The 96033-nt window shown below is 34.1% G+C and carries 93 protein-coding genes and 1 pseudogene; 47 read left to right on the forward strand and 47 right to left on the reverse strand.

Going from position 1 to position 96033, the window contains the following annotated elements; genetic code table 11:
- A pseudogene (locus tag ACP5QL_RS05600) lies at positions 1 to 278 on the forward strand (ISNCY family transposase); the annotation flags it as partial.
- 101 nt (positions 279 to 379) lie between these two features.
- On the opposite strand, the gene ACP5QL_RS05605 reads toward ACP5QL_RS05600, so the two are convergent.
- Positions 380 to 1159, reverse strand: coding sequence for an SHOCT-like domain-containing protein (locus ACP5QL_RS05605; RefSeq protein ID WP_272996121.1), 780 nt, complete (start codon positions 1157 to 1159; stop codon positions 380 to 382).
- Positions 1160 to 1428: 269 nt separating this feature from the next.
- On the opposite strand from ACP5QL_RS05605, the gene glgP reads away from it, so the two are divergent.
- Complete coding sequence (gene glgP, locus ACP5QL_RS05610; protein WP_428125981.1) at positions 1429 to 3141, forward strand: alpha-glucan family phosphorylase; 1713 nt, start codon at positions 1429 to 1431, stop codon at positions 3139 to 3141.
- A 35-nt stretch (positions 3142 to 3176) separates the two neighbouring features.
- Here the strand turns inward: glgP and ACP5QL_RS05615 are convergent, their stop codons facing one another.
- From ACP5QL_RS05615 to ACP5QL_RS05630, 4 genes are all read right to left on the reverse strand, one after another.
- A complete protein-coding gene (locus tag ACP5QL_RS05615; RefSeq protein ID WP_272996123.1) occupies positions 3177 to 4019 on the reverse strand; it encodes a carbohydrate ABC transporter permease in 843 nt (280 codons plus the stop codon).
- Positions 4019 to 4906: a carbohydrate ABC transporter permease gene (locus tag ACP5QL_RS05620; protein ID WP_012584152.1), complete on the reverse strand. Its 888-nt coding sequence runs from the start codon at positions 4904 to 4906 to the stop codon at positions 4019 to 4021. Before ACP5QL_RS05620 ends, ACP5QL_RS05615 begins: the two co-directional genes overlap by 1 nt.
- A 68-nt stretch (positions 4907 to 4974) precedes the next feature.
- Positions 4975 to 6219 carry an ABC transporter substrate-binding protein gene (locus ACP5QL_RS05625; RefSeq protein ID WP_012584153.1) on the reverse strand — a complete coding sequence of 415 codons (1245 nt, stop codon included), beginning with the start codon at positions 6217 to 6219 and terminating at the stop codon, positions 4975 to 4977.
- Between the two features lie 100 nt (positions 6220 to 6319).
- Positions 6320 to 7510 carry an ROK family transcriptional regulator gene (locus ACP5QL_RS05630; protein ID WP_012584154.1) on the reverse strand — a complete coding sequence of 397 codons (1191 nt, stop codon included), beginning with the start codon at positions 7508 to 7510 and terminating at the stop codon, positions 6320 to 6322.
- Positions 7511 to 7639: 129 nt separating this feature from the next.
- On the opposite strand from ACP5QL_RS05630, the gene ACP5QL_RS05635 reads away from it, so the two are divergent.
- The 3 genes from ACP5QL_RS05635 to ACP5QL_RS05645 are packed head-to-tail and all read left to right on the forward strand — an operon-like array spanning position 7640 to position 10616.
- Positions 7640 to 7939 carry a hypothetical protein gene (locus ACP5QL_RS05635; protein ID WP_012584155.1) on the forward strand — a complete coding sequence of 100 codons (300 nt, stop codon included), beginning with the start codon at positions 7640 to 7642 and terminating at the stop codon, positions 7937 to 7939.
- Between the two features lie 16 nt (positions 7940 to 7955).
- Positions 7956 to 8906, forward strand: a complete 951-nt coding sequence (locus ACP5QL_RS05640) for an aldo/keto reductase family protein (protein WP_012584156.1) — start codon at positions 7956 to 7958, stop codon at positions 8904 to 8906.
- A gap of 3 nt (positions 8907 to 8909) precedes the next feature.
- Positions 8910 to 10616 carry an Rqc2 family fibronectin-binding protein gene (locus tag ACP5QL_RS05645; RefSeq protein ID WP_428125986.1) on the forward strand — a complete coding sequence of 569 codons (1707 nt, stop codon included), beginning with the start codon at positions 8910 to 8912 and terminating at the stop codon, positions 10614 to 10616.
- Here the strand turns inward: ACP5QL_RS05645 and ACP5QL_RS05650 are convergent.
- Together ACP5QL_RS05650 and ACP5QL_RS05655 are read right to left on the reverse strand one after the other, a co-directional pair.
- On the reverse strand, positions 10590 to 11501 hold the full coding sequence (locus ACP5QL_RS05650) for an RluA family pseudouridine synthase (RefSeq protein WP_012584158.1): 912 nt from the start codon (positions 11499 to 11501) through the stop codon (positions 10590 to 10592). The two genes, ACP5QL_RS05645 and ACP5QL_RS05650, sit on opposite strands and share 27 nt — an antisense overlap.
- Before the next feature lie 6 nt (positions 11502 to 11507).
- Complete coding sequence (locus ACP5QL_RS05655; protein ID WP_012584159.1) at positions 11508 to 12185, reverse strand: Crp/Fnr family transcriptional regulator; 678 nt, start codon at positions 12183 to 12185, stop codon at positions 11508 to 11510.
- 146 nt (positions 12186 to 12331) lie between these two features.
- Between ACP5QL_RS05655 and dnaA the strand changes: the two genes are divergently transcribed.
- Positions 12332 to 13663, forward strand: a complete 1332-nt coding sequence (dnaA, locus tag ACP5QL_RS05660; RefSeq protein ID WP_012582428.1) for a chromosomal replication initiator protein DnaA — start codon at positions 12332 to 12334, stop codon at positions 13661 to 13663.
- 2 nt (positions 13664 to 13665) lie between these two features.
- Here dnaA and hflC read toward each other — a convergent pair whose 3' ends face one another.
- The 5 genes from hflC to ACP5QL_RS05685 form a co-directional block, all read right to left on the reverse strand.
- On the reverse strand, positions 13666 to 14511 hold the full coding sequence (hflC, locus tag ACP5QL_RS05665; protein ID WP_273333920.1) for a protease modulator HflC: 846 nt from the start codon (positions 14509 to 14511) through the stop codon (positions 13666 to 13668).
- A complete protein-coding gene (gene hflK / locus ACP5QL_RS05670) occupies positions 14508 to 15497 on the reverse strand; it encodes an FtsH protease activity modulator HflK (RefSeq protein ID WP_012582430.1) in 990 nt (329 codons plus the stop codon). The genes hflC and hflK overlap by 4 nt, the downstream gene beginning before the upstream one ends.
- Before the next feature lie 10 nt (positions 15498 to 15507).
- A complete protein-coding gene (locus ACP5QL_RS05675; protein ID WP_428125993.1) occupies positions 15508 to 15912 on the reverse strand; it encodes a zf-TFIIB domain-containing protein in 405 nt (134 codons plus the stop codon).
- Positions 15913 to 16089: 177 nt separating this feature from the next.
- Positions 16090 to 18144 (reverse strand): PEGA domain-containing protein, encoded by a 2055-nt coding sequence (locus tag ACP5QL_RS05680; RefSeq protein ID WP_428125995.1) that lies wholly within the window; start codon positions 18142 to 18144, stop codon positions 16090 to 16092.
- Between the two features lie 90 nt (positions 18145 to 18234).
- Complete coding sequence (locus ACP5QL_RS05685; protein WP_012582433.1) at positions 18235 to 19908, reverse strand: diguanylate cyclase; 1674 nt, start codon at positions 19906 to 19908, stop codon at positions 18235 to 18237.
- 166 nt (positions 19909 to 20074) lie between these two features.
- Between ACP5QL_RS05685 and ACP5QL_RS05690 the strand changes: the two genes are divergently transcribed.
- Positions 20075 to 21334 carry an alkaline phosphatase family protein gene (locus ACP5QL_RS05690; protein WP_012582434.1) on the forward strand — a complete coding sequence of 420 codons (1260 nt, stop codon included), beginning with the start codon at positions 20075 to 20077 and terminating at the stop codon, positions 21332 to 21334.
- 95 nt (positions 21335 to 21429) lie between these two features.
- Here ACP5QL_RS05690 and ACP5QL_RS05695 read toward each other — a convergent pair whose 3' ends face one another.
- From ACP5QL_RS05695 to ACP5QL_RS05710, 4 genes are read right to left on the reverse strand one after another with little or no spacing between them, the layout of a single operon-like run.
- Positions 21430 to 21594: a hypothetical protein gene (locus ACP5QL_RS05695; RefSeq protein ID WP_424662471.1), complete on the reverse strand. Its 165-nt coding sequence runs from the start codon at positions 21592 to 21594 to the stop codon at positions 21430 to 21432.
- Complete coding sequence (locus ACP5QL_RS05700) at positions 21585 to 21746, reverse strand: hypothetical protein (protein WP_428125999.1); 162 nt, start codon at positions 21744 to 21746, stop codon at positions 21585 to 21587. The genes ACP5QL_RS05695 and ACP5QL_RS05700 overlap by 10 nt, the downstream gene beginning before the upstream one ends.
- Complete coding sequence (locus ACP5QL_RS05705) at positions 21730 to 22404, reverse strand: ABC transporter permease (RefSeq protein ID WP_428126001.1); 675 nt, start codon at positions 22402 to 22404, stop codon at positions 21730 to 21732. Before ACP5QL_RS05705 ends, ACP5QL_RS05700 begins: the two co-directional genes overlap by 17 nt.
- Positions 22394 to 23422 carry an ABC transporter ATP-binding protein gene (locus ACP5QL_RS05710; RefSeq protein WP_428126003.1) on the reverse strand — a complete coding sequence of 343 codons (1029 nt, stop codon included), beginning with the start codon at positions 23420 to 23422 and terminating at the stop codon, positions 22394 to 22396. Before ACP5QL_RS05710 ends, ACP5QL_RS05705 begins: the two co-directional genes overlap by 11 nt.
- Between ACP5QL_RS05710 and ACP5QL_RS05715 the strand changes: the two genes are divergently transcribed.
- Positions 23382 to 23798: a ferritin-like domain-containing protein gene (locus ACP5QL_RS05715; RefSeq protein ID WP_272996213.1), complete on the forward strand. Its 417-nt coding sequence runs from the start codon at positions 23382 to 23384 to the stop codon at positions 23796 to 23798. The two genes, ACP5QL_RS05710 and ACP5QL_RS05715, sit on opposite strands and share 41 nt — an antisense overlap.
- Before the next feature lie 7 nt (positions 23799 to 23805).
- Here the strand turns inward: ACP5QL_RS05715 and ACP5QL_RS05720 are convergent, their stop codons facing one another.
- From ACP5QL_RS05720 to recF, 4 genes are read right to left on the reverse strand one after another with little or no spacing between them, the layout of a single operon-like run.
- Positions 23806 to 24561, reverse strand: a complete 756-nt coding sequence (locus tag ACP5QL_RS05720; protein WP_012582439.1) for a type 1 glutamine amidotransferase — start codon at positions 24559 to 24561, stop codon at positions 23806 to 23808.
- Positions 24551 to 25885 carry a Mur ligase family protein gene (locus tag ACP5QL_RS05725; RefSeq protein ID WP_012582440.1) on the reverse strand — a complete coding sequence of 445 codons (1335 nt, stop codon included), beginning with the start codon at positions 25883 to 25885 and terminating at the stop codon, positions 24551 to 24553. Before ACP5QL_RS05725 ends, ACP5QL_RS05720 begins: the two co-directional genes overlap by 11 nt.
- A complete protein-coding gene (rgy, locus tag ACP5QL_RS05730) occupies positions 25866 to 29234 on the reverse strand; it encodes a reverse gyrase (RefSeq protein ID WP_272996216.1) in 3369 nt (1122 codons plus the stop codon). The genes ACP5QL_RS05725 and rgy overlap by 20 nt, the downstream gene beginning before the upstream one ends.
- Position 29235: 1 nt before the next feature.
- The gene (recF, locus tag ACP5QL_RS05735; protein WP_012582442.1) at positions 29236 to 30258 is read right to left on the reverse strand and encodes a DNA replication/repair protein RecF; all 1023 of its coding nucleotides are present in this window, start codon (positions 30256 to 30258) and stop codon (positions 29236 to 29238) included.
- Between the two features lie 197 nt (positions 30259 to 30455).
- On the opposite strand from recF, the gene ACP5QL_RS05740 reads away from it, so the two are divergent.
- The 3 genes from ACP5QL_RS05740 to dnaJ are packed head-to-tail and all read left to right on the forward strand — an operon-like array spanning position 30456 to position 33950.
- Positions 30456 to 30980 (forward strand): nucleotide exchange factor GrpE, encoded by a 525-nt coding sequence (locus tag ACP5QL_RS05740; RefSeq protein ID WP_012582443.1) that lies wholly within the window; start codon positions 30456 to 30458, stop codon positions 30978 to 30980.
- The gene (gene dnaK, locus ACP5QL_RS05745) at positions 30958 to 32781 is read left to right on the forward strand and encodes a molecular chaperone DnaK (RefSeq protein WP_273333933.1); all 1824 of its coding nucleotides are present in this window, start codon (positions 30958 to 30960) and stop codon (positions 32779 to 32781) included. The genes ACP5QL_RS05740 and dnaK overlap by 23 nt, the downstream gene beginning before the upstream one ends.
- Before the next feature lie 2 nt (positions 32782 to 32783).
- A complete protein-coding gene (dnaJ, locus tag ACP5QL_RS05750; RefSeq protein ID WP_428126011.1) occupies positions 32784 to 33950 on the forward strand; it encodes a molecular chaperone DnaJ in 1167 nt (388 codons plus the stop codon).
- Positions 33951 to 34034: 84 nt separating this feature from the next.
- Here dnaJ and ACP5QL_RS05755 read toward each other — a convergent pair whose 3' ends face one another.
- Positions 34035 to 35126 carry a hypothetical protein gene (locus ACP5QL_RS05755; RefSeq protein ID WP_428126013.1) on the reverse strand — a complete coding sequence of 364 codons (1092 nt, stop codon included), beginning with the start codon at positions 35124 to 35126 and terminating at the stop codon, positions 34035 to 34037.
- Between the two features lie 240 nt (positions 35127 to 35366).
- Here ACP5QL_RS05755 and lexA point away from each other — a divergent pair, with 240 nt between their 5' ends.
- The 4 genes from lexA (at position 35367) to ACP5QL_RS05775 (ending at position 39178) form a co-directional block, all read left to right on the forward strand.
- Complete coding sequence (lexA, locus tag ACP5QL_RS05760) at positions 35367 to 35966, forward strand: transcriptional repressor LexA (protein ID WP_012582447.1); 600 nt, start codon at positions 35367 to 35369, stop codon at positions 35964 to 35966.
- Positions 35967 to 36082: 116 nt separating this feature from the next.
- Positions 36083 to 37537: an NAD(P)/FAD-dependent oxidoreductase gene (locus ACP5QL_RS05765; protein ID WP_012582448.1), complete on the forward strand. Its 1455-nt coding sequence runs from the start codon at positions 36083 to 36085 to the stop codon at positions 37535 to 37537.
- Entirely contained in the window at positions 37521 to 38768 is a 1248-nt protein-coding gene (locus ACP5QL_RS05770) for an NAD(P)/FAD-dependent oxidoreductase (RefSeq protein WP_012582449.1), read from the forward strand. The genes ACP5QL_RS05765 and ACP5QL_RS05770 overlap by 17 nt, the downstream gene beginning before the upstream one ends.
- 2 nt (positions 38769 to 38770) lie before the next feature.
- The gene (locus tag ACP5QL_RS05775; protein WP_012582450.1) at positions 38771 to 39178 is read left to right on the forward strand and encodes a DUF1667 domain-containing protein; all 408 of its coding nucleotides are present in this window, start codon (positions 38771 to 38773) and stop codon (positions 39176 to 39178) included.
- Here the strand turns inward: ACP5QL_RS05775 and ACP5QL_RS05780 are convergent.
- Positions 39082 to 40302: an MFS transporter gene (locus ACP5QL_RS05780; protein WP_272994814.1), complete on the reverse strand. Its 1221-nt coding sequence runs from the start codon at positions 40300 to 40302 to the stop codon at positions 39082 to 39084. The genes ACP5QL_RS05775 and ACP5QL_RS05780 overlap by 97 nt on opposite strands.
- Before the next feature lie 215 nt (positions 40303 to 40517).
- Between ACP5QL_RS05780 and ACP5QL_RS05785 the strand changes: the two genes are divergently transcribed.
- The 6 genes from ACP5QL_RS05785 to cysK all read left to right on the forward strand — a co-directional run bounded on the left by ACP5QL_RS05785 (position 40518) and on the right by cysK (position 46623).
- Positions 40518 to 41615 carry a class II glutamine amidotransferase gene (locus ACP5QL_RS05785; protein WP_272994812.1) on the forward strand — a complete coding sequence of 366 codons (1098 nt, stop codon included), beginning with the start codon at positions 40518 to 40520 and terminating at the stop codon, positions 41613 to 41615.
- Positions 41612 to 43120, forward strand: a complete 1509-nt coding sequence (locus ACP5QL_RS05790; RefSeq protein WP_272994811.1) for a glutamate synthase-related protein — start codon at positions 41612 to 41614, stop codon at positions 43118 to 43120. The genes ACP5QL_RS05785 and ACP5QL_RS05790 overlap by 4 nt, the downstream gene beginning before the upstream one ends.
- A complete protein-coding gene (locus ACP5QL_RS05795; RefSeq protein ID WP_272994809.1) occupies positions 43121 to 43576 on the forward strand; it encodes a 4Fe-4S dicluster domain-containing protein in 456 nt (151 codons plus the stop codon). It abuts the gene before it with no gap.
- A 13-nt stretch (positions 43577 to 43589) separates the two neighbouring features.
- Complete coding sequence (locus ACP5QL_RS05800; protein ID WP_273333133.1) at positions 43590 to 44843, forward strand: NAD(P)/FAD-dependent oxidoreductase; 1254 nt, start codon at positions 43590 to 43592, stop codon at positions 44841 to 44843.
- Between the two features lie 2 nt (positions 44844 to 44845).
- Positions 44846 to 45604, forward strand: coding sequence for a hypothetical protein (locus tag ACP5QL_RS05805; protein WP_012582453.1), 759 nt, complete (start codon positions 44846 to 44848; stop codon positions 45602 to 45604).
- 83 nt (positions 45605 to 45687) lie between these two features.
- Entirely contained in the window at positions 45688 to 46623 is a 936-nt protein-coding gene (gene cysK, locus ACP5QL_RS05810; RefSeq protein WP_272994806.1) for a cysteine synthase A, read from the forward strand.
- Here cysK and ACP5QL_RS05815 read toward each other — a convergent pair.
- Positions 46620 to 48287: a nucleoside kinase gene (locus tag ACP5QL_RS05815; RefSeq protein ID WP_012582455.1), complete on the reverse strand. Its 1668-nt coding sequence runs from the start codon at positions 48285 to 48287 to the stop codon at positions 46620 to 46622. The two genes, cysK and ACP5QL_RS05815, sit on opposite strands and share 4 nt — an antisense overlap.
- Positions 48288 to 48375: 88 nt before the next feature.
- Here ACP5QL_RS05815 and ACP5QL_RS05820 point away from each other — a divergent pair, with 88 nt between their 5' ends.
- Positions 48376 to 49215 (forward strand): DUF6941 family protein, encoded by an 840-nt coding sequence (locus tag ACP5QL_RS05820; protein WP_272994805.1) that lies wholly within the window; start codon positions 48376 to 48378, stop codon positions 49213 to 49215.
- 43 nt (positions 49216 to 49258) lie between these two features.
- Here the strand turns inward: ACP5QL_RS05820 and ACP5QL_RS05825 are convergent, their stop codons facing one another.
- Complete coding sequence (locus ACP5QL_RS05825; protein ID WP_012582457.1) at positions 49259 to 49528, reverse strand: co-chaperone GroES; 270 nt, start codon at positions 49526 to 49528, stop codon at positions 49259 to 49261.
- 23 nt (positions 49529 to 49551) lie between these two features.
- Positions 49552 to 49797 (reverse strand): glutaredoxin family protein, encoded by a 246-nt coding sequence (locus ACP5QL_RS05830; protein ID WP_428126022.1) that lies wholly within the window; start codon positions 49795 to 49797, stop codon positions 49552 to 49554.
- Positions 49798 to 49945: 148 nt separating this feature from the next.
- Here ACP5QL_RS05830 and fba point away from each other — a divergent pair, with 148 nt between their 5' ends.
- Complete coding sequence (fba, locus tag ACP5QL_RS05835) at positions 49946 to 50875, forward strand: class II fructose-1,6-bisphosphate aldolase (protein WP_012582459.1); 930 nt, start codon at positions 49946 to 49948, stop codon at positions 50873 to 50875.
- Between the two features lie 17 nt (positions 50876 to 50892).
- On the opposite strand, the gene ACP5QL_RS05840 is transcribed toward fba, so the two are convergent.
- A complete protein-coding gene (locus tag ACP5QL_RS05840; protein ID WP_428126025.1) occupies positions 50893 to 51687 on the reverse strand; it encodes a sugar phosphate isomerase/epimerase family protein in 795 nt (264 codons plus the stop codon).
- A gap of 32 nt (positions 51688 to 51719) precedes the next feature.
- Here ACP5QL_RS05840 and ACP5QL_RS05845 point away from each other — a divergent pair, with 32 nt between their 5' ends.
- Complete coding sequence (locus ACP5QL_RS05845) at positions 51720 to 52580, forward strand: hypothetical protein (RefSeq protein ID WP_012582461.1); 861 nt, start codon at positions 51720 to 51722, stop codon at positions 52578 to 52580.
- Here the strand turns inward: ACP5QL_RS05845 and ACP5QL_RS05850 are convergent.
- The 6 genes from ACP5QL_RS05850 to ACP5QL_RS05875 form a co-directional block, all read right to left on the reverse strand.
- Positions 52577 to 53164: a cob(I)yrinic acid a,c-diamide adenosyltransferase gene (locus ACP5QL_RS05850; RefSeq protein ID WP_012582462.1), complete on the reverse strand. Its 588-nt coding sequence runs from the start codon at positions 53162 to 53164 to the stop codon at positions 52577 to 52579. The genes ACP5QL_RS05845 and ACP5QL_RS05850 overlap by 4 nt on opposite strands.
- A complete protein-coding gene (serA, locus tag ACP5QL_RS05855; RefSeq protein ID WP_428126030.1) occupies positions 53155 to 54732 on the reverse strand; it encodes a phosphoglycerate dehydrogenase in 1578 nt (525 codons plus the stop codon). The genes ACP5QL_RS05850 and serA overlap by 10 nt, the downstream gene beginning before the upstream one ends.
- Before the next feature lie 23 nt (positions 54733 to 54755).
- On the reverse strand, positions 54756 to 55913 hold the full coding sequence (locus ACP5QL_RS05860) for a pyridoxal-phosphate-dependent aminotransferase family protein (RefSeq protein WP_428126033.1): 1158 nt from the start codon (positions 55911 to 55913) through the stop codon (positions 54756 to 54758).
- Positions 55914 to 55920: 7 nt separating this feature from the next.
- Positions 55921 to 56424, reverse strand: coding sequence for a gamma carbonic anhydrase family protein (locus ACP5QL_RS05865; RefSeq protein WP_272994801.1), 504 nt, complete (start codon positions 56422 to 56424; stop codon positions 55921 to 55923).
- Between the two features lie 141 nt (positions 56425 to 56565).
- On the reverse strand, positions 56566 to 56952 hold the full coding sequence (locus ACP5QL_RS05870) for a bactofilin family protein (RefSeq protein ID WP_012582466.1): 387 nt from the start codon (positions 56950 to 56952) through the stop codon (positions 56566 to 56568).
- An 18-nt stretch (positions 56953 to 56970) separates the two neighbouring features.
- Positions 56971 to 57888, reverse strand: a complete 918-nt coding sequence (locus ACP5QL_RS05875) for a M23 family metallopeptidase (RefSeq protein WP_424662454.1) — start codon at positions 57886 to 57888, stop codon at positions 56971 to 56973.
- 192 nt (positions 57889 to 58080) lie between these two features.
- Here ACP5QL_RS05875 and ACP5QL_RS05880 point away from each other — a divergent pair, with 192 nt between their 5' ends.
- Genes ACP5QL_RS05880 through ACP5QL_RS05890 form a run of 3 tightly spaced genes read left to right on the forward strand, consistent with a single transcriptional unit; the run spans position 58081 to position 59590 of the window.
- Positions 58081 to 58605, forward strand: a complete 525-nt coding sequence (locus tag ACP5QL_RS05880) for a CDP-alcohol phosphatidyltransferase family protein (RefSeq protein WP_272994799.1) — start codon at positions 58081 to 58083, stop codon at positions 58603 to 58605.
- On the forward strand, positions 58602 to 59201 hold the full coding sequence (locus tag ACP5QL_RS05885; protein WP_428126038.1) for a DUF6062 family protein: 600 nt from the start codon (positions 58602 to 58604) through the stop codon (positions 59199 to 59201). Before ACP5QL_RS05880 ends, ACP5QL_RS05885 begins: the two co-directional genes overlap by 4 nt.
- On the forward strand, positions 59198 to 59590 hold the full coding sequence (locus ACP5QL_RS05890; protein WP_428126040.1) for a hypothetical protein: 393 nt from the start codon (positions 59198 to 59200) through the stop codon (positions 59588 to 59590). Before ACP5QL_RS05885 ends, ACP5QL_RS05890 begins: the two co-directional genes overlap by 4 nt.
- Here the strand turns inward: ACP5QL_RS05890 and ACP5QL_RS05895 are convergent.
- From ACP5QL_RS05895 to ACP5QL_RS05915, 5 genes are read right to left on the reverse strand one after another with little or no spacing between them, the layout of a single operon-like run.
- Complete coding sequence (locus ACP5QL_RS05895; RefSeq protein WP_428126044.1) at positions 59543 to 61588, reverse strand: transglutaminase domain-containing protein; 2046 nt, start codon at positions 61586 to 61588, stop codon at positions 59543 to 59545. The genes ACP5QL_RS05890 and ACP5QL_RS05895 overlap by 48 nt on opposite strands.
- 36 nt (positions 61589 to 61624) lie before the next feature.
- Positions 61625 to 62716 carry a DUF58 domain-containing protein gene (locus ACP5QL_RS05900; RefSeq protein ID WP_012582472.1) on the reverse strand — a complete coding sequence of 364 codons (1092 nt, stop codon included), beginning with the start codon at positions 62714 to 62716 and terminating at the stop codon, positions 61625 to 61627.
- Positions 62713 to 63672, reverse strand: coding sequence for an AAA family ATPase (locus tag ACP5QL_RS05905; RefSeq protein WP_012582473.1), 960 nt, complete (start codon positions 63670 to 63672; stop codon positions 62713 to 62715). Before ACP5QL_RS05905 ends, ACP5QL_RS05900 begins: the two co-directional genes overlap by 4 nt.
- Positions 63673 to 63680: 8 nt before the next feature.
- Positions 63681 to 63872 (reverse strand): hypothetical protein, encoded by a 192-nt coding sequence (locus ACP5QL_RS05910; protein ID WP_012582474.1) that lies wholly within the window; start codon positions 63870 to 63872, stop codon positions 63681 to 63683.
- A gap of 39 nt (positions 63873 to 63911) precedes the next feature.
- Positions 63912 to 64358: a sigma-70 family RNA polymerase sigma factor gene (locus ACP5QL_RS05915; RefSeq protein ID WP_272994797.1), complete on the reverse strand. Its 447-nt coding sequence runs from the start codon at positions 64356 to 64358 to the stop codon at positions 63912 to 63914.
- Positions 64359 to 64514: 156 nt separating this feature from the next.
- Here ACP5QL_RS05915 and dcd point away from each other — a divergent pair, with 156 nt between their 5' ends.
- The 5 genes from dcd to ACP5QL_RS05940 are packed head-to-tail and all read left to right on the forward strand — an operon-like array spanning position 64515 to position 69827.
- Positions 64515 to 65099 carry a dCTP deaminase gene (gene dcd, locus ACP5QL_RS05920; protein WP_012582476.1) on the forward strand — a complete coding sequence of 195 codons (585 nt, stop codon included), beginning with the start codon at positions 64515 to 64517 and terminating at the stop codon, positions 65097 to 65099.
- Position 65100: 1 nt separating this feature from the next.
- Positions 65101 to 65967 carry a hypothetical protein gene (locus ACP5QL_RS05925; RefSeq protein ID WP_012582477.1) on the forward strand — a complete coding sequence of 289 codons (867 nt, stop codon included), beginning with the start codon at positions 65101 to 65103 and terminating at the stop codon, positions 65965 to 65967.
- The gene (zwf, locus tag ACP5QL_RS05930) at positions 65964 to 67352 is read left to right on the forward strand and encodes a glucose-6-phosphate dehydrogenase (protein WP_428126052.1); all 1389 of its coding nucleotides are present in this window, start codon (positions 65964 to 65966) and stop codon (positions 67350 to 67352) included. Before ACP5QL_RS05925 ends, zwf begins: the two co-directional genes overlap by 4 nt.
- Positions 67345 to 68376 carry an L-Ala-D/L-Glu epimerase gene (locus ACP5QL_RS05935; RefSeq protein ID WP_012582479.1) on the forward strand — a complete coding sequence of 344 codons (1032 nt, stop codon included), beginning with the start codon at positions 67345 to 67347 and terminating at the stop codon, positions 68374 to 68376. The genes zwf and ACP5QL_RS05935 overlap by 8 nt, the downstream gene beginning before the upstream one ends.
- A 47-nt stretch (positions 68377 to 68423) precedes the next feature.
- Entirely contained in the window at positions 68424 to 69827 is a 1404-nt protein-coding gene (locus tag ACP5QL_RS05940) for a mannose-1-phosphate guanylyltransferase/mannose-6-phosphate isomerase (RefSeq protein WP_273333151.1), read from the forward strand.
- Positions 69828 to 69838: 11 nt separating this feature from the next.
- Here ACP5QL_RS05940 and ACP5QL_RS05945 read toward each other — a convergent pair whose 3' ends face one another.
- From ACP5QL_RS05945 to ACP5QL_RS05955, 3 genes are all read right to left on the reverse strand, one after another.
- Positions 69839 to 71488, reverse strand: a complete 1650-nt coding sequence (locus ACP5QL_RS05945) for a Na/Pi cotransporter family protein (RefSeq protein WP_012582481.1) — start codon at positions 71486 to 71488, stop codon at positions 69839 to 69841.
- Between the two features lie 116 nt (positions 71489 to 71604).
- A complete protein-coding gene (locus tag ACP5QL_RS05950; protein WP_012582482.1) occupies positions 71605 to 72618 on the reverse strand; it encodes an NAD-dependent epimerase/dehydratase family protein in 1014 nt (337 codons plus the stop codon).
- Between the two features lies 1 nt (position 72619).
- The gene (locus ACP5QL_RS05955; RefSeq protein ID WP_012582483.1) at positions 72620 to 73204 is read right to left on the reverse strand and encodes a TetR/AcrR family transcriptional regulator; all 585 of its coding nucleotides are present in this window, start codon (positions 73202 to 73204) and stop codon (positions 72620 to 72622) included.
- A 173-nt stretch (positions 73205 to 73377) separates the two neighbouring features.
- Here ACP5QL_RS05955 and ACP5QL_RS05960 point away from each other — a divergent pair, with 173 nt between their 5' ends.
- Genes ACP5QL_RS05960 through ACP5QL_RS05970 form a run of 3 tightly spaced genes read left to right on the forward strand, consistent with a single transcriptional unit; the run spans position 73378 to position 75418 of the window.
- The gene (locus ACP5QL_RS05960) at positions 73378 to 73623 is read left to right on the forward strand and encodes an AbrB/MazE/SpoVT family DNA-binding domain-containing protein (protein WP_012582484.1); all 246 of its coding nucleotides are present in this window, start codon (positions 73378 to 73380) and stop codon (positions 73621 to 73623) included.
- A complete protein-coding gene (locus ACP5QL_RS05965; protein ID WP_272994792.1) occupies positions 73620 to 74636 on the forward strand; it encodes an ATP-binding cassette domain-containing protein in 1017 nt (338 codons plus the stop codon). The genes ACP5QL_RS05960 and ACP5QL_RS05965 overlap by 4 nt, the downstream gene beginning before the upstream one ends.
- A complete protein-coding gene (locus ACP5QL_RS05970; RefSeq protein ID WP_012582486.1) occupies positions 74636 to 75418 on the forward strand; it encodes an ABC transporter permease in 783 nt (260 codons plus the stop codon). Before ACP5QL_RS05965 ends, ACP5QL_RS05970 begins: the two co-directional genes overlap by 1 nt.
- 39 nt (positions 75419 to 75457) lie before the next feature.
- Here the strand turns inward: ACP5QL_RS05970 and ACP5QL_RS05975 are convergent, their stop codons facing one another.
- Positions 75458 to 76477 (reverse strand): helix-turn-helix transcriptional regulator, encoded by a 1020-nt coding sequence (locus ACP5QL_RS05975; protein WP_012582487.1) that lies wholly within the window; start codon positions 76475 to 76477, stop codon positions 75458 to 75460.
- Positions 76474 to 77709, reverse strand: a complete 1236-nt coding sequence (locus ACP5QL_RS05980; protein WP_012582488.1) for a competence/damage-inducible protein A — start codon at positions 77707 to 77709, stop codon at positions 76474 to 76476. Before ACP5QL_RS05980 ends, ACP5QL_RS05975 begins: the two co-directional genes overlap by 4 nt.
- 103 nt (positions 77710 to 77812) lie before the next feature.
- On the opposite strand from ACP5QL_RS05980, the gene ACP5QL_RS05985 reads away from it, so the two are divergent.
- Genes ACP5QL_RS05985 through ACP5QL_RS05995 form a run of 3 tightly spaced genes read left to right on the forward strand, consistent with a single transcriptional unit; the run spans position 77813 to position 81789 of the window.
- On the forward strand, positions 77813 to 79153 hold the full coding sequence (locus ACP5QL_RS05985) for an HD domain-containing phosphohydrolase (RefSeq protein WP_428126061.1): 1341 nt from the start codon (positions 77813 to 77815) through the stop codon (positions 79151 to 79153).
- Positions 79150 to 80322 (forward strand): M20 family metallopeptidase, encoded by a 1173-nt coding sequence (locus ACP5QL_RS05990; protein WP_272996542.1) that lies wholly within the window; start codon positions 79150 to 79152, stop codon positions 80320 to 80322. Before ACP5QL_RS05985 ends, ACP5QL_RS05990 begins: the two co-directional genes overlap by 4 nt.
- Before the next feature lie 39 nt (positions 80323 to 80361).
- Positions 80362 to 81789 carry a phosphomannomutase/phosphoglucomutase gene (locus ACP5QL_RS05995; RefSeq protein WP_012582491.1) on the forward strand — a complete coding sequence of 476 codons (1428 nt, stop codon included), beginning with the start codon at positions 80362 to 80364 and terminating at the stop codon, positions 81787 to 81789.
- A 31-nt stretch (positions 81790 to 81820) separates the two neighbouring features.
- Here ACP5QL_RS05995 and ACP5QL_RS06000 read toward each other — a convergent pair whose 3' ends face one another.
- From ACP5QL_RS06000 to ACP5QL_RS06010, 3 genes are read right to left on the reverse strand one after another with little or no spacing between them, the layout of a single operon-like run.
- Positions 81821 to 82267 (reverse strand): hypothetical protein, encoded by a 447-nt coding sequence (locus ACP5QL_RS06000; protein ID WP_012582492.1) that lies wholly within the window; start codon positions 82265 to 82267, stop codon positions 81821 to 81823.
- 9 nt (positions 82268 to 82276) lie between these two features.
- Positions 82277 to 82723: a hypothetical protein gene (locus ACP5QL_RS06005; RefSeq protein WP_012582493.1), complete on the reverse strand. Its 447-nt coding sequence runs from the start codon at positions 82721 to 82723 to the stop codon at positions 82277 to 82279.
- Positions 82720 to 83169, reverse strand: coding sequence for an RNA polymerase sigma factor (locus ACP5QL_RS06010; RefSeq protein WP_273333159.1), 450 nt, complete (start codon positions 83167 to 83169; stop codon positions 82720 to 82722). The genes ACP5QL_RS06005 and ACP5QL_RS06010 overlap by 4 nt, the downstream gene beginning before the upstream one ends.
- A gap of 68 nt (positions 83170 to 83237) precedes the next feature.
- Here ACP5QL_RS06010 and ACP5QL_RS06015 point away from each other — a divergent pair, with 68 nt between their 5' ends.
- Positions 83238 to 83948: a glycosyltransferase family 2 protein gene (locus ACP5QL_RS06015; RefSeq protein WP_012582495.1), complete on the forward strand. Its 711-nt coding sequence runs from the start codon at positions 83238 to 83240 to the stop codon at positions 83946 to 83948.
- 6 nt (positions 83949 to 83954) lie between these two features.
- Here ACP5QL_RS06015 and ACP5QL_RS06020 read toward each other — a convergent pair whose 3' ends face one another.
- Positions 83955 to 85187 (reverse strand): glycerol-3-phosphate acyltransferase, encoded by a 1233-nt coding sequence (locus tag ACP5QL_RS06020; protein ID WP_012582496.1) that lies wholly within the window; start codon positions 85185 to 85187, stop codon positions 83955 to 83957.
- A gap of 73 nt (positions 85188 to 85260) precedes the next feature.
- Between ACP5QL_RS06020 and ACP5QL_RS06025 the strand changes: the two genes are divergently transcribed.
- The 8 genes from ACP5QL_RS06025 (at position 85261) to hypF (ending at position 93703) form a co-directional block, all read left to right on the forward strand.
- Complete coding sequence (locus ACP5QL_RS06025) at positions 85261 to 86133, forward strand: homocysteine S-methyltransferase family protein (protein WP_012582497.1); 873 nt, start codon at positions 85261 to 85263, stop codon at positions 86131 to 86133.
- A gap of 99 nt (positions 86134 to 86232) precedes the next feature.
- Entirely contained in the window at positions 86233 to 86631 is a 399-nt protein-coding gene (gene hypA, locus ACP5QL_RS06030) for a hydrogenase nickel incorporation protein HypA (RefSeq protein ID WP_428126074.1), read from the forward strand.
- Entirely contained in the window at positions 86628 to 87365 is a 738-nt protein-coding gene (locus ACP5QL_RS06035; protein WP_012582499.1) for a P-loop NTPase, read from the forward strand. The genes hypA and ACP5QL_RS06035 overlap by 4 nt, the downstream gene beginning before the upstream one ends.
- A gap of 18 nt (positions 87366 to 87383) precedes the next feature.
- Positions 87384 to 89063, forward strand: coding sequence for a 2Fe-2S iron-sulfur cluster-binding protein (locus ACP5QL_RS06040; RefSeq protein WP_428126081.1), 1680 nt, complete (start codon positions 87384 to 87386; stop codon positions 89061 to 89063).
- A 19-nt stretch (positions 89064 to 89082) separates the two neighbouring features.
- Positions 89083 to 89625 carry a hydrogenase gene (locus ACP5QL_RS06045; protein ID WP_012582501.1) on the forward strand — a complete coding sequence of 181 codons (543 nt, stop codon included), beginning with the start codon at positions 89083 to 89085 and terminating at the stop codon, positions 89623 to 89625.
- Between the two features lie 12 nt (positions 89626 to 89637).
- Positions 89638 to 91062: a Ni/Fe hydrogenase subunit alpha gene (locus ACP5QL_RS06050; protein ID WP_012582502.1), complete on the forward strand. Its 1425-nt coding sequence runs from the start codon at positions 89638 to 89640 to the stop codon at positions 91060 to 91062.
- The gene (locus ACP5QL_RS06055; RefSeq protein WP_012582503.1) at positions 91059 to 91481 is read left to right on the forward strand and encodes a hydrogenase maturation protease; all 423 of its coding nucleotides are present in this window, start codon (positions 91059 to 91061) and stop codon (positions 91479 to 91481) included. Before ACP5QL_RS06050 ends, ACP5QL_RS06055 begins: the two co-directional genes overlap by 4 nt.
- A complete protein-coding gene (gene hypF, locus ACP5QL_RS06060) occupies positions 91478 to 93703 on the forward strand; it encodes a carbamoyltransferase HypF (protein WP_012582504.1) in 2226 nt (741 codons plus the stop codon). Before ACP5QL_RS06055 ends, hypF begins: the two co-directional genes overlap by 4 nt.
- Positions 93704 to 93706: 3 nt before the next feature.
- Here the strand turns inward: hypF and ACP5QL_RS06065 are convergent, their stop codons facing one another.
- On the reverse strand, positions 93707 to 95668 hold the full coding sequence (locus tag ACP5QL_RS06065; protein ID WP_428126087.1) for a glycoside hydrolase family 2 TIM barrel-domain containing protein: 1962 nt from the start codon (positions 95666 to 95668) through the stop codon (positions 93707 to 93709).
- Between the last annotated feature and the right edge of the window lie 365 nt (positions 95669 to 96033).

Consider the following 96033-nt stretch of genomic DNA (forward strand, 5'->3'; position numbering starts at 1 on the left):
GGGCTGTAGGGTATTTTAGGTATGATACAGAGAAGGAATTAGAATTTCTAAATGAGCTTTATCAGTATTATAGATTATTTGTGAACTTTTTTCTTCCTGTAGTAAAGCTTGTTAAGAAGGAAAGAAGAGGTAGTAAGGTAATAAAGAGTTATGATAAACCAAAGACCCCTTATGAGAGAGTATTGGAATGTGAAGAGATAGAAGAAATAAAAGAGGGATATAGAGAAAGCATGGGGAAAGTTATGGAAGGCTCACAGATACAAGGAAGAGAAGAATGATTTCGTATAGAATTTTAATGAGGCAACGAATACCTATTTCATATAGAAAATTATGTGAGGCAACAAGGATTTATCCCTCTTGGGAGGATTACAAATTTAAACTAAAGAACCTTTATATCACCCATGGTACAGCTTAGCTCCATATAAGATTTTTCACCTGCTCCATAGATATAAGTATCACCCTTTATAATATCCGCCTTCTTTGCAAATGATAAATCACCTAAGGAAACTGTTGCATCAATTTTTCCATCAAAGTTTTCAGGAAGAGCAATCTTTAAATCCCCCATATGACAATTCAATTTGACAAGAGAGGGACTTTTTAAAAGTTTTATCTCAAAATCTCCCATATTAACTCCACCTTGAATTCTGTCTGCCTCTACCTCTAAATTAGCGTCTCCCATCTTTACAAAAATCTCGAGCTCATTACAGATTACTTTTCCTTTCAAATCTCCAGCTGAAACATTAACTTTTACTAATTTCAATTTAGGAATAGCTAAATTAAAATCTCCAGCATGGATTTTTAGCAAATCACCATTAGTAGAAAATACCCCTTCACCTATTACAACCACCTTTGGTTCCTCAGAAAGACTCATATTTACATCTCCTGCCAATACTTCAATATAAAGGGGTCTCTCAAAATCCCAATCAAAGGTCTCATCAACTTTAGTACCTCCTCTTATTCCACTTGCAACCAAGGTAGGTACCATAGAGAACGCAGAAGTAATAGCTTCAGCCACAATACTTCCAATATCTAAAACTCCTATCCCTTTTCTTTTAGTTTCTCTCTTTTCCTCAATAGCTTCAATTAATTTTTCCGCATCTTCAGCGGTAATCTTACCCTCCTCAAGAAGTTTTAATATCTTCTTAATTTCCTCTTCCATATATACTACGCCCCCTTCCAATTTAATAAAATTCTTTTTAATAAAAATATAGCATTAATTTCATTTTTTATCAACATATATTTTATAATTTTAGAAAGAAAATTTTAAATTTTACCATAAGAAAAATTTTTATAACCCTAACTAACCCATGTTAATTAATATAAAACAATGTAACTGCCTAATTTTCATGAATTTTACCTATTTGAAATCTTTAAGTTTTTGTTATATCATTCTAAAGAAAACTCCCAAAGATAAGGAGGTAGAAAAATTTGAGAGAAGATTATTTGGAAAAATTGAGAAAAGAAGAAGTCATAGCCTATTTCTCCATGGAGATTGCTTTAATTAGCGACATCCCCACCTATAGTGGAGGACTGGGAGTTCTTGCGGGAGATACAGTAAGAACTGCAGCAGACCTTAATATACCCTTCATAGCGATAACCCAACTTAGTAGAAAGGGATATTTTAAACAAGAGATAGATAAAGATGGAAATCAAATTGAATACCCAGTAAACTGGGATCCTGAAAAATTTCTCACCAAGCTTCCCTTTAAGACTAATGTGGAGATAGAAGGGAGAAATGTCTCTATTCAACCTTGGGTTTATTATTGGACTTCCCTACATGGACATACAGTACCTGTAATTTTTCTCGATACTAATCTTCCTGAAAACTCTGAAGAAGATAAAAATATAACCGATGTCCTTTATGGGGGAGATTTAGCCCATAGGCTAAAACAAGAGATAATCTTAGGTATTGGAGGGGCAAAGGTAATAAAACAATTGGGCCTTAGAGTAAGAAAGTATCATTTAAATGAGGGACATTCTTCTTTATTAACCTTAGAACTACTCAAAGATGAACTTTCTTCAGGGAAGAGTTTAGAAGAAGCAGAAAAAAATGTGAAAGAAAAATGTGTATTTACCACCCATACTCCTGTAGAAGCTGGACACGATAAGTTTCCTTATGATATGGTAACAAAAATAATGGGAAACTACATTTCCATAGATATTATTAAGAAATTCGCAGGAAATGATATTCTTAACATGACCCTTCTTGCCCTAAATCTTTCTGGATATGTTAATGGTGTGGCCAAAAGGCATCAGGAAATCTCTCTCCAAATGTTTCCTGGACATAGAATTCATGCCATTACCAATGGAGTTCACTCTTTTACCTGGACTTCTCCAAGTTTTAGAAAACTTTTCGACAAATACATCCCAGGATGGGCCACCGAACCAGAGCTTTTATCAAGAGCTCAATTCATTCCCAATGAAGAGATATGGAATGCTCACATGGAAGCAAAAAGAGATCTGATAAAATTAATTTCCAATGAGACAGGAGTTCAATTTGATGAGAATGTACTTACTATCGGCTTTGCAAGAAGAGCTACTGCCTATAAAAGACCTCATTTACTTTTTTCTGATATCAACAGACTTAAGAAAGTAAAAAGAAAAGGACCAATTCAAATTGTCTACGCTGGAAAAGCTCACCCCAAAGATATTGAGGGGAAGAAACTTATAAAGGAGATTTATGAATATATAAAAGCTCTTGAGAATAATATAAAGATCGTTTATTTACAAGACTATAATTTAGATATGGCAAAAAAGATCATAGCAGGTGTAGATGTATGGCTAAATACTCCCCAAAGACCTCTTGAGGCTTCGGGCACTAGTGGTATGAAAGCAGCCCACAATGGAGTAATCAACTTTAGTGTCCTTGATGGATGGTGGATAGAGGGACATGTGGAAGGGTATACCGGATGGTCCATTGGACCTTCTCCCTTTGAGGAAAAAAGTATCGAAAACCATGTTCAAGAAGAAATAGACGATCTATATAACAAACTTGAATATATAATTATCCCTACCTATTATCACCATAGAGACGAATGGATAGAAATAATGAAAAACTCAATATCTAACCTTGCATCTTACTTTAATACTCATAGAATGATGAAAAGATATATTACTGAGGCATATTTTAAAATAGGATAAAGGGGAGGTTTTTTTTGCCCTCCCCTCTAATTTTTTTAAACCCCTGATAAAGATCCTGAAAGTAATCCTCTCATGAAATATTTTCCAAGAAAGATATACACTAAAAGAGGAGGAAGAGCAGTTATTAAAGCTCCAGCCATTTGAATATTCCACTCTACAAAATAACTTCCAGCAAGATTATTAAGAGCTACAGTTACAGGCTGAACTGAAGGATTAGGGGCTACCACAAGTCCGAAAAGAAAATCATTCCATATGGAAGTAAACTGCCAAATCATAACAACAGCAAAAGCAGGCATAGAAACAGGTAAAACTATTCTTCTATATATTCCTAAGAAATCAGCACCGTCAATTTTAGCTGCCTCGATAAGTTCTGTGGGAATTGTAGAGTAATAATTCCTAAAAATAAGAGTAGTTATAGGTATACCATAAACTACATGAACAAAAATCAATCCATAAATAGTACTATAAAGTTTCATTCTTTGTAGTACTTGAACCAGAGGTATTAAAATACTTTGATAAGGAATAAACATACCAAAAAGAAGAAGAGGAAATATAATATTAGCCCCCTGAAATTTCCACTTAGTAAGAACATATCCATTCATGGAACCAAGAAGAGCTGATATTATTGTAGCAGGAATAACTAAATACAAGCTATTAAGAAAGTTTTGAGAAAGCCCCCTAAGTCCCTTTTTGCTATCTCCAAACCATGCCTTAACAAAACTCTCAAAACTTATTGTTTTGGGTGGATTCCACATTCTTTTGAGATCTACTTCTGCAAAACTTTTCATGCTTGTGATAAGAAGAACATAAACTGGAGTAAGGTAGAAAATCGCAAATAAGATAAGCACTAAATAAATTAAAACTCTACTTAATTTCATTATCTCTTGACCTCCGACCTTAAGCTATATCTCAAATATGGAACAATCAAAACTCCAACCATCACAAGAAGAATTATAGCTATGCTTGCTCCTTGAGCAAAATGGTTTCCCCTAAATGTAGTATCATACATGAATAGGGCAGGCACATCACAAGAAAAACCTGCTCCTGCTCCTGTCATTGCAACCACAAGATCAAATATCTTCAAAGATATATGTCCCAAAATGATTACAGCTCCTAAAGTAATAGGTCTTAAAAGAGGTAAAACAATATACCTATATACCTGCCATAAATTTGCTCCATCTACTTGTGCTGCCTCAAAAAGCTCATAGGGTATACTTCTTATTCCTGCAAGATACATCGCCATAACATAACCTGACATCTGCCAAACAGCAGCAATAACCACAGCTTTTATCCCAATTTTGGGATCTGTGTACCATCCACTTTTTAAAAAAGAAAGTCCTATCTTATCCAGAAGTTGATTCAATCCAACAGGGTTTCCTGCTGTACCGGGATTAAGTATCCATCTCCAAACTACACCCGTTACTACAAAAGAAATAGCCATTGGAAATAAATAAATGTTTCTAAATAAATTTTCTCCTCTTATCCTTTGATCAAGAAAGATAGCCAATAAAAAACCAATAATCAAAGAGGCCAATAAGAATAAAGTTGTAAAGACTAAAGTATTTCTCATTGAAATCTGAAACCTTAAATTTTGGAAAAGTTCCAAATAATTTCTAAATCCGACCAGGTTATAACTTGGAAAAATATCATTCCAGTCAGTTAGAGAAATAAATCCTGTCCATCCAATAAATATATAAACAAATATGATTACAAGGATTAGTGAAGGAAGTATGAAAAGAAAGGATAAAATTTTATCTTTTTGCAAAGAAGATCCCTCCTAAAAAATTAATTAAAAAAGGGAGAGGGCTTTATTCCCTCTCCCAAAGAAAATTTTTACTGTTTTACACCATTTTTAATAGCAACATTCACAAGTGCTTTCTGGGTTGTCTTCACATCTGGTCTCACCACAAACAGAGAGATTACATCTTTAAATTCGGTTACCCAGCCTTCAGAAGCTGCAGCTCCATGCATTACACTTGGTACAATCTTATGTTTCAACCAGTCCTCCATACAAGATCTTTGATAAGGTGGAAACTTTGATTTGTCTACATCAGTTCTTGCAGGAATTGATCCCTTCTTAAGATTGAATGCTTCTTGCCCCTCCTTAGAACCTAATACCTTTAAGAAGGCTATCACATTATCTCTATTTTTCGCCCCCTTAGGAAGTCCAAAACTATCAGAAAGAGCGTCAAAAATACCAGCATTACCAGGTGCAAGGACCCAGCCAAAATCATTAAAACCCTTAGCGTAGAAGTATCCTACTGCCCAATCCCCCATGATAGTCATAGCAGCACTACCATCTACAATTAAAGCACAAGCCTCATCCCATGTCCTTGCTGAATGATCTGAATTCACATAAGTTAGCATTTTCTTGAAAGTCTCAAGAGCATCAGTAACTCTTGGATCTGACCACTTAGTCTTACCATCCCAAAGTCCTTTATAACCTTCAGCCCCAAGTTTTCCAATAAGCACTGTCTCAAATACATGAGCTGCTTCCCAACCATCCTTAGTTCCAAGGGCAAAGGGAGTTATACCTTTTGACTTTAGTGCATCTGCTACTTTAAAGAAATCCTCAAAAGTTTTAGGAGGAGTTAAATTGTTTTCTTCAAATATTTTCTTATTATACCAAAGCACGTTTGCCCTATGAATATTTACAGGAACAGACCAATAATCACCTTTGTAAGATACAATATCAAGAATTCCCTTTGGCATTACCTTTGCCCAACCCTCTTGTTTATACAAGAAGGTTATAGGTTCCATGAAACCTGTTTTTACCCATGTATCAATCAACTCGTGTCCTGCATGTACTTGGAAAGTATCAGGCGGATCTCCACCAAGCATTCTAGTCTTTAACACTGCTTTAGCATTAGCACCAGCCCCTCCTGCGACAGTAGCATTAATTATTTCTACATTTGGATATTTTTTGTGGAATATATCAATTAAAGCTTGTAAGCCCTCTGCTTCTCCCCCTGCAGTCCACCAACTAAAGATCTCTAATTTACCTTTAAGTTGAGCCATAGAGGAAACTGAAAGTAAGAGAATAGAAATTAACAAAATCATTATAATTTTGCGAAACATTTCAAACCCCCCTTTGAGTATGATTTTTAAAGAAACTTAAGAAGAACAAAAATCTAATTTAAAATTTCACCTCCTTCCTTAAAAGTTTAAACTACAAATCTTATACTGTTGAAAGCACAGGGCCCTCAAATATGTCCCAGAATGCCCATATACCTGCTCCAACAAGCTCAGCAGGATAATCCAAAAAAGATGTCAATTCAATTCTTACCTTTCCAGCATCAGAGGTTATACTTTTTTCCTCAACAATCTTCTTAACTTCTTGTCTTATAAACTCCCATACATCCTTAGTATCTTTTTTAATAAGAGGCCCACCAAGAATTATTACATCTGGATTAAGCCCATTTATAATGTTTATTAAACCTACAGTTAATTCATCTACATACTTTTTAAGGGCTTTCTCATCAGCTATCTCTGCAGTCTCCTTTTCCAGATCAAAACCTGCCTTTTCTGCAATATCGCCTCCTAAGGATGCGTACCTTTCCCAACAACCTAAATTCCCACACTTACACTTAATACCATCTTTCATAATGGTCATATGTCCGAATTCACCTGCAGTATTATATCTTCCTCTATACAGTTTTCCATCAAGAATTAATCCTGTTCCTATTCCTTCCCCTACATAAACGTATACAATATTTAGATCGTTATACTCTATTTTAGTTCCTAGCATTCCCTCTGCAACAACAGCCATATTTGCTTCGTTATCCATCTTCACAGGAATCTCTACAGAAAAAGCCCTTCTCATCCTTTCTGCTATCATATCTCCAAGGGGTAAGTTTTTCCAATTTAAGTTGGGTGCAACTACTACATTCTTAAAAGTATTATCCACTATTCCCGGTATTCCTATACCAACTGCATGGGTTTTTTCAAGACCTTCAGGAAAAAGCATTTGGGTGGCTTTTTCAAGTTCATCAAGAAAATCTTGAGGATTCTTAGGAGTAAGAAAACTTTTTATCTCTTTTATATTCATAGCAAAGTCAATTTTTGATAAATAGGTATAGGTAACTCCAACTTTTATAGCAAGAGCATTTCTATACTCAGGATTTAAACCAAGAACTATTGCTTTTCTACCAATTTTTTTCTCACTTGAAGGTTCTATTTCTATAATCATACCTTCATCTATGAGATTGTTAACAAGCCTTGTAACTGTACTTTTACTTAAATTGAATCTTTTGGCTATCTCAGTACGAGAAATATTTCTACAACGCAAAAAAGCATTTAGTATTATGGTTTTATTAACTTCTCTTTGCTGGCTTGCTCTTCCCCCTCTCCCTGTCCTAATAAAAACCATGTTTATTAATCATCCTCCTATTAGTTTCTACTTGAAAATAAAGTATATTTTATTAAACAACTTTTAATTTTTTTTGTCAATAGATAGAATTATAGTGTAACTAAAATTAACTTTCAAAGGAGGATAAAAATGTTTAGCTGGCTTAAAAAACTATTTTCCAGTTCTCCTTCACAAATTTCATCAAGTTCTTTTATAGTTAGTGTAAAATGTAAAAGATGCGGAGAAATCATTGATGTAAGAGTAAGACCTAAGGAAGAAGCAAATCCCGAATTTGGAGACATGGATCAAATAATAAAATATGAACTTTTTAAAGATGTTCTTGGCACAAAATGTCCTAACCTTATGAGGCTTCATATTGAATTTTCCCCTTCTTGGAGTATAATCTCAAAAGAAATAGAAAATGGGGAAATTATTGAAATTAAAAAATAAATAAAGAGGAAAGATAATGGAATATAGAAAACTTGGGAAAGCTGGAGTTAAGTTAAGTGTTTTAGGACTTGGAGCGTGGCTCACCTTTGGAGAAAAAGTAGACTATGATGTAACTAAAGAGTGCATTGCTACTGCTATAGAAAGTGGAGTAAATTTTATAGACCTTGCTGACGTATACGCTCGAGGAGAAGCAGAAAGGGTAGTAGGCAAAGTCATAAAAGATCTTGGAATTAGAAGACAAGATCTTGTCATATCCAGCAAAGTTTATTGGCCCATGAGTGAGAATGTAAATGACAGAGGACTTTCAAGAAAACACATAATGGAATCCATTGATGGTTCATTAAAAAGGTTAGGCGTAGATTACTTGGATATTTATTTTTGCCACCGTTATGATCCAGAAACTCCTATAGATGAAGTGGTAAGAGCTATGGACGACTTAGTGCATCAAGGAAAGATTCTTTACTGGGGAACCAGCGTGTGGAGTGCAGCCCAGATTGAAAATGCTATTGGAACAGCAATAAAATACAATGCTTATCCTCCTCAGGTAGAACAACCAAGATACAACATGTTGGATAGACATATTGAGCCAGAAATAATACCCACATGTGCTAAACATGGAATTGGAATTACAGTTTTTTCTCCACTGGCTCAAGGTATCCTTACAGGGAAATACAACAATGGGATTCCTGCAGGAAGTAGAGCATCCTGGAGTGATTGGCTTAAAAATGAGCTTACTGAAGAGAATATAGAAAAAGTGAGAAAACTTACCAATATCGCAAAAGAGCTTGGAATAACCATGTCTCAACTTGCTCTTGCGTGGATCTTAAGAAAGCCAGAGATAACTTCAGCAATTGTAGGTGCCTCAAAACCTGATCAATTAAAAGAGACTCTTAAGGCTGGAGATATTAAACTTACAGAAGATGTTCTTGAAGAGATTGAAAAGATACTTGCTAACGCTCCTAAGTAAAAGATGAGGTTAAAGTTAAGTTTTGATTTATTAACCTTAGAGCTCTTTTATGAAGAGACAAAAGATCTTATTTTAAACTCCATCGTAGAGAAAATATATCAAATAGGAAATACGGATATATTTTTAGAATTATTTTCTCCTAATCATGGAAGATTCAAACTTATTCTCTCAGTACACCCTCAACTTTATAGGATTCAAATAACAAAAAAAGAATTTCCATATCCTGTCCGTCCCCCTTCTTTCCTCATGCTTCTGAGAAAGCATTTAGAAGGGGGACGCATAATAAACTACTCTTTAGTACCACAAGAGAGAATTGTAGAATTTAAAATAAAAAGATTTCCTGAGGAAGATAAAAAACTCATATTAGAACTAATGGGAAAATACAGTAATCTCATCCTTTTAAACGAGAACCATATTATTATAGATGCTATAAAACATATAAGTAGCGAAGTAAGTAGATTTAGGGAGATATTACCTGGAATTTCCTATATATACCCACCTAAAACCCAAAAGATTTCAATCCTTGATCTTAATGAAGAGAGACTGGATGAAATTTTAAATAAAGAGACATCCCTTAAAGATGTACTTTTAAAAGAAGTAGCCTATATGAATCCTCAATTGGTGAATGATCTTCTTGGGGAAAAAGATAAAGAAAAGATCAAGAAAAGAATATTAGAAATAAGGGAAAAAATTATAAAAAAAGAATTGACCCCAATAGTATATTTTCATGAAGATGAACCCATTACCTTTAGCTTGTTTCCCTTGAAAGAATATGAAACCTTTGAGAAGAAAGAATTTGATAAAATTTATAAAGCTATTGATTTTGTCTATTCCTATGCCTTTGATAAAACCCTTTTTGAACAAAGACAAAGAAGGCTCTTGGAGCTAGTAAAGGAGAATATCAGAAAAGTGGCTGATAAAATAAAAGAATTTGATGAGCAGATAAAAGAAGGAGAAGATGCAGAAAAATTAAGAATTAAAGGAGAAATTCTTCTTTTCCATAAAGATGAGATCAAAAAAGGAGTTGGAAAAATAATACTTCCTAATCCCTATAATTTTGAGGAGATTGTAGAAATAGAGCTTGATCCAAGTCTTTCAGCCTTCGAAAATGCCCAAAAATACTTTAAAAGGTATAAAAAATTAAAGAGAGGAATAAATATTTTAAAAGAACAAAGACAGAAATTAGAAGACGAACTTTATTATTTAAACTCTTTAGAATTTTCTATAGAGAATGCCAAGACCTTTCCAGAGTTAAGAGAGATAGAAGAGGAATTGGAAAAGGGAGGATATATAAGAGAACCAAAGGAAATAATATACAAACGCGAAAAAAGACCAGAACTTCTTAAATTTTTGAGTTCCGATGGTTTTGAAATATATGTAGGAAAAAACAATAAACAAAATGAAACTCTAACCTTCCAAATTGCAAAACCAGAAGATTTATGGCTCCATGCAAGAGGAATTCCAGGAGCTCATGTGATAATAAAGACCAACAATGAGGAAGTTCCTGAAAATACCATTTATGAAGCCGGTTCTCTTGCAGCCTATTTTAGTAAGGGTAGATATTCAATTTATGTTCCAGTAGATTACACGAAAAGAAAATATGTAAATAAACCTAAAGGCTCAAAACCAGGATTTGTAATATACAAAAACGAAAAAACCATATTTACGAAACCAGAAGATGCTCTACCTCTTCTCTCTCAAAAGAGTTAAAACCTTCTTAAATTCCTCAGGAAGATCAATCTCAAACTCCATAGGTATACCCTTGGTTGGATGTATAAATGAGACTTTTTTAGCATGCAAAAGTTGCCCTTTTACCCCAAACTTCTTATCTATCCTTCCATAAACCTCATCACCTACTATAGGAAACCCTAAATGAGATATATGAACTCTTATCTGATGAGTTCTTCCCGTTTCAAGATCTGCAGAAATTAAGGTATAGCCTTTAAATCTCTCTAAGACTTTAAAATTGGTGATCGCTATCTTTCCATAAGGCACAATAGCCATTTTCTTTCTATTTATAGGATGCCTTCCTATAGGAGCCTCAATCCTTTTTTCCTCCCAAGGAATTTCCCCCTCACATAAAGCCCAATAAGTTCGCCTTAAAGTTCTGTTTTTAAGCTGTTCTGAAAGCTTTTGGTGAGAGAGATCATTTTTAGCAATTATTAAAAGACCTGTGGTATCTTTATCAAGCCTATGTATGATTCCTGGTCTTAGCTCCCCTCCAATTCCAGAAAGATCTTTTACCCTATAAAGAAGAGCATTCACAAGGGTATCATTATAATGACCATGAGCCGGATGAACCACCATACCTTTAGGCTTATTAATTATCACCATATCTTCATCTTCATATACTATCTCAATAGGAATATCCTGAGGTTTAACTTCGGTCTCTACAGGAGGAGGAATAATAACTTCAATTCTATCCCCAAGTTTTACTTTATAACTATTTTTTATAGGTTTTTCATTTACTTTAATCAGTTCTTTCTCTATGAGATCTTGAATTTGAGAACGAGAAAGGGGAACTTTTTTAGAAAGGTATTTGTCTATTCTTTCACTCTCACCTTCTACATAGATCTCATATCTTTGTTTTTCCATGGGATCTTATATTCTTCTCTTTAATTCCCAAACATCTTTGATTATTACTTGATTTCTTTCAATAGAAAGAATTCCATCTTCTTCGAAACTTTTTAATATCCTCGTAGTAGTTTCCCTTGATACCCCAATCAGATTTCCCAGCTCTTGCCTTGTAAATTCAAGATCAATTAGAATTTCATTATTAATCTTCTTACCCCTCTCTTGAGCAATATCAATAAGTAGCCTTGCTACTTTACCCGGCGCATCCAAGAACATAAGGGTTTCTATCTGCCTATTTGCTTTTCTAAGTCTCAAAGATAAAGTCTTTAAAATCTTTAAAGCAAGTTCCGGATGTTTATAAAGAAGAATTAAGAAGTCATTTCTCTCTATAATGATTACCCTTGTTTCTTCCAAAGCTACCACTGTGGCAGATCTGGGCTCCCCATCAAGAAGAGACATTTCCCCAAAAAATTCCGTAGGATATAAAATAGAAAGAATACCTTCTTTCCCCTCTTCTGTTTCAATAATAACCTTAACTCTCCCTGAACATATAAGAAAGAAAAAGTTTCCTAAATCACCTTTTTGAAAAATAACCGCATCCTTAGGATAAGTCTTCTCCTTAGATATAACTAAAAGCTTTTCTAATTCTTCATCGGAAAAATCTTCAAAGAGAGGGACATTTTTCAAAAACTTTTTTACTTCCATTTTTTCTCTCCTTTTTGACATGGTCTCCAATCAAGATTATAACCTAACCATGAAAAATACAGCAATAAAAATTTTAATTGTAATAAAAAATCTCATTTGATAAAATTATTTTTGTCTCAAATTAAAAACTTTTGGAGATTTGTATTATGGATGACATAAAAAGCATTTGGGAAGAGGCTCTTTCTTATCTTTCCTTAGAGATTAGCAGACCTGGGTTTGAAACATGGATAAAAACCCTCAAACCTCTCACCCTTGAGGGTAGCAAAATAGTTCTACAAACTCCAAATAAATTTTCAAAAGACTGGTTAGAAGAATATTACCTTCCTCTTATAGAAGAGGTAATAAGAAAGGTAACCCAGAAGGATTTTAAAGTAGAGATCCTTGCCGAAGAAAAAGAAGAGAATATTCCTGAGGATAAGAAAGTAGAATATCTTTCTACCTCTTATAACAATTTAAATCCTAAATATACCTTTGATACTTTTGTAGTAGGAGATAGCAATAGATTCGCTCACGCAGCTGCATTAGCGGTGAGCCAAAACCCTGGTAAAGCCTACAATCCCCTCCTTATATATGGAGGAGTAGGATTAGGTAAAACCCACCTTATTCATGCTATTGGTCACTCTATTCAAGAAAAATACCCGAAGGCAAGAGTAGTTTACGCCTCTATGGAAAAATTTACTGTGGAACTTATTGACGCCATAAAAGAAGATGGTATGACAAAATTTAGAAATAGATATAGAAATATTGATGTACTCTTAATAGATGATATCCAATTTTTGGCAGGAAAAGAAAGAACACAAGAAGAATTCTTCTATACTTTTAATGCTCTCTATGAAGCTGGAAAACAAATTGTACTCACCAGTGATAGGGTTCCAAAGGAAATTCCAACCTTAGAAGATAGATTAAGATCTCGCTTTGAGTGGGGATTAATTGCAGATATTCAACCTCCAGATCTTGAAACCCGAATAGCCATACTAAAGAAGAAAGCCGAAGCTGAAAAAGCAAAAGTACCTGATGAGGTTATTGAGTTTATAGCCTCTCAAATCCAATCTAATATTCGTGAATTAGAGGGAGCTTTAATAAGAACCATAGCCTTTGCCTCTTTAAACAATATGCCTATAAATCTTGAACTTGCAAAAACCGTTCTTAAAGATATAATTCAACCTCAGATAAAGAATATAACTATCCAAAATATACTTCAAGCTGTGGCTGAATACTTTAATATTACTGTTGAACAGTTAAAAGGTAAGGGAAGATCTCAAGAAATAGCTGTTCCAAGACAAATAGCCATGTACCTTGCAAGAACTTTAACTGACCTCTCCCTCCCTAAAATTGGAGAAGAATTAGGAGGAAGAGATCACACCACAGTACTTCACGCCTATGAGAAGATCCAGGAACTTTATCAAACAGATCTTTCCATTAAAAAGGCTATACAAGATATACAAAATCGATTAAGAAACTCTAACTCTAATTCTTAAGTTTATTTTTTCCTTAAATATTTGAAAAGCTCAGAGTCAGGAGTAATTATCAACACATTACCAGGAAGAGTGCTCTTGTAAAGCTCTAAGGTTTTAAGAAACTGATAAAATTCGGGATCTGAAGATAGAGCAGTTTGAAGTATTTTGCTTGCTTCTGCTTCACCCTTCCCCTTTAACTCCTGAGCCTTTCTATATGCCTCTGAAAGAATAATTACTCTCTTCTTTTCTGCCTCCGACTTTATTCTCTGAGCCTCCCTTTGCCCCTCTGCTCTATAAAGAGCAGCCTGTCTTTGTCTTTCTGCTGTCATGGAATCATATATCTTTTTGAGATTTTCCGCAGGAACACTCACCCTTTTCATTCTAACGGTACTTATTTCAATACCAAGTTCCTTTGCTTTTTCCCTTGATGATATTGTTATCTCTTCAAATACCTCTTCCCTTTTCTTAGAAACTATATCATCAAAGTCATACTGCCCTACCACTCTTCTCATCTCACTATAGATAATATCATCAAGCCTCGCCTGAGCTCCCAGTTCATTTCTTACTGTCTTTAAAAACAATATGGGATCATAAATTTTAAAAAGAGCAAAAGAATCCAAAATCATAGACTTTTTATCCTTCGTAACCACTATGGTAGGCTCTGAATCATATTGCAGAATTCTTTTCTCAAAAAATATTACTTCCTGTACAAAGGGCTTTTTAAAATAAAGACCAGGCTCTTTTACCACCCTTACTGGCTTTCCAAATTCAAGGACCACAGCCTGATTTGTTACATCAACTATAAAGATGGAAAAAATCAAGATAAATAAAATAATAAAGAGAATTACACCTAAATAAACATACTTCATTTTTTATCCCCCTCTTGAAGAGTTATGGTACTTGTGAAAAGCTCTGATGGAAAACTATATATTTTCATAGATCCCTTGGGATCATCAATTATAATAATCTTAGTTTTTGGAAGCACCATCTCCATAGCCTCTAAATAAAGCTTTGTCCTTATAAGAGATGGAGAGTTTTTATATCTTTCAAGTAGTGCTTTAAATCTTTGAGCATCGCCTTTTGCTCTCTCTATTTGTTGGTCCATATAAGCCTCTGCTTCGGCAATAATTTTTGCCGCTTGACCTTCTGCTTCGGGAACAATCTGGTTGTAATATGCCTGAGCTTCAAGAATAAGTTTATCCTTTTCTGATTTTGCATTTATTACATCTTGAAATGCTGGTTGGACAGGCTCTGGGGGAACTACGTCTTGAAGTTGAACATTCACAATCTTAACACCAAAATTGTTATTATTCAATAAATTTTGCAAAAGAGTTTTTACATTATTCTGAATTTCTTCCTTAGAAACTGTTAAAATCTCGTCAAATTCATACCCTCCAACGATTTGCCTCATAGAAGCCTGAGCAAGGTCACGAAGAAGTTTCTCTTCTCCCTTCACATTACTAAGATAAGATACAGCATCAGTTATCTGGTATTGAACCACAAAATCTAAATCCACAATTTTACCATCCTTGGTCAAAAGAAGAGATTCCTCTTTCACATCTCTATATTGAGGAGGAGGTCCCAAGGTTATAGTGCGAAAACCAATTTCAAGTCTCCTTATTGCTGAAACATCTATTTTAATAACCTGATCTATTAAGGGAATCTTCCAATGAATACCGGGATCATACATACCAATAATCTTCCCAAATCTCTTTACTATTCCTACCTCCGCAGGTCCCACAAAATAAAAGCTTGAAAAAACCAAAACCAATAAGATAACTACAATAATGATAGTAAAAATTGTTTTTATGGATAAATTATTTTTGGGAAATTGGAAATCAGGAAAATTTTGCATAAAATCCCTCCTATCTTTTAATGAAATAGGATAAAATCTTTAAAATCAAAAGTACTACAGAAACAAACTGAGACATTTTATAATCAAGCTCAAATTCATTTTGTTTCTTTAAATCTTCTTCTCCCTTTTTTAAAAGAAGATCAATCTTTTCTTCAAGCTCCTTAGGAAGATTTTCTCTACTTTCTTTGTTAAAACTCTCTTTTCTACTCCTTTGATATGCCTTATACTTTCTCAAGGAATCTAAGGGAAGCCACATCCCAAAACATTGCTCACAGTAATAAATAACTATATCCTTAGGTATAAGAGGATCTTTTAATAACATTAGTGGACTTTTGTCGTTAGGGCATATAGAGGGTTGGCATAAAGACTTTATACTTTTTTCAATGGAAAATTTTTCCACCTCTTCAGCTTTCATAGAATAGAGTTCATACTTATCAAACCATATTCCACCACAATGTTCGCATTGATCTACTTCTATGTATCTTACATAGTGGGCAAGAACTTTTTTTTAGGAATTAATATGTTTCCGCCACAAGGACAAATCTTCATTTTTAATTTATAAAGGGGAGAGAAAATTCTCTCCCCTAATTTTCTATTTTCCTTCCACAACTATTTCCTTTAATCTAACATTATTTAATGCATCTTGCAATATTCTGAGAGTAATGATGTTTTCTTTACTTGGGTCAAAATAATCCTTTATATTCCATTTAACAATAACATAATCCTTATCTTCAAATCCCATAGGAAGGGTTATAGGTTTTCCATTTACAAGCACTATAAGAATGGGATCTAAAATGGATTTTTTCTTTTCATCTTTTTCAAAGAATAGGTTTATACTCAGTATTATATCCTTAAAATTGAAAGGAGCAGGAACTTTCACTTCAAAAACTCCAGAAGGTTTCATTACAAGGGCATATTCTTTGCCTTCTTTGTCCATAAATACATTTTCAGCTCTTAAAACTATTAAGTTACCATCATATCCACCCTTTGTAAAGTTGAGGTAATAAGTCTTAGTCACCACAACGGGAACAAGAGTAAACATATAACTTACCTTGTCCCTTGGTTTTACTACAATTTCCGTATTAAGATCATTATACCCCTCTAAGGAGAGAGTTAATGTATATCTACCTTCTCTTAAATATAAAGTGATGGGAGTTGTACCTTGATATTTTCCATCAACATAAACTCTTGCTCCCCTTGGCTGAGAGTCTACATTGACTTCAGAAGATATAGGCTTAAGGGTAACATTTAATTGTTTTACATCTCCAGGATTAAGATAAACCGTCTCTGAGTAATCTTCATAGCCCGAAAGAGTAACCCTTACAGAGTAGGAGCCAGAAGAAAGATCCGTTATGGATAAGGGAGTTTTACCTTTATATACTCCATTAATATATACATCCGCGAAGGATGGTGTTGAGAAGATATTTAAGGTAGCAGAAAGAGGTACTAAAGTAAAATTATAGTTTGAAACTTGTCCAGAATAGACATCTACAAATTCTATATAATCTTTATACCCACTTAGTCTTAGCTGTAGTTGATATCTACCTGGATTAAGGTTATTGATTACAATAGGGGTTTTCCCTCTATAGACTCCATTAAGATAGACATCAGCACCTTGAGGCACTGAATTCACATTTAAAGAGCCATAGAGCGGAACTAAAGAGTAGGAGAGATATGTAGTTCTATTTGGCTCTACTTTTATAGTTTCTATTCTCTCTTGATAACCTGAATATACAATTCTCAGCTGATAGGTCTTTGCAGGAATATTATATAAAATTAAAGGAGTTAATCCCCTATAAGTTCCATCAAGATATACCGATGCACCTCTTGGTTCTGTCTCTATTCTCAAATTTCCATAAGCAGGTTGCAAATTAAAAGTATATTCTCTATCTCTTCCCTCTTGAACTACTATATTGGTGGAATAATCTAAATATCCTTCTTTCTTTAAAGTTACCCTGTAATTCCCTGGAAGTAACATTAAGGTTAATGGAGTTGTACCTTGATACTCATCATTTAAGTATACCTGTGCTCCCGAAGGATTAGAGTAAATATTAATCTTTGATCTTACTTGAGCTTCCTGAACATAAAAATAGGTTACACTCTGGGCCCAGGTTTTACCCTCTTCTTTCCTCAAGGTTTTCTGCAAATTTTCAAGAGCCGTTTCTACTTTTTTTTCTATAACACTTCCTGGAGCCATACTTTCAAATCTTTTACCAGGAAATATTTCAAGTGGTTTCTTAGTAATTATCCCTACTACATACTCTTTTCCAAAAGGTGGAGTTACTTTAAAGCTGTAAGTGGGTTTATCTGGAAAAGTATAAGTTTTATCCTTTTTGATGAAATTATCCTTAGAATAAGAATTTGGGAATATTAACTTAAATTGCCCATCAGGAGTTATGTCAAATAGGTATAAATAAACATCATCGTTTGCCTTTACATAAATTATTAAATTCTCTCCCACTTTATATACGCTTCCCTCGGGTTTATTCAACCAAAGATCTAAATTTAAAACAGGTTGAGGATTAGGAACTATAATTATTTTCTCCCATTCTCTCTCGGGTTGAATCTGTATCTTTTCTTGTGCAGCCCCCCCACTTAACATTATTAAAACAAAAACAAGGACAAACAAAGAAAGCAATCTTCTCATAAAAAATCCCTCCCTTAATATGTTCTCACTACAGGAAATTATAGCAGTAAAAGGAATATAAAAAAGTGATAAAAGTCACATAAATAAAGACTAATAATTATTTATCCCTGCCTCTTTTTTTCTCTTTTTCTCTTCATACATCATTTTATCTGCCATCTGCAAGAGCTCCTCTATACTACAAGGAGACTCAGGATTATAAAAAACTGTACCAATGCTCAAAGAAAGTTTATAAGCTTTATCCTTCCTTTGATTCGATATTTCAACCTTATGTCTTAACCTATTTAAAATCTCATCTTTATCCTCTTCCTTCTCTACGACTCCAAGAATAACAAATTCATCTCCTCCAATTCTTGCTATCAAATCATTCTCTCTAAAAGTTTTTTTCAGTATATCTGCAGTCTCTTTCAGAGCCAAATCCCCAATATTATGACCTAAATTATCATTTATCCATTTCATGTTATCAAGATCTATAAAGATTAGAATTAAGTTCTTTTTTAATCTTCTTGCAAGGCCCATGGTATGTTCAGCAAGAGTAATAAAACCACGCCTATTATAGAGTCCTGTTAAAGGATCAGTATTAGAGATCTTCTTCAATTCTTCTTCTAACTGCTTTCTATAAGTAATATCTAAAACGGTACCAAGAATAGCAGGCTTTCCTCTATAAGTAGTATTCACAGCACAAAGTTCAAAATATACTGTATTACCATCTATCTTTCTTATGCCTTTAAACTCATCAATCACATAATCAAGTTTTCTCTCTCTAAGTACACGTATTCGGTGTAAAAACTTTCCTTTATCCTCTTCTGCAATGATCTTTAAAAAGTCCGTAATGTCATTTAACTCAAAGGGATATCCAAGAATTTCTACAAGTTGAGGGTTTATATAGACCATCTTGTTTTCTTGAGAAATAAAAACTCCTATTAAAGATTGCTCAGCAAGTAATCTATAGCGGTCTTCTAATTCTTTATAATTTTCCCATAATATGTTCTCAAAAATTATTCCCGATAGATAACTGGAAAATCCCTCAAGATAAGATATTAGTCTATCGTCAAGAGGATCTCTTTCCTTAAATTCCAAAAGCAGTACTCCAAATAAGGAATTACTTTTCTTAAGAGGAATAGCAATAGCAGAAAGAGTCCTAAGGGTTACACTTCTTACTGTAGTTTTACGCATATCTGGGTAATATAGGATCTTTCCCTTATTTATCACATGATAAAAGGGATATCTTTCATCGTCCTTTTTTAATTCTGCTTCTATAGGTTCTGAATAGTGTCTTATTTTTAGATCTCCATTATCCACAAGAGCAATACATCCAAATTTTGCCTTAAAAACCTTTAAAATAGTATTAAATATTTCCTTTTCTAATTCCTTAGTATCCTTTTTATTAAAACCCTTTATTAAATTAAAGATATCTTGAAAAACAACCTCTTCTGTTTTATCAAGAATCTCTGTTATTATTCCTACTACTTTATCATTCATTTTTATAGGAGTAATTTTTACTTCCTCAAAATTCTCATCAAGGACAATCCTCTCTCCGCTCAAAGCTCTTGAATAATAAATAGCCTTATCGTTGAATTGTGGAAGTACCTCAAGTAATGGCTTATTCATAATTTTTTGATCTTTGATTTCAAAAAACTTTTCAAAGCTTTTGTTGTAAAAGATCAACCTTAATTTATCATCAGTGAAAAACACAGGATAATTTACTTCGTTAGAAAACCAAGATAAAAATAAATCCTTTGATTTAATCCATTGAAAAACTTCCATCCCTTCTTTCCCCCTACTACTTTTGCTCTTAAAGCATTAACTTTAATTTACCACAAATATGAAATAAATTTCAAGAACTCTTTTAACTTATTTTTAATATGTTTCCATGATAAAATTTACTTATAATGATAAAAATATGGATGCTTAAAAAGAAAGGAGGATTTTGATGAAGAAAATTTTATACGTGGTGCTTGACGGCTTAGGAGGAACTTCTGATCCGAAGCTCAATGGTAAAACCGAATTAGAAGTCGCAAAAACTCCTAACATGGACCGTTTAGCCCAAAAAGCAAAACTCGGTCTCATGTATCCTATAGGTCCCAATATTGCTCCTGAGTCTGACGCAGCAGTTTTAAGCATTCTTGGTTATGATGTGGATAAATATTACACTGGAAGAGGTCCCTTAGAAGCCCATGGAGCAGATATTGAAGTTAGAGATGGAGATCTTGCTTGGAGGGCCAATTTTGCAACAGTAGACGAAGAAACCTTAAAGATCCTTGATCGAAGAGCAGGAAGAAATTTATCTACAGAAGAGGCAAAAGCCCTTGCAGAGGAGGTAAATCAAAAAGTAAAGCTGGAAGATGCAGAATTTATCTTTAAAGCCACCGTAGGACATAGAGGAGTTCTGGTTATAAGGAGCAAAAAAGGAAAACTTTCTGCCAATGTGGAAAATATAGATCCCGGGTATAAGAGACATGGACCTTATAGTATTGCCATTTCCAATCCTCCATCAGAAGTACAAAAATGTATTCCCCTTGATGATTCTGAAGAAGCAAAAGAGGCTGCAAAACTTACCAATGAGTTCGTAATTAAAGCCTTTGAAGTACTAAAAAATTCTGAAATTAACAAAAAGAGAAAGGCAGAGGGTAAAAAACCTGCAAATATAATTCTATTAAGAGATGCAGGAGATTCTCTTCCTAAGGTCCCAACTCTACAAGAGCTTTATGGGCTTACCTTTGGAAGTATTGTAGAGATGCCTGTAGAAAGAGGAATTGCACTCCTTACTGGAATGAAAGAAGTACCTATAGAAGACGCTACCAATTACAAGCTTTGGGCAGATAAGGTAATCTATGCTTTAGAGCACTATGATGGAGTATATGCCCATTTAAAAGGTCCTGATGTACCTGGACATGATGGGGATTATGATAAAAAGATCAAAAGTATAGAAGATATTGATTCTATTTTCTTTGAAAGTCTCTTACCTAAGCTTGACTTTTCAAAAGTGGTTATAGCTGTAACTGCAGATCATGCTACCCCTTGTATGTTAAAGTCCCACTCCGAAGATCCAGTACCACTAATGATTATTACCAATGGAATTACTCCTGATGGTCTTACCTACTTTGGAGAAAGTGCTTGTAGTAAAGGTAGCATTGGGAAAATTAAAGGAACAGAACTTTTGCCTCTTCTTGTAAAAATAGCAAAAGAATAGATCTAGGGAGGACACTGTCCTCCCTTTTTAATAATTGACCTTCCTTGTCAAGGTTCCTCTTCTTTTTGAAATTTTTTCTGCTAAATTAAAAGAACCTAAGCCTCTTTGCCCCTTGCGAAATAAACCACTAAGAATAAAATCTCCACCATAAAAAGAGGTCTTACAAAACTATATAGTAAAAACCAGTACCACTCAGTCCAATTAGTCCATATCTTCCACCCAAGAACCAAAAGAGAATAAAACCTTCTTACTATTGCCATCTTACGATTAATCTTCCCTCTCTTCTCGCTATGGTCTCAATTCTTTTAGCAAGGTAAAAGGAACCTCCTATGTAAATGCCAGATAAGAAAAGAAGTATAACTGTTTCTAACTCCACTGTTAAAAAAGCAAAAGGTTTACTTCCTAAAATCAAAGTTTGGTCTTAAAGCATCAAGTCCTAAAGTGGTGGGAAGCAAAGAAGATAAAAAGGATATAATAAAAGGAAAAACTTTTACAGGAAAGAAAAACCCAGAAAAAAGATAGATAGGCTCTTGGAGAAGACTTGCAAGATGCCAAGCCTCTCTTCCCGAAAGAAGAAAAACACTAGAAAGCATCATACCAAGACCATAAAGAGCTATCAATGTTATTGAAAAGATAAAAAGAGCTGAAGAAAGATTACTAAAATCTACAGGAATTTTAAAAATCAAAATACCAAGGATGAGAATAGAAATAGCTCTTACTGAAGCGGCTACCATACCGCCAAGGGCCATGCCTATAAGGATACTATTTATGGAACAAGGTGCAATAAAAAAGATAGGAAGATTTCCTGTCATCCTTTCCCAATAAAGTTGAGATGCCATAGACCACAAAATATTAAGCCAATAAGCAATCATGGCTCCACCAAGAATAACAAAGGCATAAGCAAAATCAGGCACATTAAGAGATTTATATATAAATACAAAGGTGCTCACTCCAAGAAGGGGAAGAAGGACATCAAAAGGGATCCAGAAAAGATCCCTTTTGATACCTATTATTCTAACTTGAGCCCTTGCAAGCATTGCTCTAAGGTTCAAAATTAAGCTATTCTTCATCTTCTATCCTTCTTCCTACAATCTTTATAAAAGCCTCCTCTAAGGATGGTTCTTTCCTCCTCAAAAATAGAATTTTTTCTCCTTTTTCATTAATATAAGAAAGAACATTGCTTATTAAATTTTCCTCCCTCAAAGAAAACTTTATACAAATTTTTCCATCGAGAAATCTTTTCTCAATAAGTCTAACTCCTCTTATCTCATTAAGATCTAAATCACCGCTATATGAGACTTCAATCTCATAAACTATATCCTCTTGTACCATAACCTTTAATCCCATGGGCGTATCTAAGGCAAGGATTTTACCCTTATCAATAATAGCTATGCATTTACAAAGCTCTTCTGCTTCTGAAAGGTAATGGGTCGTAAGAATTACTGTCCTATTCCCTTCTTTCACCCATTCTTTCACGTAGTTTCTTATAAATCTTGCGGATTCCACATCAAGCCCTACTGTAGGTTCATCAAGGAAAAGTACCTCAGGATCATTTATTAATCCTCTCATAAGTTGCAATCTCTGTTTCTCGCCTGTAGAAAGGGTATTAAGAAGGCTCTCTGCTCTTTCTTTAAGTCCAAATTCCTTTATATAAAAATCAATTTTTCTTTTTGCTTCCCTTAGATTAAGCCCATAAAGTTGAGAAAAGAAAAAAAGATTCTCTCTTACGGTGAGTATTCCATACCCTGGATTTTCGCCTCCTGAGACGAGATTTATCTTAGACCTTATCTTATTAAATTCCTTTTCTACATCAAAACCAAGAACAAAAGCCTTTCCACTTGTAGGAAGTAAAAGAGTAGTAAGAATCCTTATCAAAGTGGTTTTTCCTGCACCATTCCTACCTAAAATGCCCAATATTTGTCTCTTTGTTATCTGTAAGTTTACATCCTTTAAAGCTTCTATTATCTTTTTCTCTCTCTTATTAAAAAAGCTTCTTGAAAGATCAATACTTAAAAGTTGTAATTTATCCTTAGGGAGGTGAAATAAAATGGCTTCTAAAGAACTCTTAGATCTTTTAAATGATGCCATTGCAAGAGAGCTTCAAGTTTCCATTCAATACATGTGGCAACATGTTCAATGGAAAGGGGCTGAACATTTCGCAGTAAAAGATGAGCTCAAAAAAATTGCTATTCAAGAAATGAAACATGCAGAAAGTATTGCTGAAAGATTATTTTACCTCGGTGGTATACCTACTACAAAACCCTCTCCTATATTTGTAGGAGAAACCTTAAAAGAAATGTTAGAACAAGATGTAAAGGATGAGCAAAATGCTATTGAGCTTTATAAGAAGATTATTCAAAAGGCAAGAGAAGAAGGAGATATTACTACAGCAAAGCTCTTTGAAGATATATTAAAGGACGAAGAGGAGCATCACGACACCTTTACAAGCCTTCTTGAAAAGTAGTCCCTAATTAGAGGGAAAGCCTAAAATAAAGCTTTCCCTCTCTTAAAATTTTTTTCTTTACCCTTTCATGAGCAAGCATTTCTTCACAATCGTTTAATTCAGGTAAATTAATCTCTTTTTTATATTTTCTTTCAAGGGCTTTTTTAATGATATAATCCGCAAGGTGAGGATTTTTTGAAAGAATGGGACCATGTAGATAAGTTCCAATAAGGTTTTTATAAACTAATCCCTCTTTTTCATCTTTTCCATTATTTCCAAATCCTTTCATAACCCTTCCTAAGGGCTCATAATCATGATAAGTTCTTCCCCCATGATTTTCAAAACCCACAATAGTCTTTGTTTTCAAAGGCAAATTGCTCTCTATTAAAATATTGCCTATTAATCTTCCTTTTTCTGCCCTCGTATAAAAATCTAATATGGAAAGCCCCTCAATCTTATTTCCATAGGCATCAAGATAATATCTACCCAAAAGCTGATATCCTCCGCATACTGCAAGGATACAAGCTCCATCTTCAACCATATCTTTTAAAAGACTTCTAAATTTAAAAAGATGAGAATAAAGTATTTCTTGCTCCCTATCGGATCCTCCTCCAAGAAAAATTATATCTGCATCCTCTAAATCTTTCTCATCATCCCTAGTAAAATTTACAATATCTGCTTTTATACCTCTCCACTTTAATCTCCTTTCAAAAACAATAATATTCCCCCTATCCCCATATAAATTCAAAAGATCAGGATACATATGGTATATTTTAAGCTCCATCTTTAACCTTTCCTATTAGAATTTTTCTACTTTTAAAAAGAGCAGTATAAGTAGGAAGTATATAAGTTTTACAAGGAAAAGAGATAGAATAATCTATAGCCTTTTTCAAATTTTCTTCAAGTTGAAGTTTCTCACGAGGAATCTCCGCATACTTTAATCTCACCAGAAGATCCTCTCCTCTAGTACCCGAAACAATAATCTTTTGTATTCCCTTTAGATCATTTATCTTCTCAAAATCCACATCCCATATCCAAGAAACATCTCTTCCATCGGCAATATTATCATTCAGAATAAGAAGAAGAACTTTTTCCTCTTTATCGTCCTTAATAGTATCTAAAACCTGATTATATCCAGCAGGATTTTTAACAAGAACTATTATTCTATCAAATCCCCTATAAATAAATCTTTCAAGCCTTCCCAATTTAAATTCGAATTTAGAAATTATATTAGAAGTCTCTAAAGGATCAAAATTAAGAAATCTCAAGATAGAATAAGCAGACAAGACATTATAAAGGTTATATACTCCGGGATACTTAAAGGTAAGATCATATTTTTTACTTTTTTCCGATATCTCTATAGTCCATATTCCATTTAAATGGGCAGAAGAGATATAAAAATCATATTCAGGATTTTTAAAACCACACTCGCAACTATACTTTCCCAATTGAGAATAGTTAAAAAACTCATAATTTAACTTCCTACCACAAAAGGGACAATATATACTCTCCTTTATTCCTTCTACTCCTTCCCTTATCTTTACTCCAATCCCATAAAAAATCTTTCTATTAGAAAGCCTTGAAAACCTTGCTACAAAAGGATCATCCGCATTTAGAATAAGGGTGGTATTTTCTTTTATGGAATTTAATATTTTATTTACTGTAATATCAATCTCTCCATAACGATCGAGTTGATCTCTGAAAAAATTAGTTATTACCACATATTGGGGCAACAAATCCTTATATACATAAGGGAAAACACCTTCGTCTACTTCAAAGGTTCCAAAATCAAAAACCCCTGAATTCTTAATATAGGATGTAGCAATACCACTTTTTAAATTTGCTCCTTCCAAATTCCCTATTACTTTGTATCCTTTGCTTCTTATCACATAATTTAAAAGATTATTCGTAGTAGTCTTCCCATTGGTCCCAGTGATTAGAATTCTTATTCCTATTCTTTTTGAAATTTCTTTTAAAAAATCAGGATATATCTTTAAGGCAACCTTTCCAGGAAAGGTAGTAGCATCCAGGTTAAGAATTTTCATAGAATAGTATATTAACTTACCTACAAATAAAGCAAAATAAAATCTAAACTTTTTCAAGCTCATTTCTTAAACTTTTAAGAATTTCTTGATAATCCCTCTCTCCATTTTCAACCTTATCCATCAGCTCTTCTAATTCTCGAGTAAAATCCTCCCTCACAAAACGAAACTTCTCTTGGTCCGAATTAAGATATTGATAGACCTTCTCCCCTAAGGGTGTAGGTATGAGATATCCATTTTTCTCTATTACATATCCTCTCTCAAGGAGCCTACTTACAATAGTAGCATAAGTAGACGGTCTTCCAAGACCACGCTTTTTCATCTCTTCTACAAGAGAGCCTTGGGTAAACAATGGCACCTTAGGAATACTATAGAAGAACTTGTTATTAACTACATCTATCTCTCCCTCAGGTATTTTAGCAAGTTTAATAGGGAAGATTTTATCAAAACCATTTTGAACAACTTCTTCATAAACATCCAACTTTTGCTCTTTATCAATGGCTTTCACTAAAACCTCATATCCCCTTAATATCACATTTCTCATCTGAGAGGCAATAAACCGCTTAAAGACAAGATCATAAATCTTTAAGTGATCAGGAGTAAATCCTTCAAGCTCTCCCGAATATATCATGGCTTTAATATCTTCCACATCAAGAACCCTGGTAGGTCTAATACACTCATGGGCTCCACCTTCTCCCCAAGTTCTTCCCCTAAAATATTCCTCTCCAAATTGCTCATTTATATATTCTCTTGCCACATTTATTCCTGTATCCGATACCCTTGTAGAATCAGTACGATGATAAGTAATAAACCCTCTTTCAAAAAGTTCTTGAAGCACCTCCATAGTTCTTGAGACCGAAAGCTTAAACCTATCAGAAGCATCTTTTAATACGGCATCAGTAGTGTAGGGGGGAAGAGGACTCTTTTCTTCAACTTTCTCAGTCTCTTTTGTCACCTCTATATACTTAAGCTCATTGTAAAATTTTTGAGCTTCATCCTTATTTTCAAATTCAAATCTCAAATCAAGTCCATCTTTCTTTATTAATACTAAATATACTCTCTTCTTATTTTCCTTTGCCCTCTCAATTACCCATCCTAAAACAGGAGTTTGCACCCTTCCAGCAGAAAGATAGTTTTTGTAGAATATCCTCTGAATAAGTTGAGATAATTCAAAACCCACCCATCTATCAGATATCCTTCTTACCACTTGTGCCTTAACAAGATTTTCATCCACATCTCTATATTCTTTTAAAGAGTTAAGTATTGCCTTCTTAGTTACCTCATGAAATTCCATTCTTCTTATCTCTTTTGTAAAGGGAGAACATAAATTTTTAAGATCCCATGAGATCTTTTCTCCCTCTGTATCGGGATCAGTTGCCACAAGAATCATTTCAAATTCCTTGCTGGCATCCCTAATGCCAGAGATAATTTTTTCTTTTCCCTCTATAGGTTCGTAAACAGGTATAAATTTACCATTTTCAATAACCCCATAATAACCAATTTCTTTATTTAAATCCAAAATATGCCCAAAAGAAGCAGTAATAACTAAATATTTATCCTCAGTGATTACCTCAAAGAGTTCTTGTCCATTTACATTTCTTGAAATGGGTCTTCCAAAGAAATTTGCAATAGTCCATGCTTTATGAGGAGACTCCACAATAACCAATACAGGCTTCAGAAAGTCATCTCTTCTTCCTTCTTTTTTTCTAATTTTTTCTCTGTCTTCATCAATCTGTTTTAAAATTTCGTCAAGATTAACAGTATTTGACTCTTTAAAAATAATATCTGTGCTAAACCACCATCTACTCTTTCTTACTAAGTTATTAAAGACCTTTTTATCCTCTACAAGAATATAACTTAAACCCTTAGATATTCCTCCCACGTAGAGCCTTGAGGTCCTACCCGACGCCTGAAGATATCCAGTAATATCAGAAACCACAAGGACCCACTTCCCATTTTCCTCTCTTATGGCAATATCATCGGCACTTTTTATCTTTTCATAAACCTCAGGAGAAAGGATAAAAGCTTTTATAATATTTCTTAATTCCTCAACTTTATCCCTCGGAGGATTTAGCATAGATGAATATCTTTTTAAAGTCTTCATCCATCGGTCCAAATTAGCTACATGTTTTTCTAAATTCTTATCCCTAGCAACCAGAGGTCTTATAGAGGCAAGGGCTATAAGTAGATGCCTTACATTTCCTTCAAGATCAAGATTTACTACAATTTTGGGAACTCCATAAAAAATAGCATATCTTATAACCTCTGGAAGATCTAAGCCCCTAGCAAGAGGATTTCTATAAGAGGATATACCTATGAGAACAAAAATCTCACCTTTTTGATATTTTTCAAGAACCTCAGGAGTTAAATTGTCATAACTTTCTGCACTTATTCCTTCATTTATTAGTAAATTTTTAACTTCGTCTACATATTCCTTTCCGAAATCTGAAGAAAGGAACACAAGTCCACCTTTTCCTAATCTTTTTACCCTTTCCACAAGGGTTTTATTAAGATCTTCTACTTCCTCATATATATCTTCCACATTTCTTAAATAAAATACTGGCCTTCCCACATCAAAGGCAAGAAGTTCTTTAAATAACCTTATCCTCTCCGATTTTGGATTACTAGTGGCGGAGGAAACCACCATAACTCCTTTTGCCTTCTTAGCTATTTTTCTTACCTCTTCTTGCATTCTTTTAACTTCTTCTTCTCCATTTTTCCTCATACGTATATAACTCATGGTAAGGTTTATATCTTCTTCGCTAAAGCCAAGAAGATATAAAGCTTTATCAATATTCTTTGCAGTTTTTAAGAAAGAGTCCACATCATCCACAAATACAAAGCCAAAATCTTTAGGAATGATATCCACGTTTTTATAGAGAAACATAGAGGAGGTAATTAAAACTTTAAAATCACCCTTTTCTAATCTTTCTCTTTTTTCTTCCTTTTCTTTTTTAGTATCATCAAGACCAAATACAAGAAGATCTTCTTCCCTTATTTTGTCTTTTAACTTTTCATAGCTTTGAAGGATAAGAAGTCTTGTGGGAAGTATTATGTAAGATTTTTTATTTTTCTTAGCAAAATATAATGAAGTAGCAAGACCCCATGAAGTTTTACCTATTCCTGTAGGAGCAAGGAGAGCAAAAGATCTTCCAAGAAGAAGTTTTTTAGCCCAAAATTTTTGAAGTTCCCAAGGTTCAAAACCAACAAAGCTCTTAAATACTCTTTCCCATTCACCATATTTTTTCTTTAAAGAGCAAAGATCATAATCCTCTTCTTTAATATGATTACATAAGACTTCTTGCGGAACTTCTTTAGGAAGACATTTTTCACAGAGAAGCCCCGCAAGAAGTCTCTCTGAAGCTATATCTCCACCACAGTTAGGACAAAGATTCTTAAAAATCGCTTCTATCAAGCTATCCCTCCAAAGTTAGACCTATATTATAGGCACCAAGAAGTGGAGATAAACTTGCAATTATAACTTGCCCAGACAAATGGGATATAAATTTCTCAAGTAAGTGTGGATCTAACACATTAACGGGATCATCAAAGAGAAATACAGGCTCATATAATTTTGTTTCCTCTATAAGCTTCCTAAAGGCAAGGACCAAGGAGAGATAAAGTAATCTTTTTTGCCCTTCGGAGGCAAAGTACTTGGCAGGATTTCCTTTGTAATAGAAGGTATAGTCATCGTGTACGTGAGGACCTACTGTAGTTATACCTCTTGCTATATCCTCCTCAATATAATCCACTATATTTTTACCCTTGAATTCAGAGATATATTCCACTTTAAACATGGGATCAAGATATTTAGATAACTCTTTTATCATAGTCTCTCTTTTCTCAACTATTTTTTCAGCCAAGGGCTGCATCTCTTTTGCTAAGTATATCACATAATCTCTATCTATGTTCTCTTCTTTTAAAAGATCATTTCTCTCATCAAGAAGTTTCTCATAGTTTCTCAATATCTCATAATACTCAAGATCTAAAAGGGAGAAAATATCATCAAAGAAGTCTCTTCTTTGAGTTGCATAGCCATCTATCATAGCATAATCTTTAAAACTAAAAGGAATAGCTATAAATATCTCTTGTATATCCCTAAATCTCTTTACTTTAAATCCATCAAGATATGCTATCTTTTCCTTTTTTATTTCATCATGATGATAGCTAATAGTAATCTCATGAGACTCATTTCCACTTAAAATTTTACCATTTATTTCAAAAAACTTTTCTCCAAGTTTTATAAGTTGATGATCTCTTGCCCCCCTAAAAGATCTTGGATTAGATAAATAAGCAACTGCCTCAAGAATAGAAGTCTTTCCTGAACCATTAGGACCATATATTACATTAATTCCATCCTTAAAATTAGTTTTAAAATCGGAGAAATTTCTAAAATTCCTCAAATAGATACTCTCTATGACCATTCTCTTTTTCTCCATTTTTTCACCCCCCTAATAGTAATTTTAAGATATATATATTTTGTCTATATATATTTTATAAAAATGAGTAAAAAAGTCAATGAGAACTATTATAAAACAACTTAACTTGACATTTTAAATATAAATTATAAACTTATAAATGGTTTAGCACTCTTATTGTTAGACTGCTAAATATAACTTGAAGAGGTGAAATAAAAATGGAAGAAAAGGATCTAATAGAGAATGAAGAAAAGGAAAAAACCGAAGAATATGTCCCTAATGAATGGGAGATAAAGTATGTAAGGCTTCAAGCAGAATTTGAAAACTTTCGTCAAAGACTAAGAAGGGAAAAAGAAGAATGGCAAGAAATTGCTAATGCAAGACTTTTGAAAGAGATTGTAGAAATAATGGACAACTTTCAACTTGCTTTAGAATCTATAAAGCATACAAGAAAGAAAGATGCCATAATAGAAGGTGTACAGATGATATATAAACAATTTGAGAATCTTCTGGAAAAAGAGGGTGTAGTAAAAATGGAAACAATAGGTAAAAATTTTGATCCTAATTTGCATGAGGCAGTAGGAATAGAAGAAGTTTCTGATGGAGAGGACAATGTCATTTTAAAAGAAATCTCTCCTGGTTATTTATTCAAAAACAGATTACTAAGACCTGCAAGGGTTATAGTCTCAAAAAAGATACAAAAAAAGGAGGTAGATGAACATGGCGAAGATAGTAGGAATTGATTTAGGAACTACAAACTCTCTAATTGCATATCTTGAAGGTGGAAGGCCTGTGATAATACCAAACGCAGAGGGAAGTAGACTAACCCCCTCCATTGTTGCCTTTACCAAAGATGGACAACTTCTTGTAGGAGAGCCTGCCAAAAGACAAGCAATTGTTAATGCAGAAAGAACTATAAGATCTATTAAAAGACATATGGGAACAAACTATAAGGTAAAGATTGATGATAAGGAGTACACTCCTCAAGAGATATCAGCAATGATTTTAAGAAAGCTAAAAAGGGATGCAGAAGCATATCTTGGTGAGCCCATAGAAAAGGCAGTAATAACTGTACCTGCATACTTCTCTGATGCTCAGAGGCAAGCTACAAAGGATGCAGGAGCTATCGCAGGGCTTGAGGTAGTAAGAATAATTAATGAACCTACAGCTGCAGCTCTTGCTTATGGGCTTGATAAAGAGGGACATCAAAAGATTTTGGTCTTTGACCTTGGTGGCGGTACCTTTGATGTATCCATCTTAGAAATTGGAGAAGGAGTATTTGAAGTAATAGCTACTGCAGGAAATAATAGACTTGGCGGAGATGACTTTGATGAAAGGATTGTAAACTGGCTGATTGAAAACTTCATGGAAGAACATGGAATTAATTTAAGAGAGGATAAAACTGCCCTACAGAGACTATATGAGGCAGCTGAAAAAGCAAAGATTGAGCTTTCCTCAAAATTACAAACAGAAATCAATCTTCCTTTCATTGCAATGAAAGGAAATACTCCATTACATCTTTCCTATACATTGACCAGAGCAAAATTTGAAGAATTAACCTATGACTTGGTAGAAAAAACCAAAGAGCCTACCGAAAGAGCCTTGAAAGATGCAGGTCTTTCTCCATCTCAAATTGACAAGATAATCCTTGTGGGTGGAGCAACAAGAATGCCATGTATACAGGAATGGATAAAGAAACACTTTGGAAAAGAACCTCAAAGAAATGTTAACCCTGATGAGGCAGTAGCTCTTGGTGCAGCTATTCAGGCAGGAGTAATAGGTGGAGAAATAAGAGATATTGTGCTTGTGGATGTAACTCCTCTTTCCCTCGGTATTGAAACCCTTGGTGGTGTGTTTACAAAAATAATTGAAAGAAATACTCCTATTCCCGTTTCCAAGAGCCAGATCTTTACTACTGCAGCAGATTATCAAACCAGTGTAGAGATTCATGTATTACAAGGTGAAAGAGCCCTCGCAAAAGATAATATCAGCCTTGGAAGATTTATCTTAGATGGAATTCCACCTGCTCCTCGTGGAGTGCCCCAAATTGAAGTAACCTTTGATATTGATGTAAACGGGATTGTTCATGTCTCTGCAAAGGATAAAGCAACAGGAAGAGAGCAAAGAATAACCATTTCTAACGCCATAAGACTTTCTGAAGCTGAAATTAAGAGAATGACAGAAGAAGCAAAGAGATTTGAAGAGGAAGATAGAAAGAGAAGAGAAGAGATTGAAACCAAAAACCAAGCAGAACATCTTATATATACTGCAAGAAAAACTCTAAAAGATTACGGAGATAAGGTGAGTAAAGACATAGTACAGAAGGTAGAAGATAAAATAAAGAACTTAGAAGAATTAATTAAACCCGAAAGAATAAACGTAGAACAGGTTAGAAAAGGCATGGAAGAACTTACTCAAACCCTTGGAGAGATAGGACAATTTATGTATCAATCAGCAGGAAGTACTGCAGGAAATCCGGGACAAGGACAAAGCACTGAAAATCCCGGAGGAAAAACCATAGACGGAGACTATAAGGTGAACTAATTATGCCTGGGAAAAAAGATTATTATGAAATCCTGGGTGTGCCAAGAAATGCCACCCAGGATGAAATAAAACAGGCATATAGAAGATTAGTAAGACAATACCACCCAGATCTAAATAAAGATCCGGGTGCCCAGGAAAAATTCAAAGAAATTAACGAAGCTTATGAGGTACTCTCTGACCCTCAAAAAAGAGCTCAATATGACCAATTTGGAAGTGTAGGGGATTTTTCAGGATATGGAGATTTCCAAGGAAATTGGCAACCGGGAGGTTTTGATTTTGGAGATTTAGGAAGAAATTTTGAAGATATCTTTGAAAGCTTCTTTGGAGACAGTATATTTGGAGATCTATTTGGAAGAAGAAGAGAAAGAGAGAAAGCCCCGAGAAAAGGGCAAGATCTAAGGTATGATATAAACATTACCTTGGAAGAAGCAGCCTTTGGAGGAAATAAAGAAATATATATAACAAGGCTTGAAACCTGTCCTACCTGTAAAGGAACAGGGGTAGAACCAGGAACAAGCCCCATAAAATGTGATATGTGTAATGGAACAGGACAGGTAAGAAATATGAGACAAACCCCCTTTGGCCAATTTGTTCAAATAACCACATGCCCTAAATGCCATGGTACAGGACAAATAATAACCAACCCATGCCATGAATGCCATGGTACAGGAAAAGTAAGGAAAAAAAGAAAAATTGAATTTAAGATACCAGCAGGAGTTGATGAAGGATACGTGATAAGGCTTCCAGGAGAGGGAGAGCCAGGTGAAAATGGAGGCCCAAATGGAGATATATACATTCATGTCCGTATAATTCCCCACAAAATATTTAAAAGAGAGAATGAAAATATTTGGATGGAACTTCCTTTAGATTACCTTATTGCCCTCCTTGGAGGAGAGGTAGAAGTACCCACCTTGGAAGGTAAGGAGAAAATCTACATAAAGCCTGGAACTCAAACAGGCGAAATAATCACCCTAAAGGGCAAAGGAATACCATATCTTAGGAACAAAAATCAAAGAGGGGATCAAAAAATTGTTGTAAAAATTACTGTACCCCAAAGCTTATCCCAAAAGGAAAAGGAACTCCTTCTCGAGATAGCAAAAATCAGAGGAATAAATGTGGAAAATAATAAAGGGTTTTTTGAGCAAATAAAGGAAGCTTTCAAGAAGTGATCTGTTTCATTTTCCAATATAAAGGAAAAAGTAGTAAAAAATAAAAAGCCCTCCCCACATGGGGAGGGCTTACGGTTTCAGTAATTAGAATCCAATCATTAACTTGCTCTCTGCGTAGAATTTACCTCTTACATCTACGCCCCAGAAATTATTTGCACCTGTGAGATTTCCTCTATTGAAGCCGTTAGCGCTATAATCATCATAATTAAAGCCATAGCCTAAGAGTAAGTCATGGGATACTCCACCACCAAGACTTACAGACCATTTTGCAAATCCACCAAAGAGAGTATCTGGACCATTTGCTAAGGCTGCACCAAGAGATAAGGATCCAACTGGTACAGGAGCAGAAGCAGAAACATAACCAAATATTGTATAAGTTTCAGCTGTATTGTATTCTGCATATACGGTTGTATTGGGTACTACTTTGTCAGCAGTAACAGAAACTTTGAAAGTCTTTGCCTGAAGTTTATAATTTCCATCTACAGTCACTTTTCCTCCAACAGCTTTAACTGTTGCTCCAATAAGTTGCTCAGGATTACTTGCAGCCTCACCATATACTGTTAAGGATACAGGAGCTGTAACTGGAGTTACAGATCCACCTACTGCCCAAGCACTTATTGTAGTATATGTAGCATCCTTATTAATTAAGCCGTAGAGGGATACGCTTACTGGTGTAGATAAAGAGGCCTCAGCTTTTACAGCAAGAGCCGCATCAGCCCATAAATTAGATTTCCCCCAGGTATCCGCTGGAGCGTATGCTACAGTCACTTTAACAGGTGCCACATCGGCAACCACACTTATAGCAGTGGAAGATACAACATTACCAACCAAGCTTGTAGAAAGGCCACCAAAGGTTCCTTTATAGAAGCTCAAAGTTAATGGAGTATTGAATACTTTTGCAAAAGTGATTGTTCCAGTTGGAGATGCACTCCCACTAAAATCATAAGGTAGATTTACATTAAAGGTTGCATTCACGCTACCAAGATTAGAGCTTCCAGAAAGGGAGAAAGTTAAGCTTCCAGAACCCCAAGTACCCCATGCAAACCCATAACCATCAGAGAAAGGTAGAAATCTTGTATGAAAACCTACACCTATCCAGCTTGATGTACTAACATTAGCAGCAAATGCAGGAACCACTAAAAGAGCTAAAACTAACAACCATACAAATCTCTTCATTTTTCCTTGACCCCCTTAGGATTTTTTTTATAATTTTTTATAACTCACTGGTAAGTTTCGAAACCTTACCTTACCAGCCTACTTTTTTTGAGTGGCACCTAAAGGTCTTCTCTTCACCTCCTTTCTTGCCACCCAAAAAAGCTTTAACTGATTGTTATTTTACTAAAAATCTTTTTTATGTCAAGTACTCAATAATCACCTTACTCCATGAATAAGTAAAATGATATAATCAAAACAGAAATGTCCAAAAGTATTTTAAGTAAAAAACAAAAAGAAGTATTAGACTTTATAACCTCTTTTTGGAAAAAGGAGGGAAGAATTCCCACAGTAAGAGAGGTTTCAAAGGCTCTTGGCTTAAATTCCTCAGGTTCAGGATACTTCCATATGAAAGCCCTTGTAGAAAAAGGATATCTATCTCAGGATAAAAAGGGCAGATTTTATTTAAGAAATCTAATAAATGAAGAAATAATTTATCTTCCCCTTGTAGGGACCATTAAAGCAGGAATTCCCGTAGAATCCCCTGAATATGTAGATGAATATATTCCTGTTCCTAAAAGCTTTGTAAAAATTCCTGAAAAATCCTTTTTATTAAAGGTTAAAGGGGATAGTATGGAAGGAGCACACATCCTTGACGGAGATCTTATTATCGTACAAAAGCAAGATATCGCTCAAAAAGGAGAAATTGTGGTAGCACTAAAAGATGGGGAATCTACGGTAAAATTCTTATCAGAAAACTATGGCATCCCTTGTTTAAAACCCGCAAACCCAAGATATTCTGAAATATATCCTCCATTTAAGATAATTGGAAAAGTAATTGGAGTAATAAGACTTTTCAAATAAAAAGCAAAATGTTATAATTTAAACAAAGATTTTGGGCGAGGAGAAAAAGGAGAACCGCCCTGACTCTTTTAGGGTTAGGGCGGTTTTTTATTTGTATAAAAAGGGGAGGAATATCTATGTATGACGTAATAATAATAGGAGGCGGTATTATAGGAGCATTAATTGTAAGGGAATTTTCCTTTTACAATCTTTCTCTCCTTCTTATTGAAAAAGAATCCGACGTGTCTATGGGAGCAACAAAGGCAAATAGTGCCATAGTTCATGCAGGCTATGATCCGATCCCTGGTACTTTGAAGGCAAAAACCAATGTAGAAGGAAATAAATTATATCAAGAACTCTGCGAAGAATTAAGTGTGCCTTTCAAAAGAATAGGAGCCCTTGTCCTTGCCTTTAATGATGAAGAATTAAAGACCCTAATGGAGCTTAAAGATAGAGGAATTAAAAATGGTGTTCCAGAGCTTTACATATTAAAGAGAGAAGAAGTTCTAAAAAGAGAACCCAATATTAGTAAAGATGTAAAATATGCCCTCTTTGCCCCTACATCGGGTATCACTAATCCTTTTCTACTTACCGTCCACGCCATAGAAAATGCCATAGGAAATGGACTTGTTGTAAAACTAAATGAAGAAGTAGTAAGTATTAAAAAGGAAGAAAAATTTTATCAGGTAATCACAAACAAAGATATATACTTAACAAAGTATATTATAAATTGCGCTGGAATAAACTCAGACAAAATAATTAAAATGCTTGATCCTGATTATCCTTTTGAGATCATTCCAAGAAAAGGAGAATACTTGGTATTAGACAAAAAAGTAAAAGATTTTGTAAAAAGCACCATCTTTCATGTGCCCACAGAAAAAGGAAAAGGCGTCCTTATAACACCAACGGTAGAAGGAAATATTTTAATAGGTCCTAATGCTGAAGAAATTCCCAACAAAGAGGACAAAAGTACCACCTTAAACGGGCTTTTAGAAGTTAAAGAAAAAGCAAAAAATTACTGTGAAAACATACCTTTTCCCTTAGTAATAAACACCTTTGCAGGTATAAGAGCATCAAGCACTTATAAAGATTTCTTCATAAAAGAACTTCCTGAGTTTAGAAATATTCTCCATATAGCAGGCATTGATTCTCCAGGTATAACTTCTGCTCCATCCATTTCAAAAATAGCATTGGAATGGCTTATGGAAAAGGAAAAAATTACTCCTAATAAGAACGCAAAAAGAACTCTTAATAAAATATTTTTTAGAGATCTTCCCGATGAAGAAAAAGAAAGACTAATTAAAGAAGATCCAAGATGGGGACATATAATTTGTAGGTGTGAGCATGTAAGTGAGATGGAGGTAATCCTTGCCATCCATTCAAAACTTCCAGCTATCACCCTTGAGGCTATAAGAAAGAGAACCCGAGCTGGAATGGGAAGATGTCAAGGTGCCTTTTGCGGATACCACATAATGAAGATCCTCTCAGAAGAGCTAAACTTACCCTTGCCCCAAATTACTTTTAAAGGTAGTGGATCCTACATGGTTAAGATGGAAAATAAAGCGAGGTGGAAGTATGTTAAAAGAAGTTGATATAGTAATCATTGGGGGAGGACCAGCAGGGCTTTCCGCAGGAATTTCCTCAGGAAAAAAGGGGAAAAAAGTACTAATCCTTGAAAGAAACGATGAGCTTGGAGGAGTGCTTAATCAATGTATCCATCCAGGTTTTGGACTCGTATACTATAAAGAGGAACTGACAGGTCCTGAATACGCCCAAAGATTGATACAAGAGATCAAAAATCTTAAAAACGTAGAATACTTTCTTAATACCATGGTGCTCCAAGTAAAGGAAGATAAAGAAGTAATTGCTGTAAATAGTGATGGACTTTGGAAAATTAAGGCAAAAGCAGTAATATTTTCCACAGGATGTAGGGAAAGGACCAGAGGAAACTTACAAATTCCAGGAGATAGACCTTCAGGTATATATACTGCTGGAACTGCCCAAAGATTAGTAAACATAGAAGGGTACCTTCCCGGAGAAAAAATTCTTATCCTTGGATCAGGAGATATAGGACTTATCATGGCAAGAAGACTTTTATGGGAAGGGGCAGAAGTAATTGGAGTTGTAGAAAAACTTCCGTATCCCGGAGGACTTACAAGAAACTTAGTCCAATGTCTTGAAGACTATAACATACCTCTTTTTCTTAAACATACTGTAGTGGAGATAAAAGGTAAAGACAGGCTTGAAGGAGTTTATATCGCACCGGTAGATGATCAGGGAAACCCTATCTGGGAAGATAAAAAATTTATTGAATGTGATACATTACTTCTTTCTGCAGGATTAATTCCTGAAAATGAACTTTTAGAAAATTTAAATATACCCATTGATATTGCAACAGGAGGCCCTTTTGTGGATCAAAATCTATCTACTTTAAAAGATGGATTTTTCTCTTGTGGAAATTCTCTCCTTGTAAATGACTTGGTAGATTATGTTACCATTCAGGGACTTCTTGCTGGAGAATCTGCTGTAAATTTTATAGAAGATGCTTTAAAAATAGAAAAAAGGATAAAATTAAAAATATCAGGAAACTTGCGATTTGTAGTACCCCAATACCTATCCTATCCTATAAATTTAAAGGATATAACCTTCTATATGAGGGTAAAAGAACCACAAAAAAAGGCAAAACTCTCATTAAAAGATAAAGAGAAAAAACTAAAAGAATGGAGATATCCATTGGTAAAACCTGCTGAAATGATTGTAGTCAGGATAAGATCAGAAGATCTTTATGAAGTAGAAAGTTTAGAATTTTCTATGGAGGGGTAAATATGAAAAAGAATTTAACTTGTATTGTCTGCCCCTTGGGATGTCACCTTGAAATAGAGGTTATCCATGGAGAGATAATTGTTAAGGGAAACAAATGCGAAAGAGGAAAAAGTTATGCCGAAGAAGAGATAAAAAGCCCCAAAAGAGTTCTTACCACTACTGTAAAGATTAAAAATGGGAAATATAATGTAGTACCTGTTAAAACTACAGGACCCATTCCTAAGGATTATCTTTTTGAACTTCTTAAAAAACTTGCTGATATAGAAATAGAAGCACCTGTCCCTCAGGGATTTAAGGTGTTAGAAAAGGTATATCAAGAGGTGGATGTGGTTACTACTCGTTCCATGGAGAAAAGAGAGATTACCAAAAATATCAAAGATATCAAGAATAAAGCCTCAAATCCTACATAGTTTATAATAAAACCATTAGCAATGTGCATTAGAGAGGATATGGACATAGTCAAAGTATTGCTCAAAGCAAGATATACAGGAAGATCCTCCTTAGGAGAAATAGAGGTTATTAAAAATCCAGTGGTCAAAATATTAGATACAAAAGTTAGATTCAACAGAGCGAATCCAGAAAGCAGAAAGTAAATATCTTTAAATATCAAAGCCAAAAATAATCCTAAAATGCCCAAAAGTATACCCAAAGATAGAACTTTTTTATATCCCAAAATCTTTGTTAATTCTCCAAGAATATAATTCCCTAAAATACTTACAATTATTGCTACCAAATTAAAAATTGTCACAAAATTATAACCCTTAAAACTTTTGGTAGCATAAACGATAAAATAGGGAAGAGAAGTCAAAGAAAGACCAAGAAAGATAAAGGAAAAAACAAGTCTTTTAAAATTCAAATCCCTTTTGAGAAAAGAAAAAGCTCTTAAGAGAAAGACACCTAAAGGAAGAGCTTCTTCCTGAGTTTCTTCTTCTGGTTCATCAATAATATAAAAAAGTACTGCATCAATAAAGAGGATTATCATTCCTGTGAAAAAGATAAGTACAAAATTATAGGGAAAAGGAAATCTATTTAAATAAAAGTTCAATAGATAAGTTGTAAGAATAGCCACTAAGTTGCCTACTGCACTACCTCTTCCTATAATTTTTCCCCTTTCCCCATAAGGAAGTATCTTATTAATGATGCTGAAATAAAAGGGTCCGTAGGTTCCTACAAACATATTAAAAATTCCATAGAAAAGTAAAAACATGTATATAGTAAAAGTATTTCCAAGGCTTTTAATTAAAAAGGGCAAAAAGAAAGAGAAAAGAAGAAAAGAAAGTCTTTGGATAAAAAGAAGTTTTGCAAAAACTTTAGTTTTTACTCTTAATTTTTGAACAAATCTTGCCACAAAAAGAGAAGGCAAAAAACTCCCTAAGGTGACAAGAAAATTAGCAAAACTTATATGAAAACTTGAAGCAGAAAGGGATAAGAGAAAATAAGGTATTACAGTATTTATATTCAAAAAAATCATACCGTTTATAAAAAGAGCAGGATCAATAAAAGCTATAAATCTGTTCTTGTTAAACCTTTCCAAAAGTAAACCTCCTTAATTTTTTTAGAAAAATTATATCATAACTCTTTAAAATGGTTTTTTATAGATAAAGTCAATTTAAATAAATATCGGAAATATATTACCGTAAGCCTTTTTAAAAATTAATAATTGACAAATTTACATATGTAAAATATAATTTTCTACCACATCCTTAAAACAACGGGGTTTGAGGGAAACAAAAGAAAGGAGGAAATCTCATGCTTAGAGAAGGTGAAATAAGAATTCCATCTGCTTGTGGTTTAATAGGCTATATTAATAGAAAGTGGAAAACCTCCTCAGGAGATCATATTATTAGTGCCATGACCGTTATGAGAGAAAGGGGAAATGGCTTAGGAGCAGGTTTTGCAGGCTATGGAATATATCCCGATAGAAAGGACTATTATGCTTTTCATCTTTTCTATGAAAACATAAAGGCAAAAGAGGAAACCTCAGAATTCCTATACAAATATTTCGATGTGGTTCAAGAAGAAAAAATCCCTACAAGGAAAGTAAAAACTATTAAAAATCCTCCCCTTACCTATAGATATTTTTTGAAACCAAAAGAAGAGTATTTAGAAGAAGAGGAAATTTCAGAAGAGGATTTCGTTGCAGAAAAGGTTATGGAGATAAATAGCAAAATTGACGGAGCATATGTTTTTTCAAGCGGAAAAAACATGGGAGTATTTAAAGGAGTAGGATATCCTGAAGAGATAGGAGAATTTTACAGGTTAGAAGAATATAAAGGATATATCTGGACTGCTCATACTCGTTTTCCTACAAATACCCCTGGATGGTGGGGCGGAGCTCATCCTTTTGCTCTTTTAGACTGGAGTGTGGTTCATAATGGAGAAATTTCTTCCTACGGAGCAAATGTAAGATATATAGAGATGTTTGGATACAAATGTACCTTAAAGACTGATACAGAGGTTATCACATATATAGTAGATCTTTTAGTAAGAAAACACAAATTATCCTGGGATATCACTGCAAAGATTCTTTCCGCTCCCTTTTATAGTGTTATTGAAGGAATGGAAGAGGAAGAGAAAAATAAATTAAAAGCTTTAAGAGCTGTATATCAAAGCTGTCTCCTTAATGGCCCTTTTGCCATTATTGTGGGATTTTCCAATGGAATAGTTGCCCTTAATGATCGTATTAAGTTAAGACCCTTAGTAGCAGCAGAAAAGGGAGAAACTTTGTATGTAGCCTCTGAAGAGGCTGCCATAAAAGAAATATGTCAAAATCCTGATAGAGTCTGGATGCCTAAAGGAGGAGAACCAGTAATAGGACTTCTTGAGGAAGTGGAGGTTTTAGTATGAAGAGTTTGTACGAAGCTGATTTTATTGTTATAAGGGATGAAACTAAATGTATAAGATGTAAAGTTTGTGTAAGACAATGCGCCAATGGAGTTCATGAATACGATGAGGAAGAAGATAGAATAATCTCGGATAATTCCAAATGCGTAGGTTGTCATAGATGCGTAGCCTTATGTCCTACAAAAGCATTAACCATAATGAAGAATCCATTGGAGTTTAGGGAAAACTATCAATGGACTACAAGAGCTATAAAGGATATATATAAACAGGCAGAAACAGGCGGAATTCTTCTTACTGGAATGGGAAACGATAAACCATACCCCATATATTGGGACAGACTTTTAATAAATGCAAGCCAAGTAACAAATCCCTCTATCGATCCTTTAAGAGAGCCTATGGAAATAAAGACCTTTATTGGGAGGAAACCCGAAAAATTAGAATTTGATGAGAATGGAAGATTATTAACTAAAATGCCTCCCCAATTAGAACTTGAAGTTCCTGTTATGTTTTCTGCCATGTCCTTTGGATCAATTAGTCTAAATGCTTGTGAATCCTTAGCAAGAGCAGCGGTAGAGGTAGGAACTTATTGGAACACTGGAGAGGGTGGTCTTCATAAAAAACTTTATCCTTATAAACATAGAGCTATAGTTCAATGTGCATCAGGAAGATTTGGGGTGGATATTGACTATCTATATGCAGGAGCCGCTATTGAAATAAAAATCGGACAAGGAGCAAAACCTGGAATAGGAGGACACCTCCCCGGGGAAAAAGTAGGTGAAGAGGTATCTGCCACCAGGATGATACCTGTTGGAACTGACGCATTGTCTCCTGCACCTCATCATGATATCTATTCCATTGAAGATTTAAGACAACTTATCTTTGCCTTAAAAGAAGCAGTAAATTATGAAAAACCTGTAGGAGTAAAGATTGCTGCAGTACACAACGTGGCAGCAATAGCTTCTGGAATCGCAAGAGCAGGAGCAGACTTTATAGTAATAGATGGTTTTAGAGGAGGAACCGGTGCAGCTCCTACAAGAATCCGAGACAATGTAGGCATTCCCATAGAACTCGCCTTAGCCTCGGTAGATTCCCGCTTAAGGGAAGAGGGAATAAGGAATCAAGTATCCATTATAGCAGCAGGTTCTATAAGAAATAGCGCTGATGTAATTAAGGCTATAGCCTTAGGAGCTGATGCGGTATACATAGCCACAGCAGCTCTTATTTCCTTAGGTTGTCATCTTTGTCAAAACTGCCATACAGGAAAATGTAATTGGGGTATTGCCACCCAAGACCCCAATTTAGTAAAGAGACTAAATCCAGAAATAGGAGCAAGAAGAGCAGCAAATCTTTTAAAAGCATGGGCTCATGAGATAAAGGAGATGTTGGGAGGTATGGGAATTAATGCTATAGAAAGTTTAAGAGGCAACAGATTAATGCTCAGAGGAGTGGGTTTAACTGAAAAAGAGCTTTCTATTCTAGGAGTAAAACATGCCGGGGAGGGTATGTAAATGATAAGTAAAACTAAGAAAAGAATATATCCTAAAGAAGAAGTATGTATTGGGTGTCATCTATGTGAAATATACTGTGTCCTTGCCCATTCCGGGACTCGGGATCTAATTAAGGCTTTTAAAAAGAAAGACAGACCTTCTCCCAGGGTTATTGTAGAAGAAAAAGAGGGATTTTATATAACCTTTGCACTGCAATGTCGTCATTGTGATGATCCTTTGTGCACTAAAGCTTGTATTACAGGTGCCATGCATAGAGATGAGAAAACAGGGATTATTTTGTGCGATGAAGAAAAATGTGTAGGGTGTTGGTCTTGTATTTTAGTATGTCCCTATGGGGCAATAAGAAGAGGAGAAAATAAAAAAGTAGCATCAAAATGTGATCTCTGTATAGAAAATGGAGATCCTGTATGCGTTCAAAATTGTCCAAATTCAGCTTTGGAAGTAATTGAAGTTTAAGGAGGGGATTATTTTGAGATACGTAATAATAGGAAATTCCATTGCTGCTGCAGGCTGTATAGAAGGAATAAGAAAGATAGATGATAAAAATGAGATTGTTGTAATCTCCAATGAACCATATCACATCTACTCAAGACCCTTAATATCTTATTGGCTTTCTAAAAAAATAAGTGATGAAAAAATTTACTATAGACCCTTTGATTATTATGAGAAATATAAAGTAAAACCAATTTTAGGAAGAAAAGTAGAAAGAGTAGATTTTGAAAATAGAAAACTCTACCTGGACAACAAAGAAGAGATTTATTACGATAAACTACTCATAGCAACGGGCGGAAAACCTTTTATTCCAAATATTCCAGGTCTTAATAAGAAAAATGTCTTTACTTTTATTAAATTTGACGATGTAAAAGCAATAGATCAAATGATATGTCCAGGAAAAAGAACTATAGTGGTAGGAGGAGGACTAAGTGGATTAAAAGCAGCAGAAGCATTAACAAAAAGAGGATGCGAAGTTATAGTTATAGAACTTGCAGAAAGAATCTTAGGCTCTATTTTAGATGAAGAGGGAGCAAAATTGGTTCAAGAAGAATTAGAAAATCATGGGATAAAGTTTATCTTAAAAAATTCCCTAATAGAGATCTTGGGAGATGAAAAAGTAGAGAAAGTTAAACTTCAAGATCAAGAAATCCTTCCTGCTGATTTAGTAGTCTTCTCCATTGGGGTGATTCCTAATGTGGATATTTTTAAAGACACCCCTTTAAATATCAATAGAGGAATAATCGTAAATGAAAAGATGGAAACCAACATCCCAGATGTTTATGCTGCTGGAGATGTGGTTTCAGCCTTTGATCTTATTTTAGAGCAAAACAGAGTAATTCCTATTTTACCTAATGCTTACATCCAAGGCGAGATTGCTGGTCAAAATATGGCAGGAAAAGAAGTGAAATACGAAGGAGGTTTTCCTATAAATTCTATTGGATTTTTTGATATTCACATAATGACAGGAGGAATAGTAAATTCTATTGATAGTTGCGAAATACTAAAAAGGTTGGAGAGAAATAGAAAAGTATATAGGAAGGTATATTTAAAAGACGGAAGAATTTTAGGATTTATGTTTATAAACTCCTTTGATAGAACAGGAATGATCGTAGACCTAATGAAAAATAAAGTAGATGTTTCAGAATTTAAAGAAAGACTCCTTTGGGATAATTTTGGATTTTTAGATTTCCCAAAGGAAATGAGGAGGGAGAAAATATGGAGGGTATAGAAATGAAAATAATAGAAGATGCCATAACTATAAATGGGAAGGGCTTACACTATAAAGATCTCAATGAAAAGATAGAAGAGAAGTTAAAAGAGGGATATAGAAAAATAAAACTCATTAATATAAATGGACAAAGATATATTGGGGCAGGACTTACTTTCCCAGAAAGAGAAATAGAGATATATGGAACTCCCGGAAATGATTTAGGAGTTTTTATGAATGGACTTAAAATAAAAGTATACGGAAATAGCCAAGATGGTGTTGGAAATACTATGAATGATGGAGAGATAGTAATCTACGGATCTGCTGGGGATATTATGGGTTATGGAATGAGAGGGGGGAAGATATTTGTAAAGGGAGATGTAGGATATAGGGTAGGAATCCATATGAAGGAATACAAGGATAAAATTCCTGTGATTGTTATTGGAGGAACTGCTGGAGATTTCTTAGGAGAATATATGGCAGGTGGAAGGGTTATTGTATTAGGACTAAATACAGAAAAGGAAGAAAATCTTTGCGGATATTTTTGTAGCACAGGAATTCATGGAGGACTAATTTATTTTAGGGGAATAATTCCTGAATACAAGTTAGGAAAAGAAGGGAAAATAGTAGAAATAGAAGAGGAGGACAAAAAATTCATAGAAGAACATGTTAAAAAATTTTCTGAATATTTCGAAGTAGATTTTGACTTTATAATGGAAAAACCTTTTGTAAAAGTTATCCCATATAATAAGAGACCTTATGGAAAACTTTATGCATATTAATATACTCTTGAACGAAGGAGGGTTGACAAAAAACTTATTACCTATTATCCTCTACCTAAAAGGTATAAAATGGGAGGATAGAAATGAGAGTAGCAAACAGTGTGATAGAACTTATAGGAAATACTCCTCTTGTAAAGTTAAACAAAATTACGGAAGGCTGTTTTGCAGAAGTATTAGCAAAACTTGAATCTTTTAACCCAGGAGGAAGTGTGAAAGATAGAATTGCTCTCTCTATGATTGAAGAAGCAGAAAAGATGGGAAAATTAAATAAAGATAAGATAATAATTGAACCCACCTCAGGAAATACAGGTATAGGGCTTGCCATGATAGGTGCTATAAAAGGATACAAAGTAATTTTAGTAATGCCAGAAAGCATGAGCATGGAAAGGAGAGCCCTTCTTCGCGCCTTTGGTGCAGAGCTCATACTTACCCCAAAAGAAGAAGGCATGAAAGGAGCAATAAAAAAAGTTGAAGAAATAATTAGTTTAGACCCAGATAAGTATTTTGTACCTATGCAATTTGAAAATCCCGCCAACCCTCTAATTCATAAAAAAACTACGGCAGAAGAAATATGGCAAGATACCGAAGGAAAAGTAGACATTGTGGTGTGTGGAGTAGGTACTGGAGGAACTATAACAGGAATAGGGGAAGTTTTAAAACAAAGAAAAAAAGAAATAAAAATTGTTGCAGTGGAGCCTGAAAAATCTGCAGTCCTCTCAGGAAAAACTCCATCTCCCCACAAAATTCAAGGAATTGGAGCTGGATTCATTCCAAAAGTTCTAAATACTAGTATCATTGATGAGATAGTTACAGTTAGTGAAGAGGATGCAATGAATACCGCTAAAAAACTTATGAAAGAAGAAGGAATACTTTGTGGAATATCCTCAGGAGCAGCATGCTTTGCAGCTTTAAAAGTAGCAAAAAGGGAAGAAAACAAAGGAAAAACTGCTGTTGTAATTCTTCCAGATACGGGAGAAAGATATATTTCTACAGAACTTTTCGACGAATATAGATATTAATAAGTAAAAGAACTTCCTCCTATAAATTCCCTCAGTATGGAAGTCATAGGAACCTCAGTGGGAGACAAAGGTAAAAAGTGGGAAAGAATATCAAGAATCCTTTTTGCTTCAGGATATTCAGGATAATATGGGGGAATTGCTTTCAGCATTGGTTCCGCAAAGGTCTTAAGAATAGGAAACTCGTAAACTAAAGCGGAATTAAACATAACATCTGCCCTCTCTTGGGTTGGAAATATATAAAGATCCTCTGCCCTTCTCACCGAGGGCCATTGCCTTATAGAATCTATAACCCCATAGCCTCTAAAAATGCTATCTCTTACCATTCTCCTTATTAATCTTGAATCAGTGGTAGGGACCCTATTTTGATTATCTATATTTAAATGAGTTAGCGCACTCACAAAAACATGATATTTCATATATCCAGGAACCAGATTAGTCATATCAGGATTTAATGCATGAATCCCTTCCATAACAATAATACTCCTATCTTCAAGTTTTACAAACCTTCCTGACTTTTCTCTTCTCTTTTTTTGAAAGTTATACTTAGGAAGCTCCACTTCTCCGCCATTCATAATAGTATTTAAATGTTCATTTAAAAGAGCAATATCTACAGCATTAGGATTATCAAAGTCATAATTCCCAAACTCATCTCTGGAAATACGCTCAGGAGGTAAGAAGTAGTCATCCATCTCAATAACAATAGGCTTTAAACCATTTACTTTAAGCTGAATCTGAAGTCTCTTACTAAAAGTAGTCTTACCTGCAGAGGATGGACCAGCAATCAATACAAGCTTCAAATCAGGAAGTTTTGAACAGATTTCGTCAGCTATTTGAGCTATTTTCTTTTCGTGAAGAGCCTCTGCAACCTTTATCACCTCAGAGATTTCACCCTTTTCAATAGCCTCATTAAGAGAAGATACATCTACGAGTCCTAAGATCTCAAGCCAGTTTTTATATTCATAAAAGGCTTGAAAGAGTTTTACTATCTCTCTAAACTCACTTAATTTCTGAATATCTTTATCATCAGGAAGGATTAATATAAAACCTGGTTGATAAAGTTTTAAGTCAAAGGTTTTTAAAAAGGAGGTTGAGGGAACAAGAGGCAAAAAGGAATATTCATAGTGATCATCAATATAATAGAGAGGAATCTCCTTAAAAGGTATGTATTTAATTAATCTAATTTTATCCTCTTCATTTCTTTCTTCAAATATCTTTAATGCTTCCTCTTTACTTACCAACTTCTTCTGTATAGGTATATTCTGCTCCACAATTTCCATCATTCTTTCCTTTATTCTCTCTATATCTTCCGCCTTTGGTGCATAATTTCTAAATCTACCATATAGACTTTTGTGATAGGAGTGCTCTACTAAAACTCTCTGATCTGGCATCACAAGAGAAACAGCAAAGTTAAGAAGAAATATATAACTCCTTTCCAATATTCTCCTTCCAATATTAGACCTACTTCCAATAATATCAAGTTTTGTATCGTCCTCCACTATATAATTTAAAGTTTCAATATTCCCATCTACTTTTACTGCCACAGGAATTTCCCCGGGATTTAAAAGTTTATCCACAATTTCAGAATAGGCATTTAATACTTCTATCAGAGACTTTGGTTTTTCTATTTCTGTTCTTATGGCACCTCTAAACTCAATATTTATCATTTTTGAAGCCCTCCAAACTGCGTTTGTGAATATTTGATTTTAATTTTATAATAAGTTATCCTTAATTTAAAGAAAGGAGTTGAAAATTATGAAAAAACTCTTAATTCTCCTAATTTCTCTAATTGTAATACTTAGCCTTTCTTATGCCCAAAGTTCAGAACTCAAACTAATAGGAATAGCAATAGCAGAAAACATTGGGGAAGATGAGTATGGATTAACTACTATTGACGGATTATTTAGCATAATACACTTTGAGGATCTTCCTGCCACTGACACTCTCCCTGTATATTCAAGATGGATGGGATATGGAAAACATCATATTGAAATAAGTATAGTAACACCCACAAAAGACAAAGTTTTGGCATCTACTGAAGACAATTTTGAACTTAAAAGTAACAATGAAGTAATATATTCCTTTGGATATCTAAAAGATGTAGCTTTTGAAGATTCTGGTGTTTACTGGATACAAGCAAGGGCGAACGGAAAGGTTATAAAAGAAATACCAGTTTTCATCTTAAAAGGAGAGGAAGATTTAAATCCTGAGGATTTTGATGCAAATCCTATTCCTATTTTTTCACTACCTTGTATAGAAGTTTATGAAAATGATCATGGGCTAACCTCTCTTTCTGGAGTTTTTGAGTACTACACTACTTCTGAACTTCCTTTTGAGGATACTTTTATCATCGCCAACGGATTTTTATCAGGTGAGGGTAATTTTACTCAAAGATTTGAGATCCTTTCTCCAAGTGGCAAATTAATATACTCCTCAGAGCCTCAAGAGTTTGAAACCAACATAGGCTCCATAGTTACAGTAACAGATAATGTGGAAAAATTAAAATTTGAAGAAGAAGGAGATTATATAGTAAAAGTTTATCTTAATGATAAAGAAGTTTTGTCCCACGTCATAAAAGTTGTTTTAGAAAAATAAATTAAAGATTTAACAAATAGAGGAGCAAGGGGCAACTTTCCCCTTACTCCTCTATTTTTGCTAAAATATCTGCCTTACTTAGAATTAAATAGTCTTCTCCATCTATTTTTATCTCTGTTCCAGAATATTTTGCAAAAATTATCTTATCACCCTTTTTTACTTTAATAGTCTCATCATCACCCACTTCTATTACCTCTGCAATTTGAGGTTTCTCCTTTGCTACATCAGGGAGAATTATACCCGATGGGGTTTTTTCTTCCTCCTTAACAATCTTAACAAGAACTCTATCCTCTAATGGCAAAACTTTTTTCATAACTTTTCACCTCCCAATTTAAATTATTTTAAACCTAACAAACGATTAATCTTATTCCTATCAAAACCTATTACAATATGCCCATTTATATCAATAACAGGAACTCCCATTTGCCCTGACTTCCTCACCATTTCTTCTGCTGCTTTTCTATCCTTAGATACGTCTACATCGTAAAATCTTATACCCCTTTCCCTAAAATATCTTTTTGCTGCATTACACCAAGGACAACTTGGAGTAGAGTATACAATAATCCTTAAGTTGCTACTCATATTTTCACCTCCTTTTCCATAATATACCCTAAAGGGTATATTATAAGAATACAGGAAAAAAGTCAATTTAAAAATATTTTAAAAATTTGCTAATGAAACTTATGCTATACTAAAAACAATAAATTTCTTTTAAGGAGGTATTGAAGAAATGCCCTTAGTAAACCCAAAGGAGTTATTCCAAAAATGCTATGGTAAATATGCTATAGGCGCATTTAATGTAAACAATATGGAAATACTTCAAGGAGTAATTGAGGCGGCAAAAGAAGAAAGGTCTCCCCTTATTCTTCAAATCTCAAAAGGTGCAAGAAACTATGCAAAACTTATTTATCTCATGAAGCTGATTGAGGCAGCTGTTCAAGATGCTCCAGATATTCCTATCGTAGTACACTTAGATCATGGAGATAGCGTAGAACTTTGTAAAGAGGTCATAGATGCAGGCTTTACTTCGGTAATGATTGATGGCTCTCATCTTCCCTTTGAGGAGAATGTAAGAATAACTAAAGAGGTTGTAGACTATGCTCATCCCCGTGGCGTAGCTGTTGAGGGAGAGTTAGGAAGATTAGTAGGAGTAGAAGAACATGTAGTGGTATCTGAAAGAGAGGCATCCTTTACTGATCCAGACAAAGCGGTAGAGTTTGTAGAAAGAACTGGAGTAGATTCTCTTGCTATTGCTATTGGTACAAGTCACGGAGCCTATAAGTTTAAAGGAGAACCAAAGCTTGACTTTGATAGATTAAGAGAGATTGCAAAAAGACTTCCTGGTTTCCCATTAGTGCTCCATGGAGCATCTTCTGTTCTTCCAGAATATGTAGAAAAAGCCAACCAATATGGCGCAAAACTTGGGGGAGCAAAAGGGGTACCAGAAGAAATGATAAGAGAAGCTACAAAAATGGGTATATGCAAAGTAAATATTGATACCGACTTAAGGTTAGCAGTAACCGCCACTATAAGAGAAGTCTTTGCTCTCCATCCGGAGGAATTTGATCCAAGAAAATATCTTGGCCCAGCAAGAGAAGAAGTTAAAAAGTTAGTAAAACATAAGTTAAGAAATGTTCTTGGATCCAGCGGAACAGTATAATTAAAAAGGGGGGAAGCTTAAACTTCCCCCTTTATGATCTCTACACTTCTTTTTAAATCTTCTCTCTTATCTTTTAAGGAGTTAATCTCTAAAATTATTGTTCCATCAAAGTTTCTTAAGAAATCTAAATACTTTTTAAAATCAATACTACCTTTTCCAAGAGATAAATGTTCGTCCTTTTCTCCATGATTGTCATGAATGTGAACATGGGTTATAAAAGGCTTTAACAAATTTAAACTATAGTCAATACCTTTTTTGGAGATGTGAGCATGTCCAAAATCAAAACAAACTTTTAATTTTCCCCCAAAACCTTTTATAAACTTATAAAATTGGTCCACATTGCTAAAAATATCATTCTCTTCAAAATATGGATTTTCAATACATACCTCTACATCATATTTTTCAGCCTTTTCAAGAATAAATTCTAAAGCTTTTCTTAATCTTCTTTGAGCAAGAAATATTAAGACCAAGTGGCTTAAAGGAACACCCCCAGGATGAAGCACTGCTCTCTTAATCCCCGCCTTCTCCCCATATTCAATAGCTTTTAATATGGACTCTATACTTTTTTCCCATACTTCATCATTAAAGGATGCTAAATTTATATCAATATAGGGAAGGTGCATGGTAAGGAAAATATCATTTTTTACTGCAAATTCTTTAATAGATTCTGGCTTTTCGCAAAACTTTCCTCTATAGAAAAGAACTAGATCTCCAAAAAGTTCAAGAGTATTACCCCCAAGTTTTTTAGTAATACTTATAGCCCTTTTTACTGAGAGGGTTTTTAGTGATAAAAACGAAAAACCTATTTTCATACTAAAAGTATTATATTATACTATAATTGAGTATGAAGAAAATTCTTATAGTTTTTGCTTTATTAATAACTTTATTACTTCTAAATTCAACCTTTGCCACAGAGGTTGATGAAAGTATTTATTTTGATGCAAAATCCTCTTCCTTGGGTTTTACTTTCGTTACCTTGGATAGCGAAGGAGAAACCTACTTTTTTAATCCCGCTACGTTATCCTTAAAGAAATTTTCCTATTTTTCTCTTACCTTTGACAACTTAACCGATAACCCAAATCTAAAACTTTCCTACTTTTATCCCTCTACTACAATTTATTCTATAACTGCAGACTTAATTTTGGATAAGAATACTAAGGAATACTCATTAAAAAATATAAGAGGTGCTATAGCTTTTCCCCTTACTTCATATATATATTTAGGAACCAGTGCCATGTATTTAGAAGAAGAGAATCTAATAAAAGGTGATATTGGACTGATGATAAAAATCGGAGACTTCTTACGTACAGGAATTGTTGGAGAGGGCTTTACCATAGAAAAAATATCTGATCAAGTTTATAAAATTACCTTAGCATTAAGATATAACATAGGGCTTAGTTTTTCCCTTTTTAATAATTCTACAAACATCTACTTAGATCTTATAGATGTGGAGAACTTTAGTAATACTAAAGATTGGAGCCTAATAAGATTTGGAATTGAACAAAAATTAGGAAATATATTGGTAATAAGAATAGGCTCAAAGGGGGATATTACAAACTTAGCCAATTACACTTTTGGATTAGGAATAAATTTGAACAGATTTAGTTTAAGCATTAGTGCTTTTTCAGAAAATATAGAAAATAGTGATACATCCCTTGAAAATATTAAACTAAAATACAAATTAACAGGAACTTTAAGATTTTAATAATCAATTCCCCACCTTGCGGAAATTCCTTTACTATAAGGATGTCTAACCTCTTTCATCTCAGTAATAAGATCCGCTAAATCCATGATTGCCTCAGGCATATACCTGCCTGTAAGTATAATTTCTAACTTTTCTGGCTTATTTTTTAGAAATTCTATAATCTCTTCCGCAGATATGATCTTATAAAAAATAGCAAGACTTATCTCATCAAGCACTATCAAATCATAATCCTCAATTACACTTTTAACCCTTTCCCAACCTCCTCTCACCACTTTAATGTCCATTTCAGAGGGGCCCTCTTTTCCAATAAAACATTCATAACAATTATTACATTCAACAATATTTTCCCTTATCCCTGAGGAATAAACACAATCTCTTCCAAACTGCCAAAAAGTGATATTCTGTGAATTTTTTAAGAAAAGAAATTCTCCTGTAAAACTATTGCCTTTTATAAACTGGACAAAAAGTACTTTAAGTCCATGTCCCGCCGCCCTTATACTCTGTCCGAGGGCGGCGGTAGTTTTACCTTTTCCATCTCCTGTATAAACCTGTATTAAACCTCTACTAAGCTTGTTTATAGACATACATAATAGACTTCTTTGATATTCTCTATATTTTTAAGTTCTCTAAGAACTTTATCATCTACAGGATTATCAATAACAAGAACCATGACCGCATCTTTGCCAATTCCCTTCCTTCCAACCTGCATTGCAGCGATGTTTATATTATTTTTTCCAAGTACAGTACCTACCTGCCCTATTATGCCTGGTCTATCTATATGAAATGCAATAAGCATATACTGAGAAAGAGCAAGATCAAGATGATAATCCTGTATTGCTAAAATTCTTTCTTGATTTCTGCTTACTGTACCTGAAACTTCTATAAATCCTTTCTCAGTCTTTAACCTTAATCTAATTGAAGATCTATAAGTATTCATCTCTTCAGTTCTTACCTCTACTATTCGCAATCTCCTACCCTTTGCCATAGCCATGGCATTTATCAGATTCACTTCTTCTCCTAATATAGGCTCCAAAAAGCCTTTTACTACTGCAGAGGCAAGAGAGGTTTCAATTCTTTGGGCTAAATCTCCACATATTTGTATTTCTAATTCTTCAGGATTAGCATTTGTTATCTGCGCTAAAAGTTTTCCAAGTTTTTCTCCCAATTTTGCAAAAGGCATTATTTCAGGAGATATTTGTATAGGCAAGTTAACTGCATGACTTACCATCTCTCCTTTGAAAAATCTGATTATCTCCTCAGCAACTATAAGAGCCACTTTTTCTTGAGCCTCTTGAGTTGATGCACCAAGATGAGGAGTCAAGACCACATTATCTAAAGTTAACAGCGGATTATCAGGATTTATAGGCTCGTTTTTAAAGACATCAAGGGCAGCACCCGCAATTTTCTTTTCCTTCAATATTTCATATAAAGCATCTTCATCTACCAATCCTCCACGAGCACAATTTATTAAATATGCGGTAGGTTTCATCATTTCTAATTCCTTTTTCCCTATAAGATTCTTCGTATCTTGAGTCAAAGGAAGATGTAGGGATACGTAGTCTGCCTCCTTAAGTAGAGCTGGTAAATCACTATATAACTCCACATCCAACTCTTTTGCTTTTTCAGGTGAGATAAAAGGATCATAAGCAATAACTCTCATCTTAAAGGATTTAGCCCTTTTGGCAACCTCTGAACCTATTCTACCGAGTCCTACAAGTCCTAATGTCTTTCCATACAACTCATTACCTATAAAGCTTTTCCTCTCCCATTTGCCTTGCCTTAAAAGAGAAAAAGCTTGGGGAATTTTTCTTGAAATAGCAAGCATCAATCCAATCGTATGTTCACATGCAGCTATAGTATTTCCCTCAGGGGCATTTATTACAAGTATTCCCTTTCTGGTAGCCTCCTCCACATCTATATTATCAACTCCAACTCCTGCCCTTCCTATAACCTTTAAATTCTTAGCCCTTTCAATCACATCCTTAGTTACCTTTGTTTCTGATCTCACTACAAGGGCCACATAATCTTGTATTATGTTTAAAAGCTCATCCTTAGGAAGACCTGGTTTATAATTTACCTCAAAGAATTCTTTTAGTTTATTTAATCCAACTTCTGCTATAGGATCTGAAACAAGAAGTTTATATTTTTCCACTTTTTAAACCCCCTCCAATCTTTCTAATTTTTATAATATTCAGCGAAAACCTCCTCTGCTACCTGTACCCCTTTACCCTTTATACCTTTATATCCTAAATTTTCCAAAGCAACTTCTATAGCTGAAATTGCCACTAATATATCGGTAGGCTCCACATAACCTAAATGTCCAATTCTAAATATCTTTCCTTTGAGACTTCCTTGACCTCCAGCCAAAACAACTCCAAATTTATTTCTTATGTATTTTCTCAGCTCATCAGGATTAACATTTTCTGGTGGAACCACAGGAGTTACTGTATCCGATGCCCATCTCTCATCGGTAAGAAGTCTTGTAACTCCAAGAGCTTTTATTGCTTCACGCACTGCTCTTCCCAAAAATTTATGTCTCTTAAAGTTTTCCTCTAAACCTCTAGTCAGGATATTTTCAAGGGCTTTCTTAAGGGCAAAAACCACGGAAACTGCAGGAGTAAAAGGTGTAGCTCCCTCTTCAAGGAATTTCTTTGCTTGCTTTAGATCAAAATAGAAGCGAGGAAGATTCGCCTTTTCATTATATTTCCATGCTAATTCACTCACCGAGACCATAGCAAGTCCAGGGGGAGTCTCAAGAGCTTTTTGGGAAGCTGTAACTACTATATCAATTTTTAATTCATCGGTGGGCAGATCAATAGCACCTAAAGAACTTACCGCATCCACCACAAGAAGTCTCTCAGGATTTTGCTTTACAATAGGAGCAAGCTCTTTTAAGTCATTAGTCACCCCCGTAGAAGTCTCATTATGAGTTAAAAATACTCCTTTAATATCAGGATTTTCCTTTAAAGTTTTTTCCAGAACTTCAGGCTCTACCCCCTTACCAGGTTCGCATTCAATGGTCTTTATATTTAATCCATATGTCTTACATATCTTCGCAAATCTTTCACCAAAAACCCCACAAATTCCTACTAAAACAGGATCTCCTTGAGAGAAAAAGTTTGCCACTGCAGCTTCCATTCCACCCGTTCCAGAGGCTGTTAATATAAGTACATCATTTTGGGTTTTAAATACTTTTTTCAAAAGTTCAGTGGAAGTTTTAAGTACGCTGGCAAATTCTGCTCCACGATGATTTACCATTTCCCTTGCCATCTCAAGAAGTACATCCTGGGGTACAGGAGTGGGACCTGGAATCAATAAATAATTCTTAGGCATAAGAACTTCACCTCCAATACTTTTTACTCAACTGATAATATAACTCCGCATTCCTTTTAATATGTAAAATCTCTTCTTCCCTCACACTTCTTACTATCTTTCCAGGAACACCAATAACTACAGAACCTTCTGGAATCTCTTTACCTTGAGGAATAAGGGTTCCTGCACCAATAATAGAGTTCCTACCTATGACTGCACCATCAAGAATAATTGCTCCCATTCCAATAAGAGTATTATCTTCTATTTTACAACCATGAATAATTGCAGAATGCCCAACAGTTACATACTTACCTATATATACTGGTTTACCTTCATCTACATGAATCACTACATTCTCCTGAATATTAGTATATTCATCAATAAAAATGGAGTCCAAATCACCCCTTATTACTGCAAAATCCCAAATATTTACCCCTCTCTTAAGTGTTACCTTACCTATGATGACAGCCCTATCCGAAATATAAACTTCCCTATCAACTTGGGGCAAGTTTTCCTCAAAAGATTTCAACATTTTTATAACTCCTTAACAAAAAGGAGAATCTCTTAAAATTAAGAAACTCCCCTTTCTCCATTGAAAGCTAATTTTCTTTTATTCTATTAAAGGAGTAAAATTATATCAAGATATATGAGGTTAAAATTTATTTAAAAGAGTTTATGAGGACAAATCTATTTTAAAAATGTCATTTATTTTTTCTTCCTCAAGAATCTCAGTAGTTCCCAAAAGAATTCCTCCCTCTTCCACCGATATCTTCCCTCCCAGCTTTAAGTCCCCCTTAAGCTTTCCCGTAGAAAGAATCTCTATAGATTCTTTACAAATAACATTGCCTACAATCTCTCCTATTACAACCACCCTATTAGCCTTTATATTTCCTTCTACATATCCTGTCTTACCCACTATCACAGTATCTTTAGCCTCAATATCTCCTTTAAACTTCCCATCAATCCTCAACGAAGCCTTTGAGATAATCGTTCCCTCCATTTCAGTTTGAGATCCAACAATAGTCTCCATAACTTCTGATTTTTCCCTTTTGCCCAACATAACTCCTCCTCCCTAAATTTAATATAATTTTCCAATCTTAATAAGGTCTACGGACAAATATGCCGAAGGATTGACAGGAGACCCTCCCCTTCTCACCTCATAGTGAAGATGAGGACCTATACTGGTTCCCGTACTTCCCACTCTTCCAATAAATTGTCCTTTCTTTACAAACTGTCCAACCCTCACAGCATATGATGATAAATGAGCATAATATGTAATGATACCTCTCCCATGATTGATCTTTATCACTTTTCCATACCCACTTTCCCATCCCACAAACGACACTATGCCATCAGCAGTAGCATAAACAGGAGCTCCCCAAAAAGTAACTATATCAATTCCTGTATGAAATGCCATTCTTCTAAATATGGGATGAAATCTCCAACCAAATCCCGAAGATATAAATCCAAAGGTGGGCCAACGAGAAGGAGTTACTGCAAGAAGGGTCTTTCGCCTATCTATCTCTTTTTCTATCTGAAGGAGTACTTTTTGTTTTTCCTCAATTAGGGTTTTAACTTCTACGATTTTCCTTTGAATATCATAAGTCTCATTATCAGGAATTGAATTGGTTCCAAGACTTACCATCTTTATATCTTTGGGAGGAGGAATCATTCCTTTTATTCCTAACAAATTTTTAATTTTCTTCTCCATCTCCTCAAGTTCCTTTAACTTTTGCCTCAATACTTCAATCTCTTTTAACTGAGCCTTTTGCTGTTCTGTTACTTCTTCTAACACCTCCAAATGTTTCACTTTATTAAATCTGTTATTGGCAATTCTATAAAGAGTTAGAGAAGTACTTATAATTCCTATAATAGCAAAGATTATAATCAATATTAAACTTATATGGATCCTACGAGACTTTGCATTGGAAGCATCGTGGGGAATTATCATTATGGTAAAAAACTTTCTCTTCCACCACTTACGCTTTTTAGCCATAATAAATTTACCTCAAGTTAAATAATATATAAAATTAATCTATTTAATTAAGAAACCATACTTTAAAATTTTGTAAAAATTATAGCAGAGAAAAATCAAAGTGTCAAGAAATTAGTAATTTACTTATTTTTAAGGCATAAAGGGGAAATTAGAGTTTTATGTTATAATAAACAAAAAGTGAGGTGATGGTTAATGCCTATATTAAAAACCATAGCTAATACCCTCACTATCTTCAGGTTCATCATAGGCTTTATTATAGCCTCTATTGGAAATATCCAAAGAAAATTAGGTTTAAAAAATGCTATATTATGGCTTATCCTTGCTTGGATCACCGATGTACTTGATGGATACTTGGCAAGAACTTCAAAAATGCCAGAAGATTTTATTGGAAAACATGACATCTATGCAGACATGACCGTATCTGCTGGTGTTCTATACTTCCTCACAATCTCTAACTTTATCTCCTGGAAATTTACTTTAATTTTTGTGATCACTGCTGTTTTTCTTATATGGTATTTTAAAGAAAAAGCAGTAACAGACGGAATCCAAGCTGTACCATACGCTTTAATAATTTATACCTCTTTAAAATATGACCCAAGCTATGGATATTTGATAATTGCTTATCTTTTATTCCTTATTTTTATCACCTGGCCCAGATTCCCGAAAGAGAAGGTTCCAGAGTTTATTAATGGAATAAGAAATATATTTAAAAAATGAAAGGTAAAAGTTTAATCCATAAAAACTGGGAAGAAGCCTTTCACTGGGAGGGATGTCCTCTTTGTTATTTAGTACAAAAAGCCTTAAGAAGTTATATGGAAAACTTTTTATATGAAAATGTAAATGATGTCTTATTAAGAAAGAGCATAAGAGAAAAAGGAGGATTCTGTGAGAACCATCACTTACAACTTCTCACCTTTAGAGATTTTTTAGGGATAAGCATTATCTATGAGGATATAATAAAAAATTTTATTATTCCATCACTTAAAAATAAAGAAATTCCAGAAACGAAGAGTTGCATATTTTGTGAAAAGGAAGAGGAATACGAAAAATTATATATTCAAAGCCTCTCTGAAGTTTTAAAAAATCAGGAAACTTTCAATCTATGGAAGGAAATAGCTTATGATTTTTGTCAACCCCACAAAGAAAAGATAAAAACTATTTCTCCAGATACCTATAAAAGAATTGAGCCCTATTTATCTCATAAAAAGAGAAAATATCCTGAATATTTTTACGAATCTTTTTCCTGGGATAAAGATTATTCAGAACTTTTCTTAAAGAAACTAAGAATATTAGAACTTAAGAAGCCAAAATGAAGATTAAGAAATGTCCTATTTGTGAAAAGATAAGAGAAGAAAAAGAAAAAAGATTAAAAAATTTAGGTAAAAAAGTCCATCTCTGCAAAAATCATTTGAAAGAAGCCTTTACTGTAAACCCTAATATATTAGAACTCTTGGAATTTGAAGATAATAAAGAGTGTCCTATTTGTACCCTTGAAAAGGAGATTACCTATGCTTTCCAAGGAGAAGTAAAAGACTTATGTCTTTATCATTTAAGAATGTTAAGAGATAGAATAAAAGATGAGGATTACGAAGAAATAGTAGAAAGATGGAAAGAATATGAAAAACACTTGAAGGAAATGGATGAGCAAGTAGAATTAATCCTTGACCTTATCACGGGATGTGGAAGGATTATAAGAAAGTAATTTCTTAGCTTGCTCTTTGAAATTCTCTTTATATTTTCTTTTTTCTTCCTCATTTAAAGGCGCAAATTTCAAGGCATAATATAAGCCTGCAAAATTTCTTCCTAAATCCCCCAAAGGCTCCAGCATATTGTATAGACTAACATCCTCTTTAATAAATCCTTTTCTTTTCAATCTTTTAATTACCCTCCTAAAGATTCTATCCTCCTCTGTAAGTCTAAGAAAATTCACAAAATTTCTCATCAGTAAAAAGGAGAATAAAACAAAAACAGGAATAACTATATACTGATACTTATTTAAAACTTTATAAGCTCCAACAAATACATTTTGTACAATTATCCCAATGGAGTTAAAGATTATCCCTAAAAAGTTTGCCGACTCTTTCCTTTCTCTTTCTTCTGAGTCCAAAGCAAAAGGAGTAGGATCTATTGTAATCCAGCCCAAAGGCTCAAGATATATTTCAACCCAGGCATGGGCATTCTTCACCTTTACCTCATACATTCCAGTCCAAGGATTAAGATCTCCAGGACCGTATCCTGTAACAAGTCTACTGGGAACTCCAATAATTCTTGCCATAACCGCAAAGGCTGTTGCAAACTGTTCACAATATCCCTTTTTAACTTCAAAAAGAAAATTGTCCACTGCATCCTCATTATCAGGGAGAGGTGGTATATCGAGGGAGTATTCATAATTGTCTTCAAGATAATTTTTAATTGCCATCAATTTTTCCCATGGAGTTTGGTATCCTTTTGTTATTTCAAAGGTAAGATCTTTTACCCTTTTAGGAATATTAGGTAATTGCAAATAATTTAAAAACTGATTTTGAGGAGGAATTTTAGTCTCCAATAATTCCTTAGTAGAATAATATTGCTCTTGATAAAAACCAGTATATATAAGTCCCTTAGGAAGTTCGAAGGGAGACCTATATCCGTCCTCACTATCCTTAAAGATAATTGGAGAGGGATAATAAAGCCTTTCTGTACCCTTAGGAAGGAAGATTATGTTATTTTGAAAATCTCTTTCAATAAAATAAGTGGCTCTTTGAAGGTATTCTTCTTGCCTTGTATTTTCTTTTAGAAGAAAGGGTTGACTTATGGTATCTATGGTTTTTACTTCTTCTTTACTTTGATACCATCCAAAACCATTATAGGTATCAAAGGCAATTCCCCTGTGATAAATACCCCAAGGTGTTAAAACTCTAAATATAATAGAGGAAGAAAGTTCTCCCCTCTGCCTTAAATCAAGAAATGGTGCAAAACCATAGTATTCTTCAGGATTAAATTTTAAGGGTGGAATTTTCCTTCCTTCAGGAAGTTTATAGAGGTTGCTGGCTTCGGCATAGGGAGATTTTAACTCTCCCTGAAAATTAGTAAGCCTCGTTATTAGCTGAGACATTATGTCTTGCCTAAAGCCTATTCTTATATCCTTAGGAAGAAGAGGGAAAATTAAAAAGCCTACGAAAAGTACGAAAAGAGTAATGGAAAAAATATATCCTGGAACAATTCTATAATCATTAACTAACATAAGGAATATAATCATCCCCAAAAGGAAGAAAAGAAAGAACACAATAAAAATTGCTTCCCTTGCAAATATTCCAGCAATAATCATAAGAATAATACTTATAAAGAAGGAAAAGCCAAGATCAAGTCTTGTAGGAAGATCAAAACTATGAATAGTATTAAGATTAATCAAGAAAGTAGCAAGGGGAATACGAGGATCAAAAGGATTTTTAATTAATTCCACAAAAAATTGCCTCAAAAAGTACATCATACCTATGGTCATTAAGATCTTTAAGAGGATATTTCTTTCTTTTCTTCTATAGTAACTAAATACAAAACCAATCAAAGTTAAAAGAATTATACTAGAGATATAGATAGAAGAAAGATTCAAAAAATACCATACTGAAAAAAGAGAAACCACAATAAGATAAAGGGTTATCCCTCTCAAAAGTATGGAATCTTCAACTACATTTTTTATAAGTCTGATTCTTTTCCTTTCCATAACCTTAAAGATTTTACTGCAAAGTTCCTCGTCTTTTCAACTTTGATTTAAAACAAGAAATCGAGAAAGAAATTCCTGAGGATCGTCTCCTAAACTAAAGATAAAACCTTTGTTTAATACAATCTCTTTCTTATGGTATTCCACACCTATAATTTTGTTTATTTTAACCTTTTCGTCCCAAAACCTATAATTGAGAGTAAAAATTATATCATAATCATAATTCTTAAAACTTATATTTCTTCTCTCTATAAGCTGAATTTCAGCTAAGTACTTCTTTAGTTCATCTGAAGTCTTAGGATTAAATTCTTCTTCACCCCTCAAGTCTCTTATGGAAAGCGGTATATTTAGAGAAAAAGAAGGAATAAGAAGGGAATGGACAAATCTCAAAAGTTGATCAAACTCCTCCTCAGCTATAGAGTCTTTTTTATCCACAGAATTATCAATTAAAATCATTAGAGACCCTTTTTTTAACTTTTCAAAATTTTTTGATAAAAGTTTTCCCTTTTTAGCTGAAGCCTTCCAAGCTACAATCTTTAAAGGATCTTGAGGTTGATAATCTCTAAGAGAATGAAACTCTTCTCCTATCACCGATAGAAAAGAAGAAGAGGTTTTATTTCCCTCCCCATCTGTAAGATAAATATCCTGAGACAAGGGATAAAATGAAGGATAGATATAAGTTACCCCATCCACCTTGTAGTTTTTACTGAGATAAAGAAGTCCCAAAGTACCAGTAAATCTTAAATTTAAAGTCTTTAAATAGAATATTCCCCTTTTTTTAAAGTGAAAATATATGGAAATCTCTTTTTTCTCTTTTCCCCTTAAACCCCCAAGAGGGGTTTTCCCTTGAAGATTTATAAATACCTGTCCCTTAGGAATTTTAGAATTATTTTCAAAGTAAATATTTATAAACTCATATTCATTCTCTTTCACAAGAAGAGGCATTTGAACTTTTACTCTAAGATTTAATGGCTGAAGTATTATTTCAAAGAAATTTATCATGTAAAGACCCATGATAAACGTGGATACTAAAAGTACAGGAGTTGATGAAACATTCAAACCTATAAGGTAAAGAACAATATCAAAGAAAATTAATAAGTATCCTATGGATGTAAGACTAAAGTATGTCACCACAACCTTACCTTTGGTATTTTTACTCTTTTTAAAACATCTCTTATTATATCTTCTCTAAAAGATCTTCCCATATTACTTCCTTCCTTAGGAATGACCCTATGCACCAATATAGGTACTGCCATTTTTATAACATCCTCAGGTATCACATAATCTCTGCCAGAAAGGAGCGCATACCCTTGAGCTCCTCTCATAAGAGATATGGAAGCTCTGGGCCCTGCCCCAAGGGAAAACAAAGAATCATCCCGAGTTATATTAACAATATTTACAATATATCTCAAAATATCCTTATCAATATAAATCTCCTTAACTAAATCTTGAGCCTTAATTAAATCTTCTTTCTTCCAAACAGGCTCAATTCTCTCCAGAGGATGAATCATCTTTTGATTTTCAAGCATTTTAACTTCCTCCTCCATAGGAAGATAACCCATGGAGAGGGAGATAAAGAACCTATCCAATTGGGACTCTGGCAAAGGATAGGTTCCAAAATGTTCTCTGGGATTTTGTGTGGCTATCACCATAAAGGGCTTAGGAAGTTCATAAGTAGTACCATCTATGGTCACTTTGCCCTCATCCATTGCCTCAAGAAGACCTGCTTGAGTCCTGGGGGACGTTCTATTTATCTCATCAGCAAGAAGAATATTTGTAAAAATAGGGCCTGGTTTAAACTCAAACTCTAAGGTCTTAGGATTAAACACATTCACTCCAAGTACATCCGACGGCATAGTATCAGGAGTAAATTGAATCCTTCTAAAATCAAGTTCAATACTCTCTGCAAGAGATTTTGCAAGGACTGTTTTACCTACACCAGGAACATCTTCAAGCAAAATATTGCCTCTGCTTAGTAAAGCCACAATTACATAGTCAATTACCTCATCCTTTCCTACAATAACCTTTTTGATGTTCTCTCTTAAAAGCTGTAATCTTTCTACTATTTCATTTAAAAAAGTCTTCATATTGTACTTTAACCCTTTCTTATGGTCTTTATCATATGCCTAATAACTGCATAAATTCCACCAACAGTCATAAAAAAGTCAAATAAATTAAGATAAAATTCAAAAGGGAAAAACCATTTAGAAAGGTAGTGAATAAAAACAATTATCTCAAGAATTAGCCCCATAAATAAAATTACTAATACTCCTCTATAAAATTCCATTTTTTCAAACCTCCATTAATTTCTAAAAAATATTTTACATCAATTTTTCAACTTATTTAATGCCCTTTTCTTATAGATCTTAACACTACTTCTTGATATTCCTAAATACTTTGCAACCTCCCTTTCACTATGTCTTGAATAGAAAATTAAAATAATTATTTGTTTCTCTCTTTTAGACAGTTTTGAAAAATCTATGAATTTTATCATACTCTCCTCTTCAAAGGCCTCATAAGAGACATTATTTCCTTCCAAGTAAAGATCTTTTCCTTTTAATTTTTCCCTTATTCTCAAAAGTCTATAATAGAGAGCCTTCTTCACATATCCTGAAAGGTTTCCCTTTTGAGAATCATATCTTCTTAGCACCTCTAAAAGGGCTATTTCTCCCTCTTGTTTAAAATCCTCAAAATCAATTTCAGGAATATACAGCATCTTTAAATACTTAAAAAGAAGCGGTTTATAAGCTAAAAATAAAATTTCTTCTCTCATAATCCCTTCCTCCCAATTTTTATAACCGTATTATATTTACTTATAGTAAAATTTTCAAGAGATATTTTTAAATATTAGTAAAAAAAACGAGCAAAAGACCAAATAATTTATCAAAGTGATATAATTATTGAAAAGAATTGGAAGGGAGGTAAAAAATTGATACTAAGCGATAAGGACATTAAAAAATACCTTGAGGAAAGAAAATTAGTAATTCATCCCATAGATGACCCCCAAAAACAAATTCAGCCATCCTCAGTAGATTTAAGGCTTGGAAACAGTTTTCTTCATTTTAAAGTTGAAGGAAGAGCATATATTGATCCTACAAAAGATAATCCCCAGGATCTCATGGAAATCATAGAAATAGAAGAGGGTAAACCCTTCTTCTTAAGGCCAGGAGAATTTGTCTTGGGAACCACTATTGAAACCGTAAAACTTCCTGATGATCTTGTAGCGAGAGTTGATGGAAGATCCAGCTTGGGAAGACTTGGCATAATAGTACATGCTACAGCGGGATATGTAGATCCAGGTTTTTGTGGACAAATCACCTTAGAGCTTTCAAATATCAATAGGGTTCCTGTAGCCCTTTATCCTGGCATGAGAATATGTCAGATATCTTTTTATAAATTAACCTCCCCAGCAGAGACTCCCTATTATAAAAAAGCTGGAAGTAAGTATCATAACCAAAAGGGTCCTACAGCAAGCAAGCTTAATATAGACTTTTGTGTAAAGGAGGATAAATAAAATGGAGTGGAAAAAAATATCCTTTGGCAAAAGAGAGCTCTGTTATGAAATTACTCTAAATGATGTTAAAATGGTAATCACCGCCGATGTGGGTCCAAGAATAATCTTTTTTGGATTCAAAAATGGAGAAAATGTATTATTCCATGATACCGAAGAAAGGTTATCCATAGGAGAAATGAAAATCTATGGAGGACATAGATTCTGGATATCTCCTGAAACCAAGTTTACTTATTCTCCGGACAATAATCCTTGTAGGGTAATAGAGGATAAAGATAAAATTAGTTTTGTATCCTATGATCCCATAACCGAAATAGAGAAAAACTTAACCATATTAGAAAGGAATGGAAGATTCGTAGTAAGGCATATCCTTGAAAATAAAGGAAAACTATTATATCAGGGCGCTATATGGGCTTTGACTTGTATTCCTCCAAAAAAAGGAATTATCTTCTTTCCATGGGGAACCTTAGGAGAATGGAAGCTTAAAAAAGTAATTTATTGGCAGAAGTGGGCAGGAGAAGCCACAACTAATGTAAAGAGTTCCCAATTTGTTCCAGAAGATGATCTCTTTCTCATTTATCCATCGGGAGAGACAGGAAAAGTAGGAACTACAGGATACGAGGGTTTTGTAGGAGTAACCACAGAAAATTATACCTTTATTAAAAAATTCAATTTTGTAGAAGGAGCTATATATCCCGATGATAATTGTGCTATACAGGTCTATACTTCAGAAAATTTCTGTGAGTTAGAAACCTTAAGTCCATTATATACTTTTAATCCAGGTATATCTTATATCCATGATGAAGAATGGATTCTTCTACCCTATAAAGTAGATCCAAAGAAAGGAGATGAAATTAGAAAACATCTATGAACAATAAATTCATAATTGTAATCTTTGGTGGATTAGGAGACTTAGCTCAAAATAAATTATATCCTGTAATTTACAGTCTATATAAAAAATATAGACTTCTAAACTGTACAAAAATTATTTCTACAGGAAGAAGACCTAATGTGGATAAAGAAAAATTCCTAAAAATTTTAGAAAAATCTATAAAAACTCATGATGATTATTTCTTTTCTTTGTTTGATTTTGTAAAGTTTGATTTAGAAAAAGAGGAAGAATATAACCATCTCAAAAACGTGCTCTCCAACTTTAAAGAAGAAGAGTTTATATTCTACTTGGCCACTCCTCCTACCACCTTTGAAACCATTATCAAAAACTTAGGAGAATTCTTAAAAAGCTTTCCTAATAAAAGAAAAATCGTCATCGAGAAACCCTTTGGTTATGACCTCTATTCAGCGCAAAAATTCAATCAACTTATAAAAATTTACTTTAAAGAAGAGGAAGTATACAGAATTGATCACTTCTTAGGAAAAGAGACCGTACAAAACATTTTTGGTCTCAGATTTTCCAATATCATTTTTGAAGGAATATGGAATAGGAATTTTATTGATCATATTCAAATTTCAGCCTTAGAAGATATAGGAGTAGAAGGAAGATTAGGATATTACGACAAAGTGGGTGCCCTCAGAGATATGATCCAAAATCATTTAATCCAGATATTGTCAATTGTAGCTATGGAACCTCCTTGTTGTATTAACGAAAAGGAGATAAGAGATGAAAAAATAAAAGTACTAAAAAGCATAAGAGAAATAAAAAGAGAAGATGTACCTTTGTATGCTGTAAGAGGTCAATATGAAGGATATTTGATAGATGAAAACCTCTCCCAATCAAATACAGAAACCTATGCAGCAGTAAAACTCTTTATAGAAAACTTAAGATGGGACGGTGTACCTTTTTACCTGAGAACGGGAAAAAAACTAAAAAGAAAAGAGACCTCGATAATAATTGTATTTAAGAAGATACCAGGACTTTTCTCTAAAATTCTTGATTGTATGCCCCAAGAAGACATAATAGGATTTAAAATCGCCCCTGAAAATAAGATTATCCTAAGCTTCCAACTAAGACCCTTAGGAGGAAGTATGCTCTCTTGCCCTGTTTCTACCTCTATGGAGTGGACAGGTCCTAATATAGAAGCTTATGAGACTTTGTTTATGGATATTATAGAGGGAGATCAAAGCCTTTTTATAAGAGAAGACGAGATTGAGAAATCCTGGGAGATTGTACAACCTATTTTAGATTTTTGGAAAGACGACCCCAATATTCCCATATATCCCCAAGGTTCTTGGGGTCCAAAGGAAGCTGAGGAACTAATTAGAAGAGATGGGAGAGAATGGAGATATATAGATGGCTAAAATAAAAAGGATTTCCTTTGAGTTAAAGACCTATGAGTATATAAAACCTTTCCGCATAGCTCCTGGAACTGCTTCCCATACCCATAATTTGGAGGTAAAAATAGAAACCGAAGAAGGTTATATAGGCTTAGGAGAAGCATCCCCTTCTTTTAGGGTTACTGGGGAGAGGATAGAATCTCTGATACCTTTAGAAAGTTTTGTTAATGAACTCTTAAAAGGAAAGGATACTAAAAATTTTAGAAAAATATTTGAAATAACAGATAAATTTTTTGCTTTTCCAAGTCTAAAAACAGCCTTACAATATGCAATTCTTGATGCTTTAAGTGAAGAACTAAGCTTACCAGTATACCAAATATTAGGGGGAGCAAAAGAAAAAATAGAAACGGATAAAACAGTGAGCATAGGAAGTGTGGAAGAAAGAGTTAGAGAAGCAGAAGAAATCTTTAAAGAGGGCTTTAAGGTGATAAAGGTAAAGATAGGATTGGACTTACGTGAAGATATAGAAACCATGGAAGAGCTGGTAAAAAGAATAAAAGGAGTAAAGTACATTGTAGATGCTAATACTGCTTACAACCCAAAACAAGCAGTAATTTTTACTAAAGAACTCTACAAAAAAGGTATTGATATAGAGTTATTAGAACAACCAGTACCTGCTCATGACTTGGAAGGGTTAAAATATGTGAGATTTAATTCTCCTTTCCCTATTGCTGGAGATGAGAGCATTAAGAATAAATATGAGGCTTTAGAAGTTATAAAAATGGAAGCTGTAGACTATATAAACATAAAACTTATGAAATGCGGTATATCCGATGCCTTAGCTATAGTAGAAATGGCCAATACAGCTAACATAAAACTTATGATAGGATGCATGGGAGAATCAAGCCTTGGAATAAATCAAAGTGTTCACCTTTCAGCAGGCCTTGGTGTCTTTGAATTTCATGATCTTGACAGCGCACTAATGATAAAAGAGGACAAATTTAGGGGAAAGTATAAGATAAGAATTCCCTATTATTATCTTGTATAATATATTATGGTTTCCTCAAAACAAAATTCACAGAAGGGGGTGAAACAATGAAAGCCATAGTACTTGCGGGAGGAAAAGGAACAAGACTTTGGCCTCTTTCAAGAGAAAAATTTTCAAAACAGTTTATAAAACTATTACCGGATAAATCTCTCTTAGAAGATACTTATGAAAGGCTCATAAAGTTCTTTAAGCCAGAAGACATTCTAACCATAACCAATAAAGAGTATTTCTATTTTGTAAAAAGCATAACTGATAAATTTGACAAAAGTATGAGCCATAACACTCTCCTTGAGCCAGTAGGGAAAAACACTGCTCCTGCTATAGCTCTTGCTTTAAAATACATATTAGAGAAGATAAATGGAAACCCTGAAGAAGAGGTATTTATCTTTCCCTCTGATCATCTTATAGAACCTCAAGAAAAATTCATAGAGTACCTTAATAAAAGCCTTTCTGCCGTTAACTCAGGATTTATTACTACTTTTGGAATAAAACCTACAAAACCTGAGACAGGATATGGATACATTAAAGCAGGAGAAAATATGGGAGATTTCTTTAAAGTTGAAAAATTCATAGAAAAGCCATCCTTAGAATTGGCAGAAAAATTCCTAAAAGAAGGAAACTATTTCTGGAATGCAGGAATTTTTGCCTTCAAGATCTCAGTAATGTTGGAAGAGTTTGAAAAATATCAAGAAGAAATTTATACCTTGATAACTAAAGGAAGTTATAGAGAAGTACTTGAGAATTTCCATAAAATGCCATCCATATCCATAGACTATGCCATTGCAGAAAAATCTGATAGAGTTGCAGTTATACCCATGGAGCTTATCTGGAGCGATTTAGGTTCTTGGGATTCTTTCTATGAAGTGAAAGAAAAGGATCCTAATGGAAATGTATTATTAGGAGATGTATATGCAATAAATACAAGAAACTCCCTTGTATTCAGCAACAAAAGGCTTGTAGGAACTATTGGAATTGAGGATGCTATTATTGTAGAAACCGATGATGCCATACTCATAAGTAAGAGAGGGAGCGGACAAGAAGTCAAAAAACTTCTTGAAATCCTCGAAAATGAAGGAAGGAATGAAATAATCTATCACACTGAGGTTTATAGACCATGGGGTATGTATAAACTTTTGGAAAAAAATGGAGATTATATAATAAGAAAACTCATAATAAAAGAAGGTGCTTCTCTAACTTGTCATCTCCATAAAAAAAGGACAGAACATTGGATAGTGCTCAAGGGTATTGCTGAAGCAGAGATTGAGAATCGTAAATATTATGTATACGAAGGAGAAAGTATTTTTGTGCCTAAAGGAAAACCCCATCAGTTAAAGAACGCAGGAGAAACCCCTTTAGAGATTATTGAAATCCAAAGTGGCGAAATCTTAAGCGAAGACGACATTGAAATCTTTACAAAAGATGAAGAAGAATTAGAAGAAAAATTAAGGTAGGGTTGACACCCCTACCTTAAAAGAGTTTTTTCCCTCTTTGAATTATTAACCTCATAAAACTCTTGAGCTATATTTACACAGTGATCCCCTATTCTTTCAAGGTCTATAAGAAGATCACTAAAAATTACTCCTGCTATAGGATTACATATACCCTTTTTCATTCTTTCTATGTGAGATTCCTTTGACTCTTTCACTTTATAATCAATCCTTTCTTCCCTTTGAAGGACTTCATCAAGATAATTTGCAGTACTTTCCTTTATCATTGCAAAAGAATCTCTGATATTATCATAAATAATCTTTCTCAGCTCCTCCAAATCTTTCCAAGCATATTCAGTAAATTCAATTCTCTCGGAATTTTTAGCCTCAACCTTTTCCATAACATTGGTAAGGTGATCAGCAATCCTCTCCACATCATCCACAGCCCTTAATATGGCATTAAGTTCTTTTGCTTCACCCTCGGACAAAGAGTCAATAGAAAGTTGGGTAAGATAATTTATTAACGAAGCCTTTAAACCATCGGTTATATCTTCAATAGTCAATATATCTTTATAATGCTGAGTATTATTCTGAAACAAAGAATCCATAGTAAGATTATACATCTCATCCACAATATCACACATCCTAATAAGCTCATTCTTAGCAGCCTCAAGAGCAGCAGAAGGGGTATTTAAAAGTTGAGGCTTAAGAAAGGACGCCTCTCTTCTATAAATTCTTTCTTCTCCAGGGAGAACTTTCTTTATAAGCTCTGCATATTGCTTGGTAAAGAAGATCCATATAGATGCCCAGAGCACATTAAAGAAAGTATGAGCATTAGCAACTTGTCTTGCTACCTCAGCAGAAGTAAGAGAAACAAACCTTTCAAAAATTCCTAAAAAGGGAAAGATAAGTACTACTCCAATGACATTAAAAAATAAATGGGCAAGAGCAGCTCTTTTTGCAGAAATACTTGTACCAATAGAGGCAAGAAGAGCGGTAACACATGTTCCAATATTAGCACCTAATATCACAGGGACCGCAGAAGTCAAATCAATTGCTCCCTTTGCTGCAAGAGCTACCACAATACTCGTAGTAACACTACTACTTTGAATAATTGCAGTTATAATTGCTCCTACAAGTATTCCTAAGACAGGGTTTTTTCCCATTGAGATTATCGCATTATGAAAAGGTTCCCAAGTTCTCAAGGCATGTAAAGAAGAATCCATTAAAGAAATACCCATAAATATCATACCAAAACCAATTAAAGCCTCGCCAATATTTCGGATATACTTCCTTTTTCCGGCAAAAAATAAAAGAAAACCTAAAAAAAGAAAATAAGGTGCCACATCAGTTAACTTAAAAGCAACCAGTTGAGCAGTTATAGTTGTTCCTATGTTTGCCCCAAAGATGATACCAAGAGCACCTTCTAATGTCAAAAGTCCTGCATTTACAAAAGCTACTGTCAAAACAGTAACTGCACTACTACTTTGAACTATTGCAGTTACAAGAGTACCAATTAAAAGACCTCTAAAGGGAGAAGAATTTAATTTCTCGAAGATGGAACGAAGTTTAGACCCAACAGCTTTTTCAAATCCTGAGCTCATTTGGAGAATACCATAGAGGAAAAGACCTAAACCGCCAAAGAGAAGTCCCACATCTTTGTAAGTTAAAGGAAAACTACTCATATATCAGTCTCCCTTTATTTATAAAAATTTATCACACCAAAGGTATTATATCATTAATAAATCACCTCCCCTTATTTTTAATCTATTTTTAACTTTTTTAATCTTTTCTTAAATTTTTACCATCTATATCCTTCCCATAATACCTTGAGAGGTATGTATCTACGATTATAATAAGGAGATCTTTTAAGAAGAATATATCTAACCACAGGTCTAAAGAGTTTTATAAAAAATATCTTATATCCCAAAGCTTTCTTTACATCCTCCACGTAGTCTTCAATGGTTCTCCTTTGATAATGAAGTAAATTTTCGCTCTCTGTAGTATCCATCCAGTCTGTGGCAAAAGGTATGTTGGAAAAAGCCTCTTCAGGAAGCATCCCCACTCCAATACCTTCAAGAACTTTCTCCAATATCTCCCTATAATAATACCAACATCTCGGACCACCACCTATAAGAAGAACCTTACCCCATATTTTCTCGCTTCTTACTCCCTTTGCAATGGCATATCCTACATCTTTTGTATGCACATATTCCATTCTGTTATTCAAAGGCACATCAAACATTCCCTTATCAAGTTTTAAATTTACAGGAAGAGAAGCTGCAAGCCTATATATAGCCCAAGTTAAATTAGAGTTTTTTATTAGATTCTCACACTCTACTTTATGCCTGGAATAGTGTTCTGGAGGATTTACAGGATCGTCTACCCTTCTTGGAGGATCTAAATGTTGAGTTAAGCCAAAAACATGTACCGAAGAAGTGAAAATAATCTTCTTAGGAGATGGCATTTCCTCCATAGCAGATATCAAATTTTTTGTTCCTATAACATTAATTTTATAAGCGATGTCAGGCACTGTTTCCGACTCAAGCCCTGTTGCTGAAAGCTTTGGAATAATAAAAGCAAGATGAACTATTACATCCTGACCTTCAAGAGCTTTTTTAATGTCTTCAATTTTTGTAATATCTCCCCAAAATACTTCAATACCATCCCCATATAATTTTTTTAAGTTCTTAAAAATCCTTATATTTTTCTTTGTCTTCAAATCAAAACATCTTACCCTGTCTCCCTGATTAATCAACTCATGAATAGCGCTTTGCCCTATATTACCAAAAGCACCTGTAATTAAAACCCTCATATTAAAAACCTCCCTTTTCTATTTCAGAAATGATTATTCTAATACCTTCTCTCGCAATTTTCTCCCAATCTTCTTCTTCAGCAAAAATCTGTTGAAGAATAGTTCCAATAGAGAAGGAAATTAAAATACAAGAGATTATATTTGAATCTACATCTTTCAAGCTTCCTTCTTTTTTACCTTTTTCAATCAAAAAACTAAAATAACTTTTATATTTTTTGAAATACTCTCTGAGTTTCTCAAGTATTTCTTTATCCTTTATCCCTTGTCTTAAAAATTCTAAAAAAAGAAAAAACTTTTCCTTAGACTCCTTAAATATCTCCCTAAATATCTCTGACATCCTTATTATCCCAGAAGACACTCTGTCTTCATCCTCCAAATATCCATCAATCTTTACCGAAAGATCAAAAAGCCACCTATCCAAGATTTCAAGAAAAAAAGCCTCCTTAGTAGGAAAATAATGAAAAAAAGCACCTTTACTTACTCCAGCCCTTTCACATATATCGGATATACTGGTGGCATCATAGCCTTTTTGAGAGAAAAGCTTCTCTCCACTTAAAATTAGTTTGCTTTTGGTATCAAGTTTCATCTTTAAAACCTCCTTATATACCAACCAGTCGGTATGTAAATATTATAACAAAAAATTTTTTAACGTAAAAATATATTTTTTAAATAAAATTTAACATAAAATTATTGACTTTCATCAATTTTTGATTAATCATATCAGTATGAAAAGTATGATTAGGGAGGTAAAATTGACAAATGAATAGAAAAATTTACGGAATGGCAACCCTCAGTGAGAGAGGTCAAATCGTAATTCCTCAAGAAGCCAGAGAAGACTTAGACTTAAAACCAGGAGACAAATTAATCGTCATGTGTGTAGGACCTAAAAATGCCTTAATGCTTGTAAAATCTGATTCTCTCCTTGAGCTATTCTCGGAGCTTACAAAAGAACTCTCAGAGCTTGAAAAATTTATATCTAACATAAAGGAGGCAGAGAAAGAATGAAAGTAATTGAGGTTAAAGACTTAGCAAAGACTTACTATTCGCCCTTTGGAAATATAGAGGCAGTGAAAGGAATATCCTTTGAGGTAGAAGAGGGAGAAATTTTTGGCTTTCTTGGTCCCAATGGCGCAGGAAAAAGTACCACCATAATGATGCTAACCACTCTTGTAAAACCTACAAAGGGCACAGCCAAAATTTTAGGATATGACGTAGTTCACCAACCCAACGAAGTAAGAAGAGTTATTGGATATGTCTCTCAAGACCTTACCGTAGACGACACCCTCACAGGTTGGGAAAATATGTACCTACAGGGCAGATTTTACCATCTACCTAAGGAAGTAATTAAACAGAGATCCGAAGAACTGTTAAAACTTTTAAGGCTTTATGAAAGGGCAAAAGATAAAGCAGAAACATATTCGGGAGGCATGAGAAAAAGACTTGATATAGCTATGGGTCTTATCCACAGACCTAAGATTTTATTCCTTGATGAACCTACCCTTGGGCTTGATGTACAAACAAGGCAGGACATATGGGAGTATGTTCAAAAGATAAGGAAAGAAAATGGGATGACCATATTCTTAACAACTCACTATATGGAAGAGGCTGATTCATTATGTGATCGTATTGCCATTATAGATAAGGGGGAGATAAAAGCTCTTGATACTCCAAGAAGATTAAAAGATTCCATAGGTGGAGATCTCATATCCTTAAAAATTTCCAATGAAAGCTTAGAAGAAATTTCCAAATTCCTTGAAAAGGTAAAAACTCTTGAGGTTGTCAAAAATATAACATCTCAAGATGGAAGATATACCATTGTAGCATCTAATGCAGAAAAACTTATTCCTGTGATATTTTCTATTGCCTATGAATCTAATATTAATATCTCATCCATAACCATGAAAAAGCCATCTTTAGATGACGTTTACCTTGCTTATACTGGTAAAGAGTTTAGAGATGAAGAGGGATCAAAAGAGGATGCTATGAGAATGAGAAGATTAGTAAGGAGGACGAGATAATGAGAACGTTGATGTATGACACTTATTCAGTAATGTGGAGAGAACTAAAACATTGGATGGATCAAAAAGTAAGAATATTGGTATCTATATTTCAGCCCCTAATTTGGCTTGCCCTCATGGGAAACGTAATGGCAAAACTTACAGACAACCCTTTTGGAAGACAGGCTTTTGGAGGTGCCAGTTATCTCTCCTTTATGACCCCTGGAATCATAGTTATGACCTCCCTTTTTGGGGGCATTTTTGGTGGAATCTCTGTAGTATGGGATAGAAGATGGGGATATTTAAATAAAATGCTCGCAGCACCTATTTCAAGAACAGCTATTCCTCTTGGGAAAATGCTTGCTACTGCCATCCAGGGAGCTTTTCAATCTCTTATTGTAGTCATAATTGCATCTCTTTTTGGAGTAGAATTTGCAACAGGAATTCCAGGAATCATTGCCATAATTCTTCTTGCTGCATGCTTTAACTTTACCATGGCAGGACTTTCCATTGCTATAGCATCAAGGATAAAAACCATGGAAGTTTTAACAGCTGTAATAAACTTTCTTACAATGCCTTTAATGTTCACAAGTAGTGCCATGTTCCCAATAAACGTGATGCCCGATTGGCTTGCCACCATTGCAAGATGGAATCCTATAACCTACGTGGTAAATCCATTAAGAACTCTTGTGATAAGTGGTTGGGAGACAGGAGACCTAATAAAAGGATTTCTTTATGTACTTTTCCTCGCCATATTAATGCTTTTCATCGCAAGACATGAGTTCAAAAGAAGTATTGCATAAAAAACAAAAGAAAGAGGGGGAGAAATTTCTCCCCCCCTCTTATTTAAAAACTCCGTATATCATACCTAATCTTCTAATCTCCTTCTTAATCTCATTTCTTAAAGATTCCGGTTCCAAAACCTCTGCATGAGCTCCATATCCCATTACCCATCTTTTTATCTCTTCTCTGTTTGCCATAATTTCATAAATTATGCTTCCATCAGGAAGTTCCTCTATACTTTGAGTCTCATGCCAAATCCTCTCTTTTATCCATCGTGCTTGATAAGGATCAAATTTTATTCTTATTCTTTCTACTTCTCCCTTATTTATCCTGAAGGCAGATTTTATATATTCATAAACATTAAAATCTCTCGGTTTTCTAAACTCTTCATAGGTCTCCCTTATGTTTTTTATCCTATCAAGGGCAAAATCTCTTATTTCTTTTCTTAAATGACAATATCCACAGAAGTACCAAACCCCCTCAAAATTATAAAGATGATAAGGATCTACCTTTCTTTCTGTAATTTTATCAGAGGAAAAAGAATGGTATTCTATTATGATACTCTTCCTCTCTCTAATTGCCTTCAATATCTTCACAAATTTATCCCTTATATCTACCTTCGGTTTTATAAAAGTAAAAGGAATAGAAAGAGCACTTTCTATAGAATCTGAGGGAATCACGTTATTATCTCTCAAAAACAATTCTAATTTATTTTTTAACCTCTCAAAATCTTCCTCAAAATCTGTACCTTTAAATTGATGAAGCATATTGGCAGTAATCAAAAGGGACAAAACTTCACCTTCGGTAAGCTTTGGAAAAGGAAATTCACTTTTTGAAAAGAGATAATAACCTCCATTAGCCTTACTATAAGCAATAGGCATTTTGAAGTCATCCCTCAAGGTCTTTATATCTCTTTTTATGGTTCTTACGCTGGTCTCTCCAAATTCATAGCTTATTTTTCTTGTAATTTCATCTAAACTAATATACTTGTTTTCTTTTATTAAAGAGAAAATCCTATATATTCTTGGAAGCATTTTCCTAAAGGCAAGCTTTCTATTACTACTCACAGTTTTGCTCATAAGTTTAAAAGCCCCCTTCTTAAAAGGTCTAATCCATTTATAGTAGTGTATAACCTAATCCTGTTCCTATCACCGCTAAGTCTTAATTCTTTATATGACATTTCTCCTCTTATGTAAAGCCCTATATAGACAAGTCCAATAGGTTTTTCCAAGGTACCACCTTCGGGACCCGCAATACCTGTAGCAGAAAGTCCAACATCTGTCCCCATTTTTTTGGCTATACCTTCTGCCATTTTCATAGCACACTGAGAACTTACAGCTCCATATTCCTTGAAGATTTCCTCAGGAACATTTAGTTCCTTAATTTTTACCTCATTATCGTAGGCTATAATACTTCCCTTAAAAACCTTTGACACTCCTGGAACATTAACAAGCCTTGCTGAAATAAGCCCCCCAGTACAAGATTCTGCTACAGAAATAGTAAGACCTTTTTCCAAAAGTAAATTAACTACTACTTCCTCAAGAGAAGTTTCTCCTTCTCCATATATATAATCTCCAAGCCTTTTCCTTATTTCCTTTACTACTCCCTCAATCATTTTTTCTGCCTCTTCTTTTGACTTAGCTCTTGCAGTTATCCTCAAAATTGCCTCTCCTTCTTTTGCATAAGGAGCAATGGTAGGATTAGTTTGACTTTTAATCAAATCTTTTACTTTTTCCTCCATAAAGCTTTCTCCAATACCACATACTCTCAAAACTTTGGAGTATATAATTCCAGAAGAAAAAGTTGAAAGATAAGGAACCACATAAGTCTCAAACATGGGAATCATTTCCTTAGGAGGACCAGGAAGAAGGATTAAAATTTTACCTCCCTCTTCCAATATTATTCCTGGAGCAGTCCCCCAATCATTGGGAATTACTCTACTTCCTTCTATAATGTACGCCTGCTTAATATTTCCTTCTGTCAAATTAAGCCCTCTTCTCTCAAAAAATTCTTTAATTCTCTTCAAAGATTCCTCATGAAGTACCAGCTTTTTATTAAAAAATTCCGCAGAAATTTCTTTTGTCAAATCATCCTGCGTAGGTCCAAGTCCTCCTGTAGCAATTACCATATCACTTCTTGAAAAAGCAATTTCCAAAGCCTTTTTCAATCTCTCGGGATTATCTCCTACAGTAGTATGAAAATAAACAGGAATACCAAGATCTGCAAGTCTCCTTGATAAATATTGAGCATTAGTATTCAAAATATCTCCTAAAAGGAGTTCTGTACCCACAGATAATATCTCACACCTCATGATGCCTAAATCATCCTTTCTTTTTTTGTATTAGCTAACTAAAAATGATATCATTTAAAAAGTACTTTTTAAATTATAAAATTTTATGAATGAAGAAAAAATTTTGGAATATTTAAAGATAATTTCAAAAATAAAAGAAGAAGAGAAAAACTTTGAAAATGTTGAAGACTTTATATTTAACATACAAAATCTTCTAAAAAAAGTCTCTTTAAAAATATTCATTGAGAAAAACAAAATAACTGTTTCCTCTGAAAATCTTGAAAATTTGGATGAGAAAGATAACCTTTTTATTCATATAATAACCGAAGATGTAAACCAATTTTTAGAGGGCAAAAATTATTCAAATCTATTCAATGAACTAACTATATCTTTAATTGAGCAGAAAAATGTAGAAGATTTGCTGGATGCCATATTAGAAAAGCTGGAAAAAATAATTCCTTATACCTCAGCCAATATTGCTCTATTAGAGAATGATGCTCTTTATTATCTTTCTTTTAGAGGATATGAAAAATATGGAGTAGAAGATTTTATGAGAAACTTTAAAATGGATAAAAGGGAATTTTATACGTTGAAAACCGTTATGGAAACTCAAAAACCTCTCTTTGTAGAAAACACCGATGAATACCCCAACTGGGTAATTATCCCTGAAACCCAATGGATTAAATCTCATCTTATGATTCCCATTATCTATGAAAATAAAATTTTAGGATTAATAAGTTTTGACTCTGATACCCCATATGGCTTTAAGGAGGAATATATTGAAAAAGTATATCCACTCCTTCCTCTTCTTGGAATAGCATTAGAAAATGCAAAACTTTATGAAAAATTAAAAAAGGAACTTGAAGAAAGAATAATAGCAGAAGAAAAATATAGAAGATCCTTTTATCAAATTGTAAAACTTGCCTCAGACATTGTGGAAATGAAAGATCCCTACACTTCTGGACATCAGAAAAGAGTAGCAAGAATTTCTGTAATAATTGGGAAAGAATTGGGGCTTTCTCAGGAAAAAATAAGAGCTTTAGCCATAAGTTCTCTACTTCACGATATTGGAAAAATTGGCATTCCTTCAGAGATACTTAATAAACCCTCTTCTTTAAATCCCTTAGAGAGAAGGTTTATTAATATACATCCTGAGATAGGCTATAATCTCCTAAGAAAAATTGAAATCATTAGCGATATTGCTCCCATTGTATATCAGCACCATGAAAGAATAAACGGATCTGGTTATCCCAAGGGTCTAAAAGGAGAAGAAATACTTTTGGAAGCAAAAATTATAGGGGTAGCAGATGTATTTGAAGCCATGACCTCCCATAGACCTTATCGCTCTGCCCTTCCCATAGATATGGCAATAAAAGAACTTGTAGAAAACAAAGGTACTCTATATGATCCTGATGTGGTTGATGCCTTTCTTAAATCTTTGAAAGAAGGGAGGATAATATTGTGAACATAAAAGAAGATATTCAAAAAATTATGCCCGAAGTTATAAACATAAGAAGAGATATTCATATGTATCCTGAATTAGGTTTTCAAGAATTTCGAACCTCCCAATTGATAGCCTCCTATCTTGAAAATTTAGAGTTAGAGGTAAGAAAAAACATTGCCCAAACAGGTGTGCTGGGGATATTAAGAGGAAAGGAGGAAGGGAAAACCATACTTCTCAGAGCAGACATAGATGCCCTACCTCTTGAGGAATTAAACGATGTACCCTACAAATCAAAAAATAAAGGCATCATGCACGCATGCGGACATGATGGACATATCGCCATATTACTCGGAACGGCAAAAATTTTAGCGAAATACAAAGATCAAATAAAAGGGATAGTGAAATTTGCCTTTCAACCAGCAGAAGAACTCCCTCCAGGTGGTGCAGAACCCATGATAAAGGAAGGTATATTGGAAAATCCATATGTGGATAAAGTGTATGCTTTACACCTCGCTAATCATCTGAAGGTTGGAAAAATCGCCGTAAGGAAGGGATTTTTCTGTGCTCAAGCCGATGCCTTTACTATTAAAGTAAAGGGAAGGGGAGGACATGGGTCCACACCTGATAAATGCATTGATCCCATAATTATATCCACCCATATTGTCCAAGCTCTTCAAGAAATCCCATCAAGAGAAATTGACCCCCATACTCCCTTTGTGTTAAGCATATGTAAAATACAAAGTGGAAATACTTTTAATGTTATTCCTGAAGATGCTGAAATAGAAGGAACGGTAAGAACTTTCGACAAAAATCTTGCAGAAACCATCTCTAAAAGAATAGAAACCATATCTAAAAATATTGCCGAAGCCTTTAGAGGTAAAGCAGAAATAGAATACCAATTTGGGTATCCTCCAGGAAAAAACGATGAAAAAGAAGCAGAATTTGTAAAAAAGATAGCAGAAGAGGTGGTAGGAAAAGAAAACGTAATAGAAGATAAGCCATCTATGGGAGGAGAAGATTTTTCATACTTTCTTGAGGAAAGACCAGGAGCTATGTTTTGGCTTGGATCAGGTAATGAAGAAAGGGGACTAAACCATCCTCACCATTCTCCCTATTTTGACTTTGACGAAAGTGCCATGGCCATAGGAATAGAAATGTTTGTTAGAATAGTATTAGAAAATCTGTTATAATTTTTCTTACTAAAATAGAAGAAAAGGAGGGAGCAAAGTATGATCACCTTAGATAGAACCATATTTAGAATGTATGATATCCGGGGAGAAGTTCCCAAGAATTTGAATAAAGATGTAGCAAGGATAATTGGAAAAGCTTATGCAATATTTATAAGAAAAAAAACCAATAAAGACACTCTTACAGTATCGGTAGGAAGAGATGCAAGGATTTCCTCAAAGGAACTTTCTGAAGGCTTAATTGAAGGTTTAAGAAGCTCAGGGATAAATGTGATAGACATAGGATTGTGCCCAACTCCTCTTCTCTATTTTTCCCTTTTTACCCTTCCTGTAGATGGAGGAATAATGATTACAGGAAGCCATAATCCTCCTCAATTTAATGGCATGAAAATCTGTGTGGGAAAAGAGACCATTTATGGACCATTAATCCAAGAACTCTATGAGATTGCTTTAAACCTTAAAGATGAATCTTCCTTAAAAGAAGGCACCTACGAAACTCACGATATTATTTCCTCTTACAAGGAATTTCTTTTAAAGGAATTTCAAAACTCTGCCATAACTAAACTTCCCCAAGGGACAATAAAGATTGTAATAGACTCTGGAAATGGATGTGGAGGTCTTGTAGCTCCTGATGTCTTAAGAAAACTTGGAGTAGATGTAATAGACCTTTTCTCAGAACCCGATGGAAACTTCCCTAATCATCATCCAGATCCGACGATAATGGAGACATTAAAAACTTTAAGAGAGACTGTAATTAAAGAAAAGGCAGATTTTGGGGTTGCTTATGACGGAGATGCAGATAGAATTGGAATAATAGATGAAAAAGCAGAAGTGGTATATGGAGATAGGCTTGCTTATATCTTTGCTAAGGGAATATTAAAAGAGCATCCTGGAGCCAAAATTATAGGAGAGGTAAAATGTTCGAAATTTCTCTTTGATGGTATAGAAAAATTAGGAGGAATTCCTGTCCTTTCTCCTGTAGGACACTCCTTAATCAAAAAGAAGTTAAGAGAGGAAAATGCTCTTTTTGCAGGAGAGATGAGTGGTCATATATTCTTCAATGATAGATTCTTTGGATATGATGATGCTATTTATGCTACTATGAGGCTTGTAGAACTCTACGCTATGGAAAAACTTGAAAACCCAAATTTCGTATTTTCAGACTTTCTAAAAGAATTTCCCAAGGTATATGCATCGCCAGAAATCAGAGTTCATTGCAGTGAGGAAAAGAAGTTTGAAATTATTAAGAATTTCTTTGATAAACTCAAGGAGAAATATCCGGATACTGCTAATAAAGTACAAAAAGTTATAACCATAGATGGTGTAAGATTAGAATTTGACGATGGATGGGCTCTTGCAAGGGCAAGTAATACTGAACCTGTGATTGTCCTAAGATTTGAAGCAAATACCGAGGAAAAACTTAAAAAATATCAAGAAATGTTTGAAAACATTATAAAAGAAGAATGCTAAAAGGGAGAGGTTTTACCTCTCCCTGTGTAAACTAAGAGATAACTCTTCTTACGTACTCAAGCACATTTTCTATTATTTCTTCTGAAGGATCATCCTCTTTCATGATAGTATTAAAAATCTTATCTTCTACCTCTTTAAACTCCTTTCCAAGAGTCCTTGCTATATCTCTTGCACTTAAGTTCCAAGCCTCCCCAAGAATCATTTTAGCAAGATTCAATTCCCTTTCAGAAAAAAGTTCCTCAAGAGGAAATCTCGAGACAGAAAGCTTATAAAGAATCACAATACTCCTACTAAAAGCTGGTTCCTCTATAGAGGAATAACTAAAAATCTCTCCTGTATTTAAATCGAGGGCTACAATTCCATTTAAGGTAGGAGGATCATAATGCTCTATAGCCTTTCTTACGATATCCTCTATATTCATCCTTTGAACTATTCTTCTTATCTTTTTTTCAAGCTCTTTAATATCTCTTTTCTCCAAAAAAATCACCTATTTATACTTTCTATGCAATCCGTTCTGATAAATAAAAAGAAGTAAAGTAAAAAGAAATAAATAAAAGTTAACTTGAAAGAGTATTTGAAAAAGAGAATTCAGCATGAAACTTAATAACAAAAAATCCTGCAAAAAAAATCTTCCTACCCTATATACAAAAAAGAAAATTAAGGAAAGAAGAATAATTTCTAAAGATACAAGTAAAAAAATAAAAACCCTTCTTTTTATTTTTTCATACATCAGCCTATTATAAACACTCTTATAAACCCTACTCCACTCCTTGCCACTCTCTTCTTCAAAAACTCTCTCCTTAAGCTTCTCTTCTATTCTTAAGAAATCCTCAAATTCCCTTCTGCATTCATTGCATTCTTCAAGATGAAGAAAGAAATCTTCACCTATTTCTTCATGTAAAAACATTTTCTCCCTAAATTCTTTACAATTCATTTTTCCTCCTTTAGATAATTATATATCTTTTTCTTAGCTCTATAAATATGACTTTTTAAAGTATTCAATGGGATATTTAGCTTCTCACTTATCTCCTCATAAGAATAGCCTTCCTGATAATAAAGAATTAATATACTTTTTTCTATAGGAGACAAAAGCTTCCATATATCTTTCTTCTCTATTATTTCTTCAGGATCATATTCATCCTTATCCTCTGTATCCAAATCTAAAAACCTATTCCTCTCTTCGAGGTAATCTATAGCAAGATTGTGGGCTATCCTAAAAAGATAGTTTTTAGCAGTTTTTTCCTCAATATTAGTTTTCATAGCCCTTAAAAAAGTCTCTTGAAGGATATCCTTCGCTGCTTCTTCCTCCCTAAGAAGTTTCCTCAAATACCTATATATCTCTTCACCATAAACTTGAAAATAGCTTATTATATCACTCATTTCATAAAATTATACAATAAAAAACACCTATTGTATTCAATCTTCACTTAATTTATAATTTCATTATTATGAAAGAAGTATTTTTCTCCATAGTAATACCTGCCCATAACGAAGAACTATATATTGATAAAACCATTAACTCGTTGAGGGAAATGGAATATCTAAAAGATAGGTTAGAAGTTATTATAGTAGAGAATGGTTCAACAGACAACACCCTTGAGGTAATAAAAAAATTAGCCCCTCCATGGTTTAAGATCATATCCATAAAAGAGGCTGGGGTTTCAAAAGCAAAAAATACAGGTATTGAAAATCTCTCCTCAGAAAGTGAATGGGTAATATTTTTAGACGCAGACACATATCTTGGACAAAGCTTTTTAAAAGATTTAAGCGAGTTCTTAAGAAAAAATGAGGACAAAAATTTAGGGTGTGGAATGGTTTCCCTTCTTCCCTACCCCGACTACAAGTTAGCAAGATGTTGGTACCACTTTTATAATTTTGCAAACCGAGTCACTAAAACCACAAGATCTATTCAAATTATAAGAAGAGATCTTCTTAAAGATTTAAGGTTTGATGAAAACCTTACCTTTGACGAGGACACTATGATGATAAGAGCCTGCAGAAAAAGAGCAAAATACTTCTTTTTCAAAACAAAAAAAGTTTTTTCTTCTACAAGAAGATTTGAGAAAAATGGATGGGTAAAACAGCTTCTACAATGGATTTATTATGCTTCCCTTCCCTATGAGAAAAAGAAGAAAATAAAATATAAAGTATTAAGATAAGATTCTTTAAAAATATTTCTTTATAAATTCCATTACAGCTCCTGATATTATAGGCACACTAAAGTTATCATCAATGGGATTAGGAATTGCCTCTACAATAAAGGCAACAATTGTCCCTACTAATAAAACATAAAGAGAGATCATTCCTTTAAACCATAAAAAGAAAGACACTACAAGAGCCATACTAAAGAAACCAAGAGACCCTTCTAAGGTTTTCTCAGAATTTTTAAAAATCTTTGTCTTTCCAAAATTTATACCAATCCATTTTGCCATCATATCCCCAAGAGAGGTAAATCCTAAGGAAGCAAAAGCAATTTCTTTTTCAAAAAGAATAAAACTTATAAAAATCCCCAGCAAAAAATTAGTTATAGAAGATATCCTCCCAACTTCCTTCTCTTTAAAAATCTTAAAATTTTTTACTCCCCTAAGCTGGAAGAAATCTTCCATCCTTCTTACCAGAATTCTTAACATATCAAGTAAAAAGAAAATTCCAAGAATACCCCCTATTACTAACAGAACAATAAATTTTGAAAAGAAAACATAAATGGGTATAAATAAAAGAGCAAAAGGTCTTGCTAAAATTCTCCAAAAGGTATGCTTTTCTGTATAAAACCTAAATCCATCTCTTAAAAGATTTTTAACAGCCTCATAACTGATAACTCCAGCCAAAATTGCCAGAAATATGGTATCTAAAAGACTTTTGGTATTAATTAACATAAAAAGAGCTATTATAGGAAAAGCGGTGATAGTAAACACATCTCCTACTCCATGGGTGGCTGTATTTAATAGTAAAAAATAAACGATAAGAAAGATAAAAAACTGCAATATCTGAAAAGATGCAAAGTTCTGAATTAAAAGTTTAAAAAACAAAAAGATAAAAAGACTTAAAGAGGTAGCAAAACCTCTTCCACCCCTAAAACCTAAATAGAAAGGAAATTTATGCCCCAAAACAGCAGAAAATCCTCCAAGATAGACAAAAAAATTAGGAAAATTAAAAAGATACTTTAAAAGAATCATAGAAACAAAACCTTTGGAAACATCATATATGGCGGTAAGTATGGCAGGAAAAATTCCTATAGATCTTTTTACATTCAACACCCCAGGATTTCCATCCCCAAGCTTTCTTATATCTACTTTTTTAAACCACAAAGGCAAAAAATATCCAGGCAGAAAAGAACCAAAAAGATAACCCAAAAGAGCTGAAAATATAGCTTTTATTAAGTTTTCTATAATAACCATAATTTAGACCCCTTAAATTTCAAATTAAAAATATTTTATAACAAATAATAAGAAATATGCTATACTTTAATCCATGAGTAATAAAAAGATTAAACTTCCAGAATTTCTATTTTTTGACGGAGCCATGGGAACAGAACTCCAAAGAAGAGGACTTCCTCCTGGAACTCCCCCTGAAATACTCAACTTAGAAAACCCCTCCCTTGTAGAAGAAGTGCATAAAGATTATATTAAAGCGGGGTCTATGGTAATAGAAACTAATACCTTTGGAGGAAATAGAGTTCGCCTCCAAAGAGCAGGTCTTGAAGAAAAAATTAAAGAGATAAATGAAAAGGGAGTTGAAATAGCTCAAAAAGCCTCCGAAGGGAAGGTTCTTATAGCAGGATCGGTAGGACCTTTGGGAGAACTCATTGAGCCTTACGGAGATATCTCGGAAGAAGAAGCAGAAGAGTTTTTCACAGAACAGATAGAAATCTTAGTAAATTCAGGTGTAGATCTAATACTTATTGAAACCATGATCTCATTAAATGAGGCTCTTATTGCCCTCAAATCGGCTAAAAAGTTTGACATTCCTGTAGGAGTAACCATGAGCTTTGAATGGACAGAAAAGGGAGGAAGAACTCCTTTTGGAGATGAAGTGGAATATTCTATTAAAAAGTTAGAAGAAAATGGAGCAGACTTTGTAGGATCAAATTGTGGAAAAGGGTTCGAAGACATGCTAAAGATTGCCCCTATAATAAGAAGATCCACCCGCCTTCCTGTGCTCATCCAACCCAATGCAGGTATACCCCGGTGGGAAAATGGAAAACTTCTCTACCCCGAATCCCCAGAAAAATTTAAAACCTTTGTTGATGAGATGATAAAATTAAAGATCAACTTCATAGGTGGATGTTGTGGTACAACTCCAAAACATATAGAAGTTTTTAAAGAATTTTATTTAAAAAAGTAAATTTTTTAAAACCAAATATTTTATACCCAAGGGGGTATCTCATTTCTTGATATTTATTTAAAGTTAAGATAAAATCAATAAAAAAGGAATTGTTAAAAAATGCACGAGTGGGCTCTTGCTGAAGCAGTAGTAAAATCTGCAATAGATATGGCTCAAAAGAAAAATCTGAGCCAAATAAAATTTTTATTCCTTAGAGTAGGTGAAGTTCAACAAATTGATATGGAAGTATTTAATTATGCCATAAAGGAGCTTTCTAAAGGAACTATTTTAGAAAATTCCGAGATAAAGTACGAGATTTTTCCTGCAAAACTGGTTTGCAATAACTGTGGAAATATATGGAGTTATATGGAAAGTTTTCAAGGACTTACTGATGAAGAAAAAGAAGCTATTCACTTTATACCAGAGACTATTCACGTATATATGAAGTGTCCAAAGTGTAAAAGTGCAGATTTTGAGATAAAAGAAGGGAGAGGGGTCTTTATAGAGGACATAAAATGACACATGATCCAAGACTTTCAATTATAGACAAAAGATTAGAGAGTGTAAAAAACATTATTGCTATAGGAAGTGGAAAGGGAGGAGTTGGAAAAAGTACTTTCTCTTCACTTCTTTCCTTATTCCTAAACAAAAAAGGCTATAAAATAGGCCTCTTAGATTTAGATATTTATGGACCTTCTAACCATGTCATATTAAATGCAGAAGATAAGTATCCTGAAGAAGAATATGGTTTAAAGCCTGTGAATGTAAATGGAATAGATTTTATGTCCATAATCTACTTTACTCAAAATAAACCTCTGATTATGCGAGGAAAAGAGCTTACTGATACCATCCTGGAGATATTTGCTATTACTCGTTGGAGGGATTTGGATTATTTAATCATTGATATGCCTCCTGGAATGGGAGAAGTACTTTTAGACCTCATAAGATTTATAAAAAACTTACAGTTTCTTATCATAACCAATCCCACAAAAATAGCCTTAGAAACAGTAGAAAAACTTATAAATTTCCTAAAAGAAGGAAATTATCTCATATTGGGCCTTGTGGAGAATATGAAGATAAAAGATGGTAATTTTGTGAAGGAAAAGTGTCAAGAACTGAACATTAAATACTTAGGGCATATTTCTTTCTACGAAAATATAGAAGAAAACTATGGAAATATAGAAAAATTAATAAATCCCTCCTTAGAAAAGGAACTTAATCAAATTGTTTCTAATTTCATACAAAAATCTTGAAAAGAGAGAGGGTGGACTATGGAGAAGATTAAGATTAAGGTCAATGGGAATGAAATAGAAGTCTCTCCTGGTAAAACAGTCCTTCAGGTTTTAAAAGATATGGGAATCCATGTACCTGTCTTATGCCATTATGAACCTCTTATGCCTCAAGGATCTTGCAGACTCTGTGTAGTAGAAGATAGAGGAGTTTTAAAAACCGCCTGTACCACCCCTGTAGAACCTAATATGGACATAAAGACCGATACTCCTAATGTGATAAACTCAAGAAAGTTAGTACTTCAACTACTCTTTAGCGAAAGAAACCACTACTGCATGTACTGTGAAGTTACAGGAGAGTGTGAGCTACAAGATTTAGGCTACGAATTTGGCTTAGATCACTTTGAATTTCCTACGTACGAAAGAAGATTTCCTGTAGATAACTCTCATGAGTTTATAATGATGGATCACAACCGTTGCGTACTCTGTAGAAGATGCGTAAGAGCTTGCTCTGAAGTAGCAGGACATTTCGTATTAGGAGAGATGGAAAGAGGAATAGATACAATGATCATTGCAGATATGGATGTACCTCTTGGGAATTCATCCTGCACCTCCTGTGGATTATGCGCCCAAGTATGTCCTACAGGAGCAATTATTGACAAAAGATCATCTTACCTTGGAAGGGAAGTTCAGTCAGAAATCATATATGCTAATTGCGATATGTGCCCTGTAGGATGTGGAATGGAAATATACAAGAAAAAAGGAGCTAATTTTATAGTTAAAATATATGGAGATTGGAACTCTGATGTATCTCGCGGACTTCTCTGTAAAACAGGAAGATATCTCTCTTTATATGATGCAAAAGAAAGAGTCGTGGGCATAAAATTGAAGGATGAATTTGGATATAGAAGACTTCATGAAGACAATCTAATAAACATCTTCAAGAGCAAATTAGATAATGCAATTGCCTATGTAGATGGCTCTCTTTTCAATGAAGAGATAGAAATGATAAAAGAAATCTTCAAAGACAAAGTATATTCTCTTTATCCTAATGAGTCTCCTATACCTACAAATATTAAGCTATCTGAGCTTGATGACAAAGAATTTTACGTGGTCATAAATGCAGACCTAAACAGGGAATATGGAGCGGTAGGATCCATTGTAAAGAGAAATGTGATAGGCAAAAAGGCAAAGTTAATGGTGATTGATAAGGAGTTCAATAGCCTTGCTAAGATAGCTGATTATGTATTCAATATAAAGGATCTCAATTTAGCATTAGATATATTAAAGAAGCAAAAAGAAGTAATAATTATTTATAAAGATATTAATGAGGAAGAAAAATCAACTCTCAATTCATTGAACAATGCCAAATTCTTATATCTTCCAAAAGAGACTAATTCTATTGGACTTCAAAAATATGGAATTAAGCATGAAAAAGCAAAAGCAGAAAATGTCTTTGTCTTTGGAAAGAATTTAGAGGGTATAAAAGATCTTCCATTACAAAATTCCTTTGTAGTAGTTTTTACTCCTTATGAAGATGAAATTTTAAGAAGGGCAGATGTTATAGTAGGAACAACTAATGGCTTTGAGAGAGAAGGAACCTTCTATAACTTAGAAGGAAAGATACTTAAGAAAGAAAAGGTCTTAAGACCAGATTTTGATGTATTAGATTTAAAATCTTTCCTTTCCAATGTATTAGGAAAAACTGAAAAAGTATCTTAAAAAAACGAGGTGAAAAACTATGGGAAAGATAAAAGTTGCCTCCATATGGTGTGAAGGGTGTTCAGGATGCCATATGTCCTTTCTTGATATGGACGAAAGATTAGTGGAATTAATAAATAAAGGGCTTGAAATAAACGCTACTCCTATAACGGACTTAAAGATTCCTGACGAGGAAACTGATATTGGAATAATTGAAGGAGCAGTAGCAACAGATCACCATGAAGAAGAAGTAAAAATGATGAGGGAGAGATGCAAAATAATTGTAGCCCTTGGAGATTGCGCAGTCTTTGGTGGTATTCCTACCATGAGAAACTACTTCTCAAAAGAAGAATTATTAGAAAGAGGTTATATCACCACAGAAAGCACCGTAGATGGTAAAATACCAACTTCAAAGGAGATAGGAAAACATCTCCCTAAAACAAAGGCGGTAAATGAAGTAATAAAAGTTGACCTCTATATTCCAGGATGTCCCCCTTCAGCAGATGCCATATATTATGTATTAAAGGAAGTTCTTGAGGGAAGAATTCCCAAATTAGAAGGCGAACTTCTTAAGTATGAATAAGAGGTGATAAATATGGAAAAGAAGATTACTATAAGTCCAGTTACAAGAATAGAAGGACATGCAAGGGTTACTATTCATCTTAATGATGACGGAAAAGTAGAAAGTGCCTTCTTCCATGTAGATCAATTTAGAGGATTTGAAAAATTCTCAGAAGGAAGGCACTTTTCAGAAATGCCTGTTATTACTGAAAGAATCTGCGGTATATGTCCTATAAGTCACCACTTAGCCTCTGCAAAGGCCACCGATGAGATCATAGGCGTAGAAATCCCAAGAACCGCTAAACTTCTAAGAGAACTCATTCACATGGGACAGATTATTCAGTCCCATTCCATGCACTTTTTTGAATTAGCAGGACCAGACCTTATTTTAGGTTGGGATGCAGATCCAAAAATCAGAAATGTGGTAGGATTAATTCAGGAAAATCCAGAACTTGCACTAAAAGCAGTAAAATTAAGAAAATTTGGACAAAGAATTATTGAACTTGTAGCAGGAAGAAGAATACATCCTACCTTTGCAGTTCCAGGAGGAGTTAATTCTTCTTTATCTCCCTCTGCAAGAGACGAAATTTTAAGTGGAATTGATGAAATGATTGGATACATTAAAGAGGGAATAAAAATAGCTGAAGACTTCATAGAAAAGAATAAAGAACTCTGCGACGAATTTGCTTCCTTTCCCACAGGTTATATGGGACTTGTAAAAGAAGATGGTTCTCTTGAGCTTTATGATGGAAAAATAAGATTTATGGATAAAGATGGAAATATACTTAAAGAGTTTAAGCCTCAATATTATTTGCGATATATTGGAGAAAGGGTTGAAGATTGGACCTATTTAAAATTCCCATATTATAAACCCTTAGGATATCCTAACGGAGTTTATAGAGTAGGTCCTTTAGCAAGATTAAACATAGCTGACAAAATTAGCACACCTCTTGCCAATGAAGAATTCAAGAAATTTAAATCCATTAATAATGGAAAACCAGTAGAAGGTTCCATATACTACCATTATGCAAGACTTATTGAAACTGTCTATGCCCTTGAAAGAGCAAGAGAAATCTTAGAAGATCCTGAGGTAATGAGCCAGAATGTATTAAAGATGGGAGAGGTGACTAATGAAGAAGGGGTAGGAGTAGTAGAAGCTCCAAGAGGAACCTTAATCCACCATTACTGGGTAGATGAAAGGGGAACCATTGAGAAGGTGAATTTGATTGTATCCACAGGACATAATAATTGGGCTATGAGTAAAGCAGTAGAGATGGTAGCAAAAGCCTTTGTGGATGGTAAAAATCTTAAAGAAGGTATGCTTAATAGGGTTGAGGGGGCTATTAGATGTTATGATCCTTGTCTTTCTTGTTCTACTCATGCTATAGGAAAGATGCCCATTGTAGTTGAACTATACGACAAAGACGGAAACATCATTGATGTTATAAAGAGAGATTGAAGATATTACTTGTGGGATTTGGAAATCCATATAGAAGAGACGATGGATTAGGAATAAAGCTCCTGGACCTTATAGAACACAATGTAGAGAAAATTAAGGTCCAGGAGCTCACTTTTGATATGGCTGAAATCTTTAAAGATTATGATATGGTAATCTTTATAGATGCCTCCTTAGAAGGTAACGAAATAGTCTTTAGAAGAGTAAAAGAAGAAATTACTTTTTCTCCTCTTACCCATCACACTCCCTGCGAAGAACTTCTATCTTGGACAAGGGTACTATACGGAAAAACTCCAGAATTTTATCTTTTGTCCATAAGAGGATACGATTTTGACTTTGGAGAAGAGCTTTCAGAAAAGGCAAAAGAAAATTTAAAAAAGGCAGAAGAATTCCTTAAAAGTTTTCTTGAAAACCATATATGAAAACCTATAAATTAAGAATTTGGGGGATTGTTCAAGGAGTTGGTTTTAGACCCTTTATCTATAGACTTGCCAAAAGTCTAAACCTTAAGGGATGGGTTCTAAACTCCACAGGATCAGTACAGATACTCATTCAAGGAGAAGAAGAAAATATTGAAAAATTCATGGAACTAATTATAAAAGAGGCGCCTCCTTTATCAAGGATTGAAAGAATAGAAAAGGAAGAAGTAAATTCCGAAGAATTAGAAGATTTTAAAATTCTTGAAAGTAAAGAGGATACAGGTTTTAACTTCATATCTCCTGATATTGCCATATGTGAAGACTGTCTAAGGGAAATGAGAGATCCCAAAGACAGAAGATATAAATATCCTTTTATAAACTGCACCAATTGTGGTCCCCGATATACCATAATAGAAGATCTTCCTTATGACAGAGAAAAAACCACCATGAAGATCTTTGAAATGTGTGAAGAGTGCAAAAAAGAATATCATAATCCTTCTTCAAGAAGATTTCATGCCCAACCCATATCCTGCTATGACTGTGGACCCAAAATTTGGATTCATGGAGATAAAGATAAGGATATCTTTGAAAAAATAGCAAAATATCTTGAAGAAGGAAAAATTCTCGCCATAAAAGGCATGGGAGGATTCCATCTTGCCTGTGATGCTACAAAAGAAGACATAGTGAAAAGATTAAGAGAAAGAAAAAAAAGACCCTCAAAACCTTTTGCCCTCATGATGAAAGACATAGAAATGATAAAAGAATACTGCTTTGTAAGTAAAGAGGAAGAAAAAATATTAAAATCCAAAGAAGCTCCTATTGTGCTCTTAAGGACGAGAGAATTAAAAGATATATCTCCTCTTGTGGCCCCTGGAAACAAATACTTAGGAGTTATGCTTCCCTATACTCCTTACCATCATTTAATTTTTGATTATTTCAAAAAGCCCATTATTATGACCAGTGGAAATTTATCCGACGAACCCATAGCAAAAGACAATGAGGAAGCTATGGAGAGATTAAAAAATATCGCGGATGTATTCGTACTTCACAACAGAAATATTAAGCATCGTATAGATGATAGCGTAGTATTTGTGGAAAACAAAGAAATACAAATTATAAGAAGAGCAAGAGGATATGCCCCAGACCCTATTAAAATTCCCATAAAAATAAAGCCTACCCTTGCCCTTGGAGGAGAACTAAAAAATACTTTCTCCTTAGGAAAGGAGAACTACATATTTATAAGTCCTCATATAGGGGATCTCAAGGATAAAGAAACCTTAGAAGTTTACGAAGAGACTATACAAGAGTACATAAGACTTTTTAAGATCGAGCCAGAACTATTGGTACATGATCTTCATCCCCAATATCTTTCTACGGATTTAGCCCAGAGTTTTAAAAAATATATGGAGGTAAAGTCAATTCAACACCACAAAGCCCATTTCTATTCCCTTCTCCTTGATAGAGGAATCACCAAAGATATAATTTGCTTTACTTTTGATGGAACAGGATATGGGGAAGACGGAAAAATATGGGGAGGCGAAGTATTTGTAGGAAATATAGAGGGAGTAAAAAGGGTCGCCCACTTTAAATACTTTCCTATTGTGGGAGGAGATAGCGCCATAGAAAATCCAAGAAAAATTGCCCTATCATACATACTTAAATATTTTCCTAAGGATGCAGATAAAATAATTTCCATGGATGATTTTGAAAAGAATTTAATTAAAATACTCCTTGAAAGGGAAGAAAATATATTTTACACATCCTCTTGTGGAAGAATCTTCGACCTTATATCTGCCCTCTTAGGAATAAGAGAAAAAATTGACTATGAAGGACAAGCGGCAATTGAGTTAGAAATGCATGCCATGGAATCCTATGAAGAAGGTTATTATCCTTTTAAAATTATCGAAAACGAAATCCTTGAAATTGATATTTTGCCAATGATTGAGAAAATCGTAGAAGAAAAAACCAAAAAAGATAAAAGAGATATTGCAAGAAAATTTCACAACACCATCTCTCAAATAATAATTACCCTTTCAGAAATACTTAGAGAAGAATATAACATAAATAAGGTTGGATTTTCAGGAGGAGTTTTTCAAAATAGACTCCTTTTACAAACCACTATTCCTGCCTTAAAAGAAAGCAAATTTGAAGTATATACCCACCAAAAAGTTCCCACAAATGATGGGGGAGTTTCCTTAGGACAAACTATTATGGGATATAAATAATAATTATTCACACTTTATCACTATTTCTTCCTCCTTTAAATTCTCTCCCCAAGCTTTCAACTTTAGCTCTCCAGGTATTCCCATAATTTTTAATATGGCAAGAGCTCTTCCCTGATATAAACTTATTTCATTTGTCACAAAACTTTCTTGAGAAAGAGGATCGGAACTTCCAAGAGCTACCAATTTACCTACTCCCTCTACTTCCACTCTTATTTTATTTCTTGCATTCTTTACCTCTCTTCCCTTCTCATCCACAGCAACAATTTTTATATAGCTTAAATCTCCATAGCAAGATGAAATCCTATTTCTGTCAGGAATTAATTTTAACTTTATAGGCTCTCCTGTAGTCTCCAAAATATCCCTCCCCACTTCTAACCCATCTTTATAGCCTATAACCTCAAGTCTTCCCGGTTCATAATTTATGTCATAGAAAGTCTTGAACTTTACTTTATCTCCAGCAATTTTTCTTCCCATACTTTTTCCATTCAAAAATAGTTCTACCTCATCAGCGTCAGAATACACATAAACCCTTAAAGGTTTACCTTCCCATCCCTTGAAATTGTAATTCCTCTCTACAGGTTCCCATCCCCAGAGTCTTAAATATATCTTTTTACCATACAATTCAGGAGGAAGAACTGCTATATAAGGAACTTTTCTCAAGCTCCAAACTATATCCCTATAATAGGACTGAGGTTTTTTATCACCACAAATATCTATATCACCACAATTAGAGATTAACCAAGGAAAGCCTCCCAAAAAGTTTTTTGCCTCATTCTCATCCAAAGATGCCCTACCAATACCAGCTTCTCCAAGATAATCCATAGCAGTCCATACAAAATCTCCAATTACATTGGGATTTTTTAAGGTCTCTTTCCAATTATCGTATAAGGTATATGGAAAGGTTTCTGTTCCACAAATTATACGATTGGGATATTCTTTACCATCATCCTCATATCTGTCCACTTTATAGTTATATCCAGCCACATCAAGATACTTGAAATACTTCTCAGTTATCTCTCCCCATCTACTTTTTGTTTCCTCATTGCCTTTCCAAACTCCCAATATTACAGTATTATCTTCTTCCACATCTTCCACCTTTACAGCCTCAAAGGGCAATCCACAAAAAGCAGAAGTTACAAATCTCGTAGGATCCAATTCTTTAACCTTTTTAGAAAGTTTTTCACTCCATTCAAAAATATTTGTATATCCCTTTTCCTTCTCCCAATCTACTCCTGATCCCCAAGTTATCTCATTGCCTATGGACCACATAATTATGGAAGGATGATTAAAATCCCTCTTTATAGTATTTTCCACATCTTCTTCCCAGTATTTTTCAAAGAAAAGATGATAATCATAAGCCCTTTTACCAGCAGTCCACACATCAAAAAACTCTTCCATAACCAACATACCCAATCTATCACAGGCATCAAGAAAAGATGGAGAAAAAGGATTATGAGCGGTTCTCACAGCATTAAAACCATTTTGTTTTAAGATCTCAACCTTTCTTTCTTCAGCCCTATCATAACTGGCACTTCCCAAAATCCCGTTATCATGATGTATACATCCACCTTTAAGCTTAATAACCCTACCATTTAATTTAAAGCCCACATTAGGTACAACCTCAATCTTCCTTATACCAAAATAAGTAGAATCTATATCAGATTCTTTATCATCCATCAATATTTTTGCCTCAAGCCTATAAAGATAAGGATCTTCAATATCCCAGGGTATATAGTTATCAATCTCTAATCCTTTTAAAATAACTTTTTCTTCCTTTCCATCTATTTCAAATTTTTCTTCGCTCTCCTTTATCAATTCATCTTCCTTTGAGAAAATTCTAAATTGCAATTTGGCTTTAACTTTTCTTCCACTGCTATTCTTAACTCCCACTTTTATATTCAAAAAAGCCTTTTTTTCATCTAAGATATCACTTTCCACATGAAGCTCCCAAGGTTTGATAAACACCTCTCCCCCTACTCTCAACCACACATGCCTATAAATACCAGTTCCTGCATACCATCTAGAACTTGGCTTATGGGCATTATGTGTATTTCGGTAATAGCGGTAACTACTTCTATTTTGTTTCTTGATTTGATATATCCTTTGTTTGATCCGAGAGTACGTTACAGATAAGACTTAATTAAATGGAGGCTTGGTAAAGGTGAGAAAATTAATTGGATTATTCTATGACCTTCTTAAGGATTATCGATTCACCATATCCTTTATTATCTTTCTTTTTTTAATAATCTTAGCAATACTTTCCTTTTTCTTCCCCTATAATCCTCAAAGAACTTATCAAGTACCTTCAGGATTGCCCCCATCTAAGAATC

It is taken from the genome of Dictyoglomus sp., assembly GCF_049968615.1.
GTDB lineage: Bacteria > Dictyoglomota > Dictyoglomia > Dictyoglomales > Dictyoglomaceae > Dictyoglomus > Dictyoglomus turgidum.

Excerpts from the sequence above, each read along its gene's own strand:
- ACP5QL_RS06045 (WP_012582501.1), top strand. The coding sequence starts at position 89,083 with ATGGGAAAGATAAAAGTTGCCTCCATATGGTGTGAAGGGTGTTCAGGA.
- ACP5QL_RS05870 (WP_012582466.1), bottom strand. The coding sequence starts at position 56,952 with ATGTTGGGCAAAAGGGAAAAATCAGAAGTTATGGAGACTATTGTTGGA.
- ACP5QL_RS05970 (WP_012582486.1), top strand. The coding sequence starts at position 74,636 with ATGAGAACGTTGATGTATGACACTTATTCAGTAATGTGGAGAGAACTA.
- ACP5QL_RS05725 (WP_012582440.1), bottom strand. The coding sequence starts at position 25,885 with ATGAGCTTGAAAAAGTTTAGATTTTATTTTGCTTTATTTGTAGGTAAG.
- ACP5QL_RS05630 (WP_012584154.1), bottom strand. The coding sequence starts at position 7,510 with ATGGTTTTTATTAGGACAGGGAGAGGGGGAAGAGCAAGCCAGCAAAGA.
- ACP5QL_RS05695 (WP_424662471.1), bottom strand. The coding sequence starts at position 21,594 with ATGGCAATAGTAAGAAGGTTTTATTCTCTTTTGGTTCTTGGGTGGAAG.
- recF (WP_012582442.1), bottom strand. The coding sequence starts at position 30,258 with ATGGAGAAAAAGAGAATGGTCATAGAGAGTATCTATTTGAGGAATTTT.
- ACP5QL_RS05850 (WP_012582462.1), bottom strand. The coding sequence starts at position 53,164 with ATGTCTATAAACAAGCTTAGTAGAGGTTTAATACAGGTTTATACAGGA.
- hypF (WP_012582504.1), top strand. The coding sequence starts at position 91,478 with ATGAAAACCTATAAATTAAGAATTTGGGGGATTGTTCAAGGAGTTGGT.
- ACP5QL_RS05890 (WP_428126040.1), top strand. The coding sequence starts at position 59,198 with ATGAAGATTAAGAAATGTCCTATTTGTGAAAAGATAAGAGAAGAAAAA.
- fba (WP_012582459.1), top strand. The coding sequence starts at position 49,946 with ATGCCCTTAGTAAACCCAAAGGAGTTATTCCAAAAATGCTATGGTAAA.
- ACP5QL_RS05830 (WP_428126022.1), bottom strand. The coding sequence starts at position 49,797 with ATGAGTAGCAACTTAAGGATTATTGTATACTCTACTCCAAGTTGTCCT.
- ACP5QL_RS06015 (WP_012582495.1), top strand. The coding sequence starts at position 83,238 with ATGAAAGAAGTATTTTTCTCCATAGTAATACCTGCCCATAACGAAGAA.
- zwf (WP_428126052.1), top strand. The coding sequence starts at position 65,964 with ATGAACAATAAATTCATAATTGTAATCTTTGGTGGATTAGGAGACTTA.
- ACP5QL_RS05940 (WP_273333151.1), top strand. The coding sequence starts at position 68,424 with ATGAAAGCCATAGTACTTGCGGGAGGAAAAGGAACAAGACTTTGGCCT.
- ACP5QL_RS05895 (WP_428126044.1), bottom strand. The coding sequence starts at position 61,588 with ATGGAAAGGAAAAGAATCAGACTTATAAAAAATGTAGTTGAAGATTCC.
- dnaA (WP_012582428.1), top strand. The coding sequence starts at position 12,332 with ATGGATGACATAAAAAGCATTTGGGAAGAGGCTCTTTCTTATCTTTCC.
- ACP5QL_RS05625 (WP_012584153.1), bottom strand. The coding sequence starts at position 6,219 with ATGTTTCGCAAAATTATAATGATTTTGTTAATTTCTATTCTCTTACTT.
- ACP5QL_RS05715 (WP_272996213.1), top strand. The coding sequence starts at position 23,382 with ATGGCTTCTAAAGAACTCTTAGATCTTTTAAATGATGCCATTGCAAGA.
- ACP5QL_RS05960 (WP_012582484.1), top strand. The coding sequence starts at position 73,378 with ATGAATAGAAAAATTTACGGAATGGCAACCCTCAGTGAGAGAGGTCAA.
- ACP5QL_RS05935 (WP_012582479.1), top strand. The coding sequence starts at position 67,345 with ATGGCTAAAATAAAAAGGATTTCCTTTGAGTTAAAGACCTATGAGTAT.
- ACP5QL_RS05795 (WP_272994809.1), top strand. The coding sequence starts at position 43,121 with ATGATAAGTAAAACTAAGAAAAGAATATATCCTAAAGAAGAAGTATGT.
- ACP5QL_RS05705 (WP_428126001.1), bottom strand. The coding sequence starts at position 22,404 with ATGAAGAATAGCTTAATTTTGAACCTTAGAGCAATGCTTGCAAGGGCT.
- lexA (WP_012582447.1), top strand. The coding sequence starts at position 35,367 with ATGTCCAAAAGTATTTTAAGTAAAAAACAAAAAGAAGTATTAGACTTT.
- ACP5QL_RS05690 (WP_012582434.1), top strand. The coding sequence starts at position 20,075 with ATGAAGAAAATTTTATACGTGGTGCTTGACGGCTTAGGAGGAACTTCT.
- ACP5QL_RS05815 (WP_012582455.1), bottom strand. The coding sequence starts at position 48,287 with ATGATAAATATTGAGTTTAGAGGTGCCATAAGAACAGAAATAGAAAAA.
- ACP5QL_RS05925 (WP_012582477.1), top strand. The coding sequence starts at position 65,101 with ATGGAGTGGAAAAAAATATCCTTTGGCAAAAGAGAGCTCTGTTATGAA.
- ACP5QL_RS05965 (WP_272994792.1), top strand. The coding sequence starts at position 73,620 with ATGAAAGTAATTGAGGTTAAAGACTTAGCAAAGACTTACTATTCGCCC.
- ACP5QL_RS05955 (WP_012582483.1), bottom strand. The coding sequence starts at position 73,204 with ATGAAACTTGATACCAAAAGCAAACTAATTTTAAGTGGAGAGAAGCTT.
- ACP5QL_RS06020 (WP_012582496.1), bottom strand. The coding sequence starts at position 85,187 with ATGGTTATTATAGAAAACTTAATAAAAGCTATATTTTCAGCTCTTTTG.
- ACP5QL_RS05825 (WP_012582457.1), bottom strand. The coding sequence starts at position 49,528 with ATGAAAAAAGTTTTGCCATTAGAGGATAGAGTTCTTGTTAAGATTGTT.
- ACP5QL_RS05975 (WP_012582487.1), bottom strand. The coding sequence starts at position 76,477 with ATGAGCAAAACTGTGAGTAGTAATAGAAAGCTTGCCTTTAGGAAAATG.
- ACP5QL_RS06050 (WP_012582502.1), top strand. The coding sequence starts at position 89,638 with ATGGAAAAGAAGATTACTATAAGTCCAGTTACAAGAATAGAAGGACAT.
- ACP5QL_RS05820 (WP_272994805.1), top strand. The coding sequence starts at position 48,376 with ATGAAAAAACTCTTAATTCTCCTAATTTCTCTAATTGTAATACTTAGC.
- ACP5QL_RS06010 (WP_273333159.1), bottom strand. The coding sequence starts at position 83,169 with ATGAGTGATATAATAAGCTATTTTCAAGTTTATGGTGAAGAGATATAT.
- ACP5QL_RS05995 (WP_012582491.1), top strand. The coding sequence starts at position 80,362 with ATGATCACCTTAGATAGAACCATATTTAGAATGTATGATATCCGGGGA.
- dnaK (WP_273333933.1), top strand. The coding sequence starts at position 30,958 with ATGGCGAAGATAGTAGGAATTGATTTAGGAACTACAAACTCTCTAATT.
- ACP5QL_RS06040 (WP_428126081.1), top strand. The coding sequence starts at position 87,384 with ATGGAGAAGATTAAGATTAAGGTCAATGGGAATGAAATAGAAGTCTCT.
- ACP5QL_RS05675 (WP_428125993.1), bottom strand. The coding sequence starts at position 15,912 with ATGAAAGCTGAAGAGGTGGAAAAATTTTCCATTGAAAAAAGTATAAAG.
- ACP5QL_RS05770 (WP_012582449.1), top strand. The coding sequence starts at position 37,521 with ATGTTAAAAGAAGTTGATATAGTAATCATTGGGGGAGGACCAGCAGGG.
- ACP5QL_RS05685 (WP_012582433.1), bottom strand. The coding sequence starts at position 19,908 with ATGGAAGTTTTTCAATGGATTAAATCAAAGGATTTATTTTTATCTTGG.
- ACP5QL_RS05865 (WP_272994801.1), bottom strand. The coding sequence starts at position 56,424 with ATGTTGAAATCTTTTGAGGAAAACTTGCCCCAAGTTGATAGGGAAGTT.
- ACP5QL_RS05910 (WP_012582474.1), bottom strand. The coding sequence starts at position 63,872 with ATGGAATTTTATAGAGGAGTATTAGTAATTTTATTTATGGGGCTAATT.
- ACP5QL_RS05885 (WP_428126038.1), top strand. The coding sequence starts at position 58,602 with ATGAAAGGTAAAAGTTTAATCCATAAAAACTGGGAAGAAGCCTTTCAC.
- ACP5QL_RS05740 (WP_012582443.1), top strand. The coding sequence starts at position 30,456 with ATGGAAGAAAAGGATCTAATAGAGAATGAAGAAAAGGAAAAAACCGAA.
- ACP5QL_RS05645 (WP_428125986.1), top strand. The coding sequence starts at position 8,910 with ATGAGGTTAAAGTTAAGTTTTGATTTATTAACCTTAGAGCTCTTTTAT.
- ACP5QL_RS05640 (WP_012584156.1), top strand. The coding sequence starts at position 7,956 with ATGGAATATAGAAAACTTGGGAAAGCTGGAGTTAAGTTAAGTGTTTTA.
- ACP5QL_RS05785 (WP_272994812.1), top strand. The coding sequence starts at position 40,518 with ATGCTTAGAGAAGGTGAAATAAGAATTCCATCTGCTTGTGGTTTAATA.
- ACP5QL_RS06005 (WP_012582493.1), bottom strand. The coding sequence starts at position 82,723 with ATGAATTGTAAAGAATTTAGGGAGAAAATGTTTTTACATGAAGAAATA.
- ACP5QL_RS05710 (WP_428126003.1), bottom strand. The coding sequence starts at position 23,422 with ATGGCATCATTTAAAAGATCTAAGAGTTCTTTAGAAGCCATTTTATTT.
- ACP5QL_RS05805 (WP_012582453.1), top strand. The coding sequence starts at position 44,846 with ATGAAAATAATAGAAGATGCCATAACTATAAATGGGAAGGGCTTACAC.
- dnaJ (WP_428126011.1), top strand. The coding sequence starts at position 32,784 with ATGCCTGGGAAAAAAGATTATTATGAAATCCTGGGTGTGCCAAGAAAT.
- ACP5QL_RS05765 (WP_012582448.1), top strand. The coding sequence starts at position 36,083 with ATGTATGACGTAATAATAATAGGAGGCGGTATTATAGGAGCATTAATT.
- ACP5QL_RS06025 (WP_012582497.1), top strand. The coding sequence starts at position 85,261 with ATGAGTAATAAAAAGATTAAACTTCCAGAATTTCTATTTTTTGACGGA.
- ACP5QL_RS05635 (WP_012584155.1), top strand. The coding sequence starts at position 7,640 with ATGTTTAGCTGGCTTAAAAAACTATTTTCCAGTTCTCCTTCACAAATT.
- cysK (WP_272994806.1), top strand. The coding sequence starts at position 45,688 with ATGAGAGTAGCAAACAGTGTGATAGAACTTATAGGAAATACTCCTCTT.
- ACP5QL_RS05720 (WP_012582439.1), bottom strand. The coding sequence starts at position 24,561 with ATGGAGCTTAAAATATACCATATGTATCCTGATCTTTTGAATTTATAT.
- ACP5QL_RS05875 (WP_424662454.1), bottom strand. The coding sequence starts at position 57,888 with ATGGCTAAAAAGCGTAAGTGGTGGAAGAGAAAGTTTTTTACCATAATG.
- ACP5QL_RS05775 (WP_012582450.1), top strand. The coding sequence starts at position 38,771 with ATGAAAAAGAATTTAACTTGTATTGTCTGCCCCTTGGGATGTCACCTT.
- ACP5QL_RS05755 (WP_428126013.1), bottom strand. The coding sequence starts at position 35,126 with ATGAAGAGATTTGTATGGTTGTTAGTTTTAGCTCTTTTAGTGGTTCCT.
- ACP5QL_RS05880 (WP_272994799.1), top strand. The coding sequence starts at position 58,081 with ATGCCTATATTAAAAACCATAGCTAATACCCTCACTATCTTCAGGTTC.
- ACP5QL_RS05605 (WP_272996121.1), bottom strand. The coding sequence starts at position 1,159 with ATGGAAGAGGAAATTAAGAAGATATTAAAACTTCTTGAGGAGGGTAAG.
- hypA (WP_428126074.1), top strand. The coding sequence starts at position 86,233 with ATGCACGAGTGGGCTCTTGCTGAAGCAGTAGTAAAATCTGCAATAGAT.
- ACP5QL_RS05655 (WP_012584159.1), bottom strand. The coding sequence starts at position 12,185 with ATGGAAGTAAAAAAGTTTTTGAAAAATGTCCCTCTCTTTGAAGATTTT.
- ACP5QL_RS05840 (WP_428126025.1), bottom strand. The coding sequence starts at position 51,687 with ATGAAAATAGGTTTTTCGTTTTTATCACTAAAAACCCTCTCAGTAAAA.
- ACP5QL_RS05680 (WP_428125995.1), bottom strand. The coding sequence starts at position 18,144 with ATGAGAAGATTGCTTTCTTTGTTTGTCCTTGTTTTTGTTTTAATAATG.
- ACP5QL_RS05905 (WP_012582473.1), bottom strand. The coding sequence starts at position 63,672 with ATGAAGACTTTTTTAAATGAAATAGTAGAAAGATTACAGCTTTTAAGA.
- ACP5QL_RS05615 (WP_272996123.1), bottom strand. The coding sequence starts at position 4,019 with ATGAAATTAAGTAGAGTTTTAATTTATTTAGTGCTTATCTTATTTGCG.
- ACP5QL_RS05915 (WP_272994797.1), bottom strand. The coding sequence starts at position 64,358 with ATGAGAGAAGAAATTTTATTTTTAGCTTATAAACCGCTTCTTTTTAAG.
- ACP5QL_RS05845 (WP_012582461.1), top strand. The coding sequence starts at position 51,720 with ATGAAGAAAATTCTTATAGTTTTTGCTTTATTAATAACTTTATTACTT.
- ACP5QL_RS05950 (WP_012582482.1), bottom strand. The coding sequence starts at position 72,618 with ATGAGGGTTTTAATTACAGGTGCTTTTGGTAATATAGGGCAAAGCGCT.
- ACP5QL_RS05790 (WP_272994811.1), top strand. The coding sequence starts at position 41,612 with ATGAAGAGTTTGTACGAAGCTGATTTTATTGTTATAAGGGATGAAACT.
- ACP5QL_RS05945 (WP_012582481.1), bottom strand. The coding sequence starts at position 71,488 with ATGAGTAGTTTTCCTTTAACTTACAAAGATGTGGGACTTCTCTTTGGC.
- ACP5QL_RS05650 (WP_012584158.1), bottom strand. The coding sequence starts at position 11,501 with ATGGAAAAACAAAGATATGAGATCTATGTAGAAGGTGAGAGTGAAAGA.
- ACP5QL_RS05860 (WP_428126033.1), bottom strand. The coding sequence starts at position 55,913 with ATGCCTAAGAATTATTTATTGATTCCAGGTCCCACTCCTGTACCCCAG.
- hflK (WP_012582430.1), bottom strand. The coding sequence starts at position 15,497 with ATGCAAAATTTTCCTGATTTCCAATTTCCCAAAAATAATTTATCCATA.
- ACP5QL_RS06035 (WP_012582499.1), top strand. The coding sequence starts at position 86,628 with ATGACACATGATCCAAGACTTTCAATTATAGACAAAAGATTAGAGAGT.
- hflC (WP_273333920.1), bottom strand. The coding sequence starts at position 14,511 with ATGAAGTATGTTTATTTAGGTGTAATTCTCTTTATTATTTTATTTATC.
- ACP5QL_RS05980 (WP_012582488.1), bottom strand. The coding sequence starts at position 77,709 with ATGAGGTGTGAGATATTATCTGTGGGTACAGAACTCCTTTTAGGAGAT.